The 94,622-nt window shown below is 74.4% G+C and carries 80 protein-coding genes; 23 read left to right on the forward strand and 57 right to left on the reverse strand.

The window, feature by feature from the left end; all coding sequences use genetic code 11:
* Positions 1–85: 85 nt before the first annotated feature.
* Positions 86–844, reverse strand: a complete 759-nt coding sequence (locus tag ACZ55U_RS21550) for an agmatine deiminase family protein (protein ID WP_465527864.1) — start codon at positions 842–844, stop codon at positions 86–88.
* A 192-nt stretch (positions 845–1,036) separates the two neighbouring features.
* Positions 1,037–2,311: an amidohydrolase gene (locus ACZ55U_RS21555; protein ID WP_465527866.1), complete on the reverse strand. Its 1,275-nt coding sequence runs from the start codon at positions 2,309–2,311 to the stop codon at positions 1,037–1,039.
* A gap of 189 nt (positions 2,312–2,500) precedes the next feature.
* Here ACZ55U_RS21555 and ACZ55U_RS21560 point away from each other — a divergent pair, with 189 nt between their 5' ends.
* Positions 2,501–2,674, forward strand: a complete 174-nt coding sequence (locus ACZ55U_RS21560) for a thiazolylpeptide-type bacteriocin (RefSeq protein WP_035858840.1) — start codon at positions 2,501–2,503, stop codon at positions 2,672–2,674.
* 106 nt (positions 2,675–2,780) lie between these two features.
* Here ACZ55U_RS21560 and ACZ55U_RS21565 read toward each other — a convergent pair whose 3' ends face one another.
* From ACZ55U_RS21565 to ACZ55U_RS21610, 10 genes are all read right to left on the reverse strand, one after another.
* A complete protein-coding gene (locus ACZ55U_RS21565) occupies positions 2,781–4,772 on the reverse strand; it encodes a TOMM precursor leader peptide-binding protein (RefSeq protein WP_465527868.1) in 1,992 nt (663 codons plus the stop codon).
* 94 nt (positions 4,773–4,866) lie between these two features.
* The gene (locus ACZ55U_RS21570; protein WP_465527870.1) at positions 4,867–5,616 is read right to left on the reverse strand and encodes an ABC transporter permease; all 750 of its coding nucleotides are present in this window, start codon (positions 5,614–5,616) and stop codon (positions 4,867–4,869) included.
* On the reverse strand, positions 5,613–6,536 hold the full coding sequence (locus tag ACZ55U_RS21575; protein WP_465527872.1) for an ABC transporter ATP-binding protein: 924 nt from the start codon (positions 6,534–6,536) through the stop codon (positions 5,613–5,615). Before ACZ55U_RS21575 ends, ACZ55U_RS21570 begins: the two co-directional genes overlap by 4 nt.
* A gap of 58 nt (positions 6,537–6,594) precedes the next feature.
* Positions 6,595–7,806, reverse strand: a complete 1,212-nt coding sequence (locus tag ACZ55U_RS21580; protein ID WP_465527874.1) for a peptidase M50 — start codon at positions 7,804–7,806, stop codon at positions 6,595–6,597.
* On the reverse strand, positions 7,803–8,870 hold the full coding sequence (locus ACZ55U_RS21585; RefSeq protein WP_465527876.1) for a lantibiotic dehydratase C-terminal domain-containing protein: 1,068 nt from the start codon (positions 8,868–8,870) through the stop codon (positions 7,803–7,805). The genes ACZ55U_RS21580 and ACZ55U_RS21585 overlap by 4 nt, the downstream gene beginning before the upstream one ends.
* Positions 8,863–11,763 (reverse strand): lantibiotic dehydratase, encoded by a 2,901-nt coding sequence (locus tag ACZ55U_RS21590; protein ID WP_465527878.1) that lies wholly within the window; start codon positions 11,761–11,763, stop codon positions 8,863–8,865. Before ACZ55U_RS21590 ends, ACZ55U_RS21585 begins: the two co-directional genes overlap by 8 nt.
* Positions 11,764–11,778: 15 nt before the next feature.
* A complete protein-coding gene (locus ACZ55U_RS21595; protein WP_465527880.1) occupies positions 11,779–13,452 on the reverse strand; it encodes a nitroreductase family protein in 1,674 nt (557 codons plus the stop codon).
* Between the two features lie 71 nt (positions 13,453–13,523).
* A complete protein-coding gene (locus tag ACZ55U_RS21600; RefSeq protein ID WP_465527882.1) occupies positions 13,524–15,503 on the reverse strand; it encodes a TOMM precursor leader peptide-binding protein in 1,980 nt (659 codons plus the stop codon).
* Positions 15,496–17,808 carry a TOMM precursor leader peptide-binding protein gene (locus ACZ55U_RS21605; RefSeq protein WP_465527884.1) on the reverse strand — a complete coding sequence of 771 codons (2,313 nt, stop codon included), beginning with the start codon at positions 17,806–17,808 and terminating at the stop codon, positions 15,496–15,498. The genes ACZ55U_RS21600 and ACZ55U_RS21605 overlap by 8 nt, the downstream gene beginning before the upstream one ends.
* 5 nt (positions 17,809–17,813) lie before the next feature.
* Positions 17,814–18,968 carry an AfsR/SARP family transcriptional regulator gene (locus ACZ55U_RS21610; protein WP_465527886.1) on the reverse strand — a complete coding sequence of 385 codons (1,155 nt, stop codon included), beginning with the start codon at positions 18,966–18,968 and terminating at the stop codon, positions 17,814–17,816.
* A gap of 730 nt (positions 18,969–19,698) precedes the next feature.
* Here ACZ55U_RS21610 and ACZ55U_RS21615 point away from each other — a divergent pair.
* Positions 19,699–20,826, forward strand: a complete 1,128-nt coding sequence (locus ACZ55U_RS21615) for an NADH:flavin oxidoreductase (protein ID WP_465527888.1) — start codon at positions 19,699–19,701, stop codon at positions 20,824–20,826.
* A 255-nt stretch (positions 20,827–21,081) separates the two neighbouring features.
* Here the strand turns inward: ACZ55U_RS21615 and ACZ55U_RS21620 are convergent, their stop codons facing one another.
* From ACZ55U_RS21620 to ACZ55U_RS21655, 8 genes are all read right to left on the reverse strand, one after another.
* Positions 21,082–22,308 (reverse strand): TIGR02679 family protein, encoded by a 1,227-nt coding sequence (locus ACZ55U_RS21620; protein WP_465527890.1) that lies wholly within the window; start codon positions 22,306–22,308, stop codon positions 21,082–21,084.
* Positions 22,305–26,402, reverse strand: a complete 4,098-nt coding sequence (locus tag ACZ55U_RS21625; protein WP_465527892.1) for a TIGR02680 family protein — start codon at positions 26,400–26,402, stop codon at positions 22,305–22,307. Before ACZ55U_RS21625 ends, ACZ55U_RS21620 begins: the two co-directional genes overlap by 4 nt.
* A gap of 16 nt (positions 26,403–26,418) precedes the next feature.
* Positions 26,419–27,633, reverse strand: a complete 1,215-nt coding sequence (locus ACZ55U_RS21630) for a TIGR02678 family protein (protein WP_465527894.1) — start codon at positions 27,631–27,633, stop codon at positions 26,419–26,421.
* Positions 27,630–29,132: a TIGR02677 family protein gene (locus tag ACZ55U_RS21635; RefSeq protein ID WP_465527896.1), complete on the reverse strand. Its 1,503-nt coding sequence runs from the start codon at positions 29,130–29,132 to the stop codon at positions 27,630–27,632. Before ACZ55U_RS21635 ends, ACZ55U_RS21630 begins: the two co-directional genes overlap by 4 nt.
* Before the next feature lie 91 nt (positions 29,133–29,223).
* Positions 29,224–30,582, reverse strand: coding sequence for an AAA family ATPase (locus tag ACZ55U_RS21640; protein ID WP_465528019.1), 1,359 nt, complete (start codon positions 30,580–30,582; stop codon positions 29,224–29,226).
* A gap of 26 nt (positions 30,583–30,608) precedes the next feature.
* Positions 30,609–32,108, reverse strand: coding sequence for a hypothetical protein (locus tag ACZ55U_RS21645; RefSeq protein WP_465527898.1), 1,500 nt, complete (start codon positions 32,106–32,108; stop codon positions 30,609–30,611).
* Positions 32,105–33,160: a hypothetical protein gene (locus tag ACZ55U_RS21650; protein ID WP_465527900.1), complete on the reverse strand. Its 1,056-nt coding sequence runs from the start codon at positions 33,158–33,160 to the stop codon at positions 32,105–32,107. Before ACZ55U_RS21650 ends, ACZ55U_RS21645 begins: the two co-directional genes overlap by 4 nt.
* Before the next feature lie 129 nt (positions 33,161–33,289).
* Complete coding sequence (locus tag ACZ55U_RS21655) at positions 33,290–34,147, reverse strand: hypothetical protein (protein WP_465527902.1); 858 nt, start codon at positions 34,145–34,147, stop codon at positions 33,290–33,292.
* Positions 34,148–34,419: 272 nt separating this feature from the next.
* Between ACZ55U_RS21655 and ACZ55U_RS21660 the strand changes: the two genes are divergently transcribed.
* On the forward strand, positions 34,420–34,641 hold the full coding sequence (locus tag ACZ55U_RS21660; protein ID WP_465527904.1) for a hypothetical protein: 222 nt from the start codon (positions 34,420–34,422) through the stop codon (positions 34,639–34,641).
* Positions 34,642–34,735: 94 nt separating this feature from the next.
* Here ACZ55U_RS21660 and ACZ55U_RS21665 read toward each other — a convergent pair whose 3' ends face one another.
* Entirely contained in the window at positions 34,736–36,076 is a 1,341-nt protein-coding gene (locus tag ACZ55U_RS21665; protein WP_465527906.1) for a GH1 family beta-glucosidase, read from the reverse strand.
* Between the two features lie 161 nt (positions 36,077–36,237).
* On the opposite strand from ACZ55U_RS21665, the gene ACZ55U_RS21670 reads away from it, so the two are divergent.
* Both ACZ55U_RS21670 and ACZ55U_RS21675 read left to right on the forward strand, forming a co-directional pair.
* Entirely contained in the window at positions 36,238–37,668 is a 1,431-nt protein-coding gene (locus ACZ55U_RS21670; RefSeq protein WP_465527908.1) for an MFS transporter, read from the forward strand.
* A 95-nt stretch (positions 37,669–37,763) separates the two neighbouring features.
* Positions 37,764–38,624 carry a helix-turn-helix domain-containing protein gene (locus ACZ55U_RS21675; RefSeq protein ID WP_465527910.1) on the forward strand — a complete coding sequence of 287 codons (861 nt, stop codon included), beginning with the start codon at positions 37,764–37,766 and terminating at the stop codon, positions 38,622–38,624.
* A 96-nt stretch (positions 38,625–38,720) separates the two neighbouring features.
* Here ACZ55U_RS21675 and ACZ55U_RS21680 read toward each other — a convergent pair whose 3' ends face one another.
* From ACZ55U_RS21680 to ACZ55U_RS21725, 10 genes are all read right to left on the reverse strand, one after another.
* The gene (locus tag ACZ55U_RS21680) at positions 38,721–39,671 is read right to left on the reverse strand and encodes a 3-oxoacyl-ACP synthase III family protein (RefSeq protein WP_465527912.1); all 951 of its coding nucleotides are present in this window, start codon (positions 39,669–39,671) and stop codon (positions 38,721–38,723) included.
* Between the two features lie 142 nt (positions 39,672–39,813).
* The gene (locus ACZ55U_RS21685) at positions 39,814–40,794 is read right to left on the reverse strand and encodes an aldo/keto reductase (protein ID WP_465527914.1); all 981 of its coding nucleotides are present in this window, start codon (positions 40,792–40,794) and stop codon (positions 39,814–39,816) included.
* Positions 40,795–40,822: 28 nt separating this feature from the next.
* A complete protein-coding gene (locus ACZ55U_RS21690) occupies positions 40,823–41,362 on the reverse strand; it encodes a carboxymuconolactone decarboxylase family protein (protein ID WP_465527916.1) in 540 nt (179 codons plus the stop codon).
* A gap of 129 nt (positions 41,363–41,491) precedes the next feature.
* Complete coding sequence (locus ACZ55U_RS21695) at positions 41,492–43,057, reverse strand: FAD-dependent monooxygenase (RefSeq protein ID WP_465527918.1); 1,566 nt, start codon at positions 43,055–43,057, stop codon at positions 41,492–41,494.
* A 3-nt stretch (positions 43,058–43,060) separates the two neighbouring features.
* Entirely contained in the window at positions 43,061–43,354 is a 294-nt protein-coding gene (locus ACZ55U_RS21700; RefSeq protein WP_465527920.1) for a putative quinol monooxygenase, read from the reverse strand.
* Between the two features lie 33 nt (positions 43,355–43,387).
* Positions 43,388–44,086: a histidine phosphatase family protein gene (locus ACZ55U_RS21705; RefSeq protein ID WP_465527922.1), complete on the reverse strand. Its 699-nt coding sequence runs from the start codon at positions 44,084–44,086 to the stop codon at positions 43,388–43,390.
* Positions 44,087–44,097: 11 nt separating this feature from the next.
* Positions 44,098–44,340, reverse strand: a complete 243-nt coding sequence (locus ACZ55U_RS21710; RefSeq protein ID WP_465527924.1) for an acyl carrier protein — start codon at positions 44,338–44,340, stop codon at positions 44,098–44,100.
* Positions 44,341–44,443: 103 nt separating this feature from the next.
* A complete protein-coding gene (locus tag ACZ55U_RS21715; RefSeq protein ID WP_465527926.1) occupies positions 44,444–45,445 on the reverse strand; it encodes a beta-ketoacyl-ACP synthase III in 1,002 nt (333 codons plus the stop codon).
* Complete coding sequence (locus ACZ55U_RS21720) at positions 45,442–46,476, reverse strand: AvrD family protein (RefSeq protein WP_465527928.1); 1,035 nt, start codon at positions 46,474–46,476, stop codon at positions 45,442–45,444. Before ACZ55U_RS21720 ends, ACZ55U_RS21715 begins: the two co-directional genes overlap by 4 nt.
* Positions 46,476–46,943: a PaaI family thioesterase gene (locus tag ACZ55U_RS21725; RefSeq protein WP_465527930.1), complete on the reverse strand. Its 468-nt coding sequence runs from the start codon at positions 46,941–46,943 to the stop codon at positions 46,476–46,478. The genes ACZ55U_RS21720 and ACZ55U_RS21725 overlap by 1 nt, the downstream gene beginning before the upstream one ends.
* Before the next feature lie 422 nt (positions 46,944–47,365).
* Between ACZ55U_RS21725 and ACZ55U_RS21730 the strand changes: the two genes are divergently transcribed.
* The gene (locus tag ACZ55U_RS21730; protein ID WP_465527932.1) at positions 47,366–48,343 is read left to right on the forward strand and encodes an aldo/keto reductase; all 978 of its coding nucleotides are present in this window, start codon (positions 47,366–47,368) and stop codon (positions 48,341–48,343) included.
* A 72-nt stretch (positions 48,344–48,415) separates the two neighbouring features.
* Here the strand turns inward: ACZ55U_RS21730 and ACZ55U_RS21735 are convergent, their stop codons facing one another.
* From ACZ55U_RS21735 to ACZ55U_RS21745, 3 genes are all read right to left on the reverse strand, one after another.
* A complete protein-coding gene (locus tag ACZ55U_RS21735) occupies positions 48,416–49,126 on the reverse strand; it encodes a helix-turn-helix transcriptional regulator (protein ID WP_465527934.1) in 711 nt (236 codons plus the stop codon).
* 247 nt (positions 49,127–49,373) lie between these two features.
* Positions 49,374–50,306: an NAD-dependent epimerase/dehydratase family protein gene (locus tag ACZ55U_RS21740; RefSeq protein ID WP_465527936.1), complete on the reverse strand. Its 933-nt coding sequence runs from the start codon at positions 50,304–50,306 to the stop codon at positions 49,374–49,376.
* Entirely contained in the window at positions 50,300–50,929 is a 630-nt protein-coding gene (locus tag ACZ55U_RS21745) for a ScbR family autoregulator-binding transcription factor (protein ID WP_465527938.1), read from the reverse strand. Before ACZ55U_RS21745 ends, ACZ55U_RS21740 begins: the two co-directional genes overlap by 7 nt.
* Positions 50,930–51,060: 131 nt before the next feature.
* On the opposite strand from ACZ55U_RS21745, the gene ACZ55U_RS21750 reads away from it, so the two are divergent.
* The 3 genes from ACZ55U_RS21750 to ACZ55U_RS21760 all read left to right on the forward strand — a co-directional run bounded on the left by ACZ55U_RS21750 (position 51,061) and on the right by ACZ55U_RS21760 (position 53,746).
* Complete coding sequence (locus ACZ55U_RS21750) at positions 51,061–52,017, forward strand: ScbA/BarX family gamma-butyrolactone biosynthesis protein (protein WP_465527940.1); 957 nt, start codon at positions 51,061–51,063, stop codon at positions 52,015–52,017.
* 243 nt (positions 52,018–52,260) lie between these two features.
* Positions 52,261–52,782, forward strand: a complete 522-nt coding sequence (locus ACZ55U_RS21755) for a SigE family RNA polymerase sigma factor (protein WP_465527942.1) — start codon at positions 52,261–52,263, stop codon at positions 52,780–52,782.
* Positions 52,772–53,746, forward strand: coding sequence for a hypothetical protein (locus ACZ55U_RS21760; protein WP_465527944.1), 975 nt, complete (start codon positions 52,772–52,774; stop codon positions 53,744–53,746). Before ACZ55U_RS21755 ends, ACZ55U_RS21760 begins: the two co-directional genes overlap by 11 nt.
* A 218-nt stretch (positions 53,747–53,964) precedes the next feature.
* Here ACZ55U_RS21760 and ACZ55U_RS21765 read toward each other — a convergent pair whose 3' ends face one another.
* Positions 53,965–55,227 (reverse strand): MFS transporter, encoded by a 1,263-nt coding sequence (locus tag ACZ55U_RS21765; RefSeq protein ID WP_465527946.1) that lies wholly within the window; start codon positions 55,225–55,227, stop codon positions 53,965–53,967.
* Between the two features lie 127 nt (positions 55,228–55,354).
* Between ACZ55U_RS21765 and ACZ55U_RS21770 the strand changes: the two genes are divergently transcribed.
* Together ACZ55U_RS21770 and ACZ55U_RS21775 are read left to right on the forward strand one after the other, a co-directional pair.
* Positions 55,355–56,239 carry a winged helix-turn-helix transcriptional regulator gene (locus ACZ55U_RS21770; RefSeq protein WP_465527948.1) on the forward strand — a complete coding sequence of 295 codons (885 nt, stop codon included), beginning with the start codon at positions 55,355–55,357 and terminating at the stop codon, positions 56,237–56,239.
* Positions 56,240–56,370: 131 nt separating this feature from the next.
* A complete protein-coding gene (locus ACZ55U_RS21775; RefSeq protein ID WP_465527950.1) occupies positions 56,371–57,030 on the forward strand; it encodes a hypothetical protein in 660 nt (219 codons plus the stop codon).
* A 124-nt stretch (positions 57,031–57,154) separates the two neighbouring features.
* On the opposite strand, the gene ACZ55U_RS21780 is transcribed toward ACZ55U_RS21775, so the two are convergent.
* The 4 genes from ACZ55U_RS21780 to ACZ55U_RS21795 form a co-directional block, all read right to left on the reverse strand.
* Complete coding sequence (locus ACZ55U_RS21780; RefSeq protein WP_465527952.1) at positions 57,155–58,039, reverse strand: NAD-dependent protein deacetylase; 885 nt, start codon at positions 58,037–58,039, stop codon at positions 57,155–57,157.
* Between the two features lie 10 nt (positions 58,040–58,049).
* The gene (locus tag ACZ55U_RS21785; RefSeq protein WP_465527954.1) at positions 58,050–58,763 is read right to left on the reverse strand and encodes a P-loop nucleotide/nucleoside kinase family protein; all 714 of its coding nucleotides are present in this window, start codon (positions 58,761–58,763) and stop codon (positions 58,050–58,052) included.
* A 266-nt stretch (positions 58,764–59,029) separates the two neighbouring features.
* Positions 59,030–59,779, reverse strand: coding sequence for a maleylpyruvate isomerase family mycothiol-dependent enzyme (locus tag ACZ55U_RS21790; protein WP_465527956.1), 750 nt, complete (start codon positions 59,777–59,779; stop codon positions 59,030–59,032).
* Positions 59,780–59,785: 6 nt separating this feature from the next.
* Entirely contained in the window at positions 59,786–60,589 is an 804-nt protein-coding gene (locus tag ACZ55U_RS21795) for a methyltransferase domain-containing protein (protein WP_465527958.1), read from the reverse strand.
* 228 nt (positions 60,590–60,817) lie between these two features.
* Here ACZ55U_RS21795 and ACZ55U_RS21800 point away from each other — a divergent pair, with 228 nt between their 5' ends.
* Complete coding sequence (locus ACZ55U_RS21800; RefSeq protein WP_465527960.1) at positions 60,818–61,510, forward strand: Tat pathway signal sequence domain protein; 693 nt, start codon at positions 60,818–60,820, stop codon at positions 61,508–61,510.
* A 192-nt stretch (positions 61,511–61,702) separates the two neighbouring features.
* Here the strand turns inward: ACZ55U_RS21800 and ACZ55U_RS21805 are convergent, their stop codons facing one another.
* The 9 genes from ACZ55U_RS21805 to ACZ55U_RS21845 all read right to left on the reverse strand — a co-directional run bounded on the left by ACZ55U_RS21805 (position 61,703) and on the right by ACZ55U_RS21845 (position 73,551).
* Positions 61,703–62,956, reverse strand: a complete 1,254-nt coding sequence (locus tag ACZ55U_RS21805; protein ID WP_465527962.1) for a glycosyltransferase 87 family protein — start codon at positions 62,954–62,956, stop codon at positions 61,703–61,705.
* A 186-nt stretch (positions 62,957–63,142) separates the two neighbouring features.
* Positions 63,143–63,952 carry a hypothetical protein gene (locus tag ACZ55U_RS21810; RefSeq protein WP_465527964.1) on the reverse strand — a complete coding sequence of 270 codons (810 nt, stop codon included), beginning with the start codon at positions 63,950–63,952 and terminating at the stop codon, positions 63,143–63,145.
* A gap of 140 nt (positions 63,953–64,092) precedes the next feature.
* Positions 64,093–64,839, reverse strand: a complete 747-nt coding sequence (locus ACZ55U_RS21815; protein ID WP_465527966.1) for a methyltransferase domain-containing protein — start codon at positions 64,837–64,839, stop codon at positions 64,093–64,095.
* 3 nt (positions 64,840–64,842) lie between these two features.
* Positions 64,843–65,628, reverse strand: a complete 786-nt coding sequence (locus ACZ55U_RS21820; RefSeq protein WP_465527968.1) for an SDR family oxidoreductase — start codon at positions 65,626–65,628, stop codon at positions 64,843–64,845.
* Complete coding sequence (locus tag ACZ55U_RS21825; RefSeq protein WP_465527970.1) at positions 65,625–66,488, reverse strand: TauD/TfdA family dioxygenase; 864 nt, start codon at positions 66,486–66,488, stop codon at positions 65,625–65,627. Before ACZ55U_RS21825 ends, ACZ55U_RS21820 begins: the two co-directional genes overlap by 4 nt.
* Positions 66,489–66,500: 12 nt before the next feature.
* A complete protein-coding gene (locus ACZ55U_RS21830; protein WP_465527972.1) occupies positions 66,501–67,757 on the reverse strand; it encodes an aspartate aminotransferase family protein in 1,257 nt (418 codons plus the stop codon).
* Positions 67,758–67,768: 11 nt separating this feature from the next.
* Positions 67,769–72,022 (reverse strand): amino acid adenylation domain-containing protein, encoded by a 4,254-nt coding sequence (locus ACZ55U_RS21835; RefSeq protein WP_465527974.1) that lies wholly within the window; start codon positions 72,020–72,022, stop codon positions 67,769–67,771.
* Positions 72,019–72,588, reverse strand: coding sequence for a DUF6309 family protein (locus tag ACZ55U_RS21840; RefSeq protein WP_465527976.1), 570 nt, complete (start codon positions 72,586–72,588; stop codon positions 72,019–72,021). Before ACZ55U_RS21840 ends, ACZ55U_RS21835 begins: the two co-directional genes overlap by 4 nt.
* Positions 72,589–72,600: 12 nt before the next feature.
* A complete protein-coding gene (locus tag ACZ55U_RS21845) occupies positions 72,601–73,551 on the reverse strand; it encodes a phytanoyl-CoA dioxygenase family protein (RefSeq protein ID WP_465527978.1) in 951 nt (316 codons plus the stop codon).
* A gap of 466 nt (positions 73,552–74,017) precedes the next feature.
* Between ACZ55U_RS21845 and ACZ55U_RS21850 the strand changes: the two genes are divergently transcribed.
* The 3 genes from ACZ55U_RS21850 to ACZ55U_RS21860 all read left to right on the forward strand — a co-directional run bounded on the left by ACZ55U_RS21850 (position 74,018) and on the right by ACZ55U_RS21860 (position 75,756).
* Entirely contained in the window at positions 74,018–74,689 is a 672-nt protein-coding gene (locus tag ACZ55U_RS21850) for a TetR/AcrR family transcriptional regulator (protein WP_465527980.1), read from the forward strand.
* 138 nt (positions 74,690–74,827) lie between these two features.
* Positions 74,828–75,022, forward strand: coding sequence for a DUF1918 domain-containing protein (locus ACZ55U_RS21855; RefSeq protein ID WP_465527982.1), 195 nt, complete (start codon positions 74,828–74,830; stop codon positions 75,020–75,022).
* Between the two features lie 50 nt (positions 75,023–75,072).
* Positions 75,073–75,756, forward strand: coding sequence for a DedA family protein (locus tag ACZ55U_RS21860; RefSeq protein WP_465527984.1), 684 nt, complete (start codon positions 75,073–75,075; stop codon positions 75,754–75,756).
* Here ACZ55U_RS21860 and ACZ55U_RS21865 read toward each other — a convergent pair whose 3' ends face one another.
* Positions 75,757–76,500: a PIG-L deacetylase family protein gene (locus ACZ55U_RS21865; RefSeq protein ID WP_465527986.1), complete on the reverse strand. Its 744-nt coding sequence runs from the start codon at positions 76,498–76,500 to the stop codon at positions 75,757–75,759.
* 113 nt (positions 76,501–76,613) lie between these two features.
* On the opposite strand from ACZ55U_RS21865, the gene ACZ55U_RS21870 reads away from it, so the two are divergent.
* The 3 genes from ACZ55U_RS21870 to ACZ55U_RS21880 all read left to right on the forward strand — a co-directional run bounded on the left by ACZ55U_RS21870 (position 76,614) and on the right by ACZ55U_RS21880 (position 78,521).
* Complete coding sequence (locus ACZ55U_RS21870) at positions 76,614–76,757, forward strand: hypothetical protein (RefSeq protein ID WP_465527988.1); 144 nt, start codon at positions 76,614–76,616, stop codon at positions 76,755–76,757.
* 335 nt (positions 76,758–77,092) lie between these two features.
* A complete protein-coding gene (locus ACZ55U_RS21875) occupies positions 77,093–78,112 on the forward strand; it encodes an MDR family NADP-dependent oxidoreductase (protein ID WP_465527990.1) in 1,020 nt (339 codons plus the stop codon).
* Between the two features lie 16 nt (positions 78,113–78,128).
* A complete protein-coding gene (locus ACZ55U_RS21880) occupies positions 78,129–78,521 on the forward strand; it encodes a MerR family transcriptional regulator (protein WP_465527993.1) in 393 nt (130 codons plus the stop codon).
* Positions 78,522–78,646: 125 nt separating this feature from the next.
* Here the strand turns inward: ACZ55U_RS21880 and ACZ55U_RS21885 are convergent, their stop codons facing one another.
* The 5 genes from ACZ55U_RS21885 to ACZ55U_RS21905 form a co-directional block, all read right to left on the reverse strand.
* A complete protein-coding gene (locus tag ACZ55U_RS21885; RefSeq protein WP_465527995.1) occupies positions 78,647–79,885 on the reverse strand; it encodes an MFS transporter in 1,239 nt (412 codons plus the stop codon).
* Positions 79,886–79,890: 5 nt separating this feature from the next.
* On the reverse strand, positions 79,891–80,526 hold the full coding sequence (locus ACZ55U_RS21890; protein ID WP_465527997.1) for a GNAT family N-acetyltransferase: 636 nt from the start codon (positions 80,524–80,526) through the stop codon (positions 79,891–79,893).
* A complete protein-coding gene (locus ACZ55U_RS21895) occupies positions 80,523–81,704 on the reverse strand; it encodes a type III PLP-dependent enzyme (protein ID WP_465528021.1) in 1,182 nt (393 codons plus the stop codon). The genes ACZ55U_RS21890 and ACZ55U_RS21895 overlap by 4 nt, the downstream gene beginning before the upstream one ends.
* A 237-nt stretch (positions 81,705–81,941) precedes the next feature.
* Entirely contained in the window at positions 81,942–83,255 is a 1,314-nt protein-coding gene (locus ACZ55U_RS21900; protein WP_465527999.1) for a DUF6271 family protein, read from the reverse strand.
* Positions 83,237–84,346, reverse strand: a complete 1,110-nt coding sequence (locus ACZ55U_RS21905; protein ID WP_465528001.1) for a phytanoyl-CoA dioxygenase family protein — start codon at positions 84,344–84,346, stop codon at positions 83,237–83,239. The genes ACZ55U_RS21900 and ACZ55U_RS21905 overlap by 19 nt, the downstream gene beginning before the upstream one ends.
* Positions 84,347–84,776: 430 nt before the next feature.
* Here ACZ55U_RS21905 and ACZ55U_RS21910 point away from each other — a divergent pair, with 430 nt between their 5' ends.
* Entirely contained in the window at positions 84,777–86,717 is a 1,941-nt protein-coding gene (locus ACZ55U_RS21910) for an FUSC family protein (RefSeq protein ID WP_465528003.1), read from the forward strand.
* A 60-nt stretch (positions 86,718–86,777) separates the two neighbouring features.
* On the opposite strand, the gene ACZ55U_RS21915 is transcribed toward ACZ55U_RS21910, so the two are convergent.
* Positions 86,778–88,181, reverse strand: coding sequence for an amidase (locus ACZ55U_RS21915; protein ID WP_465528005.1), 1,404 nt, complete (start codon positions 88,179–88,181; stop codon positions 86,778–86,780).
* A gap of 313 nt (positions 88,182–88,494) precedes the next feature.
* Here ACZ55U_RS21915 and ACZ55U_RS21920 point away from each other — a divergent pair, with 313 nt between their 5' ends.
* Both ACZ55U_RS21920 and ACZ55U_RS21925 read left to right on the forward strand, forming a co-directional pair.
* Entirely contained in the window at positions 88,495–89,844 is a 1,350-nt protein-coding gene (locus tag ACZ55U_RS21920; RefSeq protein WP_465528007.1) for a cytochrome P450, read from the forward strand.
* A 94-nt stretch (positions 89,845–89,938) separates the two neighbouring features.
* Positions 89,939–90,685 (forward strand): rhomboid-like protein, encoded by a 747-nt coding sequence (locus ACZ55U_RS21925; protein ID WP_465528009.1) that lies wholly within the window; start codon positions 89,939–89,941, stop codon positions 90,683–90,685.
* On the opposite strand, the gene ACZ55U_RS21930 is transcribed toward ACZ55U_RS21925, so the two are convergent.
* Both ACZ55U_RS21930 and ACZ55U_RS21935 read right to left on the reverse strand, forming a co-directional pair.
* A complete protein-coding gene (locus tag ACZ55U_RS21930; RefSeq protein ID WP_465528011.1) occupies positions 90,654–91,235 on the reverse strand; it encodes a DUF421 domain-containing protein in 582 nt (193 codons plus the stop codon). The genes ACZ55U_RS21925 and ACZ55U_RS21930 overlap by 32 nt on opposite strands.
* A gap of 54 nt (positions 91,236–91,289) precedes the next feature.
* Positions 91,290–92,117, reverse strand: a complete 828-nt coding sequence (locus ACZ55U_RS21935) for a LysR family substrate-binding domain-containing protein (RefSeq protein ID WP_465528013.1) — start codon at positions 92,115–92,117, stop codon at positions 91,290–91,292.
* 58 nt (positions 92,118–92,175) lie between these two features.
* On the opposite strand from ACZ55U_RS21935, the gene ACZ55U_RS21940 reads away from it, so the two are divergent.
* Entirely contained in the window at positions 92,176–92,604 is a 429-nt protein-coding gene (locus ACZ55U_RS21940; RefSeq protein WP_465528015.1) for a DUF5997 family protein, read from the forward strand.
* Between the two features lie 241 nt (positions 92,605–92,845).
* Positions 92,846–94,528 carry a DUF885 domain-containing protein gene (locus tag ACZ55U_RS21945; protein WP_465528017.1) on the forward strand — a complete coding sequence of 561 codons (1,683 nt, stop codon included), beginning with the start codon at positions 92,846–92,848 and terminating at the stop codon, positions 94,526–94,528.
* The last annotated feature ends 94 nt before the right edge of the window (positions 94,529–94,622 follow it).

The following is a 94,622-nucleotide window of genomic DNA, read 5'->3' on the forward strand; positions in this document are numbered from 1 at the left end:
GGGTGAACGTCCTGTGGGCTCTGATCCGTGACGGACGGTGCTACCAAGGCGACCTCCCAGTCACATCAGCGGCTTGACAACAGCATTAGGAGGTGATGTCCTGCCCGGCGACGCCCCGGAACCAGATCACCTTCTCGACGCCGAGCAGGTCCCTGAGGCCCGCCTCGATCCGGTCGCGGGACTTGCCGGGGTTGCGGTTGCCGTTGACCCAGGAGCTCTCGGTGGCCAGCAGCGTGCCCTGGCCGTCCACCTCGATGCCGCCGCCCTCGCCGGTGATCGGTGCCTGGAGGCGGGTGAGGCGGTAGTGGTCCAGGAGGCGTCCGGCGACCAGGCTGTCATCGGCGTGGATCTGCTTGTCACCCCAGCCGTTGAAGTTGAGGTCGACCCCGGCGATCCCCTGCGGGCCGGTGACGAAGGTCGGGCCGGTGTCCCGGATCCACAGGTCGTCGACGTCCAGTTCGAGCACCTCGACCGAGGAGCCGCAGGCCTGCCGCGCCTGGCCCGCCTGCTCCGGGCGGGCCAGTAGGACGACCGGTTCGTAGCCGGCGATCGCCCGGGCCAGCCCCGCGATGTCCTGCCGGACACCGGGCAGCCGGTCGCCCCAGACCTGCTCCCGCGCCGGCCACGCCATGAAGGTGCGGGCGTGCGGCGCGGACTCGGCCGGCATCGTCCACCCGCCCGCCGCCGGGCTCGCGGTCGCGGCCGTACCCGAGGCCGTGCCGCTCGGCCCGGGGCGCTCCTCCCCTCCGCCGCCGTCGGAGGAGCAGCCGCCGGCCAGCGCCAGAGCGGTCAGCGCCGCCCCGGACCGCAGGAGCGAACGGCGGGACGGCCGGGAGTGCGCCATGGAGCCTCGTTCCGGTCGGTGTCGGGTCGGGCTCCGCAGGCTACTGACCGGAAAGTCAGAATCCGGCTCGGCGCGCACCAGCCGTTCGAGCGAATCCCCGCCCGGGTGCCGGGGCGTCCGCCCGTCCCGGGCGCGCCGGTTCGGGGCGTCGGGGCCGGCCACCCCGAGGAGCGCACCGGACCCGCCCGTCGGCTAGGGGCGGGCGAGGCAGGCGGTGGCCGCCGTGGACAGGGCGGCGATGCCGGTCCGGAGGGTCGTGCCGACCTGGGGGCGGAACTCGGGCGAGTGGTTGGCGGGCAGGACGGCCAGCTTCTGGGCCGCGCCGCTGCCGGGGGCCGCCGCCCACTGGTCGGGGCCGACCACGCCGAGCATCCAGTACGCCGTGCGGATGCCGGACACCCCGTGCAGTTCCACGCCCTCGGCGCCGAACAGCGGGAAGTCCTCGGTGGCCAGGGCCGGCGGCCAGTCGGCGACGCGCTCGGCGCCGAACGAGTGGCGGTGCGCCGCCCGCAGCCGCTCGGAGAGCGCGGGGTCGGGGGTGTTGACGCCCGACCGGGAGACCTCCTCGACCTCGGGTTCGCGCGGACAGCCGGAGGCCTCCGCCTCGCCCCTGACGATCCGCCGCACGGCCGACACGGCCCGCTCCAGGGACCGGTCGGAGAAGCCCCGCACGGTCACCTGGAGGGTGGCCCGGTCCGGGATCACGTTGCCCTGGCCACCGGCCTCCAGGGATCCGACGGTGACCACCAGCTGCTCGGCCGGGGAGGTCTCCTGGGCGACGACCGACTGGAGCCGCAGCACGACCGCGGCGGCGGCCACCACCGGGTCGACCGCCAGGTGGGGCGCTCCGGCGTGCCCCCCGCGACCGTGGATCACCACCCGCAGGGAGCGGCTGCCGGCCGTCACCGGGCCCCGGCCGTGGGCGACCATCCCGGCCGGCAGCGGCGCCGTGTGCTGGGCGAGGACCACCGAGGGCGGCTCGAAGCGCCGGTAGAGCCCGTCCGCCAGCATCGCCCGGGCCCCGGAGAGGGTCTCCTCGGCCGGCTGGCCGACCACCAGGACGGTGCCGCGCCAGCTCGTCCGGGCCTCGGCCAGGGCGGCAGCGGCCCCGGCGGCGCAGGCCATGTGGACGTCGTGTCCGCAGGCGTGCATCAGCGGGACCGTCCGCCCGTCGGCCGTGCGGCCGGTGGCGGTGCTGGCGTAGGGCAGGCCGGTGCGCTCGGCCACCGGGAGCGCGTCCAGCTCCGCGCGGAGCATCACCACCGGTCCGGCGCCGTTGCGCAGCACGGCGGCCACGCCGTGGCCGCCGATGCCCCTGGTCACCCGGTAGCCGGACTCGGCCAGCCGGTCGGCGAAGCGGGCCGCGGTCCGCTCCTCCGCGCCCGAGGGCTCCGGGTGGCGGTGCAGGTCGAGGTAGAGCTCGGCGGCCCGGGCGAACTCGGCGGCGGTGGGGGTGAAGGGGGTCATCGGTCGGGGCTCCTCGGGCTTCGGCGTCGGGTCGTCAGTGAGTTGTCAGCGCGGTGCGTCCGGTGCCGCCAGCGGCACTCGGTAGAACTGACGTATGAGCAGCGGGTGTTCGTGCGAGCGTCGCCCGCCCCGTCCCCCGTCGGTCCGGCCGCCGTGCCGGATCGCTCCCCTCACCGAAAGGAGAAGGCCATGGCCGACACTTCGCTCGCCTCGCTCGCCGAGGAGATCCTGAACCTGGAGTCGGAGACCTTCGAGATCAGCGACTACTCGGACACCAGCGAGGTCATGCTGGGCTCGTCCACCAGCTGTTCGAGCACCAGCACCTGTTCCAGCACCACCAGCACCACCAGCTGCACCGCCTGATCCAGCGGGCGGCGCAGTGGCGGCCCTCCGTCCCCACCGGGACGGGGGGCCGCCTGCCGTTCCCGCCGGGACGGGGGGCCGCCCGCCGTTCCCGTGGCCGGCCCGGCTACGGGAACGGGTGTGGTACCAGGCGCAGTTCGTCCTCGGTCAGGTCGGTGGTCCGCAGGCCGCCGCGCCGCAGCGCGGTGCGCAGCCGGGGCAGTCCCAGGGCGCGCTGGCGCGTCCATCCGAAGTCGATCGGCAGCAGGCCGGGCACCAGGGTGCAGACGGTGCGCAGGCCCAGGCGCCGTTGCTCCGGCGAGGTCTGGTCGACCACGATCACGTCGAATCCGGCGCCGGTCAACTCGTCGCGGCAGAACAGCAGGTCGTCGAGCAGGTCCGAACCGCGCGGGCACCGCTCGGCCCAGTCGGCGTAGAGCTCGGCGGCGGGGCGGGCGGGTGCGGACGGCTCCAGGTAGCTGCCGGCGTGCCGGGCCATCCGCGGCAGGCCGAAGAGGGCCGCGTGGTCGGGAAGGCGCCGCACCAGGTCGAAGTCATCCGCCATCGCGGCGAGTTCGGCCGGGCGCTCGCGCACCTGGCCGGGCAGGTGCGGGATGTAGGTGAGGATCTCGGAGACGGCGGACTCCACGGTGTCCTCCGGGTCGAAGCCCGCGGCCGCCGCGAAGGCCAGCGTGCCGGGGCCGCCGTCGCGGCGCACCGCGAGCGCGGTGACCACCGGGACGGCCAGGTCCACCCGGTTGTCGAAGGCGTGCACGTCGTAGCCGAGCAGGGCGGCCCGGTCCAGCATCGCCCGCAGGGCGGGGCCGGTGCCGGTGGCGAGGTCGATCTCGGGCAGCGCCGCGTTGCCGTACCAGCCGAGCAGGAAGGCGTCCCGCTCGATCAGTTCGAGCAGTCCGAAGAGGATCGCCTCCTCCAGGCAGCTGCCGATGGCGCAGCCGTTGGAGCACTCGAAGACGAAGTTGTCGGCCGCCACTCCGGCGCTGTAGTAGCAGAGCCGGGCGGGGACCAGGACCGGTGCCTCGTCCCGCAGCGACCAGCCCTGGACCCAGGGGATCGGCCGGTCGGGGTCGAAGGGGTCGAGCATCGGGTCCTCGCGGTAGGTCCGGGGCTCGTACAGCCCGCAGGTGCGCGGGTCGAGCGCGGCGGCGCCCAGGTTGGCGTACGAGTCCGTCAGCAACGGCCCGGCGGTCCGGCGGTGGGTGCCGGCGTAGCGCTCCAGTCCCTCCAGGAAGGCCAGGGCCCGGCTGGCCCGGAAGGAGTTGGCCTGGCCGCTCCAGGTGACGTCGTTGAGTCCGGCGTAGCCGCGCATGAAGACGCTGCCGGCCACCGGCGCGGTGGTCGGTGAGACGACGTCGGACCAGGTGCCCGCGCCGAGCACCCCGCAGACCGGGTTGGCGAGCGCCGCCTCGGGCAGCGGGTAGGAGTCCGCCGGGCGCAGCCGGCGGCTGCCGGGGTCCGGTCTGGGCCGGGGGACGAGCGGCAGCACCGGCTCCTCGCCCGGTTCTCCCGGGTGCCCCGACTTCCCCGGCCTGCCCGGCTCTCCCCGGCCGGTCGGCTCCCCCGGCCGGTCGGCGCGCGCGGCGGCGCAGGACGGGCAGAGCGGCTCGGCGAGCAGCGGCACGGTCTGCACCCGCAGGGTCTCCAGGTCGAGCCGGGAGACCTGGGGCAGCGCGGCGGACCGCCCGCCCGCCCCGGTGGCGAGCCGGTGCAGCGCCCAGACCGCGTCGACGGCGTGGTCGGGCAGCGGCGGCAGGCCGGGGCCGGCCAGGGTGCTCGCCAGGCCGGTCTCCAGGGCCTCGCGTTCGGTGCGGCTGCGCAGCCGCTGCCAGCGCATGGCCAGACAGGTGCCGCAGGCCCGCGGGGCGTCCTGGTCGCCACCCCAGGGGCCGACCAGGACGGCCTGCGCGGTGAGGTGGACGGTGGCCTCGGCCCGTCGGCGCGCGGCCTCGGCGGGCTCGGGGCGCAGCAGGTCGCCGCCGCCGAGCACGGCCACCTGGGGTGGGGGCGCCGCGCAGCCGGCGGCCCGTTCGGCGAGGCGGCGCTCCAGCCGCTCCCTGGCCGCCTCGAAGGAGGCCGCGGCGGTGGCGGGGGTGGTCATCTGGTGCCTCCGAGGAGACCCCGGCCCTGCGGCCGGGGAGGGGTCGGACTGCCCGCGCGGCGGGTCAGGGGGACGGTGGTTCGGGCAGGGGCCGTCAGTGGCGGTTGCTCCAGCGGAAGGTCTTCGCGGCGAGCAGCGCGAAGGCCAGGGCGAAGCCGGCCAGCGCGGCGCAGTCCAGGAGCGGGACGGCGACCCCGCCGCGTCCGCCGACGGCGTCGGTGACCCCTTCGTCGAAGTAGCGCAGCGGCAGGGCGCGGGCGAGTCCCTGCAGCCAGCCGGGCATCAGGTCGATCGGGTAGAACGCGCCGGAGAGGAAGGCCATCGGGACCATCACGCAGTTGGCGACGGCGGCCACCGCCTCGGGGGTGTTGGCCAGGGTGCCGACCACCAGGCCGAGGGCGGCGAAGGCGGTGATCCCGAACACCAGCACCGGCAGGGCGAGCGGCCAGGACCCGGCCAGGCGCAGCCCGAAGGCGGCCAGGGCGACGGCGGTGAACAGCACGGCCTGGACCAGGCCGGTGCCGAGCGCCACCGCGTAGCGGGCGCCGAGCACGGTGGGCAGCGGGGTGGGGGTGCGCCAGATGAGCCTCAGCAGGTCGTCGCGGCGCCAGTGCATCAGGGTGAAGGCGACGCCGAACAGGGCGGCGTTGCCGATGCCCCAGGAGAGCACGCCGGGGGCGATGTAGTTGATGTACGACAGGCCGCCCTCGACGGACTGGCCCCGGAAGATCATCCCGAAGACGACCAGGAAGACCAGCGGGAACGCGAAGGTGAAGATCACCGAGGTGCGGTCGCGGACGTAGGCGAGGTAGCTGGCCCTGGTGACGGCGGTGTAGGCGTTCACGATCGGTGCTCCGTTGCGGTCAGTTCCAGGTAGGCGTCTTCGAGGGTCGCCGTGCGGGTGGTGATCTCCTCCAGGTCGACCAGGGCGCCGAGGGCGACCAGCACCTGGTTGGCGGACCGGGTGGAGATCACCACCTCGGCGCCCTCGACGGTCACCTGGTCGACGCCGGCCAGGCGCCGGGCGTCCTCGACGTCGATCCGGTAGGCCGGGACCAGCAGCCGGGTGGGGGCGGCGAGCGACTTGATCAGGTGGCGGGGGCTGTCCACGGCGAGCACGGAGCCCCGCGCGATGATCGCCACCCGGTCGCACAGCGCCTCGGCCTCGTCCAGGTGGTGGGTGGTGTAGACGATGGTCCGGCCGTCCCCCTTCAGGGCCCGCAGGACCTCCCAGAGCGAGCGCCGGGCCGCCGGGTCGAGGGCGGCGGTGGGCTCGTCCAGGAAGATCAGCTCCGGCTCGTGGATGAGCGCGGTGGCCAGGGCCAGGCGCTGGCGCTGTCCGCCGGAGAGCTGGTCCACCCGGCGGGCGGCCTGCTCCCCGAGGTCCACCAGGTCCAGGGCGCGTACGGCGGCGGCCTCGTCCAGGCGGTAGAGGGCGGCGACGGTCCGCAGGTGCTCCAGCGCGGTCAGCCGGGTGAAGAACGCCGAGCTCTGGGTCTGGATGCCGAGGCGCCGCAGCAGGGCGGTGTTCCTGGGCCAGGGGCTCTCGCCCAGCACGCTGACGGTGCCGGCGTCCGGGGTCCGCAGGCCCTCCACGATCTCGACCAGGGTGGTCTTGCCCGCGCCGTTGGGGCCGAGGATGCCGAAGAACTCGCCTCTGCCCACCGTCAGTGACACCCCGTCGAGTGCCTGGACGGTGCCGTACCGCTTGCGCACGCCGGTCAGCGCCACCGCCGCGTCCGGACGGCTGTCACCTGTGCTCATCAGTGCTCTCTCTCCTTGCCGACATCTCGTCCCCCGCTCACCCGCTCCTGTACCCCCGCTAGCCCGCCCGCCGAGCGCGGTGGGCCCGCAGCGCCCGGCCGCCCGCCCACAGCACCAGGGCCGCCAGCACCGCCAGAACCGGCAGGTACCCGGCGAGGGTGCCGAACTCCGTTGCCAGCAGCAGGCCGAGGGCGGCGATCAGCCCGGCGGCCGCCACCGCGCAGCCGAGCGCGTAGCCGCCGTAGACCCACCGCAGCCGCGCCGGGTAGCCGTGCAGCGCCGTGGCGTCGCGGCGCAGCGCGGCCCGGGCCAGGAGGACGGCGAACCGGCGGCTCTCGGTGGCCAGTTGGAGGCAGTCCAGGGCGTACCCCAGGGCCTTGTAGCCGTCGAGCGGGGGCAGCGGGAGCAGGTTGCCGAGCGCGACCGCGGTGCCGAGCAGCAGCAGTCCGCCCAGGAAGGGGCGGGCCTGGGCGTCCGGGGGCAGCAGCAGCCAGGCGGGGTAGAACGGCAGCAGGAAGAGCAGGTTCATGACGGCCCCGGCCATGGCGGTGGCGATCTGCTCGCGGCGGCGGGCGAAGAACCGCACGTCCTCCACCTCGCAGTACAGGTAGGTCATCGGCAGCACCCAGCGCAGACCGATCTCGCCGACCCGTCCGCCGAAGGCCCGCCCGACCAGCCCGTGGGCCAGTTCGTGCAGGGCGAGGCTCACCCACAGCAGGCTGCCGACCGCCAGCAGGGCGACGGGGTTCGCGCTGAGCCGTGCGGTCTCGTCGACGAGGGTGGCGAGGTTGACGGCGACGCCGGTGAGCAGTGCCGCCACCAGGGCCAGCAGCGGGATCAGGAACCGCCGCCGGCGGGCGAAGGCGGTGGCCAGGTGCAGCCGTTCCAGCAGCGCGGGCGCGTCGGCGACCATCCGGACCCGGCCGGCCAGCACGGTCGACCGGGCGGGCTCCCGGCCCGGCCGGGGCGCCGGGGCCGGGGCGCCGTCGAGCAGTCCGCGGCTGTACAGCAGGCCCAGCATCTGCTGCCACTGTGGCTCGCCGAGCCGGGCCCGGAACCGCAGGGCGTACTGCTCGCCGATCTCCGCCAGCGACCGGGTGCCGTCCAGCCTGGCGATGATGAAGTGCTCCTTCGCCCCGATCTCCAACTGGCGTCCGCCGGAAGGGTCCCGGACCAGGTGGACCTCGGCGGCGCCGCGCCGCAGCGGGCGCCCGAAGCGCAGCTCCGGGCGGATCTTCGGCTGGAGGTCGAGGAGCCGGCGCCCGTTCACGGCGTCACCGTGGGCTGCGGCTCGCGCAGGGCGCGGGCCAGGACGTAGGAGAGGAAGGCCTCGTCGCGGACCGTGACCGAGAGCCGGTTGTTGGTCATGTGCGCGTACGGGAAGAGCAGCATCGGCAGGGCCTGCGCCGGGTCGGTGACGGTCAGGTCGCGCTCGCCGTCCCAGGAGCGGAAGACCAGCTCACCGCGGCGGGCCAGGTCGCCCGCCCGATCGCGCAGCTCCAGGCAGTGCTCGGCCCAGCCGCGCAGCCGGCTCGGCAGCCGTTCGGGCGCCCCTTCCACGATCGCCGCGCGGATCGCCCGGAACCTGGTGGGCAGGGTGTCGCCCATGCCGGCGTAGGCGCGGTCGTAGCCCTGCCGGGCGGTGAAGTTGGTGCCCTCGAACGCGCCGTTCCAGAAGGCGTGGTAGCGGTCGAGGAAGGACAGCAGGCCCTCCTCGTCGGGCAGGAAGCAGGCGGACATGGTCATCATCAACTGGGCGGCGAGGCCCAGCACCACCGTGCGCAGGTGCAGGTTCATGGTCCGGGTGGCCTCGATGACCAGGTCGCTGGAGTGCTGGAAGTGCCACTCGGCGAGGTCGATCCCGGCGGGGCCGCCGTACTTGCCGTACTCGCGCTCGTACGGCTCTCGGCTGAAGGTGTTGTTCTCGCGCAGCCTCATCCGGCCGTCCGGGCCGAGCAGGCGCTCGCGCTCCTCCTCGCGGAACTCCAGCTCGAACATGGTGTTGTAGAGCTCGGCGAAGAAGCTGTCCTTCACCTGGTAGAGGGCCGGGCGGCGGCGCAGGAAGTCCGCCACGGCCTCCTCGGCCCGCTGCCGCACCTGTTCGGCGGCCCGCGCGGAGGAGGGCCGCAGCCGCAGCCGCAGGTGCGGGCCCTCCAGCCAGTAGTTGATGAAGAAGTACCCGGCGAGCAGGCCCTCCTCGGTCAGCTCCGCGACCAGCGGCCGGACGCACTGGAGCAGCAGCGGGCGCGGGCTGGCGGCGTAGAAGACGTGCAGCGCGAGCCAGTCGCCCGGGGCCGCCCCGGGGGTGCGCGGGGGCGTCGGGCGGTCAGTCATCGGTCGGTTCTCCTTGCCGCGGCTCGGGCGCGGTGGCGTCCGCGCGGGGCACGATCTCCAGGGCCAGTTCGGCGACGTGGTGGCCCTGGGCGGAGCGCACGTGCAGGGCGTCCTCGCCCGGCAGCATCTCCTCCAGCACCAGCCGCGCGGGCCGGCCGGCCAGCAGCCCGTCCAGCGCCGTCAGCGACAGCGGGGCGGCGAAGTCCACGTACTGCGGCTTGGCGGCGCCGAGGGGGGCGCCGGGGCCCTCGGGGTGCACCCGGGCGAAGACCCGGGTGGGCAGGGCGTGCCGGCGCCGCCAGCGCTGCCACTCCAGGAACCGCTCCGACTCTGGTGCGCCCGGCGGGAGTTGGGGCAGGGCGGCGGCCGTGGCACTCCAGCTGCGCCGGTGCAGTACGAGGCTGCCGTAGCGGACCCGGGGGCGGCGGGTGACGCCGCCGTCCTCCGGTCCGGTCGGCACGCCGCGCCACAGCTCGGGGGTCACCCGCGAGGTCGGCGAGAAGAGCAGCAGGCTGCGCGGGATCTCGGGCAGCACCATCGGGACGAGGTAGCCGAGGTAGACCGGGATCACCTCGGCGCCCAGCCGGCGCGAGCGCAGCACCAGCCGGTCGGCGCCCGGGTCGTGCTCGACGTACAGGTCGTCCAGGTGGATCCGCGCCGCCTCGGGTGCGGCACTGGTCTCGCCCGGGCAGACCAGCTCGTAATCGGTCAGCCTGGCGTGCAGGTTCAGGTTGGTGGTGGCCGATCCGGCGGTGACCTCGGCGAGGACCGCTCCCTCGGGCCGCACCGCGCGCAGGGTGGTGCGCAGCGCGGCGGGCAGGCCGCCGCCGTCGGCGTCCTCGAAGCAGTGGGTGAAGCGGGTGAAGGGGAAGCAGAGGCCGCCGTAGGAGTGGTTGAGCACCACCAGCGGATCGCCGGCCCGCCGGGCCAGCTGGACGAAGTGGCTGTGCGGCGCGAAGTCACCCGCGACCGGGCCGAGTTCGGCGGCGACGGCGGCGAGGTCGGCGGGGGTGAGCGTCAGCTCCTCCGCGCCGTCCGGCAGCTCCTCCCACGACGCGCGCATCCTCCGGGCGATTTCGGCGCGGGCGCGGTCGAGGGCGGTGAGCTCGGGGAGGCCGAGCCAGTTCTCCTCCGGCGGGTAGCCGCCGTGTTCGGCCTCGGCCGGCTTGGCGGCGGTGAACTGGAGGTACTGGTTGAAGATGTCCTCGTGGAAGTCGTGCACCAGCTGCAACAGGTCGTCGCTGCGCCCGCCGTGCCCGTGGCGGGCGAGGAAGAAGCCCTTGAGGGTGAGCCGTTGGGCCAGGCCCAGGTCGAAGACCGGGAGGATGCGGGTGAGGTCCGCCAGCGGCCGGGCCGCCAGCTCGGTCCACAGGCGCGCGTCGGCCTCCACCTCCCCCGCGGAGACGTCCTCGTAGAGCAGGGTCTGCGGTACCGCCGCCTGCGGATCGCCCAAGTCGGCCTGGATGGCGGCCAGTTCGGCACGGATCTCGGCCAGCAGGGTCCGCCGGGTCGCGACGTCGCCCGCCGGGTAGCGGTCGAGCGCGGCGATCGGCGCGGCGAGCCGGTCGGCGACCTCCTCCGCCCAGGGGCGGTCGAGCGAGCGCAGGGCCTGCTGGAAGGAGCGCAGCGGGTCGGCGGTGTGCACGTCGGTGGCGAGCAGGGGCAGCTGGATGATGCCGACCTCCAGCAGGGCGGCGAGGTAGCGCTCCGCGTCGCCGACACCGTCGGTGGTTCCGGCGCCGAGTTCGGTCGCGAGTTCGCCGTAGCGGATCCGCGGCCGCTGCCGGAAGAGGTCCAGCAGGCGTTCCAGGACTCCGCTGAGGCGCAGGAAGAACAGCCGGTCCCGGGCGGCGTCGAAGCTGACCGGGGCGCTGCCGTCGCCCGCGGTGACGGAGCGCCGCACGTAGCGGACCCGGTCCTCGGTCAGCTCCACGCCGGAGGCGGGGGCCACCGGCAGGTCGCTCCTGCGCTCCGGGTCGGCGGCGATGAGTTCGGCCAGCCGGGCGAGGACCACGACGTTCAGCCTGGGGTGGCTGCCGCGACCGGCACCCAGCGGCACCTCGGCGCGGTCCGGCCCGGAGGCGGGGGCACCGGCCGTGAAGGTACCGGCGGTGACGGTGCCGGCGGTGGCGGTGCCGGCCATGGAGGTGCCGGCCATGGAGGTGCCGGAGGTGTGGGTGCCGGCCGTGAAGGTACCGGCGGCCACCGGTGTGAAGGTGCTGAACGGGCTGGTCTTGCAGGCCGTCCGGTACAGGTACGACAGCAGCGACCGCTCCATCTTGCGGGTGCGCTTGTCCGGGGCCGCGCTCGGCGCGCCGAGGCCGCCGAGGCGCCCCTCCAGGGACGGCGAGGCGAGCAGCAGGCCGAGCCTCAGCTCGTCCAGGTCCGCGAGGCGGCGCAACTCGCCCCGGGTACGCACGAGTTCCCGGTCGAAGGCGGCGGCCCCGGTGTCCCGCAGGTGCGACAGGCGGCCGCGTGCCGTCAGCCACCGGGCGAGCAACTCGCCGCTCTCGGCGTCCAGTCGGCCGACCTCGGCGAGGACCTCGTCGAGGGCGTCGGCGGGCCGGTCGGGCAGCCGGTTGTTGAACACCCCCCGGCGCAGCTCCAGCAGCCGGCGGCGCCGGCCGGCGTCGGGGGCGGCCTTGACGAGCGCCGAGAGCGGTTCGCTGAGCCGGGCGCCCAGGTCGGCGAGCCGTTCCTCCTCGGCCACCAGTTCCTCGGCCCAGTCGAAGGCCTCGGCCGACCGCAGGCCGTGCACCGCCTCGACGGGCAGCCCGCCGAAGCGCAGCATGAAGCGGGGGCCGAGCCCCAGGGGCCGGGCGCCGAGCGGGCCCCGCCGCCCGGCGGCGGCTGCACCGCCCTCCGGGGTCACCGGGGATTGCGTGGTGGTCAACGTTCCTCCGGCCGGTCAGGCGATCGCGTGGTCGAAGTCGGCCGGGCTGCGGTGCTCCTGCCCGACCATCATGATCAGCAGGGGCAGCTCCTCGCCGTCCGCGAGGCCCAGGTGCTCGGTGTAGGAGACGGAGTCGAAGCCGAGGGCCACCCCGCAGGCGAGCCCCGCCGCCGGGGCGACCGTGTAGAGGGCCTGCGAGCTCGCGCCCACCGCGGCGTTCACCAGCCGCAGTCCCCGGTCCCCGACGGCGTCCAGCACGGCCGGGGTGGGCGCGGTGACCACGATCACGGCCCCGGCCTGCTCCAGGTTGTAGTTGTCCAGGAAGTAGTTCCGTTGCAGGAACCACCCCTGCGGGCCCGTCTTCACCGGCCGTAGCGAGCGGTCGGCCGGCTCGTACGCGTAGGCTCCGGCGGGCACGCCCGCGACGTGGTTGACGAACACGTGGAGCCGGGTCAGCGACGCCGTGCCGGGGCCTTCCGCGCACCCCGCCAGCCGGCCCGCCGCCGCGGCCGCGGCGAGCGCGGTGGACAGCTGCCCGGCCGTCATCGGCGGCTGCCCGGTGAACCGTCCGAAGCTGCTGCGCCGGGCCCGCAGCGCCTCCCGGACGCCCAGGCCGGTGTCCTGCGGCGCGGGCAGCACGACCGGTTCGCCGACCGGGCGCTCCGGCTCGGCCGCCGCCCGGAGCCTGGTCCAGGCCTCCTCCAGCGTCGCGTCCAGGACCCCGGGCGCCGGGCGGTCGGCGGCGCCGTCGAGGGTCGCCTCGTGGATGCGCCGGACGGTGTCGAAGGTGATGACCTTGCGGGAGCGCTCCTGGTCGACCGCCCGGATCCGGGGCCCGGTGGGCGCGGGCGGCAGGGCGGCCCCGGTCGGCGCCGTGGCTCCGGTGGCCCCGGGCGGCGCGGGCGGCGCGGGCTGCCGGGCGGCGGCCGTCGGCCGGGCCCAGCGCAGCGGGACGACGGCGAACACGCCCTCCTGCTCCGGCCGCAGTCCGAGCAGCCGGCCGAGCCGCTCCTCGTCGAACCAGAGCGCGGCGCCGAGGTGCAGGCCCCGCGCCCCGGCCCAGATCCGCCACGTCTCCAGCAGCGCGCCGACGTCCATGGTGACCACGTGGTAGGCGAAGCTGTTGTACTTGAAGGCGTTCTGCCAGAACTTGACCGTCAGCAGCAGGAATTGGTCGCAGTCCTCGGCGAGGCCGCCCAGTGCCGCCCGCACCTCGGCAGTCACGTCGCCGGTCAGCAGCCGCCGCATCGCGTGGTGCGGCGTGGCGTAGTGGTGGACGCCCGGGGTCAGCGGGCCGCTCGCGCCGCCGGCCCAGTGGATGCCGATCGGGTAGAGGCCGCCGCCCGACGCGGTGCCCCGCGAGAAGTTGGCGTGCGGGTAGCGCGGCAGCGTGCCCAGGTCCGAGTTGGCCTGCACGGCGAGCCGCCGGCCGGTCAGCCCGTAGGAGTCCCGGAGCATTCCGCCGAGCAGCGGCAGGGTGAAGCCGTCCTCGCCGCGCGGGCCGAACAGGCCGCGCCGGACTTCCGCCTCCGGATCGGGCGGGCAGTCGGGCAGCGGGAAGTGCGGCGCGGCGGGGAAGTACTTGTCCTTCCTCGGCCGATCGGCCCAGTCGGGCACGAAGTCGGCGGGCTCCATCGGGATCCGGCCCCGCCACAGCACCGCGGACGCGTACTCGCGCGCGTAGCCCATGATCGTTCCTCTCTCGTGCGCCCGGTCCGTCCCGGCGGCCGATGGTCGCCGGTGCCCGGGCAGGGCGGGGCTCAGGGGAAGGGGTGCGGGGCGGGGTTGAGATCCTCGGCCCGCAGGTCGTGCTCGCGCAGTCCGGCCTCGCGCGGCGCGGTCCGCAACCGGGGCATGGTCAGCGCCCGTTGGCGCCGCCAGCCGAAGTCGATCGGCAGCAGCCCGGGGACCAGCACCGAGGCGGTGTGCAGGCCCGAGGCGCGCTGCTCGGGCATGGTCTGGTCGACCACGACGACGTCGAAGCCGGCCGCCGCCACCGCGTCCACGCAGCGCCGCAGGTCCTCCCGGAGGTCGTCGCCGGGAGCGAGCGACCCCTCGGCGAGCCGTCCCGGCGGGGCCGGTTCGCGCTCCGCCCCCGGCGGGACGTCGGCCTTCAGCAGGAAGTCGGCGTAGGGCGCCATCTCGGGCAGCCCGTACAGCAGCGGGTGGTCGTGCAGCACCCGCACCCGGTCGAAGTCCTCGGCCATCGCCCGCAGTCTGCGCTCCTCCCGGGCCGTGCGGCTGCGCAGGTTGACGGCGTCGGTGGCGATCTCGCACAGGCCGGCCCAGAGCGCCGCCTCCGGGTCCAGGCTCGCGCCCGCCCCGAAGCAGAGCCGGCCCGGCCCGCCGTCGATCCGCTCGGCGACGGCGGTCACCACCGGGATCGGGAAGGTGATCCGGGTGTCGAAGAACCGGGCCCGGTAGCCGTACATCTCCAACCGGTCCACCATCGCCCTGGTCTGCGGCCTGGTGCTGCTCCTGCCGTCCAGTTCGGGCAGGGCGAGCCGGCCGTACCAGGCGAGCAGGAAGGCGTCCCGCTCGACCGCCTCCATCAGCCCGAAGTAGATCGCCTCCTCCAGGCAGCCGCCGGAGGCGCAGCCGTTGGAGCTCTCCTGGACGAAGCGGTTCTCGACCCCGCCGGGCGCGTGGTAGTAGGCCAGGATCTCCGGCACCAGCAGCGGGCGCCGGTCGCGCAGCGACCACCCCCAGACCCACGGGATCGGCCGGCTCGGCGAGAACGGGCGCACCCCGCTCGCGCGGTGGAACTCCTCCGGGTAGAGGCCGCAGACCCGGGGGTCGAGCGCCTGGTCCCCGAGGTCGTCGAAGGCCGCGACCACCGTGGTCCGCTTGCCGCGCGCCCGCATCCCGGCAAACCGCTCCAGCCCCTCCAGGAGGCCGACCTCGGTGCTGGACCGGTAGGCCGGGGTGTGGCCGCCCCAGAAGCACTCCCGCAGGTAGTCGCCGGAGCGCATGGTGAAGCAGCCGACCGTGGACGAGGTGGAGGCGGAGACCAGATCGGGGACCACCGAGGGGCCGAGCATCCCGGCCACCGGATTGACGAACGCGGGCAGCGACAGCCGGTACTCCTCGACGGCGCGCAGCCGGAAGTCCTCGGGCGAGCGCTTCGGGCGGCTCACCGGCTCGATCCGGGCGGCCTCGGCACTGTCCTCGACGGGCCGCCCGCACCGGGGGCACTCGGCGTCGGCGAGCAGTGGGAAGCCGCTGACGTGCAGTGTCTCCAGGTCGAGCAGGTGGACGGTGGGGCGGTCACCGCTGCCGGCCGGGCGGCGCTCCGCGAGGACCGCCCGGGCCGCGAGCAGCGCCGCGAGCGCGTCGGTGAGGAACGGCACCGCCCACGGCGGGCTGCCCGCCGCCCTGGTGTCGCCGCCCAGTTCGAGCGCGTCGCGCAGCGGGCCGGAGCGGACGGCCTGCCAGCGCCGGGCGAGGCAGCGCGGGCAGGGCCGGGGCGCACCGCCGTCGGCGGGTGGGGCGTCCGGCCCCACGACCGCGTGGTGGCCGTAGACGCGCACGGGCACCGGCCACCGCACGCCGGGCCGGGCGCCGTCCTCGTCCACCGTGAGTTCGTCGCGGGATCCGAGCATCGCCAGTTGGGCCGAAGCGATTTGACGTTCCGTCAATGCGCGCGCCAGATCCTCGAAGAAGTCGCGCCAAGGCCCGGCGTACGCCACACCCGCCGGCGCACCGGTGCCGGGCGGGCGACTCAGGACGGCCTCAGGCATGAGAAGTCCCGTCCGTGAGCAGCACCTTGACCACCTCGATCCGGCCGGCCCGCAGGTCGGCCGGGCCGCACGGGGCCGTCAGGACGTCCCGGCCTGCGGCACGGAGCCGCTCCAGTACCCGCGCCCAGTCGAGGTCGTCGCCGAGCATGGCCTCGGCCTTGTCGACGGGCGTCAGAACGGCCGGGTCCAGTTCGCCGATCAGCGGATCACCACCGTAGGCACCGTCCTCACCCGCCGGATCACCGTCGTAGGAACCGTCCTCGCGGGCCGGGTCGCGGTCGAGCTGCACCGCACCGAGCAGGTCAAGGACCGCCTCCAGCACGGCGCCCCGCAGGCCGAGGCCGCTGCCGAGCGCCCAGCGGTACCGGTCCGCGCCGGGGTCGACCGCCCTGGCCAGCACCACCGGAATCGGCTCCTCGGCGCCACCGAGCCGCAGCAGCTCCAGCTCCAGGCCCTGGTTGCGGGCCGAGCGGGCGAGGAAGGTGAGCTGCACGTCCTGGTCGAGCGCCTCCAGCGGTACGGCGACCGGCGCGAGCCGCCCGCGCAAGGCCCGGCACAGCGCGTCGTACCCGAGCGCCGTACGCAGACCGCGCGCGGCCGCCTCGGCGAGCGTGCCGCCGGCGCCGGTTCCGGCGGAGGTGGCCTCGAAGGCCCGGTCCCGGTTGTACAGTCCGAAGGTGCGCAGCGCGGCGGTGGGGACGAGCACCCGATCGCCCGTCAGCAGCGAGGTGGCGGGGCTCCAGTCGCGGACGGTGTCCAGCGGCACCCCGCTGGCGGTGCTCAGCGACTCCGGGCGCACCCGGGCGAGTTCCGCGCCGCCCCCGCCCGCCGAGGCGGGCGGGACCACGTGCTCGACGTAGACCTCGGCGGCCCGGTACAGGGCGCGCAGCCGCGCCCCCGCCACGTGGTGCACGTCGGCGGCGGAGATCTCCCGTCGCCGGCCGGGAGCCAGGTGCAGGCTCACGGTGCCGAGCTTCAGCGGGGTCTGCCGCCAGGCGTCGTCGGCGTAGCCGGCGAACACCCCGGCGTACGGGCCGACCAGCACGGCGCGGGCGTCCAGCTCGGCCAGGGCCGCTTCGGACGCGTCCTGTTCGGAGGGCTGGTGTTCCGCGGGCTCGGGCCCGGCGAGGGCGTCGGCGGTGAGGTCCGTCGTGCTCCCGTCCGTCGCGGTGGCGTCCGCCGTGCTCCCGTCCGTCGCGGTGGCGTCCGTCGCGGTCCCGTCCGTCGCGGCGAGGTCGGTACAGCGCGGACACCGCGGGTGCGGCAGCAGCGGCTCACCGACGACGTCCAGCGAGTCCATGTCCTGCACCAGCAACCGTCCGTCGGTCTCGGCGGGCAGCGCGCCGGTGGCGAGCCGGAACACCTCGTAGCCGAGCAGGTTCCCGAGCATCGCGGCGAGCGGCCCGTACGGCTCCCGGCCGTCGGCGGCCAGCGGCGCCAGGGGCGCGAGGCCGCTCCACAGCTCGGCCGCGTCGCCGGGCCGTCCGGCCGCGCCGAGGCGCAGCGTCGCGCACACCCAGCATCCGGCGCGGTCGGCGGACATCAGCGGGCCGATCACCGCGTTGCCGCCGATCGTCCAGGCGGGCAGCAGCAGCCGGCCGGGCGGGATGCCCTCCTCCAGCAGTCGGCTGATCCGCCGGGTTCCGGCCGGGCCGGTCACCAGCACCACGTCGAACCCGTCCAGCTCCGCCCACGTCGGGCCACCGGAGGCGGCGGCATCCGTCGCCAGGGTGGTGACCGTCACCGGGCAGCCGGCCTTGGCGAGTTCGGCGGCCTCCGCCTCGACTTCGGCGAAGCCGGCCGGCTCGGCCGGGGCCGGCAGCACGCCGACCGTGGCGCAGCCGTTGCGCACCAGGCTGAGCGCGCTCCACCGGGCGAGTTCGCCGTCGCCGAGGACGGCGACCCTGGTCTCCCGGAACCGGTGGAAGCGCTCCTCGGCGCCGCCCACGTAGTGGTCGACGTACTCGATCTGCGGGCCGAACCGGGCGGTGACCTCGGGTGCGAGCGGCGAGGGCCCCTCGGGATCGGGTCCGGCGTCACGGGCGAAGCCGCGGGCGTACAGGGTGCGGACCAGCTCGGTGAGCATGGCGCGGTGGTGCTCGCCGAATCCCTCGCTGATCCGGGCCACGGTGTGGCGCCCGTTCAGATGCGGCACGATCAGCGAGGCGAAGCGGTAGGCGTCCTTCGCGGTGAGGCTGAAGCCGCCGTGGGCGTTGTGGAACAGCACCCCCTCGGGGGTCCGGGTGTAGAGCACGTCGCGGCGGATCCGTGGACGGCTGTCGGCGATCTCCTCGTACGGGGGCATGTCCCTCACACCTCAGTGGTACGCAACGGGGCGGCTGGCTGCCGCGCGGATGGGAGCGGATCGGTGCCGGCGGCCGGCGGCGCCGGGCCCGGCCCGTCCGGGGAGCGGGCCCAACTGCCGGCCGCCGCGAGGGTGAAGGCCCGGAGCAGCTCGTGCACCCGGTACTGGCCGTTCGGGCCCTCCTGGAGCAGCCCGGCCTGGACCAGGCTCGCCAGGACGACTTCTCCGGTGGCGGATCCGGCGATCGCCCCCGCTGCCGAGGGCCGGGCGGTGCCGGCTCCTCGCCCGGACGCCGCCGCCACTGCCGCTGCCGGTGCCGGTGCCGGTGCCGGTGCCGGTGCCGACCGGGACGGCGATCCGGCGGCGGCCGATGGGGAGGGGTCCTCCGCTGTCAGTGACTTGCCGCGCAACACGGCTAGTTCGAGGCGTTGCAGCGACGGTCCCGGATCGACGCCGAGTTCGTCGTGCAGGTGGTCGCGGACCCGCCGGTACTCGGCGAGGGCGTCGGCGCGCCGGCCGGTGCGGTACAGCGCCTCGATGAGCTGTTCCCAGAACCGTTCGTGGGCCGGGTGCGATCTGGCCAACGACCAGAGCTCGGCCAGGACTTCGCGACATCGGCCGAGCGCGAGCTCGATGTCGTAGACCCGCTCGACGGTCCGCAGCCACTCCTCCGACAGCCGCGGCACCTCCTCGCGGTGCAGGACGTCGGAGTGCACATTGCCCAGAACCGGCGGCTGCCACAGGTCCAACGCGGCGCGCAGCAGGGCGAGTTCGGCGACGGGATCGGTGGTTCGGCCGGCCCGGTCGAGCAACCCCCGGAACTCCAGCAGGTCGAGGGTGCGCTCATCGACGCCCATCCGGTAACCGCCCGGCAGCGCCTCGATGGTGCTGCCGGAGATGCCGTACTTGGCGAAGAGCCGCCGCAGCCTCAGCACGCAGGAGTGCAGTGCCGCCTTGGCCGTGGCCGGGATCTCCTCGCCCCAGATCGCCCGCTGGAGCGACTCCACCGGGACGACGGCGTTGGGGCGGGTCAGCAGTGCCGCCAGCAGCGAGGCCGGCTTGGAGGGCTGGAGCACCGCGGTCTCCCGGTGGTCCGCGATGGCGAGCAGCCCGAGCACCGTGAACCTGGCGCCGCCGCCCTGTCCGACCTCCGCTGCCATGCCCACCCCGCCCCCCGTCGACCACCGCGTCCGGGCACGCCGAAGGCGCACCGACGAAGAATTGACACCGACCCTGACCAGCCCTGCGATGACACGATCCGCCCGCTCGGCACACGCTCCGCCGGGGGCCACCCGTTTTGACAGGGCCAGACCGTATGGGCTGATGTCCGATCAAGTCAATGATCCTGCACGGCTTACAGCAAGTTTTCATGACTTGCGGGTAACCAACCGGGCGAGAAGGCGCGCCCGACCGCGAACGGACCGGCGCGCTCGGCGCTACAGCGGCCGTCCACCCCCCTGCGGCACCGGCCGTCCGCACACCACCGGAGCCCCGCCGGGCCGCCGTGCGCCGGACGGAGGCAGCCGTCCGGTGCGGCGCGCACGCCCGCCCCACCGCACCGCGCGGTGCCGCGTGGCCGGTCGCACGGTGCGGTGGGGACGCGGAAGCGGGCCGTATCCGAGGGCCGTCGTCCTGACCGAGAACAGCCCATGGTGGCCCCCGGCCGACCACCGCGCCAGGCCCGTGCGCCCACCGACCGACGAGCGGCCGCGAAGAGGCGCACTCCTCGGCCCCGCCGACCCGCCTGCCCCCGGCCCCCCGGCGGCGCCGCCGTGGCCTGGATCACAGCGGTCCCCGCCCGGCCGGCGAAATGCGGCGGCCGACGGGGTGGTTGGTACGGGCAACCACTTCCGTTCCGGTGCACACCACCGCTTCCCGCGAGGAACCCCCATGACCGGCACCGAGCCCGCAGCCTCCCGCGCGGCCGAGATCCTCTCCCGTCCCGTCATCATCAACGGGCTGACCGTGCCCAACCGCATCGCCATGGCGCCGATGACGCGCAGGTTCTCCCCCGGCGGCGTGCCCGGCGAGGACGTGCGCTCCTACTACGCCCGCCGCGCCGCCTCGGGCGTCGGCCTGATCGTCACCGAGGGAACGTACGTCGGCCACGAATCCGCCGGCCAGGCCGACGACATCCCGCGCTTCCACGGCGAGGAGCAGCTGGCCGGGTGGGCCCGCGTCGCCGAGGACGTCCACGCGGCGGGCGGCACCATCGTGCCGCAGCTGTGGCACATCGGCATGGAGCGCAGGCAGGGCGACCCGCCGTTCGCCGACGCCCCCGCCATCGGCCCGTCCGGCATCCGGCTGGACGGCACCGAAGGCACCGGCCGGGCGATGACCCGGGCCGACCTCGACGCCGTCACCGGCGCCTTCGTCGAGGCCGCCGCGGCGGCCGAGCGGATCGGCTTCGACGGGGTCGAACTGCACGGCGCCCACGGCTACCTGCTCGACCAGTTCCTGTGGGCCGGCACCAACCGCCGCACCGACGCCTACGGAGGCAGCCCGGTCGCCCGGACGAAGTTCGCCGCCGAACTGGTCGCCGCGATACGCGAGGCCGTCTCCCCGGAGTTCCCGGTGATCTTCCGCTACTCGCAGTGGAAGTCGGGGAACTACGACGCCCGCCTGGCCGAGACCCCTCAGGAACTGGAGGCGGTCCTCACCCCGCTCGCCGAGGCCGGCGTCGACGCCTTCCACGCCTCGACCCGCCGCTACTGGATCCCCGAGTTCGACGGCTCCGACCTCAACCTGGCCGGGTGGAGCAAGAAGCTCACGGGCCGCCCCACCATCACCGTCGGATCGGTCGGCCTCGACGGCGACTTCGTCCGTGCCTTCGCGGGAGAGGGTGCGCCGGTCCAGGGCATCGACGACCTGCTCGACCGGCTGGAGCGCGACGAGTTCGACCTGGTGGCCGTCGGCCGCGCCCTCCTCCAGGACCCGCACTGGGCCGCCAAGGTCCTCACGGGCCGCTTCGCCGACCTCCACCCCTACGACGCCGCCGCGGTCCGCACGCTGAGCTGACCCAGCCCGAGGGCCCGGCGGCCGGCTCCAGCGAAGCCGCCGCCGGGCCCTCGACCGGTTCCTCATGCAGCCCGGGACCGGCGCTCGGGGCGTGCGGGTGAACCCGTGCCGGAAGAGCGGCCCGCAGCCGGCCGGCCTCCCCGGGGAGGCACCAGGCGTACGAGGCCTTCGGGGTGCGGCGCTGGGTCTCGAAGCCGACGTGGACGAGGCCGAAGCGCTGGTGGTAGCCCTCAGTCCGCCGAACAGGCTGTCATTCTATTCGTGTCGATGATCTGCCAGGTCGTCGAGGAGCAGGTCGGCGACCACCTCCTCCACCACTGTGATGCGCAGTTCAGCCATGGAGTCGACGAGCGCCCGGTCCCAAGGAGCGGCGGTGAGACGACCCGGATCGGGGCCCAAGGGAACCCGGGGCGCGACAGCGCGATAGTCAGCGGCTGTCATCCGCCAGGGGACGGCTCCGGTCTTGGCGAGGACGTGGGCCGCGATGCGGATGCCCTCGCCGTCGAAGTCTCCGTGGTAACGCAGGGAGGCGCCGTCGTCGGCGAGTCGACGCAGCAGGTGGATCACGGCGGTGTTGGGCCAGCCGGAGGTGCAGACCAGTGGCGGGCAGCGATGCCCGAAGCGGCGCAGGGCCAGGGCGAGCACGCTGGGGTTCTCGGTGATGTGCACTGGCCCCGCAGGGCCGGTGCAGTCACCGGGCGTGCGGAGTTGGGCGAGGGTGAGGCTGACGGGATGACCGGAGTCGGCGCAGATGCGGGAGACCCGCGCTACCGGGCCGTCGCCGTCGAAGCGCAGACCGGCGGCGAGCACGGTGGCGGAGAGCTGATCGTCGGCCACGCCGGCCCGGCTCCAGAGCACTCGCCGGGCCTCGGCGCTGTCCGGCAGGTCGGTGCCGTACAGCGCTGCCAGGGCGCGCAGGACGAAGTTGGACAGCCGCGTCCCGTCGTCGAGGGCGTGCGAGTCTCCGTCGAGGAGGCGGGCGGCGAGGACCGGTAGTGGCTCGCCGTCGGCAGGAAGTGCGGCGAGGACGGTCAGCGTGGCTCTCAGCAGGGCCCGGGCCCGATCAGGTGAGCCGTCGACGAGACCGTTGGTCCGCAGGTGGCCGACCCATTCCAGGAGAGCGGGCTGGGCAGTGACCACGTCGTGACCGGCCAACCAGTCCCACAGGGCGTCGCGTTGGCTTGCCTTGCGTCTGCGCTCAGCGGCCCGGTCGTGGATCGGGCCGAGGATCGCGGTCACGGTGTCCCGTACGGGCCGGCCACAGGCGTCCAGCACGGCACCATTGAGTTCGGCGAGGGAAATCGTCGGCTCGGTATCGGGAAGCCGGTCGAGTCCGAGAAGGTCGGCCAGCGCCTCCCGGCCTGCGTCGTCGAGTGGTCCTGATCGAACCCGGCTGACAGGGCGGCCGGTCGAAAGACGGTCGTGCACGGCCGACCACAGAGGTCGAAGCTCAGGGAGGTCGAGAGGGTGGCGGTCCGTCATGCCGGTTCCTCCGCGTCGGCCTCGTCGGGTAGCAGGTCGGTGCCCGTCCAGGTGAATCGGGCGCTGGTGACGGCATCATCGCCGTCACTGCCGGTGATCAGCTGGTGGACGGCGATCCCGGAGAGTTCCCGGTAGGTGCACCACTCGTGGTCGGAGGTGAGCACCAGGTCGAGGTCGAGCGCCGCGAGGAGGCCGAAGACCTGCCCGCGGTTGACGGTGTCGACGCCGACGAAGACCTCGTCGAGCAGGATCAGTCGCGGCGACTCCGGCACCGCCTCGTAGTGAGCCGCCACGGCGGCGAAGAGCGGCAGGTGGAGGGCAATGGCCTTCTCGCCGCCCGAGAGCGCGCCGTGGAGCTTCTTGGTGAGCAGCTGCCATCCGGAGCCGTTGGCGCGGTCCAGCTTGACGACGAACTGGTGCCAGGCCGTGTAGTCGAGGACCTCGGCGAGCTGCTCCTCCCAGGTCGCGGCCGTGTTGCGGGTCTTGGCCTCCTCGATGCGGCCCCGGAAGAAGGCGTGCAGGGCCTCGCGGTCGGCTTCGGTGATCCGCGCCGGGTCCTTGAGAAGCAGTTCGCGCGCCGTCCGGGTGCCGGCGGGCAGGTCGGGGTGGATCTGCCAGACCAGCCGGACTGCCACCCGCGAGGCGGTCCGCACCCGTTCGAGGTGGCCGTTCATCCGCTCGACGAGTTCGCCGGCCTGCCGGATCCGGGAGGCGAGGTGGCGGCGGGTGTCGCCGGTGAGGGTCCGGTCGAAGAGGCCTCGTTCGGCGGCGGTGATGTCATCCTGGCTGCGGTCGCGGTCACCGGTGAGAATCGTCAGGAGGCCGGTCGCACCGACCCGGATTCCGTCGACGGTGGCGGTGAGGACGTGGATGTCCTCCTCGGCTTCGAGTTCGAGGTCGGCCCGGCTGCTGAGGCTCTGGCGGGCCCGGTGGACAGCCTCGGACAGGCGGTTCAGCGCGTCGCCGAGGTTTCGGGTGCCGTGCGGCAGGTTAGGCCAGGTGGCAGCCGTCTCACGCGCCGCTTCGAGGGTGGCGCGAGTGCCGTCCGCGGAGGTGAGGGTGAGGTCGAGGCCCGCGTCCTCGGGGAATCCGAGGACACACAGGCGCCGAAAGCCCCGCGCTGCTTCGTTGCGGGCTGCCACGGCGTCGTCGCGCCGGGCCGCATCGTGGTTCATGGCGGTGCCCAGTGCGCCGATCCGGCCTTCGAGGTCGAGGAGTACCCGCGTACCGGCGTCGATCTCACGGCGGGTGCGGTCGAGCTCGGTGCGGAGGTCGCTGATCCGGGCCGCCACTTGGCGGTAGTCCTCCCCGACGGCGCTCTCGACGGCCCGGAGCGCGGACCGGAGCCCGCGGGCGGCCGACTCCGCGTCCTCGGCCTCGGCCAGGCTCTCGGCTGCCGCCGCGCGGGACGCTTCGGCGTGGCCGCGTGCGGTGTCCCAGGCCTGCCGGGCGGCCGTCCAGCCGAGGTGGACGTCGAGCCAGAGGTCGGCCCGCTCGCGCAGCGCGTCGACGGCCTCGGCCGTCGCGTCCAGGGCGGCGCGTTCCGTCGGCAGGGCGTGTTCGGCCGAGGCGGCGGCGAGCGCCCTCATCGCGTTCGCGACGGCGTCCTCCTGCCGCGCGAGCCGTTCAACGGCCTCGCGGACGGCGTCCTCGCGGGCGCCCACCTCGGACTCGGACCGTTCCCAGGCGCGCCTGGCCTGCGCCACCTCCCGATGGTGCGGGCGGGAGCGGAGGTCGGCAGCGAGGCGGGTCCGGCGGTCGGCGAGGGTGCGCAGCCGCGTCTCGAAGCCGGTGACGGCGGTGTCGGCCTCGGCCAGTTCGGCAGTGAGGTCGGCGATCCGTCGCTGCCTGGCCCGCTCCCTGGCCGCCGCGCCGATGTGGCTGGACTCGGTCTTGGTCCAGGAGCCGACCGCCGCCGCCAGCCGCCAGCTCCCGTCCGCCGCCACGGCGGCAGGATGGCCGGTCGGAAGTGTGCGGCCGTAGGCGATGCCGGCCAGCAGCCGCTGTACCTGACCGGGCGGCACCGGACAGTCGGGTTCCGGGGCGAGGACGTCGAGCAGCGACGGACCTGGTGCGGGCACGGCCGACGCCGGGTCCGCCAGGGTGTCGTGGCCGTCGACGGCGAGGCCGCCGTCGGGGGTCAGCCAGGCGTCGAGCAGGCCGGCTGCCTCCAGCGCCGCTTCGATGCCCGCCTGGTCGGCGGGCGGCACGTGCGGCCGGAAGGTCAGCAGTCGCCACAGCGGCGCTCCCGGCAGGACCGATCGGTCGGTGGTACGGGTCCGTGGCGGCACCGGTGGGAGGTCGACCGCGGCCGCGGTGCGTTCCAGTTCCCCGACGATGCCGTCACGCCGGGCGCGGGCGGTGTCCCAGCCCGCGCGGACGGTCGTCTCGTCGGCGGTGATGGAACTCTCCGCTGCCCGGGCGGCGGCCTCGACCAGCGCGAGGACCTCGGTCTCGACGGCGGCGCGGGACGCCAGTTCCTCGGTGTCGTCGATGGACAGCTCGGTGCAGTCGGCCGTCGCCCATCGGCGCAGCAGGTCGGCGTGGGCCTCGACGGCGATCTCGTAGGCGTGGGCGTGTGCCTCACGCCGCGTCGTCACGTCGGTCAGCCGTTCGCGGGCCGCGTCGAGGTGCTGCTCCGCCGTCGTCCGGTCGGCGACGCACCGCTCATGGCGTGCGACGACGTCGCGGACCTCACCGACCTGGCGGTGCCGCGAGGCGACCGCAGCGCGCAGGAGGCGGCGTGCGCGGTGCCCCTGCTCCTCCAGGTCCCCGGAGGGGCCGGGAGTGGTGTCGAGCAGTGTCTGCAGCTCGGCGCAGACGGACTCCATGGCGGCTCGCCGCGCCGCGCCCCGTGACTCCTCCCTGGCTGCCAGGGTGCGTTCGGCCCGCTGTTCGGAGCGCAGCCGCGCGTCGTCGGCATGCTCGGCGTCCTTGTGGGCCGCGCGGGCCTTCCGCGCGGCGGCGGCCCGAAGACGGTCGGCCGTCCTGGCGGCCTGGTCGGCCCGGCGGCGGAGCTGGTCGAGTTCCTGCCCCTGCCGGTAGGCCTCGGAGTCGCGCAGCCCCTCGATGGCGCCTTCGATCTCCTGTCGTCGGTGTTCGAGTTCCGCCTGCGCCGTCCTGCCGTCCGCCCGCCGCTGAAGGGCCGTGTCGTGCTCCTGCTGGCTTTCCCGGGCGATGCGGGTGAGGTTGTCCAGCTCGGTCGTCGCGGAGATGAGCGCCGCCGCCCCGGCGCGCAGGACGCGCTGGGCGTAGCCGCGTTGCTGGTTCGCGACGGCGGTGGCCGCGGCCACCTCATCGTCGAGCGTCTTCAGGTGCTCGCGCTGGCGGTCGAGGCGTTCGAAGCCCTCGGCCAGTTCGGCGATCTCTCCCTGGCCGAGCGGGGGCAGGGCCCGGGAGAGGAGGGAGGACAGGAGCGAGGGATCCAGGCGCTCGGAGAGCTTGGGGGTGCGGAGCTGGAGCAGTGCGGTGATCAGGGCGTCGTAGCGCTGCTCGCTCAGCCCCGGAAAGAGCGTGCTCCGGACCGTGGTGCGGTAGTCGGCGGGGGATCCGTGCACCTCGCCCCGGGCACGCAGGGCTTCGGCCAGGGCGGAGCGGGTGAGCGGCTGGCCCGCTTCGTTGACCAGGGAGAGGCCGCCGGGGCGGTCGATCCGCGCGACGGTGGTGAAGTAGTCGGCGGTGACATTGGTGGTGTGCACGCTGGCCTGAAGTCTGGCGCCGCAGGTGAAGCGGACCGGATCGCCGTCGTCGTCTCCGCCGTCGCGCACGAACTCCAGCCACACGTACCCGACCCGGGTCTTGCCCGGGGTGCCCTCCCCCATCAGGTTCCAGTGCATGGTGCGCTCGGAGCCGCCGAAGGTGGACAGCCGGTTGGGGCGCAGGCTCGCATCGAGCAGAAACGGCAGGAGCACCTCCAGTGCCTTCGACTTGCCCGTGCCGTTCTGCCCCCGCAGCAGCAGTCGGCCCTCGTGGAAGGTGAAGGTCTCGTCGTAGTAGCGCCAGACGTTGAGGATGCCCGCCCTGGCTGGCCGCCACCGCACCGCCGGGTCCGCGGTCTGGAACGCCGAGCGCTGCGGGAGCCGTGTCGTGGTCATCGGAAGCCTTCCCTGGTCAGGTCGCGGGGCCGTCGGCGACGGTGGTCCGGTAGCGGAACGCCGCGGGCCGCGGAACGGTGCGGTCGCCGATCCGGCGGACCAGGCCGAAGTCGCGGAGGACGCGGACGGCGTCGGCCCCGAGGCGCTCGGCGCCGTCCTCCGACTGGTAGCTCTTCGCCCACTGGGGGAAACGCCGCAGGAGGTCCTTCGCCTCGACGGTGAGCTGTTCCGGTGTCAGCCCATCGGGCGCGGATGTCAACGGGTCCAGCAGGAGCAGGGCGGCGACCCGGGCCGTCGCGGAGTCGTCCGGGAAGCGGCTGTCGGTGGCGATCCCCTCCGGGTCGACGAACAGCAGGCCGTCTGCCCGTTCCTCCAGCACGAAACCGCCCTGCTCGGCGGCCCGACGGACGATCTGGCGCCCGGTCGGCGAGGCGAGGTAGGTCAGTTCGTCGGCGGTGAGCTCGTCGTGGTGGAGCACGGGATCGTCGAGGAGCCGGCGCAGCACCGAGTGGCGCAGCCGGAGGTTGCGCTGCGCGTCGGAGGCCTCGGCACCGCCGTAGCGGCTCTCGCGCACGGTGCCCCGCAGGAGTTCCTCGAAGCGCAGCGGTACGTCCTCAGCCGGCACCGCCAGCCGGGACGGCCCGACCGGCGCGGCGAGCAGGCGCATCAGTACGGTGGCATCGACCCGGTAGAGCACCTTGGCCTTCGCAGAGTCGACGAAGCTCTCCGTGACGCCGTCCACGGTGAGGAGCACGCCGTAGCCCTCCAACAGTTTGAGGACGTCCACGAAGGCCATGCGCTCGGGCTTGCTCGCCGTGTCGAAGGGGGGCAGCGCCTCGTCGGTGGCGCAGGCCTGGACGACCCGGTCGGCGAGCAGGCCGACCGTCGTCACCGGGACGGGGAGCAGCTCGGCCGCCGCGACGCACAGCAGGGTGTAGCGGCGGCGGTCGAACGGGGCCTTGCCCGAGCGCGGTCGGCGGGCGGGGCGCGAGGCGTCGGGTACGGTACGGATCTTGAGCAGGCGTGCGTACCCCAGGCGCGGCTCCACCACCAGCTGCCAGCCGCAGTTGTAGTCGAACCACTTCGTCAACGGGTCCTGCCGGCGGCGGATCAGCTCGAAGGCCGGCCGGTCACCGCGCTCGGTGATCAGCGGACGGCCGAGCAGGAGCCGGATGCCTCGGGCGACGTCCTGCCGTTCGGCCAGGACCAGTTGGTTCGCCAGGGTGCTCATCCCGCCGCCTCCACGATCGTCGCGGGGCTACGGATCTCCAGCACGTAGTCAGGCCCCTCCAGCGTCCCTCGCGGCGTCCGCAGAACGGCTCGCCCGCCGTCGGGCAACGCCCGGAGCACGATCTCGACGCGGCCGTCAGAGGTGACCGCCCGACGCGCTCCGTCGGCGTCCGGTCGTGCGGCCAGAGCCCGGCCGAGGAGATCGAGCAGTCGCTCGAAGACGGTGTGGTCCAGTGTGCCGAAGCCGGAGAGCCGCACCGGCCCTTCGGTGCCCAGGACGTCCCAGGCCGCTTCGAGCTCGGCGCGCTCCTTGCGGGCCCGCTCGGTCCGGGCCGCCTTGATCCCGCCGATGTCGCGCACCTTCCCGGTACGGGTGAACCGCTCGGTGCGACCGCTGGTGCGCAGCAGCGCCGACACCTCCACCGGCGGAGCCTCGGCCCAGGTGGCCGACGATGGCACCAACTCCGGATCGGGGTGCGTGAGATGGGCGTGCCGAGCCGGGCCGAGGCCGAAGGCGGCCGACCACAGCCGGTGCAGGTCGTCCTCGCCGGGCGCCGCGGCGAACCAGCGGGCCAGTTCGCGGAAGTCCTGGACGGCGCTGGAGGAGCGGCGCCGTGACTCCGTGATCCGGTCGAGGACCTGCAGGAGCGTCACGATCGCCCGCCGCGCCACGTCGTGAAGCTGCTCCACCCGGGGCCGCGCCCCGTCGGCCGGCCGGAACCAGGCGAGCAGTCCTTCCCAGCGTGCCCGGCGCCGCTCCAGCCACGCCGGCGCGGGATCGCCGTCGGCAGCCGGCGGCAGCTCGGCGCCCCGCAGTGCCCGCGCTTGCAACAGGCTCACTTCGCGCTGCTCGACCCGTTCCACGGCGGTGGCCACCGTCCGGCCTCGCTGGTCGAGGTTGACGAGGAACTCCTGGAGATAGGCCACCGTCGCGGCCTTCACCTCGCGGAAGGTCACCAGGTCCACGCCCTCGGCACGCAGCAGACGCTGCAACTCGCCGTTGAACGCCTTGGTGTTGGACAGCAGCGCTTCCAGGTGGCCCTCCAACTCCTGCAGCGTGGTGAAGACCCGACGGTCCGAGGACGTGGCGTCGCCCAGCAGGACGTACAGCTCGTCGAGCCGGTCCGTGATCGCCTCCAGCACCGCGGTCTGGAGCGCCCCCGTCGACGCGAGCACGGACAGGGCATGCTCGACCCCGGCGAACGCGGCCTCGCCGCGCCTGGTCAGCGAGTACTGGAGGTTGCGGCGCTCGTACTCCTCGGCGGTGCGGTAGTTCTCCGCGTGGTTCTGGACGACGTCCAGCAGCTGCCACTCCCTGAGCTTGAGCAGCGCGTCCTGCAGATCGTCGTCGTGGACGGCATCGAGCCAACCGACCGTCCGCAGCCTGGCGCGGACTTCGTCCAGCCCGAGCGCCGTCTCCAACCGCTCGTTGGCCGCACCGAAGGCCTGGAGGATCGCACCGTAGAGCTCGGCCTTCTCCCCCGTCGTGAACCGGAACATCTCCGCCGGCACCCTGCGCAACGACTTCACTCCCCTTGCCCCGGTGACGCCACAGTACGCGGACGCACCAACACTCGACCTCGACCGGTCCCTAATACAGCCTGGTCCGATGTGCTGGACTCTCCAGGTATGTCATGACGACCTGGTGGGCACGCCAACCGTCCGGGAACTTGGGCGGGACGTCCAGGTGGATCGGACTGCTCCGAGGATGCCGGTCGAGGAGGTCGGTGATGCCGGCGCGTGCCACCACGATGCAGGCGAACCGGTGCCGAGAGAGTAGGACGCACAGCCGGCCGGTCTCCATGTGGAAGGCAGAGGCGTCCGGACGTCCGGAGAGCGGGTGCCAGACCAGGGTCACGTCGAACTCCCTGCCCTGAAGCCGGTTGGCGGTGTCCACGGTGATCTCGGTGAGGCCCCGTTCCGCCAACCTGGCCCGCACCGCGTCCACCTGGATGGTCCGCGCGGCGCCGATGGCGATCCGCGCTTGTTCCAGCGGCTCCCCGTTCACCAGCGCGCCCCGTTCGAGTAGCCGGGAGGCGGTCGCGGCGAGCGCCTCGGCCATCTGGGGGTCGTGGTCGAGGGTGTGACGCCCCGGCAGTTCGAGGTAGCCCCACCCGGAGTCGGCGGCCTGGGCCAACACCGGGTCCTGCGACGTCGGCCGATGGGGCACGCTCCCGTAAGTCAGCACGCGGTCGCTCGCCGTGGTGCCCGATTCGAAGGGGTAGTACGGATAGAAGGCCTCCGCCACCAGCGGGGCGGCCATTGCGGGCAGTCGCCAGGAAATCGGCAGTTGGTGTCGCGACAGGGCGGGTTCGTGGGCGAGCGTGACATCGACGGCGTTGCGCAACGGATCCCAGCTGAGTCCCTGCCACCGGTCGGTGTCCACGGTCGCGAACGGGTCCAGCTGACCGGGATCACCGACGAACAGCACCTGGGAATCAGACGCGTCGAACAGCGGCGCAGCCGCGAGCAGTGCGTCCGAGCGCATCTGGTAGGCCTCGTCGATGATCGCCCACCGCCAGGTCCCGGACTTCTCCACGTCCACGTGCCTCCACTTGGCGGCCGTCGAGACCACGACCGGCAGGTGGCGCAGACCGTCGATTCTGGTGTCGCCGGAGACGTTGGGGTGCCGGGTGACGCGAGACGGCAGGCGGAAGTCGGTCTTGTGCAGTCGGCCCACCGAAAGCTCCGGATACTCCCGCGCGATGTTGTCCACCAGGTCGTCGACCTGCTCGTTGGTCTGCGCGACGATCATCACCTGGTGGCCGGCCCCGGTCAGGTGCCCGGTGGCGCGCTTCACCAGCGTGGACTTGCCGGCGCCCGGAGGGGAGTCCACCACTACGCCCCGCCCGGTGGGCCGGTCGAGGTCGGCCAGGATCCCGGCCACCGCACGGTCGGCCCGGACCGCGGGGCCCGTCACCCCGTCGACCGGGGTGCGGGCAGCGGGGATCGCAGCCGCCGCCGTGGTGGTGTCGTTCACGCCCATTCCTCCTCGGCGTCCTCGTCGGTCGGTTCGTAGGGCACCGGCGGGCCTCCGTGGGTCCACGGGGTGTTCTCCTCGGCGGGCAGTTTCGCCGGAATCGAGTCGACGCCGAGTGCCGTGTAGGTCACCGTCTCGCCGATCCCGGCGAGGGTGCCCTCTGGTGCGGGCGGCCTACGCTTGTTCGCGAAGCCGCCGGAGAGTTCGAGGGTCACCAGGTGGCCCCCCTCATGCGGGGTGAGGTCGATGATCTCGGCCGGCTGCCGCAGGCGGCCTGGCGACTTCACCTTGGTACCGACGGTGAGCCGCACCGCGCGCTCGGTGCGCACCGTGATCGTTGGACGCCAGACCGGGGTCCTCCGGCCGGGCTCGAACCGGTCCTCGTCCCGGGCGACGACCGTACCGCTGAACGCTTCTCCGCTCAGCTCGTACTCCGCCATCACCAGCGGGTCGTCATAGGCCCGCTGGGTCTGGTAGCGGGACGTGTCGTCCTCCAGCCTGCCCAGCCGCCGGGCCGCGCCCACCGCGCGGTCGCGCTTGCCCTGCGGGTGGCCGTGCTCCTCCAGATAGGCCGCGTAGTCGAAGAACGTTCGGCGGTCGTAGGTCCACCGTTCCTCGACGTGTCCCCCTTCGGGCAAGGTGCGCATTAGACCGACGCCCCGCCAGGCCAGGTCCCACGTAGGCCGCAGCTGCTCGTACAGGGCGCGGTCGATACGCTCGCCGAACCGCTCCCGCACCCGGCCTTCGGCCTCCGCATGACGGGTGAGGAGGTCATCGAGGACCGCGTCGAACCCGGCATCCGTGGTGGGTCCGGCAGGCGGCCAGATCAGCGGGTTCTCGGTCTCCCGCGCGGCTTCCGCCCCCGTACGGCCTTCGGGCGGATCGATCCAGGCGACCACGGCCGCCAGGTGGGAGTCCTCGGCGGAACTCTGGCCGGTCGCCCAGTGCGCGGTGAGCACCCGGCTGACGGCGAGCAAGGCGCTCGATCCCGGGAACTCCGCCCGCCCCTCGAACCATGTCAGCCACTTGCCGAGCTTCGGCACGTCCGGGTGAACGGCGTGCGGTCCGTCGGTGCTGCGCAGCCGGGTGAGTCGGCCGAGCCGGCGGAGGTAGGCGATGCCTTCACCGTTGGGGACGATCAGTTGGGGTGCGCGACGGGGCTGTTGGCACTCCTCCGCCTTCTCGCCCCTACCCAGGGTGTAGGTCTCGACCTCCGCCAAGCACCCCTCGAAGTAGGGCAGCAGCAGAGCGGCCAGCTCTTCCACGAAGCGGAACCGCTGGACCCGGTCCCTGGGCTGACGGACGGTCAGCAGAGTCGGGTGGTCCGGGTCGGTGCCCGCGAGTGCGGCCAGCGGCGCACAGGCCTCCCCGGCGAGCGTCAGTGGCACCAGGACGAACGGCTGGTCATCCAGATGGTGGTGCCGGACCGTGGCGAGGGGCTGGGCCCTGCCGGTCTGGGTCGCGCGGAGCGTCGCGACCGTGGCCAGCATGCTCATGCGGTCTCCTCGGTACGCGACCGGAACAGCCGGTCAGCGGTGATGAGCAGTTCGACGGTCTCGGCGTTCTCCTCGCCGGGCGACAGACCGCCGTTGAGGTAGGCAAGGGCCGTGTTGGTGGAGTCGATGCCCGCCAGGGCGTTCCGCACGGTGCTGCCCAGCCGGGCGGGGTATCCGTGGCTGTCGGCTTCGTCACGGCAGTGGTGGGCCATCTCGCAGAAGGACAGGCAGTCGGGGACGTAGGAGGCGGGCAGCTGCTCCACCGACTCGTGGAGCACCGCCGGGTCCCGGTCGATGTCAAGGGTCGCCGTCGCAGGAAGGCCGCGGGCCAGGTCCTCAGCGCGCCGCAGCCGGTTCAGCTGGAAGTCGAGGGCGGTGAGCTCCTGGCGCAGGTCGATCCTGCTGAGGCACGGCCGGTTGGTGAAGTCCTTGGGGCAGACCAGCAGAAAGGTACCGGCGACCTGTTCCGGATCCAGCCCCGCGGCCGTGAATGCGCGCCGTAGGGCCAGCACGTACACGGAGGCCTGCTTAGCGGTCTGGGCGACGGCGGTCGGATCGGCTTGGCCGTCGATCACGGGGAACGACCTGATCGCGACGACATGGAACCTGCCGTCGATCCGGTGGGTCAGGGCATCGGGTTCCAGGTAGGCGAGTCGGCCGGCCACCTCCATGGTGAGCACCGGACTCTGCAGGATCAACCGCTCCTCGTCCCCGGCGGCGATCCGCTCGATGACACCACGGGTCTCCCGCTCCCGGACTTCGAGCGAGGTGATCCCTCCGACCTCACCGAGGTCCTGGAGCTTTGCCTCGCCGACCGGTACGCCCAGGTCCTCCCGCAGCAGCCGGATCAGTTCGGCGTACGAGCCCCAGCGCACGGTGGCCTTGAAGGCCTCCTCCCGCGCTATGGCGAACGGTGACTGGCCGAAGCGCGGATCATGGCCCAACCGCCGGGCCAGAGCGGTCTTGTCGACCCCCGAGGCGTCCAGGACGGACCGCCGGGCACAGGCCGGATTCGCCGTCAGTGCGGTGATCTTACGAGCGGTGTACGCCAACGGTGGCCGGGCGCCGCGAAGTTGAGCCAACCGATCGGGCGGCTCGAGCGAGTGGGAAGGCATGGTCTCTCTTCGTTCCGGTGTGGCGCCGATCTCCTGAGGTTCCGATGCGAATGCGGGACCCCGCGTCTACAGGACCCCTCCCCCGCTACGGAGGGCGTTGTGGAGTTCCCTCGCGCCGAAAAGCTGCTGCACATCGCTGAGTTGTTCGCGTGCGCGGCGCGCGGCATCGATCCGCTCCCGGTTCGCCTCGTCCTGGTGGACCTCGGCCTCGGCGCGGGCGGCGGAGAGCACCCGTTCCGGGTCCGGCCGCGAGGACTCGCTGTGAGCACCCGGAATCGTGAGCGCGAAGCGGCGCAGTAGCCGCCATGCCGCCTCGGACGGCGGGTTACCCGCGTTGCCGAGGCGCTGGATCTGCTCGGCCGTCCCGATCGCGTGCCGAAGGAAGTCGGCACGCGGGCTGAGCGGAGTGATCAGGCGCTGCTCCAACGACCAGACCGAGACCGCCAGCAGCCCACGGGCCGCGGTCAGGCGATCATGGTTGATCGCGGCACAGATGTAGTAGGGGCGGGAGTAGCCCTGCACAGCGAAGGAACGCTCCTCGTCGCGACGCAGCGAGGCTAGCTTGGTGGCCACCAACGACTCGGAGAAGAAGGCCTCGTACACCGAGGAGATGAGCTTCGGCGAGGCGGGCGCACCGAGGATCGTCAACGACTGGTAGACCTGCTCGCGCACCGGGACAGCCCCACGGCCGGGCGCTCTGGGCGACCGTTGCTCGATCTGCTGCTCGACCCGCACCGGTGTCACGGCAGCAGCCCCCTGGACGGCGCCCTCCGCATCCAGTGCGGCTTCCCACTCCGCTTCAACCTCACGTAGTTCTTTGCGGATCCGCGCGCCGGCGGTCGAATCGCCGGCACGTCGCGACTCCCTCAGTCGGGCGCGCAGAATTGTGAGGCGCTGTTCGAGTTCCTCCACTGATGCGGCCATGCCCCCAGGCTAGTGCATCGCCCATCATTTTCCAAGGACAACCAAGGGGGCCCAAGAAAACCGTCCAAGCTTTTCCAAAGTCATGCGCTATCGTTGTCGTCAGGCACCGGTCGCTCCATGGCGGCGAGGCGGGGTGCCACCGCCGCAGGAGGAGAGGCATGGTCGAGGGCACGCGTGCACGGGGTACAGGTGGTCCCACGTCGACTGAATCGTCGAACCCGCTGGGCGGCAGCGCGCCCGGGCGTCCGTCCCGCTGGCTGGCCAGGACAGCCATGACCGTTACGACCGCGGGCCCGATGGCGGCGGGCTTCCAGGGCAAAACGACCATCGCCATCATCTCGGCCGCTCCGGGCTTGGTAGTTGGTCTGCTGTTCTTCCTCGGGGTGGTCTGCCCGGCCGTATGGTCGAGGAAGCCCCAGCGAAGGCGCGCAGCCCTCAATGCGATGAACGCGCTCATGGGCCGCGGCCCGGTGAACACACCCGAGCCGCAGTAAGCCGTGGGGGCAGGGAGAATGAGTGCTCTGACCCCACGAACCCACCAGCCCGGCCCCCGGGACGCCCGGGTCATTTCCTCGCCCTGACGACCGACTACCGCCGACGCCGGGCCCGGTGGGCGGCGATCAGGTCGCGGTACCAGGCGTACGAGGCCCTCGGGGTGCGGCGCTGGGTCTCGAAGTCGACGTGGACGAGGCCGAAGCGCTGGTGGTAGCCCTCGGCCCATTCGAAGTTGTCGAGCAGGGACCAGGTGTAGTAGCCGCGGATGTCGATGCCCTCGGCGGCGGCGCGGGCGAGGGCGTCGAGGTGGGCGGCGAGGTAGTCGATGCGGGGCTGGTCGGAGTCGGTGGACTCGGCGACGGAGCAGCCGTTCTCGGTGATGGTGACGGGCGGGAGGGCCTTGCCGTACGACTCCCGCAGGTGGAGGAGGAGTTGGGTGAGGGCTTCGGGGACGACGGGCCAGCCGAAGGCGGTGTGGGGGGCGTCGGGGATGTCGACGAGGTCGAAGGGGAGGCCGGGGGCGGTCGGGGCGGCGACGCGGGTGGGGTTGTAGAAGTTGAGGCCGAGGCCGTCCAGGCCGGGGGTGTGGATGAGGTCGAGGTCGCCGTCGCGCAGGGCGCCGTAGATGTCCTCGGGAACGCCGAGGGCGGAGAGGTCGGGGTAGCGGCCGAGGAGGACGGGGTCGGTGAACAGGCGGTTGTGGAGGGTGTCGTAGGCCGCCGCGGCGGCGAGGTCGGCGGGATCGGGAGAGGAGGGCTGGACCAGGGTGAGGTTGTTGGAGAGCATCGCCTCCAGGCCGCGCTCGTGCAGGACCGAGGCGGCCAGGCCGTGGGCGAGGAGCTGGTGGTGGGCGGCGGGCAGGGCCTCGAACATCAGGGCGCGGCCGGGGGCGTGGGTGCCCAGGGCGTAGCCGAAGACGGTGTGGACGAAGGGCTCGTTGAGGGTGATCCAGGCGGGGACGCGGTCGCCGAGGCGGTCGGTGACGATCGCGGCGTAGTCGGCGAAGCGGTACGCGGTGTCGCGGTCGAGCCAGCCGCCGAGGTCTTCGAGGGCCTGCGGGAGGTCCCAGTGGAAGAGGGTGGGCAGCGGGGTGATGCCCGCCTCCAGCAACGCGTCCACCAGGCGGTCGTAGAAGGCGAGTCCGGCGGGGTTCACCGGCCCCGCGCCGGTGGGCAGGACGCGGGGCCAGGCGATGGAGAAGCGGTAGCCGTCCAGCCCGAGGCCCTTCATCAGCTCGATGTCCTCGGGGTACCGGTGGTAGTGGTCGCAGGCCACCGCCCCCGTGTGCCCGTCCCGCACGGTGCCGGGCCGGGCGGTGAAGGTGTCCCAGACGGAGGGGCCGCGGCCGTCCTCCTCGACCGCCCCCTCGATCTGGTAGGCGGCGGTGGCGGCACCCCAGCGGAAGTCCGCCGGCAGGTCGAAGCGGTCCGGCATGGCAGCCTCCTGGCGAGAAACGTGAGGGTGTCTCATGTTAGTGACGCGACGCCGGAACGCCAGAGCCGTGCTCCGAGCCTGTCACTGCCAGTGGTAGGCAGGCCGGGGGTAGGCACAGCCGGGTTCTGGCTGATCAACGGCGGTCGCACCAGGCTGGGACCATGACAACCGATACGGCCGTCGCTCCGGCCCCGACCGCTTCCGTCCGCATGACCGGCCGCCAGCTCACCGTCCTGGTGGTCCTGCTCGCCTCCCAGTTCATGATGGCGGCGGACTTCTCGATCCTGAACGTGACGCTGCCCCGGGTCGGCGTGGACCTCGGGTTCACGGCCGGCAACCTCCAGTGGATCACCACGATGTTCGCGCTCTGCGCGGCCGGCTGCACCCTGGTGTTCGGCCGGGTCGGCGACTACCTGGGCCGTCGGCGGATCTTCGTCGCCGGCATGGTGGTGCTGGCGGTCGCCTCGCTGATCGGGGGCATCGCCTCCTCGCCGGCGCTGCTGCTGGCGGCCCGGACCCTCCAGGGCCTGGCCACCGCGGCGATCACCCCGGCCGCGATGGCACTGCTGACCACCGCCTTCACCGAGCCCGCGATGCGCACCAAGGCGCTCGGCCTCAACGGCGTGATGATGAGCTCGGGCTTCACCGTCGGCTCGATCCTCGGCGGTGTCCTCACCGCCCTGCTCTCCTGGCGCTGGGCGTTCTTCATCAACATCCCGGTCGCCGTGGCCGCCGTCATCGTGGTGCCGATCGTGGTCCAGGAGAGCCGCGCCGAGAGCCGCGACCGGATCGACCTGCCGGGTGCGCTGCTGATCACCGCCGGACTGTTCTCCGGCATCTACGGCATCACCCGGGCCGCCGAGGACGGACTGGACGCCCTGGCCGTCGGCACCCTGGTGGCCGGCGCCGTCCTGCTCGCCGTGTTCTGGGTCGTGGAGGGCCGCACCGAGGGCGCCCTGGTGCCGGTGCGCATCCTGCGCCTGCCGGACATCGCCCTGAGCAACCTCGGCGCGCTGTTCATCTTCGGCGGCGAGACCGCGATGATCTTCTTCACCGGCCTCTACGTGCAGAACGTGCTGGACTTCTCCTCGCTGGCCGCCGGCCTGGTCCTGCTCGGTGTCGGCGCCGGCCAGATCATCGGCGGTACCATCGGACCGAAGATCGTCGCCAAGGTCTCGCCGCGCGTCCTGCTGGGCACCGCGCTCGCGGGCCAGGGCCTGTTCATGCTGCCCATGGTGTGGATGACGGACGAGTCGGTCTGGCTGGTCCCCGTGGTCGTCGCGCAGTTCGTCAACGGCGTCTTCTCGATGCTGGCGATGCTCTCCTTCATGGTGATCGCCACCTCGGCCGTCGACTCCTCGATGCAGGGCATGGCCACCGGCATGGCCACCCAGGCGCAGCAGGTCGGCATCGCCATCGGCATCCCGCTGCTGAGCGCGGCGTTCGCCGCGAGCCTCGGTGACGGCGGCGGGGCGGCCGACGAGCTGTCGGGCATCCACCTCGCGCTGTCCGTCGACGCCGGGCTCCTCATCGTGGCCGGCCTGCTGCTGTGGGCGGCACTCGGCCGCCGCTCCTCCTCGACCGCCGTCTGATGTGGCCCGATGACCATCTGCTGTCGCACGGTGGCCATCTGGTCTGGCTCGACGGCCACCTGACTCCCGTTCGGCCCCCGTGTGACACTAGGAGCGTGGAAAGACCAGTGAACACCGACCTGGGTAGCTACCTCAAGCGGATGCGCGAGCGGGTCCGGCCGGAGGAGATCGGGCTGGCGGTGCGCGGTGCGCGCCGGGTGCCCGGCCTGCGGCGCGAGGAGGTGGCGGCGCTCGCCGGGGTGAGCCCCACGTACTACACGCGGTTGGAGCAGTCGCAGACCGCGCACGCCTCGCCGGCCGTCCTGGTCGCGATCGCGCGCGCCCTCGACCTCAGCCCGGACGAGGAGGAGTACCTGCTGAAGGTGGGCACTCCGGTGACCGAGCGGGAGACGCCGGCCCGACGGGTCGACCAGATCAGCCCGTACACCCGGATGCTGGTGGACTCCCTGGGGAACGCGGCGGTGGCGGTGCTCAACTACCGCTGCGACATCCTCGGCTGGAACTCGCTCTACCACCGGCTGTTCGCGCCGCACCTGGAGTACGACGCACCGCAGAACGCGGCGGTGCGGCCGAACGTCATCCGGCTGAACTTCCTGGACGAGAACGTCCGCGGCCTGTACGTGGACTGGCCGCTGGAGGCCCGGTCGAACGTCTCGTACCTCCGGTTCATCGCCGGGAACCACCGGCACGACCCGCAGCTGGCCGAGCTGATCGGCGAACTGAGCATCGGGAGCGAGGAGTTCGCGAAGCTCTGGGTCAGCCACCGGGTGGCGAACTGCACGGTCGGGACGAAGACCTTCGACCACCCGAGCGTCGGGGAGTTCGAGTTGATGTACCAGTCCGCCGACCTGGGCGACGGGAACATCCTGAAGTTCTACCACGCCGAGCCCAACAGCCCGCACGACGCCGCGCTGCGGCTGATCGCGGTGGACCTGGACCCGGCCCACCGGTTCTGACGGCGCACGACGAAGCCGCCCGGCAGCGGACTCCTCGCTGCCGGGCGGCTTTCGCCATCAGGGTCGCGGTGGGACTCTCGGTGGGGCTCGCGGGGCTCAGACCACCTGGAGGGCGGTGACGCCCCAGGTGAACCCGGAGCCGGCGGTGGCGAGCAGGACGAGGTCACCGGAGGCCAGGCGGCCCGCCCGCTCCAGGTCCTCCAGCGCGAGCAGCGGGTCGACACCGCCGAGGTGGCCCTCGACCTCGTAGTTGAACACGCTGCGCTCGTACGGCAGTCCGAGGGTGTCCAGGAGCTTGTGCTGGGTGTTCCGGTTGCCGTGGGTGACCAGGAGGTAGGCCACGTCCTCCAGGTTCCGGCCGACGGCGGTGAGCACCTGGCCGGTGAGGGCGGTGAAGTTGGTGATGAACGCCTCGCCCAGGCCCTCGCCGCCCTCCCGGCGGAACACCTTGACCTGGTTCTCCCGGATCTCGCCGTAGTAGAGGTCGACGAAGTCCGGGTCGGTGCGGTTGGCCGAGCCCAGCACCTCGTAGCGCGGGTTCTCGGCGGAGACCAGGACGGCCGCGGCGCCGTCGGCGAAGTTGAAGAGCTCGACCAGGCCGCCCGGGCGGTCGACCAGCTCGCTGAGCCGGTCGGCGACCACGACCAGCGCGTGGCGGAAGGCGCCGGCCTTGACCTGGTCGTCGGCGATCCGGATCGCGGTGGGGGCGGCGTTGCAGAAGTTGGACACCTCGTAGCAGTGCGCGTGGCGGATGCCGAGCTCCTGGGCGATCTTCGCGGCCGGCGACCAGAACGGCGTCCCCCACTCGCTGGATCCCGCGTAGATGACCAGGCCGATGTCGTCGGGGGACACGCCGTTGCGGGCGAGGACCTTGGCGCCGGCGTCCCGGCCGAGGCTCCACGAGCTCTCCCCCGGCCCGAGTGCCGAGAGCCGGCCCGCGGGCAGGATGTCGTTGACCTTGTCCGGGTCGCAGCCGGATTCGTGGGCGAGCTGCTCGGCGGTGACCTTGCCGCTGCCGGTGGTGATGGCGAAGTCCGTGATGCCCATGGTGGTTCTCCGATTCGGTGTCGTGCCGGGTGGCTGCGGGCAGGGCCGAGCCCCGGGGCTCGGCCCTGTGGGGGGAAGGTCGAGCCCCGGGGTCGGGGAAGGGATTGTCGGTCGGCGGGGGGCGGCCCGTCGGGCAGGGCCGTCAGACGTACTCGACGACCGCGTGCGGGACGTAGGGGGCTTCCAGGCGGGCGAGTTCGGACTCGTCGAGTTCCAGGTCGAGCGCGGCCACCGCGTCCGGCAGGTGGTGCGGCGCGGTGGCGCCGACGACCGGAGCGGTGACGGCGGGCTGCCGGAGCAGCCAGGCCAGGGCGATCCTGGCCCGCGGGACGCCGCGTTCGGCGGCGATCTCCGCGACGGCCCGGGCGACCCGCCGGTCGGCCGCCTCGGTCGGCCCGTAGAACCTCTCCTGGATCGGGTCGCCGTCGGTGCGTGCGGACCGCGCGTCCCAGTCCCTGGTCAGCCGGCCGCGGGCCAGCGGGGACCACGGGGTGACGCCGACCCCCTCCGCGAGGCAGTAGGGGATCATCTCCCGCTCCTCCTCGCGGTTGATCAGGTTGTAGTGGTTCTGCATGCTGACGAACCGCGTCCACCCGTGCAGGTCGGCGGTGTACTGCGCCTTGACGAACTGCCAGGTGTGCATGGACGACGCGCCGAGGTAGCGGACCTTGCCGGCGGTGACGGCGTCGTGCAGGGCCGCCATGGTCTCCTCGACGGGCGTCTCGTAGTCCCAGCGGTGCACGATGTACAGGTCGATGTAGTCGGTGCCGAGCCGGCGCAGGCTCGCGTCCAGTTCGCGCATGATGGCGCCCCGGGACAGACCCCCGGACAGCGGCCCCGGTCCCATCGCCTCGTACACCTTGGTGGCGATGACGACGTCCTCGCGCCGGGTCAGCTTCTTCAGGGCACGCCCCAGGTACTCCTCGCTGGTGCCCAGCGAGTAGATGTTGGCCGTGTCGAAGAAGTTGACGCCGAGGTCGAGGGCCTGGGCGATGAACGGCAGGCTCTCCTCCTCCGGCAGCGACCAGGGGTGGGTGCCCCGGCCGGGCTCGCCGTAGCTCATGCACCCGAGCGCCAGCCGGGACACCTTGAGGCCGGACGAGCCCAGCCGTGCGTACTTCACGTCGTCTCCCCTCGGTTCCGGTGGCCGGTCACTTGACCTCGGTCAGCCGTCCCCAGGAGGCGATGCCCTCGTCGAGCGGGATCTCCAGGCTGGCCAGGAACATCGCGGTCATCGCGCTGTGGCCGGCCAGGTGGGTCACCTCGGCGATCTCGTTCTGCGAGTAGTGCTCGCGCAGGCCCCAGAACGCGTCGTGGCCGGCCTTGTGGAGCAGGATGCAGTCGTCGACGTAGCGGACCAGGGCGGCGCGGGACGCCGGCATCTCGTCGAAGCGGCCCTCCTCGATGGCCTCGATCTCGGCGTCGGTGAGTCCGGCCTTGACGGCCAGCGGGTAGTGCAGCAGGCGCTCGAACTCGCTGTCGCGCAGCTTCGCGACGCGCAGCACGATGACCTCGCGGTCCAGCAGGCTCAGCAGGCCGACGGTGAACGAGCCGCCCAGGGCGAGGTGCGGACCGGCGGAGCCCTTGGTGAGCAGCAGGGCCCGGGTCAGGTTGGACTGGAACTTCTCGTACACCTCGTGCTGCTCGGGCGTCATGTCGGCGACCTCGGTCAGGGTCACGCGCTCGGTCATCTCGGTTCTCTTCTCTGTGAGTTGCTGTTGACGGTGGTTCAGGTGGCGACGAGCACGCGGTGACGTCAGGCGCGGCGTCAGGCGGTGATGTCACGCGGCGGCGTCGGGTGGAGACGTCGGAGGCTCGTGTCAGGCGGTGACCAGGGCCCGGGCCGGGCTCGGCAGGTGGCACTGGTCCAGCGCCCGGTCGACGGCGCGGACGGCGGCCCCGGGCTCGCGGTCGTCGAGGTCGACGACGGTGTCCAGGTGACCGTCCGGGCGGACCACGAGTGCGCAGGGCGCCGGGCCCAGCTTGGCCGACAGCGGGCCCGGCGGCCGGCCGCCGAGGTCGGTGACCTCGGCGCGGTCGACGGCCTCGCCGAGCCGCTCGACCAGCTGCACCCACCGCTCGTACCGGTACTCCAGGCCGGGCCAGAGCAGCACGGTGTAGCGGTCGACGGCGAGGACGGGCGCGGCGGCGCTCGCGCGCCAGCCGAGCGGCAGCCGCTCGCCCGGGCCGAGGCCCCGGCGCCTGGGCCTCGGCCCGTAGTGGGTGTCGACCTGGGCGAGCTTCGGCGCCAGCACGCGCTCCAGGAGCTGGGTGGCCGAGCCGAAGCGGTAGGCGATGTCCCGGCCGATGATCTGGTGCGGCTTGCTGTACAGGCCGATCCGGGCCAGCCGGGTGGAGAGCCCGGCGACCGTCTCGACGGCCGGCCGGCGCTCACGGTCGTAACTGGCCAGCAGGCCGGGCCGGTAGTCGCCGCGCAGCACGCCGGCGAGCTTCCAGCCGAGGTTGACCGCGTCCTGGATGCCGGTGTTGACGCCCTGCGCGCCGGAGGGGCTCATGGCGTGGGCGGCGTCGCCGACCAGGAACACCCGGCCGCGCCGGTAGGTGCTCGCCGACCTGACGTGGGCGGTGAACACCCCGCTGAACCTCATCTCGCCGAGCCGCCGCTCGCCGGGGACGCGTTCGGACAGCAGACGTTCGAAGAACGCCCGGTCCGGCTCGCCCTGGTAGCCGTCCGGCACGCTGGCGCCCACCCGGAAGACGCCGCGGCCCAGCGGGGCGAGCACCATGTTGCCGGTGCGGGTCAGGTAGTAGGCGGCCTCGCTGCTGGTGGTCTCGCCGACCAGCTCCGCGTCGGTGATCGCCAGCCGGGTGCGCATCGTGCGGCCGGCGAACTCGAAGCCGAAGGCGGGGCGGACGGTGCTGTTGTAGCCGTCGGCCCCGACCACGTAGTCGTACGAGCGGGTGGCCGCCGCGCCGCCGGGTCCGCGCAGGACGCAGTGGACGGCGGCGTCGGACTGGGTGCCCTCGACGAAGGCGTGGTCGTAGCGGATCGTGCCGCCGAGCGCCTCCAGGTGCTCCTCCAGCACGGCCTCGGTACGCCACTGCGGGATGGTGATGGCGAACGGGTAGCCGACGCCGCGCAGCCGGTCGAAGCGGACCAGGCCGATCATCTTCTTGTTGGAGTAGTAGTTCATCTGGTCGAAGTAGTGACCGGCGGCCACCAGCTTCTCCCCCACACCCACCCGGTCGAGCAGCTCCAGGATCCTCGGCCAGAGGATGGTGGCGCGCGAATGCGGGCTCTCCCGGCGGGCGTTGGAGATCACCTCCACCTGGACGCCGTGGCGCAGCAGCTCACAGGCGAGCACCATGCCGACCGGCCCGGCGCCCACCACGAGCACCCGCGGCTGTCCGTGCTCCTCGGCCACGGGTCAGCCGCCGATCTCGGCCAGTCGGTGCACCCGGGCCGGGGAGCGGAAGGCGCCGTCGACCTCGGCGAGGAACGCCGCGGTGTACTCCTCCTTCATGTGCAGGTCGATGGCGTGCTGGTCGGCCCAGTCCTCGACCAGGACGACGGTGTGCTCCTCGGCCTGCGAGCGGAACGCGTCGAAGCGCAGCGCGCCCTCCTCGCGGCGGGTGTGCTCGGCCAGTTCCTGGAACGCGGCCAGGGTCGCCTCCATCCGCTCGGGGACGACGTCGAAGGTGACGATGATCTGGATGGTCATGCCGGGGGCCTTTCGTTTCGGGTCATCGAAGGGTCATCGGAGGGTCGTGAGGGCGGTCACGGGGGCGGTCATGGGTGCGGTCGTCGACGTGGCGTCGGAGGTCGTCGAGGACGGCGCGACCGGCCCGTCCTCGCACTCGTGCGGGGCGAGGTCCCACCGCCACCGCTCGATCCGCAGCCCGCCGTCCGGGGCGGGAGCGGCGTCCAGCTCGACCGCGCGGCAGTTGCCGACCATCGCTCCCCCGGGGCCGCCGGGAAGCGCTCCGCGCAGCAGGTTCAGCACGCCCCCGTGGGTGACCACCAGGACGGGTCCCCGGTGGTCGGCCGCCGCGAGCCGGCGCAGCGCGGCGACGAAGCGCCCGCGGGCCTGGACTCCGGTCTCGCCGCCGGGCGGGCCGTAGCCGGGGTCGGTGAGCAGCCGGCGCATGTCCTCCGGGTGCTCGGCGGCGTAGCGGGTGCGGTCCAGGCCGTCGATCGTGCCCAGGTGCCGTTCGCGCAGCCCGTCGAGGGTGGCCAGCGGCAGGCCGAGGCGGTCGGCGGCGGGCCGGGCGGTGTCCACGGCCCGCGCCAGCGGGGAGGCGTGGACGGCGGCCCACCGACCGGGGGTCAGGCGTTCGGCCGTCTCCCGGGCCTGGCGCCGGCCTTCGGCGTTGAGCGGGGTGTCGGCCTGGGCCTGGAAGCGGTCGCGGGCGTTGAGGTCGGTCTGGGCGTGGCGGAGCAGGACGAGGCGCACGGCGGTCGGCCTCAGGCCGCCGCGCCGAGCGAGCTGATGGTCTCGGCGGCCTCGCCGACGGTCTGGCCGGCGTCGAGGACGCCGTCGCTGATGGAGATGCCGAGGCGCTTCTCCAGGATCAGCGACATCTCCAGCAGGGTGAGCGAGTCCACGGAGAGCTCGTCGAAGGCGACCTCCGGGGAGACCTCGTCGGCGGGCACCTGGTACTTGGTGGTCAGGATCTCGATGATCATCTCGGTGACGGTCCCGGTCATTTCTCGGTCTCCTCGTGCGTAGGGGTGGTGGCCGGTCGTGCGTGGGGTCGTGGCCGGGCGGGTGCCCGGGGCGAGGGCGGGCTCAGCCCGGGTGACAGCGGGCTCAGCCCGGGGTGACGGCGGGCCAGGTGAGGGTCGCCGACCCCCAGGTGGCGCCGCCGCCGAAGGCGGTCAGCAGCACCCGGTGGCCGGGCCTGAGCCGGCCGTCGACGGCGCCGTCCGCGAGGGCCAGCGGGATGGAGGCGGCGGAGGTGTTGCCGACCCGGTCGATGTTGAGGACGGCCCGGTCGGCGGGCACGCCGAGTTGCTCGGCGACGGCGTGCACGATCCGGACGTTGGCCTGGTGGGCGACGATCCGGTCGACGTCGGCGACCTGCCACCCGGTCCGTTCGAGGACGTCCAGGGAGGACTCGGTCATCCGGCGCACGGCGGTGAAGAACACCGACTTGCCGTCCATCCGGAAGTAGGCGTCCTCCGCGCGGGGCGGCCGGCCGCTGGTGCGCTCCTCGGAGCCGCCGCCGCGGACGGTGATCAGGTCGGCCATGGTGCCGTCGCTGCCGAGACGGATCTGCCGCACGGCGCCGGGCTCCTCCGGCCGCCCGGCGCGCAGCACCACGGCTCCGGCGCCGTCGCCGAAGATGGCCCTGGTGGAGCGGTCCTCGGGGTCGAGGATGGTGCTGAACGTCTCGGCGCCGATGACCAGCACGCTCTCCGCCTGGCCGGCGCGTACGGCGGACACCCCGGCCTGGAGGGCGTAGAGGAAGCCGGAGCAGACGGCCGCGACGTCGAAGGCCGGTACCCCGGTCAGTCCGATCCGGCTGGCGACCGAGGGCGCGGTGGCCGGGCACAGCCGGTCGGGGGTCGTGGTGGCGAGCACCACCAGGTCGACGTCGGCCGTCCCGGCGCTCTTGAGGGCCCGCTGACCGGCTTCGACGGCGAGGTCGCCGGTGGTGGTGCCGGGGTCGACGACATGGCGCTGGGCGATGCCGGTCCGGGTGCGGATCCACTCGTCCGAGGTGTCCAGCCGCCGGGCCAGTTCGGCGTTGGTCACCACGCGCGGGGGCACGGCGGCGCCGACGCCGGTGAGGACGGCCGCGCGGGTCACCGTGCCACCGCCTCGGGGGCCGTCAGCGGGTGGCCCGCGGGGAGCCGGTGGGTGACGGCGCAGGACAGGTCGATGCCGGCCACGTCGGCGGTGATGGTCATGGTGCGCCAGGTGTCGCCGTTGAGCCGGAGCAGGTCGGGTTCCGTCAGCGCGGTCGTGACGGGCACTCCGCCCGCGTACGGGCGGCGCGGGCCGGCCGCGGTCATCACGGTCTGGCGCATCCAGAGGGTGTCGCTGTCCTGGCGGCGGACGCCGTCCATCTCGTAGAGCATCACCTGGGCGAGCTGGAGCGCGGTCACGAAGGCGTCGACCATGGTGACCGACGGGCCGTGGCCGGACTCCAGGCCGCGCGGGGCCGGGCCGGCCGGTTCCTCGTGCTCGATGTCGAGCCGGGCGGTGGCCAGGAGCGCGCCCTGGTCCACCGCGACGTCGCGGATCAGCTGGCGGCGGGTGGTGAAGCCGTGGTCGTAGTACCGGTCGGCCGCCGGCCCGAGCGCCTCGGCCGGGTTCGCGTACTGCCACTGGCCCGGGCTCGGGTTGCCGCTCGGGTGGACCAGTTCGCAGCGGACCCGCATGGTGCCGATGGCGCAGTCGATCACCGAGACCGACCAGCCGGGGGCGCCGTCGAGCGCCCTCAGCCGGCGGCGGGTGGCGACCGCCTCCAGTCGGTCGAGGTCCTCCTGCGGGCGGTTGCCGGCGGTGATCCGGACCTGGCGCAGCCAGGCCTGGCTCAGGTCGTCGCCGCGCCGGTCGGACAGGCAGAGTTCGGCGAGCTGGGCGGCGAGCACCAGTCCGTCGACGGTGCTGAAGTGGGGCCGGAGGTCACCGACGGCCTTGCGTGACCAGTCGGCCGGGTAGCGGACCCGGACCGTGGCACTGGCGCCGGCCACGCCGTCCGCGGTGCGGGCGACCCGGATCCGGCTCAGGTCGTAGTGGACCCGCCGGAATCCCCGGCCGAAGAAGCGGCGGTCGCCGGGGCCGAGGCGGTCGTCGACCGAGGCCAAGAGGGTGTGCGCGACCTGAGTGGTCATCAGTCTTCCGTCCGTCGGGGGGCTTCCTGGGGCTGGCCGGCCCGGCGCCGGGTGGCGCCGCGCCGGATGACGCAGGTGAGCAGCGCGGTGCAGGTCCGCTGCCCGGAGTCGTCGGTGATGGTGATCTGGTACGAGGCCACCGACTCCCGTTCGTGCAGCGGCCGGCACTCGCCGGTCAGGGTGCCGGAGGAGACCCAGCGGTGGTGCGTGCAGGAGAGATCGAGGCCGACGGCGGTGCCGTCCGGTCCGGCGTGCACCAGCGCGGCCAGCGAGCCGAGGGTCTCGGCGAACACCGCGTTGGCGCCGCCGTGCAGGATTCCGGCGGGCTGACGGTTTCCGGTGACGGGCATCGTGCCGGTCACCAAACCGGGTTCACAGGTGTGGATTTCGATTCCCATGCGCTGGGTGAGCTGTTCGAGTTCGTAATCGGATTCGACGGGAACTGGCCCGAGCGTCATGCGGGACATCACGGCATCCTTCCGCCCGTGGGCACGGGCACAGGAATGGCGGGAAAGGACCGTTCGGCTGGAGGGGATGAGTCCGGTGGAATTCGGCGGCGCTGCGTGGTCGGCACGGTTCGACGAGGGCGACACTGCCCGCGAACCCGACCGCCGGACCGGCGCTGCGGAATCGGACGACTACGAGTCAACACGATCGATGGGGACCGAACAAGAACGTGGCCGATAGCTGCCACGCGCCGCTCGGGGGCTGCCGGACTCCCGCTCCGGGGCGGCCGCGACCAGGGACGGAGGCGGGTACGACGGTCCGTCAGAAGGGTTTTGTCACCGGGCCGTCGGCTGTGGTTGTCTGCTGCCGTCAGGAACCGGCGGGTGCCGTCGAAGCCCCCGCCCGGCTGTCATTCGTTCGCGAAAGGCTGGTCTTCCCCACCATGCAACACGCATTTCTCGGCGAGCTCGAGGTGTCCCGTATCGGGCTCGGCGCGATGTCGATGTCGGACTACTACACCGGTGCCGGTGACGACGACACGGAATCGGTGCGAACGATCCACCGCGCGCTCGATCTCGGGGTGACCATGCTGGACACCGCGGAGATCTACGGCCCGTTCGCGAACGAGGAACTGGTCGGCCGGGCCATCGCGGGGCGGCGCGACGACGTGGTGCTGGCCACCAAGTTCGGGCTGGTCGCGCACGGCGGCGCCGGCCCGAACGTGCTCGACAGCTCGCCGGCCAACGTCCGTGCGGCGGTGGAGGGTTCGCTGAGGCGCCTGGGCACCGACCGGATCGACCTGTACTACCAGCACCGGGTCGACCCGGGCACGCCGATCGAGGAGACGGTCGGCGCGCTGGCCGAGCTGGTCCGCGAGGGCAAGGTGCGGTACATCGGCCTGTCCGAGGCCGGGCCGCAGACCGTCCGGCGCGCTCACGCGGTGCACCCGGTGACGGCGGTGCAGACCGAGTACTCCCTGTGGACCAGGGATCCGGAGGCGGCGCTGCTGCCGCTGCTGCGCGAGCTCGGCATCGGGCTGGTGGCGTACTCGCCGCTCGGCCGCGGCTTCCTCACCGGGGCGATCCGCTCGACGGGCCAACTCTCCGCCGACGACTTCCGGTTGACGACCCCCAGGTTCGCCGAGGGGAACTTCGAGGCCAATCTGCGCATCGTGGACGAGGTGGAGCAGGTCGCCGCGGAGGCCGGGGCGACGGCGGCCCAGGTCGCGCTCGCCTGGCTGCTGGCCCAGGGGGAGGACATCGTGCCGATCCCCGGCACCAGGCGCAGCGCCCGGGTCGAGGAGAACGCGGCGGCGGACGCCGTCAGCCTGACCGCGGCCCAACTGGCGCGGCTCGACGCGCTGCTGCCGCCCTCGGGGGCGCGCTACGCCGAGCAGGACCTCGCCCGGACCGGTCTCTGAGGATCACGGCCGGGGCGAGCCGTCCGGGCCCGCCCCGGCCGCCGCGGACCGGCGTACGGATCCGGCGATCCGTCAGACCCAGGTCCGCCGGGCGGCTTCGGCGCCGGCCTGGAAGCGGCTGCGGGCGCCGAGCCTGGTCATGAGGTCGGCGATGGTCCGCCGATTGGTGCGCACGGAGAGCCCGGTGCGCGCGGCGATGGCGGCGTCGGTCAGTCCCTCGTCCAGCAGCCGCAGGACCTCGCGCTCCCGCCGGTCCGGACCGGACTCGTCCTGCGCCTGACTGCTCTGGCCCAACTCCCCTCCTTGCTCCCAGAGTTGTTCGAAGAGCAGGCGGCAGGCGGCCACCGGGGCCACGCCGCGCAGGAGCACCCAGCCGGCCTGTTCGGCGAGCGGGTCGGTCGGGACGATCGCCGCGTCCCGGTCGGCGACGGCCATCCACAGCGGCGGCCGCGGCACGGTCAGGAGTTCCACGCCGAGGGCCGCCATCCGGAGGGCGCTGCCGCCGTAGGCGGGGTCGCCCAGGTTCTCGGGCCCGAGCGCGCGCACCCGCACCCCCCGGTTGACCAGTTGCGCGCCCAGGAGTTCGAGGCGGGTGCGGAGCCGGGGGTCGACCGGTGCGCTCGGCAGCACCAGCAGGACCTCGCGCACCGCCCGTCCGGCCAGCGCGCCGAGCCCGTCGAGCAGTGCGACCGAGTGGCCGGGGATCGGCACGGGCCCGGCCTGGGGCAGGGCGCGCGGTGAGGCGCCCCGACCGCCCTGCGCCGGCACCTTCCAGCCGTCCACGGCCGCGGCGCCCAGGCCGGCGGCCGATTCGCGCGGCCCGTTCCCCGGAACTCGATCGCCAGGCCCAGCCAGTACCTGAACCTCAGACGCGCCCATCACTCCCCCTGTCAACATTCGAGCGGCCGAGCCGGAGGAGTTCATGACACCCGTTGTCCGGTCGCCCCACTCGCCCGGCAGCAGAGAATACAGAACGTTCTCATTGTTTTTATGTGATGGCGCTCACAGGATCTTCAGAGGAACGCCCTGCTCAAGGGCGGCCCAGAGCCTCCCGGTACCACGGGGCCGCGTCCACGATTCGAGCCAACGGTCCGGGCCCCGCTGGGCAGTTGGCGATCCGCCAGATCTCCTCGCTGCGGTACCAGTGGTCCCGGGCGACCAGGGCGAACTGGCGCTCCGACATCCGGCCGGGGTTCGCCGCGAGCATGCGCAGGCACTCCGCCCACGGCAGGTCCGGCCCCCGCGGCGCGGCGAGGACCCCGCAGCCGTCCAGCGCCGCCAGCAGGTCCCCGACGCGCACCGGTTCGGGATGGCCGGCGTGATGGACGCCGGACGGAGCCGCGTGCTCGCCCGTCGCCAAGGCGCCGATCAGGCGGGCCAGGTCGTCCCGGTCCACCAGGGACAGCCGGGCCGACCCGCCGTCCCAGACCGCCGGAACCCGGCGGACCAGTTCGTCCAGCGCGGGCACCACCCACCGGTCGCCCACCCCGGTCACCAGACCGGGCCGCAGCACGACGCCGCCGAGGTCCAGGGCGAAGCGTTCCCCCAGGAGCCTGGTCCGGCTGGCCTCCGACACCGGCACGGCCGGCACCCCGGCCACCTCGATGCCCGAGTGCGGCCCCTCCCCGTAGACGGCGGCGGTGGACAGGTGGACGACCCGGCCGACACCGGCCCGGGCGGCCGCGGCCATCAGCGCCTCGGCCCCGCGGACGTTGACCGCCTCGCACTCCTCGGCGCCGCCGCCCACCCGGGAGGCGAGGTGGACCAGCACCTCGGCGCCGTCGCACAGCCCGTCCAGCGCCGCACGGTCCGCGAGGTCGCCCGCCACCCACTCCACCCGCCCGTCGGCCTCCGGCACCCGGCGGGCCAGCGCGCGCACCCGCGCACCGCCGTCGGCGAGGGTCCGCAGCACGGCGGAGCCGATGAAGCCGGTCGCCCCGGTGAGGGCGACCCGGCTCAGCACGACCGCTCCCGGGACCGCTCGGCGTCCAGCACCAATCCCTCGCGCACCTTGGGCGTGGCGATGCCGGGCAGCAGGCAGCGCCAGAGGTTGGCGATCCGCTCCGGAAGGTCCACCCGGCCGCTGGCGATCTGCGACATCACCTGCGAACCGGTGAACCCGGCGACCAGGACGGCGGCGAAGACGCCCTCCTCCGCCTCGGGCAGCAGCTCGCCGGCCGCCCGGGCAGCGTCCAGCTCGGCGCGGAAGCACTCGATCCATTCCTGGTAGATCGAGTACTCCGACAGCCCGGACTCGCCCTGCTCCACCGCCAGCCGCACACCGGCCCGGAACACCACGTCCCGCTGGAGCTCCCGGGCGAGGTAGAAGGTGAGGTCGATCAACTGCTGGAGCCCGAGGGGCTTCTGCGGTATCCCCTTCAGATGGGCCGCCTGGTACTTGATCACCGCCCGGGCCAGCCCCTCCTTGGACTTGAAGTGGAAGTAGATCGCGCCCTGAGTGGTCGCGGCGCGTTCCGTGATCCGCATGATCGAGCCGCCGGCGTAGCCGGATTCGTCGAACACCTCCGCGGCCGCCTCCAGAATGAGCTCCCGGGTACGAACCGCACGCTGCTGTCTACCTGCCATTGACGCCTCCCCAGCACCACTTCGAATACACACCCCGGCATCGGCGCCAGCCCTCGTTCGCTATATTCGGCGCCGCCCGCCGTTACGGATACGCGGCCGAAAGAGCACCGAGCGAAGGAAATTGCACCACCATGTCCGATATTGAGACCCTCCCGGAACTGGCCCCCCACCACGCCGTCACCCAAGACCTCGTCCACAAGTCGGACGCGAGCGAGGTCCTCCTCACGACGTGGCACCGGACCGGACCCGACTCGTTCTCGGTCACCGCACACTGGCCTGCCGATCGGCCATTCTACCGATCGGCCGACGGCGGCTTCGAACCCGTACTACTGACCGAGACGGTCCGTCAACTCTTTCCTTTGATCTGCCATGTGGGCTACGACACACCGTTCGACCACCATCTGGTCTGGGAGCACTTTCGGTACGACCTGGACCCGGCGGTGCTGCGCCCCGACCACGGACCGGTCGCCGTGGAACTGCGCGTGACCTGCTCCGACCTCGCCCGCAGGAGAACCGGTCTGGCCGGCATGACGATGGACGTGGACCTCCTGCGCGACGGAATTCCGCTCGCCTCGGCCCGCTCCCGGTTCACCGTCCAGGCGCCCGCGGTCTACCTCCGGCTGCGCGGCCCGAATTCCGACCGGGCGGCCGCGATGGCAGCCGCACCGCCGGCCCCGGAAGGAATTCCAGCCGTCCGCACCGGACGCCCGGCCGAGGCCGACGTGGTGCTTTCCGAAATCCCGCCCGGGGATATCCCGGACCGAATAGCAAACGAAATGTCCGAATTTCCGGGGGACGGCGCCGGCGGGTGGTGGCTGCGGGTGGACACCGCCCACCCGACGTTCTTCGACCACCCGGTCGACCACGTTCCGGGCATGCTGCTGCTGGAGGCCGCCCGGCAGGCCGCCGGGGCCGTGCGGCATCCGCTGCCCACCCCGCCGGCGGCCGTGTCCGCCGTCTTCCACCGCTACGTGGACCTCGACGCCCCCTGCCGCGTCACGGCCGCGGTCGAGTCGCCCGCACTGGTCCGGGTCACCGCCGAGCAGCACGGCCGGATCTGCTTCACCGCGGACGTCGGCACGGCGTGAACCGGTGAGGCCGCGAGCCGGTGAGCCCGTGAGCCGGTGAGCCCGTGAGCCGGTGAGCCGCTGAGCCCGTGAGCCGGTGGAGCGGTGAGCCGTCCTCGTCGACCGCCTGGCAGCCGGCGCCCGGCCCGGCACCACGGTCCGGGCCCCCGTACGCACGGCTCCCGCCCGGGCCGCCGCGTGCGCCCGTCCACCGGAGCGGGCCCGAGGTCATCCGTTTCCGGTGGCCGGAGCGTCCTTGCGGGTATGAAGCGCGAATCGCTCCGCCCGGAGGGCTCCGGATCCGACCCGTTCGACGCGTTCGTCGCGGCCCGGTACCAGCCGCTGCTGCGCGGGGCGTACCTGATCACCGGGAACGTCCACGACGCCCGGGACCTGCTGCACGACGCCTTGGCGCAGGTGTACCCGAGACGGTCGGCGATCCGGGACACGGCCGCGACCGAGGGGTACGTCCGCCGGACGATGGTCCGCACCCACATATCGCGGTGGCGCCGGACCAGGCGCGAGGTGCTCACCTCCACGCCGCCGGACGGCCCGGCGGTCCAGGACGCCGAACGGGACGACGAGTTGGCGAGGGCGCTGGCCGGGCTGCCGCCTCGGCAGCGGGCGGCCGTGGTGCTGCGCTACTACCTGGACCTGCCGGTCGCGCAGGTGGCGGAGGAGCTGGGGTGCACGGTGCCCACGGCGAAGACCCACCTGGCGCGCGGGATCAAGGCGCTTCGACAGGAACTGGAACCGGTGAGGGAGTTGGTGGGCCGTGGACGCTGAGGACAGGTTCGAGGAGGAGCTGGTCACCCGACTCGAAAGGCGCGCGGCGAGGGTCACCGGCTACCCCCCGACCGCCGGGCTGCGCGAGGCCGGGCAGCGGCGGGCCCGCCGGCGGACCACCGTACGGGTGGTGACGGCGGCGGCCGTGGTCGCCGTCGGCGTGACGGCGCTGACGCAGCTCGCGGGCGGTCTCGGGCCCGGCCGGACCGGGGCCACCGGGCTGCGCGTGACCGCGGCCGGCCCGAGCGCGAGCGCGACGGCGGGCGCGACGGCCACGCGGTACCTGGCCGTGATGCTGGACTGCGCGAACGGGCCCACCTCGATGCGGACACCGGGCTGGCACCAGCACCCGACCGGGCTGCCGTGGGATCCCACGCCGGGCCTCCCGTCACCGCAGGCACCGACGTCCGGGGCCACCTCGCCCACGGGGCCGGCGCCGGACCCCTCGTCGTCGGGCTCGCCGTCGATCGGCGCTCCCTCCCCCGGGGCCCCCTCGTCGCCCGGCTCGCCCACCGCCTGGGCCGTCCACCTCGACCCTCCGCCGGCATCGGGCGATCCGGTGGAACTCCGTGCGGCACGGGCGGGCCAGGCCATCGAGGAGCTGGCGATGTCCGACTACCCCGACCGCTACTTCGGCACCTGCCGCGACCGGAACACCGACACGCTCTACGTGATGCGGGTCCCCGGCAGCGACCTGGACACCGCCGTGGCCCACCTGGCGGCGGCCGACTGGCCCACGCTGAAGGTGGCGTTCGCGGACGCGGCGGGCTCCCGCGGCCAGCTCATGGCGCTCGTGAAGCGGATCAACGCGGACGCCGACGAGTGGCGGGCCAAGGGCGTGGTGATCGAGTCGGCGACCCTCGCCGTCGACGGCGCCGGCGTGGTGGTCGACACCCCGCAGTGGCAGTCCGCGGGGGCGGAGATCAAGGCGACGTACGGCCCGCTGGTAGCGGAGGTGCGCTGAACCCTGTCCGGCCGAGCACCGGGCGACGGCCGGGGCCCGACCGCCGCCCGGTACGGTGGCGACGCCCCGACCGCCGCCCGTCAGGCGGCGGGGCGCCGGGCACCGAGGGCGGGCAGCAACGGCGGCATCCACCCACGCGTCATGGCGGTCCGGGCCGTCCGCCGCCCCGGCACCGCGCGGCGGCGGTTCGGCGGCGGACGGGGACCGAACGGCGGCCCCTACGCCAGGTCGCGCACCCGGCGGATCGAGCTGCCCGCCAGGATCGCCGGACTGGCCAGGCTGCACACCGCCAGCAGGACCAGCGCCGTCCGCGGCCCCCAGGCCGTGGAGGCGGCGCCCGCCAGCAGCGCGCCGACCGGAATGGCGCCCCAGGAGACGAACCGGACGGTGGCCATCACCCGGGGGAGCAGCTCGGGCGGGGTGTGGGTCTGCCGGTGGGTGCGGGTGACGATGCTGGTGACCACGACGCCCGCCGAGAAGCCCGCGTTGCCGACGGCGAAGACCACCACCGCCCAGCCGGAGCCGGCCGCCGGGAGCAGGAAGGTGAAGAGCGCGGCGACCAGCGCCGACCGGCGCAGGGCCGCGCCGCTGCCGATCCGGGAGACCACCCGGGGAGTGAGGGCGGCGCCGACCAGGCTGCCCAGGCCACCGGTGGCCATCAGGGCGCCGACGGCGGCGGGCGGCGCGTCGAGGGTGGTGACCAGGAACACCGGGGTGAGCGTCATCAGCCCGCCGGCGACGAAGTTGACCGCGGTGGCGTCGGCGGCGCACGGGCCGATCACCGGGTGCCGGGTGACGAAGTGCCAGCCCTCGCGGATCTGTTCGCGCATCCCCGCACGGGCCGGGCCCCCGGTCGGCCGTCCGGCGCGCGGCAGGCTGCGCAGCAGCGCGGCCGAGACGAGGTAGCTGACCGTGTCCAGCACCATCGCTGCGGCGCCGCCGACGAGTTGGACCAGCACCCCGCCGAGCGAGGGGCCGGCCAGCTCGGTGGCGGCACTGCTGCCGGAGAGCAGGCTGTTGCGGGTGGTCAGCTGCTCCCTGGGCACGATCGAGGGCAGGAAGGTGGAGTTGCCGACGTCGAAGACGACGCTCGCCAGACCGACCAGCAGCGCGACCGCCACCAGCTGCGGCAGGCCCAGCACTCCCAGGAAGGCCGCCACCGGCACCGAGGCCACGGCCAGCGCGCGCACCAGGTCCATCACCACCTGGGTGCCGCGCAGCGGGAGCCGGTGGACCAGGACGCCGGCCGGCAGTCCCACCAGCAGCCAGGCCAGGTAGCCGGCACCGGTGATCAGGCCGACCTGCCAGGCCGTCGCGTGCAGGGTGAGCACCGCGATCAGCGGCAGGGCGACGGTGGTCACCTGGTCGCCGAGGCGGCTGACCAGCGATCCCGTCCAGTAGCGCCAGAACACCCCTGCCCCGCGCGCCGGTTCGCGCTCCGCCCCGCGGTCCACCGCGGCCGCCGCCGTTCGCGTCGTCACATCCACCCTCGGTCCCACCCCTTCTGTCGCGACCTGCCCACCCGTCCGCGGCGCGGCTGCGGCCGTGCGCCCCGCGACCTCCCCGGGCGAGTGGGTTTCATTTTGGAACTCACTATAATCGGTGGCCATGCGGCACACCGAAGCAGCGGACCCCGACTGCGCGATCTCCCAGGCGCTGACCGTGGTCGGCGACACCTGGACACTGCTCCTGATCAGGGACATCGCCGGCGGCACCCACCAGTTCGACGCCCTGTGCGCCGGGCTCGGCATCAGCCGCCGGGTCCTCACCGAGCGGCTCAAGGCGCTGGTGGCCGACGAGGTCCTGGAGAAGCGGCTCTACCACGCGCACCCACCGCGCTACGAGTACCACCTCACCGAGCGCGGGCGGGGTCTGCTGCCCCTCCTGGTCGCCCTCCAGGACTGGGGCGACCGGTACGTGCTGGGCGACGGCTCCCTCTCCGCCACCAGCACCGCCGACTCGGCCGAGACCCGCCGGGTGCACGGCCTGACCGGACGCCGCCTTCCCGAGCTCGAACTCGACTCCGCCAGCGGCGACTTGACCGACCCGGTCGTGACCGGAGCCACCTGGACGGTGCTCTACTGCTACCCCGGCGCCTACGCCCCCGGCGGCCTGGACTACCCGCCCGGCTGGGCGGAGGTCCCCGGCGCGGGCGGCTGCACCCTGGAGTCCAGCACCTACCGCGACCGGATGCCCGAGTTCACCGCCCGCGACGCCCGCGTCCACGGCATCAGCACCCAACGCCCCGACCAGCTGGCCGCGTTCGCCGAGCACGCCCGGATCCCCTTCCCGCTGCTCTCCGACGCCGACCTCCAGCTGGCCGCCGCGCTGCGCCTGCCCACCTTCCGGGCCTCGGGCGTCGACCGGCTCAAGCGCCTCACCCTCGTCCTGGACGCCACCCGCACCATCCGTGGGGTCCTCTACCCGGTGATCGACCCGGCAGGCTCGGTGGCGGACGCGATTGGCCTGATCGACCACCTTGCGCGGAGCTGACGACGGCCCCTCCCCTCGTCACCCCGGCGCACCCCGGTCAGGATTGTGACGTGACCCTGTCTAGTTCGTTCCCGTCCCGGTGTGGTGGGATGAGCCTTCACGGGGTGGCGCGACGCTGACGGGGGTGTGTGATGGCGCGGAGCGAGTGGCTGCGGGAGCTTGACGGGGACGCGGCAAGCCTGGCGGCCGTGGGGCTGGTGCGGCTCGGTGCGCAGGAGCGGCTGGGCGCCGACGCCGGGGAGCCGGCCTGGATGGGCGGCCTGCGGGCCGCCTCGCTGGCCGACGCCTGGCTGGCCTTCGGGGACGCGCCGGCGTCCGGCCTGCGGGTGCCCGCTCCGGCGGTGCTGCGGGCCGTCGCGACCCGCGCCGCGGAACTGGTGCTGCGGTCCTGCCGGGAGGACGGGCCGACGGCACTGGGGTGGCTGGGGCAGCGGGCGGCGGAGGCCCGCGAGCAGGCGCAGCGGGACGGCACCCAGCACCCGGCCGAGCCCTGTGCGCTGACCCTGGTGTGGCACGGGGTCCAGGCGCTGGCCGCCGGGGACGGAACGTACCAGGCCCGCCGCATCGACGAGCGCGGCGAGGCGTACGTGCGGGAGCACCACCGCCGACAGGACACCCTGGCGCTGGTGCTGTGCTGCACCCGGATCGCCGCGGGGGCGCTGGTGGAGCTGTGCGAGGGCGATCCGGAGCGGGTGGACGCCTGGCTGGAGCGGGCCGCGGCCCGCTCCATGCCGCGCGACGGCCGGGTGCCACTGTGGGTGCCGGGGCGGCCCTGGCAGCCGGCCGGCTGAGCTCCGGTCGGGCCCGGCGGCGGCCGGGCTTTCGCCCGGGGCGGGCCTTCTGCCCGGTCGGACCGAGCGGCGCGGCCGGTTCGACGGACGGCCCGGCGGTCGGCCGGACAGCCGGCCGGCCTCGTCAGGGAGCGCCGAGCAGCCGGGCGACCTCCGTCATGGCAGGCCCCAGCGGCAGGTCGAGCCGGAGCCCGGCGAGGTCGTCCGCCCGGGTCGGCCCCTGGTTGACGATCGCCACCGGCAGCCGCGCCCGGGCGGCCCGGCGAACGAAGCGCAGTCCGGACAGCACCGTCAGCGAGGAGCCCAGAACCACCAACGAGCTTGCCGCGTCGACCAGTTCGTAGCAGCGCTCGACCCTGGGAACGGGAACGTTCTCGCCGAAGAAGACCACGTCGGGCTTGAGCACTCCGCCGCAGTCCGCGCAGGCGGCGACCCGGAAGCCGTCCACCAGCGGCTGCGGCAGCCGCGCGTCGCCGTCGGGCCGCAGCTCCGCCCCCGGCCGGCGGAAGCCCCGGTTGAGCTCCTCCAGCCGCAGGTCGAGTTCGGCCCGGGAGCTGGTGCGGCGGCAGCCGAGGCAGACCACCCGGCGCAGCCCGCCGTGCAGTTCGACGGCCTCCCGGGTGCCGGCCGCGTGGTGGAGGCCGTCGACGTTCTGGGTGATGACCGCCGTGACGTGCCCGGACCGGCGCAGCCCCTCCACCGCGTGGTGCCCGGCGTTGGGCCGGGCCCCGGCGATCGCGGGCCAGCCGGTGTGGCTGCGGGCCCAGTAGCGGCGCCGGGCCTCGGCGCTGCCGGTGAACTCCTGGTACGTCATCGGGGTGCCGCTGCGGCGGCGGCCGGTGGCTCCGCGGTAGTCGGGGATGCCGGACTCGGTGGACAGGCCCGCCCCGCTGAGCACCACCGCGCCGCGCCGGTCCAGCAGCCGTACCAGGGCCTCCAGGGCGTCGGGCCCGGCTCCGCCGCCACCGCCCGGAGCCTCCGGCCCGCCGGGGTGTTCGAACGCCTCCATACCGTCGAGGTTAGACCGGACCGTCGAGGTCGGACCGGCGGGCCGGGGTCCCCGCCCGGCCGGGCGGCCCGGTGCCGGCGCCGGCGCCGGTGCGGGCGTCGGCGCCGGTGCGGGCGTCGGCGCCGGTGCGGGCGTCGGTGTTGGTGCGGGCGTCGGTGTTGGTGCCGGTGCCTGCGTCGGTACCGGTGGCGGCGTCGTCGCCGGTGGCGAAGGCCGCGATCCGTTCCAGTGGCGGATTCCAGCCCCGGGTGGTGTCCACGACCAGACAGGGCGCGTCCAGCGCGATCGGCACCCAGCTCTCGATCGGCCGCTCACCGCGCGCGATGCGGCGCAGCAGTTCGCCGTCCGCGTGGACGGCTCGGGCGGGCGTCTCGGCGGCCCGGCGGGCGATGCGGTCGCGGGCGACCTCGGGGTCGACGGTGCAGCGCACGATGCGCAGGTCGGCGAGGGCGACGAGCGGCGTCAGGCCGGGGCGCCACAGCCGGTCCTGGTAGGCCGCCTCCGCCACCAGGTCCGTGCCCGCGCGCAGCTGCTCGCCGATGGTGCGGAAGAACGCCGCCAGTGCGCGGCGGTCCAGGTCGCCCTCAGGACCGGGGCCGGGTTCGGGTCCAGGTTCGGCGGCCATCCGCTCCTTGATCTCGTCCCGGCAGACGACCGGCCGGCCGAGCGCTTCGGCCAGGGCGTGCGCCAGGGTGGTCTTGCCCGCCCCGGGCGGGCCGCTCACCACGACGAGGCCCGGGCGCCGGGACGGGTGCCGGGGTGGGGACGGGTGCCGGAGCGGGGACGGAGGTCGGGACGGCGAGCGGGTTCCGGTCATGGCTGACGAGTGTGCGCCGAAGGGTCGCCGCCCGCCACCTCCCCCGCGGATGGCGGACGGCGGGCAGGTGCCACAGCGATCCCGTTCCAGTGGACCTTCCGCCCGGTAAACCCACCCGAAGCGGAGATGAACGCCACTGAACCGCCGCTACAGGAGCAGGCGTCGCCCCCGGGTCAGCCCCAGCCCGGCACCGGCGGCAGCGGCCACCCCGGCGGCGCCGGCAGCGGCCCGTCCGCCCGCAGGTCGTCCCCCGGGCCGCGCCCCGACAGCCAGGCGAGCAGGGCGTACCCGGGGCCGCTGACGGTGGGGCCGACCGGGGCCGGGGTCCAGTCCCGGGCGAGGTCGGTGGCCGTCAGCCGGGCGACCGGGAACCCGCGCGCGGCCAGGGCGGCCGCCGCCTGGTCGAGTTCCCAGCGGACGTACCCTGCGGGCCAGTCGGCGACCGAGGGGCCGAGGTCCAGGTCGACGTGGTGGGTTTCGAGCTCGCGCCGGGCCCGGTGCAGGGTGAACCACGCCGGGTGCCGCCAGCCGGCGAGCGCGGACACGAGGGCGGACCAGCGGTCGGCGGGCACCGCGGCCGCCGCCGTGACCATCCCGTCCAGGCTGCCGCGCAGGTCGGCGACCAGCTCGGCCGCGCCGCTCCCGGCGCCCTCGCGCACCGCGCGGTCCAGCATGGCGGCGTCGGCGCGCGGTCCGGGTGCGGCGCCCGTCCCGGCCAGGACCAGCAGCCACCGGTAGGCGTCGGCGCTGCGGGCGAGGTGGGTCAGGAGGTGGGCGCGGCTCCAGCCGGGCAGCGACGAGGGCTCGCGGGCCTGCCGGTCGGTCAGGCCCGCGAGGGTCGCGAGGAGCCGCCCGACGCAGGCGCGCACCTCGCCGAGCAGCGCGGTGGCGTCGGGCGGGCGAAGGTCGGTGGGGTGCGTCATGGGGGCTCAGGGGCGGCGGGCCCAGGCGGAGACCAGCGGTGCGGTGGCCAGGTCGAGCCGGCCGGAGGCGACGTTGGCCAGGTGGCGGTCGATCTCCTCGTCCGTCGCCAGCCCCTCCCCCACCAGCAGCCGGCGGACCTGCCGGACCGTGGCGTCCTCCAGGACGGCGCAGGCCGGGGAGGTGATCGGGAAGTACGCGTCGGCCCGGACGTCCACCAGGCCCGCCCCGCGCAGCACCCTGGGCAGCGTCCGCCCGTACGCGAGGTCGGCGCCGCGCCCCGCCATCAGGGTGCGGAAGCCGGAGCGCAGCCGGTTGGCGAGGCGCTCGTCGGGGCCGGACTCGTCCGGGCAGATCAGCGGCATCAGGGCCGGGTCGGCGTCCTCCAGGAGCAGCCAGCCGCCGGGGCGCAGCGCCTGGACCATCCGGCGCAGGGCCTCGGCGCGGTCGGTGACGTGCACCAGGACCAGCCGGGCGTGCACCAGGTCGAACTCGCCGGGCGGCGGCGGGTCGCCCGCCACGTCGTGGCGCAGCACCTCGATCACCCCGCCGGCGACGGGAGCGGTCCAGGAGACGTCGATGTCGGTCGCGACCACCGACCCGGTGGGGCCGACGCGCTCGGCGAGTCCGAGCGGCAAGGAGGGGCCGCCCGCGCCGACCTCCCAGCAGCGCATCCCGGGGCCGATCCCGAGGGCGTCGACGTGCCGGAAGGTCACCGGGTCGAACAGGTCGGAGAGGGCACCGAACCGGATGCCCGCCTCGGCCTGCCGGTTGTCCAGGAGGTAGCCGCGGTCGTTGTCGTGCTCAGCCATGCGGGAGATTGTCGCAGCCACCGCTCCCGGAGCCGCACCGGCTCCCCCGTCTCCGCCTCACCCATCCTTGTTGACGGAAAGTCAGCAAGTTCCGTCCATCGCCTTGACGGCGCATGGTCAGGCCTGGACGCTATGGAACCCGGAAACGCCGCGCGCTCCCCGGTTCCCCACCGCTCGGGAGCCGCCAGAGGTCGTCTTCTCGCCCCTCACCGAGAAAGAGGCTCTTCCATGCGCATCAACCGCCACCTCGCCGTCACCGCCGCCGCCGTCTGCGCCACCACCGCGCTCGCGGCGGCCACCGCCTCCGCCTCCGCCGCGCCGGAGCCCCTCGCCGCCTCGCCGGTGCTCACCACCGCGGGCGCGGGCGGCCCGGCCGTCGCGGCGGGCGACGTCCTCGCCGCGCCGCTCGCCGCGGGCACCAAGGCCACCTTCTACTCGACCGCCACCAGCACCACCGGCGTCACCTGCGCCACCTCCCGGCTCACCGCCACGACGCTGGGCAACCCGGCCGCGCCGGGCAGTGCGACCGCGTCGCTGACCGGGCTGACCTTCGGCTCGTGCACCGCCAACATCACCGGCGTCACCTCGGTGCGCAGCCTGACGGTCGGCAACCTGCCGTACGGCGTCACCGTCTCCGACGCCCCCGGCCTGCCGGTCACCCTCAGCGGCGGCTCCGCCGGGCCGATCCAGGCCACCGCCGTGCTGGACACCTGGTTCGGCACCGTCACCTGCTCCTTCCAGCTGAGCGGCGCCTTCACCGGCAGCGCCGACAACACCGCGCACAGCCTGGCCTTCAGCGCCGAGCACTTCGCCAAGAGCGGCGGCTCGACGCTCTGCCCGGCCGACGGCTACTTCTCGGCGACGTACGGCCCGGTCACCGACACCAGCCAGGCCGGCGCCCCGGCGGTCTACGTCAACTGACCGCCCCCTGCGCCGGGGCGGGCACGGTGAGCGCCGCCGCACCCGCCCCGGCTCCCGGTCCGCCCCCGGCCTTCGAGCCACCGGCCGGACGCCCCGAACCGGCTCCGCCGGCCACACCTCGAAGCCTGAGCAGCCGGTTTCCGGCGCTTTCCGGCGCCCCGGGCCGCAGCGGGCCCGGTCCGGGGCGGGCGGTCAGGTCCGGAGCGCGCCGAACTCGCGGGCGGTGGCCCGGAGTACGGCGATCAGTGCCAGCAGCATCAGCGCGCCGTGGGCCGGCATCGACAGGTACGGCGCCACGCCGGGCGCGATGAACTTGAGGTAGCTGCCGAACGAGGAGAGCTGCACCAGCACCGGCACGTACCAGAGCCGCCTCGGCCGTTGGAAGGCCACGAGCACGCTGAGGACGTCCGCGACGTAGAAGTAGCGCTCGTGCATGGACGGCAGCAGGAACGGCACCGCGATCGCGAAGACGGCGGCCAGCAGCAGCACCCGCGGCCCGGTGAGCCCCGCCGGGTCCTCGGCGCGCCGCGCGGCCCGGACCGCCAGCGCGACCAGCGCCAGCACCAGCACACCGGCGACCAGCACGCCCGCCCGGCGCACCGCGTCGCTCGCCTCGGACGGCACCGAGACGAACTGGTAGACCGACGGCGCGTTGAGGGTGAGGTCCCGGTAGGTCCCCGTCTGGCGGCCGTACACCGTCAGCAGCTGCCAGGGGTCGGCGCCGAGCAGCAGGGCGGGGACGTCGAGCGCCAGGTACACCGCTGGGACGGCCAGCAGGCTCCGCCACGGCAACCGCCGGTTCAGGACGAGGACGAGCAGCAGCGGGAACAGGAACACCGCCTGGAGCTTGAAGGCCAGGGCCAACCCGAAGAACGCGCAGGCCCACCAGGGCCGTTGGCGCAGGAGGTGGTGGACCCCGCCGATCAGGAAGGTGGTGAAGACCGCGTCGGCCTGGGCCCACCACCCGCTGTTGGTCACGACCGTGGGCAGGAACAGCACCGTCACCGCCGCCGCGAACGGCAGCCAGGGCCGGTGCGGCCACCGCAGCGAGACGATCCGGTGGGAGTAGTACGCGAGCGCCAGGTCGAAGAGGATCGACAGGCACTTGACGCCGGTCATCGCCGGCACCGGCAGGTAGCTGAGCCCGGCCATCAGGTACAGGTAGGGGACGTTGTAGTCCGAGAAGCCGCCGCCGGCGAGGGCGCGGAACCCGCCCCGCTCCGCGATGTACCGGGACCACGGGCCGAGGAAGTAGTGCCAGTCCGGCGACTCGTACTCCAGCAGCAGGGCCCGGACCAGGAGCGCGGACGCCACCGCCGTCACCGCCGCCAGGGCCAGGACCGTGGGATCGGCCGGGCTCGCGGGGTGCGGCGTCCCGGGGCCCGGCGCGGGCTCCCGGCCGGCGGCTCGGGCATCGGTCTCGGGCGGGTCCGGAAAGCGGGTCATGTCCCCAGGACGCCGCACCCGCCGTGAACGGATGACAACGGGCCGCGCCGGTTTTCCGGCCACCGGCGCCGCGCCGGTGCCCGGCCGCAGATACCGCGGCGGTTCTCCGGCCGCCGGCACCGCCCCGGTCGACGCCCCGGGCGGGCGGCGGGTGCGCGGCGGCCCCGGGAGTCGACCGGCGCGCGCTCAGTCGCCGGCGACGGCCGTGAACTCGGCGGTGCGCACCCGGTCGCCGTGCTTGAAGTCCAGGTACAGCCGGTACGGACCGGCGGTCGGGGCGACGGCGTGGAAGGTGATGTCCGGGCCGGACTCGGTGGTGCCGTCGCCGGGCTCGCCCTCGGGGTGGACGTGCAGGTAGGCGAGGTCCGCGGCACGCAGCGCCACCAGGTGGCCGTAGGCGGCGAGGTAGGGCTGGAGGTCGGCCACCGGGGCGCCGTCGCGGCTGACGGTGAAGGTGAGCGGCGCGCCCCGGCCCGCCGCCAACGTCCCGTCCAGGGTGACGGTGTAGCCGTCGACCTCGGCGGTGGTGGCGGGCTCCGGCAGCGGCCGGGCGGCGCTCTCGCCGGGGATGGTGAGGTCCACGCCGAGGGTGAGCGGGTCGGCGCCGACGGCCTTGAAGTCCGCGTACGCGTGGTAGGCGGCGGGGCCGTCGAACGGGGTCGCCACCCGCCAGGTGCCGTCGGCGCCCAGCTCGGGGTGGACGTGGCGGTAGCCGGAGAGGTCGGCGCGCACCACGATCAGGTGCAGCAGCGCTTCGTGCTGCGGCTCGTACGCGGTGACGGACGTGCCGTCGGCGCCGGTGATGCGGAAGGTGAACTCACCCGTGAGGCCGACGGTCTCCGGCACCAGGGTGAAGCCCTGGGCGGAGGCCGCCAGCCCCTGGGGTGCGCCGTGGTGGCCGTGGTGTGCGTGATGCCCCTGATGCGTGTGGTGCGTCTCGTGCTCGTGGTGCCCGTCGTGCCCGCTGTGCCCCTGGTCGTTCTGATGCGTGGTCATACCGACAACCATGGCCCGCCCGAAGCGAGTTGTCCACGGGGAATCCGCCCCGTTCGCCATACCCCCTGGGGGCATTTCGGGCAGTGCGGACCGGTCGGGGCGATTCGAGCGCCGGACCGGCCCCGACGGGGCCCGAGGGCTCAGGCGCCCGCCTCCCGGTGCCGCCACCGCACCGGGTCCACGGCCGCCGCCGCTCCCGGCGCGGTCCGGGCCGGAGCCCGGTGGTCCACGGTCGAGAGCACCAGCATCTCGTTCTCCCGGGGCCGGAACTCGTAGGCCACCCGCTCCGTCCGGCTCGGCACCCCGAGGCCGGCCAACTCCCCGCGCAGCCGCTCCAGTCCGGGATACCGCTCGCCCGTGTCGTGCGCCACCAGGGGGAAGATCCGCACCTCCCGCCGCGCCACCCGGGCGAGCTCCAGCAGGGCCGCCCGGTGGAACTCCTCGTCGAGCCGGCCGCCGTACGAGAACAGCAGGTGGGAGCTGAGCACCAGGTCGAACGAGTCGTCGGCGAAGGGGAGTTCGGGCAGCGAACCGGCCACGTAGCGGTGCGTCCGGGCGCCGATGTCGGCCCGGAAGGCGCGGGCGTTGGCCGTCCACTGGCGGATCAGGTCGTCCACGTCCGCGTACCGGGACCAGACGTAGCCCTCGGTCTGCTCCACCAGCAGTTCGCGCTTGAAGGCGGTCTCCCGCTCGACCAGCAAGCCCAGCTCCGCACGGTGCTCGGCGTACTGGCGGTCGACCGCGACGGCGTCGATGCCGCGCCACCCGGCCTCCGCCACGAAGCTCGCCGCGCCGGCCGGGCAGTCCAGCACGCGCTGCTCCAGGTCCCGGTCGCCCAGCGCGAACATCGCCCGGTAGTCCGCGAACGAGCGTGCGCTGACCAGCACGGCTCACCCCCGCCCGACGAACGGCATGGTGGTCGGCAGCACCACCAGGGACTGGATGGTGGTGTCCGGCGGCTGCGAGGCCATCAGCACCAGGGCCTCGGTGAAGCGCTCCACCGGGATGGTCGCCTCGACGGCCATCGTCCGGTCCGCCTGCATCGCGGCCGGCTGGGGTCCGCCGTCCACCGGGGCGACGTTGCCGACGTCGATCTGCCCGCAGGAGATGCCGTACGGCCGGCCGTCCAGGGCCAGCACCTTGGTGAGGCCGAGCACGGCGTGCTTGGCCGCCGTGTAGGCGATGGACTGCGGGCGCGGCACGTACGCCGAGGGGGCGCCGTTGTTGATGATCCGCCCGCCCTGCGGGGTCTGGGTGCTCATCACCCGGAAGGCCTCGCGGGCGCAGAGGAAGCCGCCGGTGACGATGGTGTCCAGCACCCGGTTCCAGTCCTCGAACGGGGTCTCGGTGATCGGCCGGCGCGGGGCCGCGGCGCCCGCGTTGTTGAACAGCAGGTCCAGCCGGCCGTACCGGTCGAGGACGGTGTCGAAGAGCCGGGCGACCTCCTCCGGACTGCGGATGTCCGTCGGCACGGGCAGCACCCGTTCGGCGCCGGGCCCGGCCAGGGCCGCGGTCTCCTCCAGCGCGTCCTTGCGGCGCCCGGCGACGACCACCGTCCAGCCGGCCGCCAGCAGCGCCAGCGCCGAGGCCCGGCCGAGGCCGCTGCCCCCGCCGGTGACGATCGCCACCCGTCCGTGCGGTGCGGCCTGGCCCCCGGGGCCTCCTCCGGTGCTCACAGCTCCCACTCCTCCCCCTCGTTCAGCCAGATCCGCAGCATCCGCCGCGAGTAGCGCCCGGGTTCGTCGACGAACGGGGAACGCCCGTGCAGCACCCGGCTGTTGCGGATGATCAGCAGGTCCCCGGGGCCCATCGGCAGCCCGAAGGCGATCTCCGGCCGGTAGAGCACCTCGTCCAGCACGCCCAGCGCCTCCCACTGTCGATCCGTCAGTTCCGGGCCGCCCCGGTCGGGGGACGACCGCACGGTGCGGGTCTGGTAGTAGCAGCCGATCGTCCCGTCCTTGCGGTCGTAGAGGATCGGGGTGACCACCACCTGCGGGCCGGCCCGGCCGGTCCGGTCGAAGGTCCAGTCCTCGCGGAGCGTGCTCAGCGCGTCCGGCCGCTCCCGCTCGATCAGGTCGTGCACGTGCCGGGCACTCGCCAGCTTGGTCAACCCGCCGCCGTCGAAGGCGGGTTGGAGACAGAGCAGGACGAGCAGGTCGCAGGTGTCGCAGTGGAAGCCGAGTTCGGTGTTGCCGTCGCCGTCCTGGTCGCGCAGCACCGAGGTGAGGTCGCCGCGCCCGTTCTGCGGGACGATCCGGCCGAAGTCCCGCAGCAGGAAGGAGAGCGCCTCGGTGATCTCCTGCTCGGGGTGGGACGGGTCCATCAGGCCGCTCACATGGGTGATCCCGACCGAGCCGGCGGCGTCCCGGACGAACTCCCGCAGCCGGGCCCGCACCCCCTCGGCCGCACCCCACCGCCCGGCCCGGGTGTCGGCCCACAGCAGGTGCCGCTCCCGCTCCGTCAGCCGGAACGACCACAGCTCCCGCCGGGCCTCCAACTCCAGGCTGCTCCAGCCGATTTCGGTCACCGCGTCCATGTCCACTCCTCCCTACCGGCCGCCGGTCTCGACGGCCTTCGCCCACAACTCCAGTCCCTCGTCGATCTGTTCGGCCGTGACGACCAGTGCGGGGATCATCCGGACGACGTTGACGTGGATCCCGCACAGCAACAGCAGCAACCCGTGCTCGGCCGCCGCCTGCTGGACGCGCCGGGCCGCCTCCGGGTCGGGGGCGCCGTCCGGGCGGCAGAACTCGGCGGCGGCCATCAGCCCGAGCCCGCGGACGTCGGCGATCCCGGGCGCCCCGGCGGCCACCTCCCGGAGCCCGGCCAGCAGCCGGGCGCCCTGCGCGGCCGCGTTCTCGACCAGCCGCTCCTCGCGCAGCACCTCCAGCGTCGCCAGGGCGGCGGCGCAGGCCACCGGGTTGCCGCCGTAGGTGCCGCCCTGAGAGCCGGGCCAGGCGCGTGCCATCAGCTCGGCGGGCGCGGCGATCGCGGACAGCGGGAAGCCGCTGGCCAGGCCCTTGGCGGTGATCAGCACGTCGGGCCGCACCCCCGCCTCGTACTGGTGGGCCCAGAACCGGCCGGTGCGGCCGAAGCCGCTCTGCACCTCGTCGACCACCAGCAGGATGCCGTGGCGGTCGGCCCGCTCGCGCAGCCCGGCCAGGAAGCCGGGCGGGGCCGGCACGTAGCCGCCCTCGCCGAGCACCGGCTCGACGAACATGGCGGCCGTCTCGGCGGGCGCGGAGACGGTGGCGAGCACCTCGTCCAGTCCGCGCAGGGCGTGCGCCACCGCCTCCTCCTCGGACAGGCCGAGCCGGAAGGCCGCCGGGAAGGGCGCCACCGCGACCCCGGGCATCATCGGGCCGACGCCCGCCCGGAACCGGGTGCCCGCCGTGGTGAGCGAGGCCGCGCCCATGGTGCGGCCGTGGAAGGAGCCCTCGAAGACGATCGCGTTCTGCCGTCCCGTCGCCTGCCGGGCGAGCCGCAGCGCGGCCTCCACCGCCTCGGTGCCGGCGGTGGCGTAGAACAGCGAGTCCAGGCCGGGCGGCAGCACCTCGCCGAGCCGCTCGGTGAGGGTGAGCAGCTGGTCGTGCAGCACGGTGGTGTACTGCCCGTGGATCAGCCGGCCGGCCTGCTCGCGCACGGCCTCGACCACCCTCGGGTGGCAGTGGCCGGTGCTGGTCACCCCCACGCCGGAGGTGAAGTCGAGGTAGCGGCGGCCGTCGGCGTCGTAGAGGTGGAGGCCTTCGCCGCGCACGGCGACGACCGGGGTGGCCTGCTTGAGCACCGGGGAGAGCTGGGACACGGAGCCTTCCTTCACGGGTTGGTCCTGCCTTCGAGGATCGGGGGGTTCGGGCCGGCGGGCGGCAGGTAGCCGGCCCCGGCGGCCCAGGAGAGCGCGGCCGACCACCACCGCCGGGTCGGCGCGGCGAAGCGCACCCCCAGCCGGTCCAGCACCCCGGTGGTGTACGTGCTGTCCACCAGGACGCGCCGCTCCTCCTGCGCCGCCCAGGCGGCGGCCACCCGGGCGGCCGTCGGGTGGCGCCGCTCGGCCCGGGCGAGGGCGGCCGCGAAGCCCTCCTCGTCGGTGAGCCGCACGGGGTGGCCGTGCCCGGCCAGCCACCCCACCAGCTCATCGTGCGGGACGGCGTGCGGCGACTCCACGTGGTACGCGCCGGGCGCGGCGTACGGGTCGAGGGCGATCGCGGCGATCCCGGCGGCCACCGTGTCCACGTGGGAGAACGCGAAGGCGGTGTCCGGCCGGCTCGGCGCGGCGCCGGCCAGCAGGTAGCCGCGGATCAGCTGGTAGATCCGGTTGTCGCCGGCGTTGGCCTGGAACGCGCCGGTCCGGCTGTGCGCCGCGATGTGGCCGCTGCGGTGCAGGTAGGCGGTGTGGCCGCGGGCGGCCCAGGCCCGCACGGCCTGCTCCGCCCGGTACTTGGTCCGCTCGTACGGGGTGCGGAAGTGCTGGCCGATCTCCAGGTCCGCCTCGCTGAAGCGGCGCGGCGGGCCGTCCACGCCGCCGGAGACGGCGAGCGTGGAGACGTGGTGGACCCGGGCGTGCGGGGCGTTCTCCCCGACCCAGTCGAGCAGCCGGCGCACCGCCGTGTGGTTGGTGCGCTCCAGTTCGTCGGGCGAGGCCACCAGCCGGACGTCCGCCGCGGCGTGCACCACCAGGTCGGCGCCCCGGGCGAGGTCCAGCCCGGCCGGGGAGAGGCCGAGGCCGTCCCGGTCGATGTCCCCGGCGAGTGCCCGGGCCGGGCGGCCCCCGCCGGCCGGACCGCCGCCGAGCCGGCGCAGCGCCTCGGCGTCGCCGGAGGCCCGCACCAGGCAGGTGACGTCGGCGCCGCGCCGCAGGAAGGCCTCCAGCAGGTGCCGGCCGAGGTAGCCGGTGGCACCGGTGAGCAGCACCCGGGCGGGTTCGCGCACCACCGCCCGGGCGGTCGGCGCCGTCGGGGCGGGGCCGGTGTGCAGCAGTTGCCCCGAGGTGGACAGCGGTGCCCGGACCGGTCGCGCGGCGTCCGGTGCCCCCGCCTCGGCCGCCACGGTGCGGGCGAACCGCCCGGTGATCCGCTCGGCGGCGCCGTCCGCGCAGGCCGACCGGCCGTACACCAGGTCGGCCACCAGCCGTCGTTCCACCACCCGTGCGGTGAGCCGCAGGTCGTACAGCGGATCGCCCCCGGCGCAGCGGGCCACTCCGGCCTGCTCGGCCGCGACGCTCCAGTCCAGCGCGGGTTCCTCGGGCAGCCGGAAGGTGCCGAGGAAGTTGAAGCCGACGGCGGGCCGCTCACCAGGTGCGTCCATCGGCCGGACGGGCGTCTCGCGCAGCCGCCGCGCCACCGTGTCCGGGGTGTCCCCGGCGTCCAGCTCGACGTGCTTGGCGGCGGTGAACCAGCCGACGGTGTCCAGGAACTCCCCCGCGTCGCCGGCCGCGTCCCGGCCGTGGGTCTCGACCTCCACGGCGAGCCGGGGGCGGCCGCTGTCGGCGGTGAGGGCCTCGGCGAAGGCGGCCAGCAGGACGGCCTCCAGCCCGGCCCCGGCTCCGTGCCGGGCGATCAGCCGGGCGGTGGGCTCCGGGTCCAGCGCCCAGCTGAGCGCGGCGGGCCGCTGGGCCGGGGCTTCCTGGGCGGAGGCCTCCGCCGGGGGCGTTGGGTCCGCAGGCGCCACCGCCGCGGCCCAGGCGTAGAAGTCCGCCGTCGGCGGCAGGTCGGCCGGCTTGCCGTCGAGCGCCGCCCGGTACGCGTGCGCCAGGTCGTCCAGCAGGATCCGCCAGGACAGCCCGTCGACCACCAGGTGGTGCGCGATCAGCGCGAGCCGGTCGTCGGTGCCGGGCGGGCCGGAGAAGAGGTGGACCCGCAGCAGCCGGGCGGCCGACGGGTCGAGGCTGCGGTGGAGTTCGGTGCAGACCCCGGCGACGGTGCCGGCGATCTCCCCGGCCGCGCGCGGGATCCGGGAGTGGGAGACCGGGTCGAGGTCGGCCACCGGCCGGGGCTCGCCGCAGCCCTCCGGGGAGATCGGCCGGCGCAGCGCCGGGTGCCGCTCCAGCACCGCCGCGACGGCCGCCGAGAGCGCCCGCGGGTCGACGGCGGCTCCGCAGCGCAGCAGCACCGACTGGTTCCAGTGCCGCACGTCCCGCAGCGCGCGCTGGCGGTACAACCACCGCTGCGCGGGGGCGAGTCGGCCGGAGCCCGGACCGCGCGGAGCCGGTACGGACGGCGCGGCCGGGACGGCGGCCGCCGCCAGGCCCTCCGCCGTCGGGTGCCGGTAGAAGTCCTCGTAGGCGACCCGCAGGCCCGAGCGCCGCAGGAGCGCGATGGTGCGCATGGCGAGGATGGAGTCCCCGCCGAGGCTCAGCACGTCGGTGCGCGGCCCGACGGCGGGCAGTCCGAGCGCGGCCGCCCAGAACCGGGCGATCTCCCCGGCCGGGCCGCTCGCGGCGGCGCCGCCCGACTCGGCCCGGGCCTCGACCAGTTCGGCCGCCAGCTCGGCGAGCCGCCGCCGGTCGAGCTTGCCGTTCGGACCGACCGGGAACCGCGGCAGCACCAGGATCGGCCGCGGCACGGAGTAGCCGGGCAGCCGGTCCCGCAGGTACGCCGTCAGCCCCTCGACCCCGCCGGCTCCGTCCACCAGCCTCACCACGCCGATCAGTTGGTTGCCGAGCGCGTCCGACCGCAGCAGCGCCGCCGAGCGGGCCACATCGGGGTGGCCGTCCATCGCACGCTCGACCTCGGCGAGGTCCACCCGGTAGCCGCGGACCTTCACCTGGCGGTCCACCCGGCCCAGGAAGACCAGGTTCCCGTCGGGGCGCCTGCGGCACAGGTCGCCGGTGCGGTAGACCAGTTGGCCGTCGTGGTGGACGAAGCTGCGGGCGGTCTCGGCCGGCCGGCCGAAGTACCCCGGGGTCACGCCCCGGCCGCCGACGAGCAGTTCGCCGACCTCGCCGTCCGGCACCGCCCGGCCCTCGCCGTCCACCACCGTGAGCAGCACGTCGCCGATCCCGGTGCCGATCGGCACGGTCGCCTCGTCGGCGGGCAGCTGGCTCGCGGAGGTGACCGGCAGGCAGGTGGCGCCGACGGTGGTCTCGGTCGGGCCGTAGTGGTTGACCAGCCGCGCGGTGGTGCCGCCGTCGAGCAGGGCGGCGGCGAGCGGGCGCGGCAGCGGCTCGCCGCCGAGCAGCACGGTGCGCAGCGGCGGGGCACCGGCCGGGCGCCCCTCCAGCAGGGCGGTCAGGTGCGAGGGGGTGGTCTTCAGCAGGTCCACCCGGGCGCGGCGCAGCGAGGCCCAGAAGGCCTGCGGGTCGCGCACCTCGTGGTCCGGGACGAGGTGCACCGAGCCGCCGGTGGCCAGGGCGAGCAGCCAGGCGGTGTGGCCGAGGTCGGCGGCCAGGGTGGTGACGTGGGCGGCGCACGGAGCGTCGGCCTCGGTGAGGTCGAGGCGTTCGGCCAGCGCCCGGGCGTAGTGCAGGGCGTTGGCGTGGGTGACGGCCACGGCCTTGGGCTCGCCGCTCGATCCGGAGGTGAAGGAGAGGTACGCGAGGTCCTCGCCCCGCACCTCGGCCGCCGGCGTCGGCCGGTCCGCCGGCGTCGAGGGGCCCGGGTGCTGGCCACCGAGGTCGACCGGCTCTCCGCCGAGGCCGTCCTCGGTGGCCAGCACCCGGGCCGCCGCGACGGCGGCCAGCCGCCGGGCCAGGTCGGCCGGCGACCAGTCCGGGTCGGCCAGCACGGCCGCGGCGCCCGAGCGCAGCACCCCGTACAGCAGCACCAGCATCCGGGCGTCCCGGGGGCCGACCAGCGCGACCCGGTCTCCCCGGCCGGTGCCGGCGGCGGCCAGCCGGGCGGCGATCCGGTCGGCCGCGGCGTCGAGCGCGCGGTAGTCGAAGGTGCGGACGCCGTCGCCCAGGGCGGGCCGGTCGGGGTGGGTCCGGGCGAGGTGCGCGAGCAGTCCGGGCAGCGAGCGGGCGGCGTCGGCCGCGGCGGCGGGATCCGCCGAGGGCGCGGGGCCCGTGGCGGGAACGGCGCGGGCCGGGTCGGCGGACGGCGTGGACCGGAGGTGCCGCGTCGCGGGGGTCACGCCGACCCGCCCCTCCTCCGGCCCGCCCGGGCGGGCCCGGCGGCCACCCCCGGGTCGCCCGCCAGGTAGCCGTCCAGTCCGGCCCACTCGGGCAGTCGCCCGCTCAACTCCCAGGCCAGCATGCGGTGCAGGCCGTCGAGGTGGATCAGGCCGGAGCGGACCTCCAGGCCTCCGTAGTCGGAGTGGTCGATCGGGGCGGTGCTGAGGAAGACGGGCGTGAAGGGGGCCTCCCCCAGCAGCCGCAGCTTCCCCGCGCAGACCGGGTTGGCGACGGCCCAGGCGGCCCCGGCGGCCCGGATCCGCCCGGCCGCCTCGGCGACCGTCAGCCCCGAGCGCGGCACCAGTTCGAGCTCCCCGCCCTCGCTGAGGTGCCAGGGCAGCACGACGCCCAGGACGTCCTCCCGGGTGAGCCGGATCCGCCACCAGCCGCCGGGGATGCGGTCGGCGCGTTCGAGGCTCTCCTCGCCGTACATGTTGCTGTTCGCCTCGTGGTCCCGCTCCACCGGGTGGTCCCTCAGGTAGGCGTCGTGGACCTCGGGATAGGCGACGGCGGTGACGATCTCCACGACCAGTGCTCCTCAGACGGTTCCGGTGTGCTCGGTGCCGGTGCGCTCGGCGCCGACGTGCCCTGCCTCGGCGTACTCCGTGCCGGAGACCGCCGCCCTGCCGCAGTGCCCGGCGCCGGCGAACTTCCCGTCGGCGTGCCCGGCGCCGGAGTACGCGGCGTCGGAGTACCCGGCGCCGGAGTACTCGGTGAAGTGCCGCTCCGCGAACAGCTCGGGCCACTGGCCGTCGGCCAGGTCGAGTTCGCGGGCCCGGGCGAGCATCTCCCGCCAGTACGGCTTCACCGGGCGCCAGCGCGCCCCCACCTGGCAGTACGAGGCGTCGACGAAGTACCGGGGCCTGCCCGGCCCCTCGGGCGCCGGTCTGCGGGTGTGGAACAGCGCCGAGTTGAGCAGCACCGTCGAGCCGGGCGGCAGCCGGTCGATCAGCACCTCGCCGGGCAGCTCCGCCGTCCCGTGGTGGGCGAGGGCGGTCTTGCGGGCGGCGCGCAGGTGCGAGCCCGGCAGGACGGCCAGGCCGCCGACCTTCTCGTCCAGTCCGCCGAGGTAGTGCAGCGCGTGGACCATCAGCAGCGACGGGTCGGAGCGGTCGTTCGGCTCGCAGTCGTGGTGCCAGGGCTTGCCGGGGACGCCGGGGTCCTGGCGGTCGCTGTGCAGGTGGTGGAAGACGAAGTCCAGCCCGAGCAGGCGGGTCAGGGCGCGCATCAGCGGTGGGTGGGTGAGGAGTTGGCCGTGGGCGGGCAGTTCCAGTTCCAGCAGCGGCGGCGGCCCGTGGCGGGCGGGGTCGGCGCACGCGGCGATCGACCGGGCGCGCAGTCCCTCGTCGACCCACCGGTCGACCTCGGGGGCGAGCCGTTCGCGCAGGGCCTCCGGCAGCAGCCCGGGCAGGACGACGTACCCGGACTCCAGGAACTGGCGGCGGTGCTCGGTGTCGAGGGCCTCGCGCCCTCCGGAGGAGATCGTCACCGACCTGATCCCCTCCTTCCGTTCGGCTGGGCGCACGGGGGGAACCGGCGCGGCCGCTCCCAGCGCCGCGGGGTTCGGCAGTGCGGGTCCTGGCGCCGGGGGATTCGGCACATCGGGTCGTGGCGCCGTGGGGGCTTGGCGCCACAGGAGGTGGCACGAGCAAGGAGGCACACGGGGGTCATCCAGACCTCGGGTGGCGGCGGAGCGTCCGTCACAGGCGCCGTGGCCGCCACGGCTGAATCGCGATCACCACGAAGAGGCGTGCGTTGATCACGCAAGGTAGTCCGTCCCAGGAGTATGAACCTGTCCTCGCGCCCACGACAAGGCCATGCCAACTCGTGGACACCTTCCCGCCACCACGCGGTTCAGCTCCGGCCACCACTCGACTCCCGTCCCACCCGGAACAGCGGCCGACTCCCGCCCCGGTGATTCGCCGCAGGAACAGCGGATGCGGCACAGTGAGGTCATGAGTGCGGGATCCAGGAGCCACCGAACGGCCGGGCCGGCCAGGCGCCGTCCGGTCCAGCAGCGCAGCCAGGAGCGGTACGGCCGCATCCTGGACGCCTGCGCCGCGCTGCTGGACGAGGTCGGGGCGACCGCGCTCACCACCAAGGAGGTCGCCCAGCGCGCCCAGGTGCCGATCGGCACCCTCTACCAGTTCTTCGCCGGCAAGGAGGACCTGCTGGCGGCGCTCGCCACCCGCAACCTCGACCACTACCTCCAGCGCCTGGACGCCCGGCTGGCCACCGCCGCACCGGTCGGCCCCGCCCTGTTCACCGACCTCGCGGTGGAGGAGTTCGTGGCGATGAAGCGCGCGGTGCCCGGCTTCGGCCGGCTGGACTTCGGCCTGGCCGGCGGCCCGGTCGTCCCCCGCGGCGTCCGGGACGACCGGCACCTGCTGGACGCGGGGGTGGACAACAACACCGCCGTCGCCCTGCGGCTCCAGGCGCTCGGCGGCGAGCTGTTCCGCTCCGGCGATCCGGCGGCCACCACGCTGACCCTGCGGGTGGCCCTGGAGGCGGCCGACGCGGTGCTCAAACTGGCCTTCCGGGAGACCCCGGACGGCGATCCGGCGCTGATCGCCGAGTGCAAGCGGTTGGTGCGCGGCTACCTCGCGCAACAGCCGTCCGCCCGCTGACCACCGGCGGCCCGCGCCCCCGCGGCCACCGCGCGTCCCGCCCGCCCGAGGCGTTGCGAGCCCGGCGCGCCCGCAGCACAGTGGATAGCGGGAACGGCCGTGGAGGCGGCCGTCACGCACGACCCGAGGGAGCAGACCATGCAGGCAGCGATCGGCGACCAGCTCCACATCCACAGCAGATCGGTGGGCATGGTGGACCAGAAGGGCGAGATCATCGAGGTGCGCGGCAGCAACGGCGAGCCGCCGTACGTGGTCCGCTTCGAGGACGGCCACGAAGGTCTGATCTACCCCGGCCCCGACTGCAACATCGAACAGCGCCAGGCGGAACGCTGACCGACACCCCCGCCGCCCCGCGTGGCAGGCACGCGCGGCGGTGAGGAGCGGTGTCCGCCCCCACGACCCCGCTGCCCGGGGCGCTCGCCGGGCTCGTGCCACTGCTGGACCACTACGGGTACCTGGCGGTGGCGCTGCTCGTGCTGCCGGACAACTGCGGCATCCCGGTGCCCGGGCAGACCATCCTGGTGCTCGCCTCGGTGTACGCGGGCACCGGGCACCTGGACTTCGCCGCCGTGCTGCTGATCGCCGCCGGCGCCGCCGCCCTCGGCAACACCCTCGGCTACCTGATCGGCCGCACCGGCGGGCGCGCCTTCGTCCACCGCTGGGGCCGCTACGTGCTGCTCACCCCGGCCAGGATGGAACGCGCGGACGGCTTCTTCGCCCGGCACGGCGGCAAGGTCGTCACCGTCGCCCGCTTCGTGGACGGGCTGCGGCAGTACAACGGGATCATCGCCGGGACGACGGAGATGCCCTGGCGCCGGTTCCTGCCGTACAACCTGCTCGGCGCGGTGCTGTGGACGGCGGTCTGGGGCACCTTCGGCTACGTCGCCGGGGCCAACATCGGCACGGTGTACCACACGGCGCTGCGCTACCAGGTCTGGTTCGCGATCGGGCTGGGGGTGCTGGTGGCGGCCTTCCTGCTCCGCCAGGTGCTGCGCTACCGGCGCCGGCGCCGCACGGCCACCGACGCCCGTGCCGACGCCGACGCCGACGGGAAGGGGCCCGGCTAGCTAGCGCAGCGGGAACACCTCGAACGGCACCGCGAAGCGCGTCCCCAGCCGGCTGCCCGCGCTCCGGCCGAAGCCCTCCAGGAACTCCCGCGGCTCCGCCATCGCCCCGCCCAGCCCGGCCAGGTACGCCTTGTGCTCCGCCAGCGAGGCGACGCCCCGGTCGAAGTGCTCGGTGGTGTCCACCGCGTGCCCGGCCTCCGGCGAGGCCACCGCCCAGACCTGCCGCACGCCGTTCCACGGCTCGTGGCCCTCGGCGAGCAACTCGCGGAACACCCAGCGGTTCCCGGCGTCCCGGACGCCGTCCAGGGTGGCCCGGCCGACCGCGATGTGGTCGGCCTGGTTGAGCAGCACACCGCCGTAGGTCTCCCGGAAGTTCCCGGTGATCACGATGTCCGGCCGGTGTCTGCGCACCGCCCGCGCGATGTCCCGGCGCAGCGGCAGCCCGTACTCCACCACACCGTCCGGGTGGCCGAGGAACTCCACCGTGTCCACCCCGACCGCCCGCGCGGAGGCGATCTGCTCGGCCTCGCGCAGCGGGCCGCACTCCTCGGGGGCCAGCGAGTCGATGCCCGCCTCGCCGCTGGTGACCATGACGTAGACGACCGTCTTGCCCTGGGAGGTCCAGCGGGCGACGGCCGCGGCCCCGCCGTACTCCATGTCGTCGGGGTGGGCGACGACCGCCAGCGCGGTCCGCCAGTCCTCGTCCACGGGCTCGAAGGGCGCGGGGGCCTGCTCGGTGGTCATGCTGCTCGTTCCTCTCGGTGCGGGTCACGGACGTCCTGACGTCCGCCGGGCCCGGCCGCCCGCCCGGGCCTCGCGGCGGACACCTCCGGTGCGCCGGCGGAGTACGAACGATCATGACCCGCACCCGGCTCGCTTCCCGGTACGCCGCACTCGGCCCGGTCATCCCGGAGGCCGTCGTCCTGCTCGGGCTCGGCTCCACCGCGATCCTCGCGGGCGGCGGTCTCGGCCCCGACGACCGGAGGGAGCCGGCCTCGTGACACCCCGCGCTCTGGGCGCGCTCACGCCGGCCACGGCGATCACGCCCGACCTGCCGGCGGTCCGTCAGGTGCCACGGACGGGCGTGCCCGGCGAGCGGGTCGGGCTGCGCCGGGCCGCGCTCGCGGGCAGGGGCGCCGGTGCGGCTGGGGGGGATCGCCTTCGGCGTCCGGCTGGAGAGCGCCCTCGTCGCCGCCGGCCCGGCGCCCGTCCCGGCCGCCGTCGCACCGCCGGTCGCGCGGCTTGCCCCTGACGCACGCGTCAGGGGTTAGCGTCCGGGCATCCCGCAGCGGCGCCGACCGCCGCTGTCCTCCCCTTCGATCCGAGGAGCGCCACCATGGCCCTGCCCACCACCGTCCGCGTCGTCCGGCTGACCTCCACGCCCGAAGGGCTGCCCGCCGCCGGGGACTTCACCGTGGCCGAGGAGCCGCTGCCCGCGCCCGGCCCCGGCGAGGTCCTGGTCCGCAACACCGCCTTCCTGGTCTTCCCCGGGCTGCGCACCCTGATCGGCGGGGCGGGCACCGGCCTGCCGGTGCCGCACCTCGCTCCGGGGGACGCGCTGTTCGGGCCGGCCCTCGGCGAGGTGCTGGCCGCACCCGAGGGCGGACCGCTGCGCCCGGGCGACCTGGTCACCCACATGCACGGCTGGCGGGACCACGCGCTCGGCGACGCCGCCCGGTTCACGCCCGTCCCCCCGGACTTCCCGGACCCGGTCGCCCTGGTCTCCACCGGCTCGGCCGGCTACGGCGCGCTGACCCGCACCACCGGGGTGCGCCAGGGCGACGTGGTGCTGGTGACCGGCGCGGCCGGCGCGGTCGGCAGCCTCGCCGGGCAGATCGCCCGGCTGCTCGGCGCCACCCGGGTGATCGGCACCACCCGCTCGCCCGCCAAGGCGAAGCGGCTGACCGCCGAACTCGGCTACGACGCGGTGCTGGTGCCCGGCGAGCGCCCGTTCGCCGAACAACTCGCCGAGGCCGCGCCGGAGGGCGTCGACGTCGTCCTGGACATGGTCGGCGGCGAGCAGCTGACCGCCGCCGTGGACGCGGCCCGGCGCGGCGGCCGGATCGCCCTGGTCGGCGCGCTGTCGGGCCAGCTCGCGCCGGAGCGCCCGGGCGGCGACGGCCCGGCCGTGATCGACGGTTTCCGGATCGGCACCCTCGGCCTGACCCTGCGCGGCTTCACCGTGCTCGACCACCCCGACCTGGAGGCCGAGTGGCGCGAGCGCTTCGGCGCCTGGCTTCGCGCCGGTGAACTCGCCTTCCCCCGGACGTCGGTGACGGGCATCGACCGGGCCGCCGAAGCGTTGACCAAGCTGTTCACCGGAAACACCTTCGGGACGACCATCGTGGAACTCTGACGACGGAGGAGCGGGCATGAGGATCGGGGACGCGGCGGCGGCGGCCGGCACCACGCCCAGGGCACTGCGCTTCTACGAGCAGCGCGGCCTGCTGCCCCCGCCCGCCCGCTCCGCCTCCGGCCAGCGCGAGTACGGACCGGCCGAGGTCGCCCGGGTCCGGGCGATCCGCCAACTCCTCGCCGTGGGGCTGACGGTGGACGATCTGGCCAGCCGCGCCCACCGGCTCGACCTGCTCGCCGAGGACCCGCCGGTCCGCTGCTCCTCCTCTCCCGGCCCCGACACCTTCGCCCCCGTCATCCACGCCCGCCTGGCCGCCCTGAACGCCGAGATCGCCCGGCTCACCGCCCTGCGGGACAGGCTCGTCCACCACGTCGCCACCTGCGGCGCCGAGGTGCCGAGCCGCAACTGACGTATCGTCAGTTAGGGCCGCTCCTGGACCCCCGAGCCCCGGGCGCCCTCACCGGCACCGGAAACGGGCTCGCCCGGACCTCGCGACGGGGGTGCGCGAGGTCCGGGTGAGGGTGCCGGGGCTTGTCAGGCCGCGTCGGCGGCGAGGCGGGGTTCCGCCGGGGCGTCGCCGGGCTCCTGCCGGGGCCAGCGGATCCGGGTGGCGCAGAGGGAGACGACGGCCGCCGAGGCGGCGACGGCGGCCATGCCCCAGAGCAGGCTGGTGGCGCCGGCGATGAAGCCGATCACGGCGGGGCCGGCCAGCAGGCCGGTGGTGCCCATGGCGGCGACCAGGGAGAGCGCGTCGGCTCCCTGCCGGGCGGCGGCGACGTAGACGCACGGGGTCACCGCCGCCACGCCGAGGCCGACGCAGGCGAAGCCGAGCAGGGTCGGGGCGACGCCGCCGACCGCCAGGGCGAGGGCCAGTCCGAGGCCGGCCAGCAGGCTGCCGGTGCGCACGATCCGCCCGTCGCCGAAGCGGGTGCGCCAGCCGTCCGCGAAGATCCGGGCGCAGACCATCATCACCGAGACCACCGCGATGCCCATCGGGGCCAGCCCGGCGCCGGCGTGCACGTAGTCCTTGAGGTAGAGCGCCGACCAGTCGTTCATGGCGCCCTCGGTGACGGTGCCGAAGACCATCGCCAGGCCCATCCAGAGGGTCGCGGCGGTCGGCAGCGCGAAGCCCCGGCGCCGCTTGCCCTTCTCCGCTCCGGCGTCCTCCGCCGCCGCGCCCTCCGGTTCGGCGGCGGCGTCGGCCGGGCCGTCGGCGAGCAGCGCCGGCCGGGCGGCCACGACCAGCACCGCGAGCAGGGCGGCGGCCAGCCCGAAGTGCACGGCCAGGGTACCGGTGAGGGAGGTGACGCCCGAGGCCAGCAGCGCGGCGAGCAGCGATCCGGCGCTGAAGGTCGCGTGCAGCCGGGACATCGTGGTCCGCTCGAAGCGGGCCTCCAGGGCCGCGCCCTGGGCGTTCATCGCGACGTTCAGGCAGCCGACCGCGGCGCCGTCGAGGAACAGCACCAGCAGCGTCACCGGGTAGTTCGGCACCACCGACAGCGCGAGCAGGATCACGCCGAGGACGAGCGCGGACAGCACCGAGAGCAGGCGGGAGCCGAGCCGCCGCATCAGCACCGCGACCAGGGGGAAGGAGACCGCCGCGCCGATTCCGCAGGTCATCAGCAGCAGCCCGATCTGGGCCTCGCCCAGGTCGAGCCGCGCCTTGAGCGCGGGCACCCGGGAGACCCAGGTCGCGTACTGGAATCCGAGGACGAAGAACAGTGCGCCGATGGCCACTTGGGACCGGCGGAATTCGTCGCGAACGGGGGACATCGGTATCAGCCCACTTCGGCTCTGGGGTGCGGCCCGGTGACCGGGCCGGTGGAGTGCGGCAGCGGCCGGACCGGGACGGGCTCCAGCGGCATCGCCATGTAGACCGCCCGGGTGCCGTAGCTCTCGGGCAGCTCGATCTCGGGCCGGGCCCGGTAGCCCAGCGGGGTCCACAGCACGTGCGAACCGCGGACGGCGACCAGCGAGGCGGTCCGGTAGCCGGACCTCCGGGCGGTCTCCTCCAGGTGCCGCAGCATCCGCTGGGACAGGCCCCGGCCGCGCAGCTCCTCGGCGATCACCAGGTCGTGCGCGTGCATGTTGGTGGGCCGCTCTCCGGTGCCCGGCCCTCCTCCGGCGGGGCCGCCGTCCTCGCTGCGGCTGAGGTCCGGGCAGACGAACAGCGGGTACGGCAGGGCCAGCAGGTACCCACCGACGCCGCCCTCGTGCTCCAGGACGAAGCAGGTGCCGGGCGAGGCGGCGTGGCGGGAGCGGAGCGCCTCGCGGCCCTCGGACAGGCCGCTGGCGGCGTAGGCGCGCTCCTCCAGCGCGACCACGGCGTCCCAGTCCTCCTCCCGGAGCAGCCGGATGCGCGGCCCGGCCGGGTCCTCGGTCGGAAGGCCGGTCGGGGTGCTGGTGTCGGTCATGCGGTGCCTCCGTGCTGTCCCGGGCCGCCGCTGCCACCGATGCAGGTGTACGGCAGCGGCTCGAAGCCGTTGAAGCCCTGGGTGGCGTAGGCCGTGGCGTACGCGCCGCAGGAGTGGATCCAGACCGGGTCCCCGGAGGCGACCGCGCGCGGGACGCGCACCAGGCCGTCCTCCTGGGCGTACGCGTCGTCGCTGTCGCAGGTCGGTCCGGCCACCACGGCGTTGACGAACTGGCCGCCGGGGTGGGTGGGGAACTCCAGCCGGTACTGCAACTGGTCCATCTCGTACAGGCCGTTGAACTTGCCGCAGCTGAGGTAGAGCCAGCTCTCCCGGGTGCCGTCGAGGCGCTGGCGGGAGGTGAGCCGCGAGACGTGGGCGCGGATCGCGCCGTGGTCGGCGACCAGGTGGCGCCCGGGCTCCAGCAGGAACTCCAGCGGCCCGGCGTTGACGGCGCGCAGCCTCTCCATGCCCTCGCGGATCACCGTGAACATCTTGTCCAGCGGCGGGTCGAGCGGGCGCCCGTGCCGGTCGAGGACGCCGAGGGCGGGCAGGCCGCCGCCGAGGTTGATCCGGGTCGGGGTGATGCCGCGCCAGTTGAGCGCCTCCAGCACGGCGGCCAGCGAGTCCACCGCGCCGTCCCAGGCCTCGGCGGTCATCTGCTGGGAGCCGACGTGCACCGACAGTCCCGACGGCACCAGCCCGGCCGTACGGGCTTCGCCGAGCACCCGCAGCGCGTCCTCGGGCGAGCAGCCGAACTTGTGGCTCAGGCCCCACAGGGCGCCCTCGCCGGTGGTCGCGATCCGGCAGAACACCCTCGCGCCGGGGGCGCGTTCGGCGATCGCCGCGACGTCCTCCAGGCTGTCGGTGGCGAAGTCCCGCACGCCCAGCCGGTGGGCCTCGGCGATGTTGCGGTCGGACTTGATGGTGTTGCCGTAGTGGATCAGCTCGGGGGCGACGCCGGTGCGCAGCGCCTGGGCGATCTCCTGGGGGCTGGCCGCGTCGAAGCCGGAGCCGAGGGCGGCGAGGTGGCCGAGCACCTCGTCCACCGGGCAGGCCTTCATGGCGAACCGAACGGCCACACCGGGCAGTTCGGCGCGCAGGGCGGCGTACTGGCGGCCGATGCCGTCGAGGTCGTAGACGATCCGGTCGTCGGTGGCGGCGGCGAGGGCGGCGCGCAGCGCGGCGCGGTCGCGTTCGTCGGGGTGGAACGTCCCGGACCGGGGCGGCGCGTCGGTGTGGACCGCGGAGACGGCCGGGACGCGGTACGCGGTGGGGGCGGCGGTCCGGCTGTCGGCCTTGGCGGAGGCCTGCTCGGCGGCCTTCTTGGCGGCTCGTCCGGCAGCCTGCCCGGCTTCCCGCGCGGCGGTGTGGCCGTTCTGGCTGGTCTGGCGTATCACGTGGATCTCCCCGTCCGGCTAGCGCGGCGGCCGGGCGACGGGAGTGGTCCTGCTCGCCCGCACCAGCGGGCCCCACGCGTCGGTCAGCACCGCGAAAGCCTCGATGTCCGCCTGCGCCTCGTCGAGCAGGCGCGCCCGCAGGGGCGCCAGGTGGTCGGCGAACCCGGCGTACTTCCCGCCGAGCTTCCGGTAGCAGCGGTCGAGTTCGGCGAGCCTGCGGTGGTTCTCCGCGCGATCCGTCGCGGCGCTGCGACGGGCGGAGTCGGCGATCAGCTCGGGGCGGACGTGGTGGAACTCGTCCAGCAGGGCGCCGCCGGCGGCCTCCATCTCGGAGTAGACCGGGTAGAGGTAGAGCATGGAGAGCAGGAACTTGGCGTAGCGCAGCTGGTAGGCGGTGAAGCCCGCGCCGGTGCGGCGGTCGGGGGTGTGGTAGTTGACGATGTGGCGGTTGTGGGTGACGCCCGGCAGGGTCGCGTCACGCACCAGGTGGTGGAGGAAGTAGTCGCTGCCGATGGTGTCGGTGGCGGGCGGCAGCGGCACCCGCTCGTACACCTCGCGGTCGAGGCCGATGTTGCACATGTCGATGCGCCAGATGTCGGGCAGGTCGAGCACGGCGCGGTCGGTGGTGAACGGCTCGGTGCCGCCTCCGGTGAAGGAGTCGGCGACCAGTTCGCGCTTCTCCTGCTCGCTCGCGCCGGTGGGCGCCCAGAGCGCCACCACGTCGTGGTAGACCTCGGGGTCCAGTTCGCGGATCTCGCCGAGGTCGACGGAGAGTTCGCCGATGAAGGAGGCGCCGACCAGGGCCACGGTCTTGTCCGCGTGCACCGGGTCGAGGCTGTTCTCGGTGACGGCGGCGGCCGCCTCGGTGGCCTTCAGCCCGAGCGTGGCCAGCTCGTGCTCGATCGGGAACACCGGCTCGCCGTCGAGCAGTTGGTAGCGGCTGTCGGAGTCGCGGCGGTGCACCGACTCGCAGCCGAGCGCGGCGGCCAGCAGGAAGGCACGGTTGGTGCAGGCGCCGTAGGAGACGGCGTCGGGCAGCATCAGGTCCAGGAGGCGGTCCGGGCCCGCCGCGCCGGAGCGCTCGATCACCTCGCGCAGGAAGGCCCGCTGGGCGTCCTCGTCCAGGTGGTGGACCACCACGCCCTCGGCGGCCGGCAGGGCGGCGAGGGCCTCGGCGTGCCGGGCGCGGGTCGCGCGGTCGGCGGAGTCCAGCACCAGCAGGTGCACCCGGACGCCGAACCGCCGTGCGGCGTAGGCGGCTTCGGCACCGATCGCGGTGACCGTCCCCGCGCACTCGCGGTTGGTGGGCAGGGTCAGGCAGACGTCGCGCATTCCCGCTCCCCCGTGGCGTCCCGCCGGTCCGTCTCCGGCTCCTCGAACGGCTTGCCGGTCCAGGACCGCAGGCCGAGCAGCTTCTCCCCCAGCTCGGTGAGTTCGGCGGTGCCGTAGCGCAGCGCCTCGGGCCGGTCGGCGTCGCCGACCAGGGTGCGGTTCCAGTCCGGGGTGGCGAGCGTGCGCCAGGACTCCACCCGGGAGCGGCGCAGCTTCTCGGACTCCTCCAGCGCGGGCATCATCGACAGGTACTGCACCGCGCGCACGCCGTTCTCGGAGGTGTTGCGCGCCACGCCGTGGGCGAGCAGGCCGTTCCAGATCAGCAGGTCGCCGGCCTCCAACTCGGGCCGCACGACGGGGAACTCCTCGCGGTCGACGTCGGGGCGGATCGGGTCGCGGTCGGGGGGCTGGGCGGCCTGCCAGGCGTTGAAGCGGCGGAACAGCTCCGGGTTGCACTGGAAGCCGCCGTGGTCGGGTGCGGTGTCGTTGAGCGCGATGATGCCCTGGACGCGCTGCGGCAGCATGCCCTGGGTGGTGTCGACGTCCCAGTGCAGCTCGATGTCGAAGCCGCGGTCGGTGGGCTCGATCAGCGCGCGGTCGCGGTTGCGGACGTTCGGCGGGTTGAGGTTGAGCCGGTCGAGGGTGACCCAGAGCTCCTCGCAGTCCCACACGTCCACGAAGGCGTCGTAGACGCGCTGCGACTGGCGGCTGTCCCAGAGGAGTTGGTGGTGGTAGGCCTCGACGAAGCCGTAGATGTGCAGGTGCCGGTCGAGTTCGTCGCGGTACTCGCGCTCCCGGTACCAGTCCTCGGGGCGGTCCGGCGACAGCCCCTGGAACTCCCAGGCGAAGTCGAGCATCCGGCGCGCGGCCTCGGCGGGGATCGCCTGCTTCACCACTACGTAGCCGTAGGTCTGCCAGAACGCGTAGTCCTCCTCGGAGAGCACGCGCAGCGGGTGCTTCTTGCGGATCTCGCGCAGCGCGGTCCGGGCGAGGTAGCTCTCGGTGTCGGCGCTGAAGTAGGGGCGTTCCGACGCGGCCCGGTACAGGTATTCCCCGGCGGGTCCGTCGGGGTGTTCGGCAGGGCTCGTCATGGGCAGTCACTCCGTGGTTCGTGGTCGACGCAGCGGTTCGTCACGCGCTCGTGCGGGCACGGCGAGTCGACGGCCGGTCACCGGCCGCATCAGGGATTCGAGCGCGGACCAAAGGGCCGTCCGCATGCGCTCCTTCTCGCTACCGCCCAGCGGGCGCGGAACGGCGCACGTCAGGGGGCCAACTCGGCCGCCCGGCAAGGGCCCTCACCCCTCATCAGCCCCTGCCGATCCGCGCTCCCCATACGTTGGACTAGACCAACTAATGGTGTCAACCCTTTCCCGGGGGTTGCCGATTGGGAAATCAACGCAGCTCACGGCACCAATCGGTGTTCGCTTTATGTTTCGGAGACTGACATAAGCGGGGGTATGTTTCCGGAATTGACATAACCCCGGAACGGTGAACCGCTCCCGCGGGCCGTACGTTGGGCCTATGGCACGCGAGCTGACGGCTCCCCCCTGGCTGACCGAGGGCCTGCGGCCCCGGGCCGCACCGATCCCCTGGGCCGCGGTCGTGCGCGCCGGCGTCGCGCTCGCCGCCCCGCTCGCGGTGGGTACCGCCACCGGCCGGCCCGGTTACGGCGCGCTGGTGTCCATGGGCGCGCTGTCCGGGGTCATCGGGGACACCGCCGACGCCTACCGGATGCGGGTGTTCACCATCGCCGTCCCCCAGCTGTTCGGCGCCCTCGGGATGCTGTGCGGCACCCTGGTCTTCGGCACGGGATGGACGGCCGTGGCGGCGGTCACCGCCGTCGCGCTGGTCTCCGGCATGATCTCCTCGATCGGCGCGGTCGCCTCCGTCTCCGGGCTGCTCCTGCTGCTCAACGCGGTGGTCGGCGCCGGTCTGCCGCTGCCCTCCCCGTGGTGGCTGCCGCCCGCCCTGCTGCTGCTCGGCGGCCTGGTGGTCCTCGCCCTGACCCTGCTCGCCTGGCCGCTGCGGGTGGGCGTCCCCGAGCGGGCCGTGGTCGCCGGCACCTACCGGTCGGTCGCGGGACTGCTGGAGGCCGCCGGCACCGACGAGTACGACGCCCGCCGCCGCGCCCTCACCCAGTCGCTCAACCAGTCCTACGACCTGTTGCTCGCCCGCCGGGCCCGCCGGCACGGCCGCTCGTCCACCCTCGCGCGGCTGCTCGCCCAGCTCAACGCGGTGGTCCCGGTGGTCGAGGCGACCGCGGCGGCCCACCTGCGCCCGCCCGAGTACGGGCCGCTGCCCGCCGAGTACCCGGCGGCCGTCCGCGCGCTCGCCGACGCCGTCGAACGGGGCCGCACCGGCCCGCCCCCGCCGCTCGACCTGCCGGTCCCCGCCGGCCCGTCCACCCGCGCGCTCGTCCAGGCCGTCGAGCACGCCGCCACCGTCGCCCACGAGGCGGAACCCGACCCGTACGCCACCGCCGACCGGCTCGGCCGCCCCGCCGGGCTCGAAGTCCGGGCCCGGCAGGCGGCCCGGGCGCTGCTGCTCTCCGGGGCGTCCTGGCGGTACGGGCTGCGGCTGGCCCTGTGCGTCGGGCTGGCGCAGGTGCTGGTCTCGGTGATCGCGGTGCCCCGCTCCTACTGGGTGACGCTGACCGTGACCTTCGTGATGAAGCCCGACTTCGGCTCGGTGTTCTCCCGCGCGGTGCTGCGCGCGCTCGGCACCGCCGCCGGGCTGCTGATCGCCGTCCCGGTGCTCGCCGAGGTACCGCACGGCTGGTGGGACGTCCCGGTGATGGCGGCGCTGGCCACGCTGATCCCCGCGCTGTCCGCCAAGGGGTACGCCTTCCAGACCGCGGCCATCACCCCGGTGATCCTGCTGCTCTCCGACCTGCTCAACCACCAGGGCTTCCACCTGGTGCTGCCCCGGCTCTACGACTCGCTGATCGGCTGCGGCATCTCGCTGCTGGTCGGCTACCTGCTGTGGCCGGAGTCCTGGCGCACCCGGATCCTGGACCGCCTCGCCGACGCCGTCCAGGACACCGCCTCGTACGTGTCGCTGGCCTTCACCACCCCGCCCGGACGGGACGAACCGGCCCGCGCCCGGTACCGCCGGCGGCTCTACCGGGACCTGTCCACCGTGCGCAGCGAGTTCCAGCGGGCGCTCACCGAGCCGCCGCCGGCCGGCACCCGGGCCCAGGCCTGGTGGCCGGTGGTGATCGCGGTCGAGCGGATCGTGGACGCCACCACCGCCACCCGGGTGCGGATCGAGCACGGCGCTCCGGTGCCGACCGCCGCCGAGGTCGCCGCCGTCACCCGGGAGCTGGCCGATCTGGCCGGGGCGCTGCGCACCGGCGAGCCGCTGCCGCAGGCGGCGCCGGACGTCCTGGCGCCGCACTGCGCCCTGGCCCGGCTGCACCACGAGGTGCGCGCGGCCCGGGCGGTGGCCGCCCCGACGCTCTGAGCCCGGTGGCGGCCCCGGCGCTCCGGGCCCCTCGGCCCGGCACCTCCGCCGCTCGGGCCCTCAGTCCTGGATCCGCCGCCAGGGCCGCTCGGCCTCCAGCGCGAAGGCCAGCTCCAGCAGCAGCCGCTCCTGCCCGTGCGCGGCCGACAGGTGCACCCCGACCGGCAGTCCGCCGGGCGCCGAGCCCGCCGGCAGCGCGATGCCCGGGCCGCCGGTCACGTTGTTGACCGGGGTGAAGGCGACGTAGCGGGTCAGCCGGTCCAGCAGCTCGTCGAAGTCCACGTTCGGGCTCAGGTGCCCGATCGGCGGGGCCGCGTGGGCGAGCACCGGGGAGAGGATCACGTCGTGGTGGTGGAAGATCCGCGCGTACACCTCCTCGGCCCGGCGCAGCCGCCGCAGCACCGCGGGGGTCCGCCGGAACTCGGCCTGGAAGCGACGGCGCAGCCCGGTGGTCAGTCCGTCCAGCTTCCCGGCCCGGAAGCTCGGGTCGAGCAGCACCCGGCCGGTGGCCGCGATGACCCAGGCGATGTACCCCCAGTAGGTGAGGAAGTCGCGGGAGAACTCCTCGCCGAAGGGCAGGGTGGTGGGCTCCACCCGGTGGCCCATCGCCTCCAGCCGGGCGGCGGTCTCCTCGACCACCTGCCGGGTCGGCCCGTCGGTCTTGGCGACCGGCGAGTCCACCACCAGGCCGATCCGCAGCCGCTGCTCGCCCGGCCCCTCGACCAGACCGAGCGGCGGCAGCCCGGGATTGCCGCGGTGCCGCTCGGCGGCGGCGAAGAAGGCGGCGGTGTCGCGCACCGAGCGGGTCAGCACGCCGTCGGTGACCAGGTCGATCGGCAGTTTGCCGCCCTGCGCGTTGACGACCAGCCGGCCCCGGGTGGGCTTGAGCCCGACCAGGCCGCAGCAGGCCGCCGGGATGCGGATCGAGCCGCCGCCGTCGTTGGCGTGGGCGATCGGCACCACGCCGGAGGCCACCAGGGCCGCCGCGCCGCCGGAGGAGGCGCCGGCCGAGTGCGAGGGCTTCCACGGGTTGCGCACCGGCCGGGCGGTGGCGAACTCGGTGGAGGCGTTGAGCCCGAACTCGGGCAGCCTGGTCTTGCCGAGCACCGCCAGGCCGGTGGCGAGGAACTGGTCGGCGAAGGGGGCGTTGCGGCGGGCCGGGCGGGCGCGGTAGGACTCGCTGCCCATGGCGGTCGGCAGGCCGCGCAGGTCCACGTTGTCCTTGAGGTAGCTGGGCACGCCCCACAGCGGACCGCCGATGCCCTCCCGGCTGATCCGCGGCCTGTCGTACGAGGCGTGGGCGACGGGCAGCAGCGCACCGTCCACCCGCGCGGCCCGGTCGACGGCCGCGGCGACCAGCTCCCGGGGGTTGACCTCGCCGGCCCGGACGAGCGCGGCCAGCGCCACCGCGTCGTGAGTGCCCAGGGCGTCGTCGGCGAACGCGTGGACCCGCTCCTCGGTCATCCGAACTCCCCACTCCCTGCCGGGCGTTCCACCGCCCGGCGATCGCACCGGCCGGTCGTACCTGCCCACTTCTACTGACCGGTAATCTCACACGGCCCAGAGTGTAGGGCCCGCCCGGCCGCGCCCGGCCGCCCCGGGGCCGTGGCGACGGTAAACGCTCGATCAAATCTGCCCCGGCGCGCGACCCTTGATCACACGCCCCCGCGTTCACACCGTCCGCCGGTCCGCGGTCGTTTCGCCGTACGCGGCCGGGAAAGATCACGTCTCGTTCGCGGACCGCCCCGGTCCTCCCACCCGAACCAAGGTGACGCCCGTGCCCGCCCCCTTCTCCCCGACCACCCGGTTCACCGCGGCCACCGCCCCCGGCGCCCTCCCCCTGCTCGGCCACGCCGCCGCGCTGCTGCACCGCCCGCACGCCTTCGTCGCCGGCCTGCCCGCCCACGGCGACCTCGTGCGGCTGCGGCTCGGCCCGCTGCGCGCGTACGTGGTCTGCCACCCCGAGCTGGTCCGCCGGCTGCTCACCGACGACCGCGCCTTCGACAAGGGCGGGCCCCTGGTCGACCGGGCCCGCGAGGTCCTCGGCAACGGCCTCGCCACCTGCCCGGCCGCCGACCACGGGCGCCGGCGCCGCATGCTGCAACCCGCCTTCCACCGCGACCGGCTGCCCGGCTACGCCGCGCTGATGGCCGAGGAGATCGGGGCCGCCACCGCGCCCTGGCACGACGGCGACGTGATCGACGTCCCCGCCGCGATGCACCGCCTGACCACCGCCGTCACCGCCCGCTGCCTGTTCGCCGCGCACGAGCGGGCCGGCTCGCCGCCGGTGCGCGCGAGCATCGACGTCGTCACCCGCGGCGTCGGCCGGCGCGCACTGCTGCCACTGCCCGGTGCCGGCCGTCTCCCCACCCCCGGCAACCTCCGCTTCCGGCGCGCCCGGCGGCACCTGCGGGAGACCACCCGGCGGCTGATCGCGGACCACCGCGCCACCGGCACCGACCACCGGGACCTGCTCTCCGTGCTGCTGGAGGCGCGCGACGAGGACGGGCGCGGCCTGTCCGACGCCGAGGTCCACGACCAGGTGGTCACCTTCCTGCTGGCCGGCGTGGAGACCACCGCCGCCACCCTCTCCTGGGCCTGGACGCTGCTCGCCGCCAACCCGGCCGTCCGCGAGCGGCTGCACGCCGAACTCGACACCGTGCTGGACGGCCGGCCCGCCCGCCACGAGGACCTGCCCGCCCTGCCGCTCACCGCGCGCATCGTCAGCGAGACCCTGCGGCTCTACCCGCCGCCGTGGATCCTCAGCCGCACCGCCACCGCCGACACCGAACTCGGCGGCCACCGCGTCCCCGCCGGCACCACCCTGCTGTACAGCCCGTACCTGCTGCACCGCCGGGCCGACCTGTTCCCCCGCCCGCACCGCTTCGACCCCGACCGCTGGCTCACCACCGCCCGCCCGTCCCCCGGCACCTACGCGCCCTTCGGCCTCGGCGCCCGCCGCTGCATCGGCGACGACTTCGGCACCACCGAGGCCGTCCTCGCCCTCGCCACCATCGCCGCCCGCTGGACCATCACCCCCACCCCCGCCCGGCCGGTCCGCCCCGCCCACGGCGCCTCGCTGTCCCCCCGGCCCTTCACCGCGACACTGGCCCGCCGGGTGCGCTGACCGGGCACCGGCCGGGCTTCGGTACTGTCCCGGCGTGGCCGGCCGTACGGGCGCCGGCCGCACCCACGCCACTCGACCGGGACGCCACCAGACCATGAACGCTCGAACCCCCTCGGGGCTCCTGACCGGGCTGCTCCGCGCCGTCCGGACGTATCCGCGCCGCTCACCGCTGACCTTCGGCTACGTCCTCCTGCTCCTGGCCGGGCACGTCTGGGTCGAGAACCTGCTCACCGCCGACCGGGCGGACGCCTTCCGCGACCACATCAGCACCAACCTCGACAACCTGCACGACCACCCGGTCACCGCCCTGTTCGGCAGCGCGCTGCTCTTCGACGGCACCCTCACCGAGATCCTCACCACCGGCTTCGGCGGCACCCTGATCACCCTGGGCCTCGGCGTCTGCTGCTGCCTCGCCTGGACGGAACGCCGCTTCGGCGGCCCGCGCGCCGCCGCCGTCTTCCTCGGCGGGCACGTCCTCGCGACCCTGCTCACCGCCGGGGTCATCCTGCTCGCCCTGCGGCAGGGCTGGTACCCGCAGAGCGTGCGCCAGGCCTCGGACTACGGCATCAGCTACGGCGCCCAGACCGTACTCGCCCTCGCCACCCTCGCCGTGCCCCGCTGGGCCCGACTGCCCTGGGCCGCCTTCGTGGTCGGCTGGCCGCTCTCCGGCGGCGGCGAACGGCCCGGCCCCCTCCCGGACTTCACCACGGTCGGCCACCTCCTCGCCGCCGCCCTCGGCTTCGCCCTGGCCGCCGCCGTGGCGGTCACCGGCTCGCGCCGCCGTCGGGCCGAGGCCGGCGCCGAACGCGTCAGCGGGGCGGTCGCCGGTCCGCGGCGATGACGGTGAGCAGCCGCTCGATCTCCTCCAGCCGTCGCCGCAGGTCCTCGACGTCGCGGCGGGAGGCGTTCTGCTCCCCCTCCTTGAGCTCGACCAGCAGCTGTCCGTCCGGCTCCAGCCGGGCCCGGGCCACCTCGCCGAGGTCGTCGCCGCTCTGCATCCGGACGGCGTGCTCCAGCTCGGAGGGGCGCAGCGCCAGCTCGTGCAGCGCGCCGGGCACCAGCGCGCCGTCCCTCACCACCGTGGTGGCGCTGCCCTCCAGGAGCCGGGCGGCCCTCGGGTCACGGGCGAGCCAGCGGGTGATGCCGGAGTTCACCGCGACCAGGGTGACCGCCCCGATCGCCCCGCCGAGCAGGCTGTTGTCATTGCCGATGACCGCGTTCTGCACCACGTTCGACAGGAGGAACATGACGACCATGTCGAAGGAGTTCAGCCCGGCCAGCCCGCGCTTCCCGGCCAGCCGGAACAGGGCCAGGATCAGTACGTAGACGGCGATCGTGCGGAGGATCTTCTCCCCGATCGGAATCTGAACGGCCACCAGGTCGTGCCACACTGCCCCGCTCCTCGCGCCTCGACTGCAACGAACGGGGCAGACGCTACGCCACGGTCACCGCTTCGGCCGTCCGCGCCGGGCCGCCGGCTTCGGCTTCTGGCCGCCGGCCTTGGCGCCCCCGGCCTTGGCGCCCTTCGCCCCGCCGGCCTTCGCGCCCCCGGCCTTCTGCCCGCCCGGCTTCTGTCCGCCGGCCCGCTGCTGCTGCGGCTTGCGCGGGCCGGCCGCCCCCTTCTTCGGCTGCGCCTCGGGCGCCGCCTGCCCGGCCCCGCGCCCGCGCGAGCTGTTGACCGTACGGCCGCGGACGATCCCGATGAACTCCTCCACCAGGTCCGTGGTCCGCTCCTGCGGCCAGGACAGCGCCACCTGGGACTGCGGCGCCCGCGCCACCGGCCGGTAGGTGAGGTCCCGGCGGTGGTGGAGCCGGGCCAGCGACTGCGGGACCAGGAGCACGCCGACGTTCGCCGCCACCAGCTCGATCGCGTCCGCCGTGGTGTCCGGCCGCGCGATGGCGGGGCGCCCGGGCAGGGTGTCGGCGGTGAAGCCGAGGGTGTCGTCGAGCGGGTGGAAGACCACCTCCTCGGCGAGGTCCTCCGGTGTGGCCTCGTCGGCGGCGGCCAGCCAGTGGTCCTTGGGGAAGACCACCACGGTCGTCTCGGTGTAGAGCGGGATCGCGCTCAGCACGTCCTTGTCGACCGGCAGCCGGACCAGCCCGGCGTCCGCGCCGCCCTCGCGCAGGGTGCGCTCGCCGTCCCCGACCGGGACCGCGAGGAGCTCCAGCGGGACGTCCGGGAGCCGCTCGCTCCAGACCCGGACCCATTTGCCGGGGGTCACGCCCGGGACGTACGCGAGCCGGAAGGACGGGTTCACCTGCATGTCTGTCACAGGGCAAGGCTACCGACCGTGACCGGAAGCGCCCGCGCACTCCTTTACCCTTGTCACCATGACATCGCTCAAGCAGAAGACCAGCCAGACCATGAAGCCGGCCACGGCGGCCAAGAAGCTGGGGATCTACCTCGCCGCGGCGCCGACCGACTTCCAGGAGGGCGTGGTCTCCCGCGAGGAGCTCAACGCACTTCAGGCCGAGCCGCCGCAGTGGCTCCAGGACCTGCGCAGGAACGGCCCGCACCCGCGCCCGGTCGTCGCCGCGAAGCTCGGCATCTCGATCTCCGGCCTGGCCCGCGGCGGCGTGACCGAGGCGCTCACCAGCGAGCAGATCGAGGCGATCAAGGCCGAGAACCCGCTCTGGCTCCAGCACGAGCGCGCCAACCAGGTGGACGTGCGCAAGGAGGCCGCCCGGATCAGGGAGAAGCACGAGAAGGAGGCCGCCGCCAAGGCCGCCAAGGAGGCGGAGGCCGCCCAGGCCCGCTGACCCGCTCTCCCACCGTCCGGCCCCCGGCGCTCCCCCGGCGCCGCCTGCCGGACCCCGCGCGACGACGATGCCGGCGTCCGTTCCGACGGGCGCCGGCACCGTCGTGCCCCGGGTCCGCGCCCGTCGTGGCGTATTGACCGCGCCGTCGGCCACTCCGAATAATCGGCGGGATCGGGGCGCCTGTGGGCGGGTGCCGTCGTGGCAGTGCCACACCGCAGGACACCGCACGGGGGAGCGACCAGTGACCGAGCAGCCGCAGCACGCCGAACTCGCTCTCCTCGCCGACGAGTTCCTCGCCGCCGAGAACGCCCACAACCCGTTCGACGCGACCGTCAGCGGGATCGAGGGCTACGCCCACCTGGTGCCCGACCCGTCCCGCGCCGCCGCCGACCGCCACCGCGAGGCACTGCGGGCCTTCGCCGCCCGGCTGGAGGCGATCCCGGTGGACGCGTCGGCCGGCGAGGACCGGATCACCCACCGGACGCTCGCCCGGCTGATCGACGACGGCATCGGCCGGATCACCCACGGGCTGGACGACTTCAGCGTCTCGGCGAGCATCGTCGCCCCGCAGAACGAGGCCTTCAGCGCGCTCGCCATGACCCCGGTCGACCAGGAGGGCGCCGACGCCTACCTGGAGCGGCTGGCCGCCCTGCCCGGCTACTTCGACGCCGTCCTGCGCCGCACCCTGGACGCGGCCGCCGAGGGCCGCCGTCCGCTGCGCAGCGGGGTCGACGCCGCCGTCGCCCAGCTGGACGCCCGGCTGGGCACCGACCCCGCCGACGACGGACTGCTGCGGCCGCTGGCCGGCCGCCCGGAGTCCGAGCGCGCCCTGGCGGTCCTGCGCGACACCGTCCGCCCGGCGGTGGCCCGCTTCCGGGACGGGCTCGCCGAGCGGCTGGCGCCGGGCGCCCGGCCGGACGACAAGCCCGGGGTCTGCCACGTGCCGAACGGCGCCGAGGGCTACGCGGACGCCGTCGCCCGCTTCACCCGCCCGGGGCTGACCCCCGAGGAGGTGCACCGGATCGGCCTGGAGGCCGTCGCGGCGCTGCGCGAGGAGTTCGCCGAACTGGGCGGCAAGGTACTGGGCATCACCGATCCGGCGGCCGTGCTCACCGCGCTGCGCGAGGACCCCGCGCTGCGCTTCACCAGCGCGGCCGAGATCGTCGCCGTGGTGGAGGGCGCGCTGGAGCGCGCCCGCCGCGCCGCGCCGGACTGGTTCCGCCCGTACCCGATCGCCGACTGCGTGACCAGGGAGATCGATCCCATCGAGGCGCGGACCGCGCCGCTGGCCTACTACCAGCCGCCGGGCCCGGGCGGACTGCCGGGCACCCACTGGATCAACACGCTGGACCCCCGGTCCCGGTGCGGCTACGAGTACGAGGCCATCGCCTTCCACGAGAGCGTGCCCGGCCACCACCTCCAGCTCGCCGTCGCGCAGACCCTGCGCCACCTGCCGCGGTTCCGGCGCAACCCGAGCGGCCGGCTGACCGCCCACGTCGAGGGCTGGGGCCTGTACGCCGAGCGGCTCGCGGACGAGATGGGGCTGTACGGCTCGGAGCTGTCCCGGTTCGGCATGCTCTCGCAGGACGCGGTGCGGGCCGTCCGGCTGGTGGTGGACACGGGGATGCACCACCACGGCTGGTCGAGGCAGCGGGCGATGGCCTTCATGCGGGCCAACACCGCCACCCCCGAGGCCAACGTCCGCAACGAGATCGACCGTTACATCGCCTGGCCGGGCCAGGCCACCGCCTACCTGATCGGCCGTCGGGAGATCGTGCGGCACCGCGAACGGGCCCGGACGGCGCTCGGCGCCCGGTTCGACGTCCGGGAGTTCCACCACCAGGTGATCGGGCACGGCAGCCTGCCGCTGGGGGTGCTGGATGACCTGGTGACGGACTGGATCGCGGAGCGGCGGCAGCTCTGAGAGGGCGTTCGATACTGATTTAGGCTGCCGCGAGGGGTTTCGGGCGGAGGTATTGCCCGACTTTGTCGGGGCTGGCGGTCAGGCGGGTGGTCAT

Source organism: Kitasatospora sp. NPDC034533 (genome assembly GCF_055575155.1).

Coding starts and splice junctions, on each gene's coding strand:
- ACZ55U_RS21555 (WP_465527866.1), bottom strand. CDS start 2,311: ATGACCCCCTTCACCCCCACCGCCGCCGAGTTCGCCCGGGCCGCCGAG.
- ACZ55U_RS21865 (WP_465527986.1), bottom strand. CDS start 76,500: ATGACCACCGAGCAGGCCCCCGCGCCCTTCGAGCCCGTGGACGAGGAC.
- ACZ55U_RS21600 (WP_465527882.1), bottom strand. CDS start 15,503: ATGCCTGAGGCCGTCCTGAGTCGCCCGCCCGGCACCGGTGCGCCGGCG.
- ACZ55U_RS21885 (WP_465527995.1), bottom strand. CDS start 79,885: ATGTCCCCCGTTCGCGACGAATTCCGCCGGTCCCAAGTGGCCATCGGC.
- ACZ55U_RS21605 (WP_465527884.1), bottom strand. CDS start 17,808: ATGCCCCCGTACGAGGAGATCGCCGACAGCCGTCCACGGATCCGCCGC.
- ACZ55U_RS21550 (WP_465527864.1), bottom strand. CDS start 844: ATGGCGCACTCCCGGCCGTCCCGCCGTTCGCTCCTGCGGTCCGGGGCG.
- ACZ55U_RS21900 (WP_465527999.1), bottom strand. CDS start 83,255: ATGCGCGACGTCTGCCTGACCCTGCCCACCAACCGCGAGTGCGCGGGG.
- ACZ55U_RS21730 (WP_465527932.1), top strand. CDS start 47,366: ATGCAACACGCATTTCTCGGCGAGCTCGAGGTGTCCCGTATCGGGCTC.
- ACZ55U_RS21940 (WP_465528015.1), top strand. CDS start 92,176: ATGACATCGCTCAAGCAGAAGACCAGCCAGACCATGAAGCCGGCCACG.
- ACZ55U_RS21585 (WP_465527876.1), bottom strand. CDS start 8,870: ATGACTGACCGCCCGACGCCCCCGCGCACCCCCGGGGCGGCCCCGGGC.
- ACZ55U_RS21565 (WP_465527868.1), bottom strand. CDS start 4,772: ATGACCACCCCCGCCACCGCCGCGGCCTCCTTCGAGGCGGCCAGGGAG.
- ACZ55U_RS21800 (WP_465527960.1), top strand. CDS start 60,818: ATGCGCATCAACCGCCACCTCGCCGTCACCGCCGCCGCCGTCTGCGCC.
- ACZ55U_RS21655 (WP_465527902.1), bottom strand. CDS start 34,147: ATGGCCGCATCAGTGGAGGAACTCGAACAGCGCCTCACAATTCTGCGC.
- ACZ55U_RS21700 (WP_465527920.1), bottom strand. CDS start 43,354: ATGACCATCCAGATCATCGTCACCTTCGACGTCGTCCCCGAGCGGATG.
- ACZ55U_RS21620 (WP_465527890.1), bottom strand. CDS start 22,308: ATGACGGACCGCCACCCTCTCGACCTCCCTGAGCTTCGACCTCTGTGG.
- ACZ55U_RS21660 (WP_465527904.1), top strand. CDS start 34,420: ATGACCGTTACGACCGCGGGCCCGATGGCGGCGGGCTTCCAGGGCAAA.
- ACZ55U_RS21625 (WP_465527892.1), bottom strand. CDS start 26,402: ATGACCACGACACGGCTCCCGCAGCGCTCGGCGTTCCAGACCGCGGAC.
- ACZ55U_RS21755 (WP_465527942.1), top strand. CDS start 52,261: ATGAAGCGCGAATCGCTCCGCCCGGAGGGCTCCGGATCCGACCCGTTC.
- ACZ55U_RS21810 (WP_465527964.1), bottom strand. CDS start 63,952: ATGACCACGCATCAGAACGACCAGGGGCACAGCGGGCACGACGGGCAC.
- ACZ55U_RS21805 (WP_465527962.1), bottom strand. CDS start 62,956: ATGACCCGCTTTCCGGACCCGCCCGAGACCGATGCCCGAGCCGCCGGC.
- ACZ55U_RS21670 (WP_465527908.1), top strand. CDS start 36,238: ATGACAACCGATACGGCCGTCGCTCCGGCCCCGACCGCTTCCGTCCGC.
- ACZ55U_RS21855 (WP_465527982.1), top strand. CDS start 74,828: ATGCAGGCAGCGATCGGCGACCAGCTCCACATCCACAGCAGATCGGTG.
- ACZ55U_RS21745 (WP_465527938.1), bottom strand. CDS start 50,929: ATGGCAGGTAGACAGCAGCGTGCGGTTCGTACCCGGGAGCTCATTCTG.
- ACZ55U_RS21915 (WP_465528005.1), bottom strand. CDS start 88,181: ATGACCGAGGAGCGGGTCCACGCGTTCGCCGACGACGCCCTGGGCACT.
- ACZ55U_RS21630 (WP_465527894.1), bottom strand. CDS start 27,633: ATGAGCACCCTGGCGAACCAACTGGTCCTGGCCGAACGGCAGGACGTC.
- ACZ55U_RS21635 (WP_465527896.1), bottom strand. CDS start 29,132: ATGTTCCGGTTCACGACGGGGGAGAAGGCCGAGCTCTACGGTGCGATC.
- ACZ55U_RS21710 (WP_465527924.1), bottom strand. CDS start 44,340: ATGACCGGGACCGTCACCGAGATGATCATCGAGATCCTGACCACCAAG.
- ACZ55U_RS21905 (WP_465528001.1), bottom strand. CDS start 84,346: ATGACGAGCCCTGCCGAACACCCCGACGGACCCGCCGGGGAATACCTG.
- ACZ55U_RS21720 (WP_465527928.1), bottom strand. CDS start 46,476: ATGACCACTCAGGTCGCGCACACCCTCTTGGCCTCGGTCGACGACCGC.
- ACZ55U_RS21615 (WP_465527888.1), top strand. CDS start 19,699: ATGACCGGCACCGAGCCCGCAGCCTCCCGCGCGGCCGAGATCCTCTCC.
- ACZ55U_RS21780 (WP_465527952.1), bottom strand. CDS start 58,039: ATGGAGGCGTTCGAACACCCCGGCGGGCCGGAGGCTCCGGGCGGTGGC.
- ACZ55U_RS21770 (WP_465527948.1), top strand. CDS start 55,355: ATGCGGCACACCGAAGCAGCGGACCCCGACTGCGCGATCTCCCAGGCG.
- ACZ55U_RS21575 (WP_465527872.1), bottom strand. CDS start 6,536: ATGAGCACAGGTGACAGCCGTCCGGACGCGGCGGTGGCGCTGACCGGC.
- ACZ55U_RS21880 (WP_465527993.1), top strand. CDS start 78,129: ATGAGGATCGGGGACGCGGCGGCGGCGGCCGGCACCACGCCCAGGGCA.
- ACZ55U_RS21795 (WP_465527958.1), bottom strand. CDS start 60,589: ATGGCTGAGCACGACAACGACCGCGGCTACCTCCTGGACAACCGGCAG.
- ACZ55U_RS21790 (WP_465527956.1), bottom strand. CDS start 59,779: ATGACGCACCCCACCGACCTTCGCCCGCCCGACGCCACCGCGCTGCTC.
- ACZ55U_RS21595 (WP_465527880.1), bottom strand. CDS start 13,452: ATGGGCTACGCGCGCGAGTACGCGTCCGCGGTGCTGTGGCGGGGCCGG.
- ACZ55U_RS21690 (WP_465527916.1), bottom strand. CDS start 41,362: ATGACCGAGCGCGTGACCCTGACCGAGGTCGCCGACATGACGCCCGAG.
- ACZ55U_RS21875 (WP_465527990.1), top strand. CDS start 77,093: ATGGCCCTGCCCACCACCGTCCGCGTCGTCCGGCTGACCTCCACGCCC.
- ACZ55U_RS21925 (WP_465528009.1), top strand. CDS start 89,939: ATGAACGCTCGAACCCCCTCGGGGCTCCTGACCGGGCTGCTCCGCGCC.
- ACZ55U_RS21725 (WP_465527930.1), bottom strand. CDS start 46,943: ATGTCCCGCATGACGCTCGGGCCAGTTCCCGTCGAATCCGATTACGAA.
- ACZ55U_RS21850 (WP_465527980.1), top strand. CDS start 74,018: ATGAGTGCGGGATCCAGGAGCCACCGAACGGCCGGGCCGGCCAGGCGC.
- ACZ55U_RS21610 (WP_465527886.1), bottom strand. CDS start 18,968: ATGGCAGCGGAGGTCGGACAGGGCGGCGGCGCCAGGTTCACGGTGCTC.
- ACZ55U_RS21680 (WP_465527912.1), bottom strand. CDS start 39,671: ATGGGCATCACGGACTTCGCCATCACCACCGGCAGCGGCAAGGTCACC.
- ACZ55U_RS21825 (WP_465527970.1), bottom strand. CDS start 66,488: ATGGACGCGGTGACCGAAATCGGCTGGAGCAGCCTGGAGTTGGAGGCC.
- ACZ55U_RS21775 (WP_465527950.1), top strand. CDS start 56,371: ATGGCGCGGAGCGAGTGGCTGCGGGAGCTTGACGGGGACGCGGCAAGC.
- ACZ55U_RS21645 (WP_465527898.1), bottom strand. CDS start 32,108: ATGAGCATGCTGGCCACGGTCGCGACGCTCCGCGCGACCCAGACCGGC.
- ACZ55U_RS21665 (WP_465527906.1), bottom strand. CDS start 36,076: ATGCCGGACCGCTTCGACCTGCCGGCGGACTTCCGCTGGGGTGCCGCC.
- ACZ55U_RS21890 (WP_465527997.1), bottom strand. CDS start 80,526: ATGACCGACACCAGCACCCCGACCGGCCTTCCGACCGAGGACCCGGCC.
- ACZ55U_RS21870 (WP_465527988.1), top strand. CDS start 76,614: ATGACCCGCACCCGGCTCGCTTCCCGGTACGCCGCACTCGGCCCGGTC.
- ACZ55U_RS21910 (WP_465528003.1), top strand. CDS start 84,777: ATGGCACGCGAGCTGACGGCTCCCCCCTGGCTGACCGAGGGCCTGCGG.
- ACZ55U_RS21560 (WP_035858840.1), top strand. CDS start 2,501: ATGGCCGACACTTCGCTCGCCTCGCTCGCCGAGGAGATCCTGAACCTG.
- ACZ55U_RS21750 (WP_465527940.1), top strand. CDS start 51,061: ATGTCCGATATTGAGACCCTCCCGGAACTGGCCCCCCACCACGCCGTC.